General features: G+C 46.1%; 107 protein-coding genes, 1 other RNA gene and 2 pseudogenes (1 of these 110 only partly in view). 32 read left to right on the plus strand and 78 right to left on the minus strand.

Annotation, left to right across the window (positions count from 1 at the left end; translation table 11 throughout):
* Window positions 1-320: the beginning of a TIGR03503 family protein gene (locus ST37_RS11415; RefSeq protein WP_084886347.1), read on the minus strand. It extends 937 nt beyond the left edge of the window; the window shows 320 of its 1,257 coding nt (coding positions 1-320); its start codon is at window positions 318-320; the stop codon falls past the left edge of the window.
* Between the two features lie 25 nt (window positions 321-345).
* On the minus strand, window positions 346-1,092 hold the full coding sequence (gene dnaQ, locus ST37_RS11420) for a DNA polymerase III subunit epsilon (RefSeq protein ID WP_084886673.1): 747 nt from the start codon (window positions 1,090-1,092) through the stop codon (window positions 346-348).
* Window positions 1,093-1,142: 50 nt separating this feature from the next.
* Between dnaQ and rnhA the strand changes: the two genes are divergently transcribed.
* Window positions 1,143-1,607, plus strand: coding sequence for a ribonuclease HI (rnhA, locus tag ST37_RS11425; RefSeq protein ID WP_084886350.1), 465 nt, complete (start codon window positions 1,143-1,145; stop codon window positions 1,605-1,607).
* Here rnhA and ST37_RS11430 read toward each other — a convergent pair.
* On the minus strand, window positions 1,604-2,338 hold the full coding sequence (locus ST37_RS11430) for a class I SAM-dependent methyltransferase (protein ID WP_242426280.1): 735 nt from the start codon (window positions 2,336-2,338) through the stop codon (window positions 1,604-1,606). The genes rnhA and ST37_RS11430 overlap by 4 nt on opposite strands.
* A gap of 40 nt (window positions 2,339-2,378) precedes the next feature.
* On the opposite strand from ST37_RS11430, the gene gloB reads away from it, so the two are divergent.
* Both gloB and ST37_RS11440 read left to right on the plus strand, forming a co-directional pair.
* On the plus strand, window positions 2,379-3,134 hold the full coding sequence (gloB, locus tag ST37_RS11435) for a hydroxyacylglutathione hydrolase (protein ID WP_084886352.1): 756 nt from the start codon (window positions 2,379-2,381) through the stop codon (window positions 3,132-3,134).
* An 88-nt stretch (window positions 3,135-3,222) separates the two neighbouring features.
* On the plus strand, window positions 3,223-4,806 hold the full coding sequence (locus ST37_RS11440; RefSeq protein ID WP_084886355.1) for a LysM peptidoglycan-binding domain-containing protein: 1,584 nt from the start codon (window positions 3,223-3,225) through the stop codon (window positions 4,804-4,806).
* Here ST37_RS11440 and ST37_RS11445 read toward each other — a convergent pair.
* The 21 genes from ST37_RS11445 to rpsB form a co-directional block, all read right to left on the minus strand.
* Complete coding sequence (locus ST37_RS11445) at window positions 4,803-5,690, minus strand: endonuclease/exonuclease/phosphatase family protein (protein ID WP_084886357.1); 888 nt, start codon at window positions 5,688-5,690, stop codon at window positions 4,803-4,805. The two genes, ST37_RS11440 and ST37_RS11445, sit on opposite strands and share 4 nt — an antisense overlap.
* Before the next feature lie 124 nt (window positions 5,691-5,814).
* Complete coding sequence (gene glnB, locus ST37_RS11450; RefSeq protein WP_084886360.1) at window positions 5,815-6,153, minus strand: nitrogen regulatory protein P-II; 339 nt, start codon at window positions 6,151-6,153, stop codon at window positions 5,815-5,817.
* Window positions 6,154-6,171: 18 nt separating this feature from the next.
* Window positions 6,172-6,480 carry a cytochrome c gene (locus ST37_RS11455; protein ID WP_084886362.1) on the minus strand — a complete coding sequence of 103 codons (309 nt, stop codon included), beginning with the start codon at window positions 6,478-6,480 and terminating at the stop codon, window positions 6,172-6,174.
* Between the two features lie 57 nt (window positions 6,481-6,537).
* Window positions 6,538-7,896 carry a tRNA lysidine(34) synthetase TilS gene (tilS, locus tag ST37_RS11460; RefSeq protein ID WP_084886365.1) on the minus strand — a complete coding sequence of 453 codons (1,359 nt, stop codon included), beginning with the start codon at window positions 7,894-7,896 and terminating at the stop codon, window positions 6,538-6,540.
* Window positions 7,897-7,959: 63 nt separating this feature from the next.
* On the minus strand, window positions 7,960-8,919 hold the full coding sequence (gene accA / locus ST37_RS11465) for an acetyl-CoA carboxylase carboxyl transferase subunit alpha (RefSeq protein ID WP_084886367.1): 960 nt from the start codon (window positions 8,917-8,919) through the stop codon (window positions 7,960-7,962).
* 41 nt (window positions 8,920-8,960) lie between these two features.
* Entirely contained in the window at window positions 8,961-12,440 is a 3,480-nt protein-coding gene (dnaE, locus tag ST37_RS11470; protein ID WP_084886369.1) for a DNA polymerase III subunit alpha, read from the minus strand.
* A gap of 7 nt (window positions 12,441-12,447) precedes the next feature.
* Entirely contained in the window at window positions 12,448-13,065 is a 618-nt protein-coding gene (gene rnhB, locus ST37_RS11475; RefSeq protein WP_084886372.1) for a ribonuclease HII, read from the minus strand.
* Window positions 13,062-14,228 carry a lipid-A-disaccharide synthase gene (lpxB, locus tag ST37_RS11480; RefSeq protein WP_084886374.1) on the minus strand — a complete coding sequence of 389 codons (1,167 nt, stop codon included), beginning with the start codon at window positions 14,226-14,228 and terminating at the stop codon, window positions 13,062-13,064. Before lpxB ends, rnhB begins: the two co-directional genes overlap by 4 nt.
* 74 nt (window positions 14,229-14,302) lie before the next feature.
* Window positions 14,303-15,091, minus strand: coding sequence for an acyl-ACP--UDP-N-acetylglucosamine O-acyltransferase (gene lpxA / locus ST37_RS11485; protein WP_084886377.1), 789 nt, complete (start codon window positions 15,089-15,091; stop codon window positions 14,303-14,305).
* A 1-nt stretch (window position 15,092) separates the two neighbouring features.
* Complete coding sequence (gene fabZ / locus ST37_RS11490; RefSeq protein WP_084886380.1) at window positions 15,093-15,545, minus strand: 3-hydroxyacyl-ACP dehydratase FabZ; 453 nt, start codon at window positions 15,543-15,545, stop codon at window positions 15,093-15,095.
* Window positions 15,546-15,631: 86 nt separating this feature from the next.
* Window positions 15,632-16,675, minus strand: coding sequence for a UDP-3-O-(3-hydroxymyristoyl)glucosamine N-acyltransferase (gene lpxD, locus ST37_RS11495; protein ID WP_084886382.1), 1,044 nt, complete (start codon window positions 16,673-16,675; stop codon window positions 15,632-15,634).
* 17 nt (window positions 16,676-16,692) lie between these two features.
* On the minus strand, window positions 16,693-17,202 hold the full coding sequence (locus ST37_RS11500) for an OmpH family outer membrane protein (protein WP_084886678.1): 510 nt from the start codon (window positions 17,200-17,202) through the stop codon (window positions 16,693-16,695).
* An 18-nt stretch (window positions 17,203-17,220) separates the two neighbouring features.
* A complete protein-coding gene (gene bamA, locus ST37_RS11505) occupies window positions 17,221-19,635 on the minus strand; it encodes an outer membrane protein assembly factor BamA (protein ID WP_084886385.1) in 2,415 nt (804 codons plus the stop codon).
* A 33-nt stretch (window positions 19,636-19,668) separates the two neighbouring features.
* Entirely contained in the window at window positions 19,669-21,024 is a 1,356-nt protein-coding gene (gene rseP, locus ST37_RS11510; protein ID WP_084886389.1) for a sigma E protease regulator RseP, read from the minus strand.
* Window position 21,025: 1 nt separating this feature from the next.
* On the minus strand, window positions 21,026-22,231 hold the full coding sequence (gene ispC, locus ST37_RS11515) for a 1-deoxy-D-xylulose-5-phosphate reductoisomerase (RefSeq protein ID WP_084886391.1): 1,206 nt from the start codon (window positions 22,229-22,231) through the stop codon (window positions 21,026-21,028).
* 21 nt (window positions 22,232-22,252) lie between these two features.
* Window positions 22,253-23,098, minus strand: a complete 846-nt coding sequence (locus ST37_RS11520; protein ID WP_084886394.1) for a phosphatidate cytidylyltransferase — start codon at window positions 23,096-23,098, stop codon at window positions 22,253-22,255.
* Between the two features lie 3 nt (window positions 23,099-23,101).
* Window positions 23,102-23,866, minus strand: a complete 765-nt coding sequence (gene uppS / locus ST37_RS11525; RefSeq protein ID WP_084886680.1) for a polyprenyl diphosphate synthase — start codon at window positions 23,864-23,866, stop codon at window positions 23,102-23,104.
* A 182-nt stretch (window positions 23,867-24,048) separates the two neighbouring features.
* Window positions 24,049-24,606: a ribosome recycling factor gene (frr, locus tag ST37_RS11530; protein ID WP_084886396.1), complete on the minus strand. Its 558-nt coding sequence runs from the start codon at window positions 24,604-24,606 to the stop codon at window positions 24,049-24,051.
* Window positions 24,607-24,640: 34 nt separating this feature from the next.
* Entirely contained in the window at window positions 24,641-25,393 is a 753-nt protein-coding gene (gene pyrH, locus ST37_RS11535; RefSeq protein WP_084886398.1) for a UMP kinase, read from the minus strand.
* 192 nt (window positions 25,394-25,585) lie between these two features.
* Window positions 25,586-26,428 carry a translation elongation factor Ts gene (tsf, locus tag ST37_RS11540; protein ID WP_084886400.1) on the minus strand — a complete coding sequence of 281 codons (843 nt, stop codon included), beginning with the start codon at window positions 26,426-26,428 and terminating at the stop codon, window positions 25,586-25,588.
* 146 nt (window positions 26,429-26,574) lie between these two features.
* On the minus strand, window positions 26,575-27,306 hold the full coding sequence (rpsB, locus tag ST37_RS11545) for a 30S ribosomal protein S2 (RefSeq protein WP_143698188.1): 732 nt from the start codon (window positions 27,304-27,306) through the stop codon (window positions 26,575-26,577).
* Between the two features lie 354 nt (window positions 27,307-27,660).
* On the opposite strand from rpsB, the gene map reads away from it, so the two are divergent.
* The 4 genes from map (at window position 27,661) to ST37_RS11565 (ending at window position 33,235) form a co-directional block, all read left to right on the plus strand.
* Window positions 27,661-28,539, plus strand: a complete 879-nt coding sequence (map, locus tag ST37_RS11550) for a type I methionyl aminopeptidase (protein WP_084886405.1) — start codon at window positions 27,661-27,663, stop codon at window positions 28,537-28,539.
* A gap of 200 nt (window positions 28,540-28,739) precedes the next feature.
* On the plus strand, window positions 28,740-29,999 hold the full coding sequence (locus ST37_RS11555; protein ID WP_084886408.1) for an MFS transporter: 1,260 nt from the start codon (window positions 28,740-28,742) through the stop codon (window positions 29,997-29,999).
* A 91-nt stretch (window positions 30,000-30,090) separates the two neighbouring features.
* Complete coding sequence (glnD, locus tag ST37_RS11560) at window positions 30,091-32,718, plus strand: bifunctional uridylyltransferase/uridylyl-removing protein GlnD (RefSeq protein ID WP_084886410.1); 2,628 nt, start codon at window positions 30,091-30,093, stop codon at window positions 32,716-32,718.
* A 133-nt stretch (window positions 32,719-32,851) separates the two neighbouring features.
* On the plus strand, window positions 32,852-33,235 hold the full coding sequence (locus tag ST37_RS11565) for a DUF3461 family protein (protein WP_084886413.1): 384 nt from the start codon (window positions 32,852-32,854) through the stop codon (window positions 33,233-33,235).
* 36 nt (window positions 33,236-33,271) lie between these two features.
* Here ST37_RS11565 and truC read toward each other — a convergent pair whose 3' ends face one another.
* Together truC and ST37_RS11575 are read right to left on the minus strand one after the other, a co-directional pair.
* The gene (gene truC / locus ST37_RS11570) at window positions 33,272-34,009 is read right to left on the minus strand and encodes a tRNA pseudouridine(65) synthase TruC (protein WP_084886415.1); all 738 of its coding nucleotides are present in this window, start codon (window positions 34,007-34,009) and stop codon (window positions 33,272-33,274) included.
* Window positions 34,010-34,342, minus strand: coding sequence for a YqcC family protein (locus ST37_RS11575; protein ID WP_084886418.1), 333 nt, complete (start codon window positions 34,340-34,342; stop codon window positions 34,010-34,012).
* A gap of 78 nt (window positions 34,343-34,420) precedes the next feature.
* On the opposite strand from ST37_RS11575, the gene ST37_RS11580 reads away from it, so the two are divergent.
* The 4 genes from ST37_RS11580 to ST37_RS11595 are packed head-to-tail and all read left to right on the plus strand — an operon-like array spanning window position 34,421 to window position 36,518.
* Window positions 34,421-35,464 carry a DUF3549 family protein gene (locus ST37_RS11580; protein ID WP_084886421.1) on the plus strand — a complete coding sequence of 348 codons (1,044 nt, stop codon included), beginning with the start codon at window positions 34,421-34,423 and terminating at the stop codon, window positions 35,462-35,464.
* Window positions 35,465-35,467: 3 nt separating this feature from the next.
* A complete protein-coding gene (locus ST37_RS11585) occupies window positions 35,468-35,767 on the plus strand; it encodes a DUF3301 domain-containing protein (protein WP_084886423.1) in 300 nt (99 codons plus the stop codon).
* Window positions 35,768-35,776: 9 nt separating this feature from the next.
* A complete protein-coding gene (locus ST37_RS11590; RefSeq protein WP_084886426.1) occupies window positions 35,777-36,058 on the plus strand; it encodes a hypothetical protein in 282 nt (93 codons plus the stop codon).
* A 7-nt stretch (window positions 36,059-36,065) separates the two neighbouring features.
* Entirely contained in the window at window positions 36,066-36,518 is a 453-nt protein-coding gene (locus ST37_RS11595) for a YaiI/YqxD family protein (RefSeq protein ID WP_084886429.1), read from the plus strand.
* 11 nt (window positions 36,519-36,529) lie between these two features.
* Here the strand turns inward: ST37_RS11595 and ST37_RS11600 are convergent, their stop codons facing one another.
* Genes ST37_RS11600 through syd form a run of 3 tightly spaced genes read right to left on the minus strand, consistent with a single transcriptional unit; the run spans window position 36,530 to window position 38,073 of the window.
* On the minus strand, window positions 36,530-36,760 hold the full coding sequence (locus tag ST37_RS11600) for a hypothetical protein (RefSeq protein WP_084886432.1): 231 nt from the start codon (window positions 36,758-36,760) through the stop codon (window positions 36,530-36,532).
* Entirely contained in the window at window positions 36,760-37,548 is a 789-nt protein-coding gene (locus ST37_RS11605) for a Zn-ribbon-containing protein (protein WP_084886434.1), read from the minus strand. Before ST37_RS11605 ends, ST37_RS11600 begins: the two co-directional genes overlap by 1 nt.
* A complete protein-coding gene (syd, locus tag ST37_RS11610) occupies window positions 37,549-38,073 on the minus strand; it encodes a SecY-interacting protein (RefSeq protein ID WP_084886437.1) in 525 nt (174 codons plus the stop codon).
* A 93-nt stretch (window positions 38,074-38,166) separates the two neighbouring features.
* Here syd and queF point away from each other — a divergent pair, with 93 nt between their 5' ends.
* The 5 genes from queF (at window position 38,167) to xni (ending at window position 45,343) form a co-directional block, all read left to right on the plus strand.
* The gene (queF, locus tag ST37_RS11615) at window positions 38,167-39,012 is read left to right on the plus strand and encodes an NADPH-dependent 7-cyano-7-deazaguanine reductase QueF (RefSeq protein WP_084886682.1); all 846 of its coding nucleotides are present in this window, start codon (window positions 38,167-38,169) and stop codon (window positions 39,010-39,012) included.
* Window positions 39,013-39,017: 5 nt separating this feature from the next.
* Window positions 39,018-41,339 carry a hypothetical protein gene (locus tag ST37_RS11620; RefSeq protein ID WP_084886440.1) on the plus strand — a complete coding sequence of 774 codons (2,322 nt, stop codon included), beginning with the start codon at window positions 39,018-39,020 and terminating at the stop codon, window positions 41,337-41,339.
* 121 nt (window positions 41,340-41,460) lie between these two features.
* Window positions 41,461-43,014, plus strand: a complete 1,554-nt coding sequence (locus ST37_RS11625; protein ID WP_084886443.1) for a GGDEF domain-containing protein — start codon at window positions 41,461-41,463, stop codon at window positions 43,012-43,014.
* 115 nt (window positions 43,015-43,129) lie between these two features.
* Window positions 43,130-44,485: a nucleotide 5'-monophosphate nucleosidase PpnN gene (gene ppnN / locus ST37_RS11630; protein WP_084886446.1), complete on the plus strand. Its 1,356-nt coding sequence runs from the start codon at window positions 43,130-43,132 to the stop codon at window positions 44,483-44,485.
* 81 nt (window positions 44,486-44,566) lie between these two features.
* Window positions 44,567-45,343 carry a flap endonuclease Xni gene (gene xni, locus ST37_RS11635; protein WP_084886449.1) on the plus strand — a complete coding sequence of 259 codons (777 nt, stop codon included), beginning with the start codon at window positions 44,567-44,569 and terminating at the stop codon, window positions 45,341-45,343.
* A gap of 41 nt (window positions 45,344-45,384) precedes the next feature.
* Here the strand turns inward: xni and rlmM are convergent, their stop codons facing one another.
* The 5 genes from rlmM to pomA all read right to left on the minus strand — a co-directional run bounded on the left by rlmM (window position 45,385) and on the right by pomA (window position 51,208).
* Window positions 45,385-46,473: a 23S rRNA (cytidine(2498)-2'-O)-methyltransferase RlmM gene (gene rlmM, locus ST37_RS11640; RefSeq protein ID WP_084886452.1), complete on the minus strand. Its 1,089-nt coding sequence runs from the start codon at window positions 46,471-46,473 to the stop codon at window positions 45,385-45,387.
* A gap of 94 nt (window positions 46,474-46,567) precedes the next feature.
* A complete protein-coding gene (locus ST37_RS11645) occupies window positions 46,568-47,488 on the minus strand; it encodes a transcriptional regulator GcvA (protein WP_084886455.1) in 921 nt (306 codons plus the stop codon).
* A 392-nt stretch (window positions 47,489-47,880) separates the two neighbouring features.
* A complete protein-coding gene (thiI, locus tag ST37_RS11650; RefSeq protein ID WP_084886458.1) occupies window positions 47,881-49,329 on the minus strand; it encodes a tRNA uracil 4-sulfurtransferase ThiI in 1,449 nt (482 codons plus the stop codon).
* A gap of 152 nt (window positions 49,330-49,481) precedes the next feature.
* Window positions 49,482-50,435, minus strand: a complete 954-nt coding sequence (locus ST37_RS11655) for a flagellar motor protein MotB (RefSeq protein WP_084886461.1) — start codon at window positions 50,433-50,435, stop codon at window positions 49,482-49,484.
* An 8-nt stretch (window positions 50,436-50,443) separates the two neighbouring features.
* Window positions 50,444-51,208: a flagellar motor protein PomA gene (pomA, locus tag ST37_RS11660; RefSeq protein WP_084886464.1), complete on the minus strand. Its 765-nt coding sequence runs from the start codon at window positions 51,206-51,208 to the stop codon at window positions 50,444-50,446.
* A 266-nt stretch (window positions 51,209-51,474) separates the two neighbouring features.
* Here pomA and xseB point away from each other — a divergent pair, with 266 nt between their 5' ends.
* From xseB to dxs, 3 genes are read left to right on the plus strand one after another with little or no spacing between them, the layout of a single operon-like run.
* Window positions 51,475-51,723, plus strand: coding sequence for an exodeoxyribonuclease VII small subunit (xseB, locus tag ST37_RS11665; RefSeq protein ID WP_084886467.1), 249 nt, complete (start codon window positions 51,475-51,477; stop codon window positions 51,721-51,723).
* Window positions 51,723-52,607, plus strand: coding sequence for a (2E,6E)-farnesyl diphosphate synthase (gene ispA, locus ST37_RS11670; protein ID WP_084886470.1), 885 nt, complete (start codon window positions 51,723-51,725; stop codon window positions 52,605-52,607). The genes xseB and ispA overlap by 1 nt, the downstream gene beginning before the upstream one ends.
* A 10-nt stretch (window positions 52,608-52,617) precedes the next feature.
* Window positions 52,618-54,489 (plus strand): 1-deoxy-D-xylulose-5-phosphate synthase, encoded by a 1,872-nt coding sequence (gene dxs, locus ST37_RS11675; protein WP_084886473.1) that lies wholly within the window; start codon window positions 52,618-52,620, stop codon window positions 54,487-54,489.
* Window positions 54,490-54,620: 131 nt separating this feature from the next.
* Here dxs and pgpA read toward each other — a convergent pair whose 3' ends face one another.
* The 13 genes from pgpA to ST37_RS11740 form a co-directional block, all read right to left on the minus strand.
* The gene (gene pgpA, locus ST37_RS11680) at window positions 54,621-55,124 is read right to left on the minus strand and encodes a phosphatidylglycerophosphatase A (RefSeq protein ID WP_084886476.1); all 504 of its coding nucleotides are present in this window, start codon (window positions 55,122-55,124) and stop codon (window positions 54,621-54,623) included.
* Window positions 55,117-56,106, minus strand: coding sequence for a thiamine-phosphate kinase (gene thiL / locus ST37_RS11685; RefSeq protein WP_084886479.1), 990 nt, complete (start codon window positions 56,104-56,106; stop codon window positions 55,117-55,119). The genes pgpA and thiL overlap by 8 nt, the downstream gene beginning before the upstream one ends.
* Before the next feature lie 60 nt (window positions 56,107-56,166).
* The gene (gene nusB, locus ST37_RS11690; RefSeq protein ID WP_084886482.1) at window positions 56,167-56,622 is read right to left on the minus strand and encodes a transcription antitermination factor NusB; all 456 of its coding nucleotides are present in this window, start codon (window positions 56,620-56,622) and stop codon (window positions 56,167-56,169) included.
* A gap of 10 nt (window positions 56,623-56,632) precedes the next feature.
* Window positions 56,633-57,103 carry a 6,7-dimethyl-8-ribityllumazine synthase gene (ribE, locus tag ST37_RS11695; RefSeq protein WP_084886485.1) on the minus strand — a complete coding sequence of 157 codons (471 nt, stop codon included), beginning with the start codon at window positions 57,101-57,103 and terminating at the stop codon, window positions 56,633-56,635.
* A 171-nt stretch (window positions 57,104-57,274) separates the two neighbouring features.
* On the minus strand, window positions 57,275-57,931 hold the full coding sequence (locus ST37_RS11700) for a riboflavin synthase (RefSeq protein ID WP_084886488.1): 657 nt from the start codon (window positions 57,929-57,931) through the stop codon (window positions 57,275-57,277).
* A 21-nt stretch (window positions 57,932-57,952) separates the two neighbouring features.
* A complete protein-coding gene (gene ribD, locus ST37_RS11705) occupies window positions 57,953-59,053 on the minus strand; it encodes a bifunctional diaminohydroxyphosphoribosylaminopyrimidine deaminase/5-amino-6-(5-phosphoribosylamino)uracil reductase RibD (protein WP_084886491.1) in 1,101 nt (366 codons plus the stop codon).
* Between the two features lie 3 nt (window positions 59,054-59,056).
* Window positions 59,057-59,506 carry a transcriptional regulator NrdR gene (nrdR, locus tag ST37_RS11710; RefSeq protein WP_084886495.1) on the minus strand — a complete coding sequence of 150 codons (450 nt, stop codon included), beginning with the start codon at window positions 59,504-59,506 and terminating at the stop codon, window positions 59,057-59,059.
* Window positions 59,507-59,631: 125 nt separating this feature from the next.
* Complete coding sequence (locus ST37_RS11715) at window positions 59,632-60,888, minus strand: glutamate-5-semialdehyde dehydrogenase (protein ID WP_084886498.1); 1,257 nt, start codon at window positions 60,886-60,888, stop codon at window positions 59,632-59,634.
* A 3-nt stretch (window positions 60,889-60,891) separates the two neighbouring features.
* Entirely contained in the window at window positions 60,892-62,001 is a 1,110-nt protein-coding gene (gene proB / locus ST37_RS11720) for a glutamate 5-kinase (protein ID WP_084886501.1), read from the minus strand.
* A 167-nt stretch (window positions 62,002-62,168) separates the two neighbouring features.
* A complete protein-coding gene (crl, locus tag ST37_RS11725; RefSeq protein ID WP_084886504.1) occupies window positions 62,169-62,558 on the minus strand; it encodes a sigma factor-binding protein Crl in 390 nt (129 codons plus the stop codon).
* Window positions 62,559-62,639: 81 nt separating this feature from the next.
* Window positions 62,640-63,878, minus strand: coding sequence for an esterase FrsA (gene frsA, locus ST37_RS11730; RefSeq protein ID WP_084886507.1), 1,239 nt, complete (start codon window positions 63,876-63,878; stop codon window positions 62,640-62,642).
* Window positions 63,879-63,953: 75 nt separating this feature from the next.
* On the minus strand, window positions 63,954-64,418 hold the full coding sequence (gene tet(34), locus ST37_RS11735; protein ID WP_084886510.1) for an oxytetracycline resistance phosphoribosyltransferase domain-containing protein Tet(34): 465 nt from the start codon (window positions 64,416-64,418) through the stop codon (window positions 63,954-63,956).
* 20 nt (window positions 64,419-64,438) lie between these two features.
* On the minus strand, window positions 64,439-65,731 hold the full coding sequence (locus ST37_RS11740) for an NCS2 family permease (protein WP_084886513.1): 1,293 nt from the start codon (window positions 65,729-65,731) through the stop codon (window positions 64,439-64,441).
* 792 nt (window positions 65,732-66,523) lie between these two features.
* Between ST37_RS11740 and ST37_RS11745 the strand changes: the two genes are divergently transcribed.
* Window positions 66,524-67,996, plus strand: coding sequence for an aminoacyl-histidine dipeptidase (locus ST37_RS11745; RefSeq protein WP_084886515.1), 1,473 nt, complete (start codon window positions 66,524-66,526; stop codon window positions 67,994-67,996).
* A gap of 85 nt (window positions 67,997-68,081) precedes the next feature.
* Here ST37_RS11745 and ST37_RS11750 read toward each other — a convergent pair whose 3' ends face one another.
* Window positions 68,082-68,621, minus strand: coding sequence for a DUF3332 family protein (locus ST37_RS11750; RefSeq protein WP_084886518.1), 540 nt, complete (start codon window positions 68,619-68,621; stop codon window positions 68,082-68,084).
* Between the two features lie 121 nt (window positions 68,622-68,742).
* Window positions 68,743-72,636, minus strand: coding sequence for a phosphoribosylformylglycinamidine synthase (purL, locus tag ST37_RS11755; RefSeq protein ID WP_084886521.1), 3,894 nt, complete (start codon window positions 72,634-72,636; stop codon window positions 68,743-68,745).
* 281 nt (window positions 72,637-72,917) lie between these two features.
* On the opposite strand from purL, the gene mltF reads away from it, so the two are divergent.
* Window positions 72,918-74,444, plus strand: coding sequence for a membrane-bound lytic murein transglycosylase MltF (gene mltF, locus ST37_RS11760; protein WP_084886524.1), 1,527 nt, complete (start codon window positions 72,918-72,920; stop codon window positions 74,442-74,444).
* A 341-nt stretch (window positions 74,445-74,785) separates the two neighbouring features.
* Here mltF and tadA read toward each other — a convergent pair whose 3' ends face one another.
* From tadA to queA, 9 genes are all read right to left on the minus strand, one after another.
* Window positions 74,786-75,292, minus strand: a complete 507-nt coding sequence (tadA, locus tag ST37_RS11765) for a tRNA adenosine(34) deaminase TadA (RefSeq protein WP_084886527.1) — start codon at window positions 75,290-75,292, stop codon at window positions 74,786-74,788.
* Between the two features lie 143 nt (window positions 75,293-75,435).
* Window positions 75,436-76,995, minus strand: coding sequence for an AbgT family transporter (locus ST37_RS11770; RefSeq protein WP_084886530.1), 1,560 nt, complete (start codon window positions 76,993-76,995; stop codon window positions 75,436-75,438).
* A 315-nt stretch (window positions 76,996-77,310) separates the two neighbouring features.
* Window positions 77,311-78,255, minus strand: a complete 945-nt coding sequence (gene ispH / locus ST37_RS11780) for a 4-hydroxy-3-methylbut-2-enyl diphosphate reductase (RefSeq protein WP_143698189.1) — start codon at window positions 78,253-78,255, stop codon at window positions 77,311-77,313.
* A 93-nt stretch (window positions 78,256-78,348) separates the two neighbouring features.
* Window positions 78,349-78,774, minus strand: a complete 426-nt coding sequence (gene fkpB, locus ST37_RS11785; RefSeq protein WP_084886683.1) for an FKBP-type peptidyl-prolyl cis-trans isomerase — start codon at window positions 78,772-78,774, stop codon at window positions 78,349-78,351.
* Between the two features lie 86 nt (window positions 78,775-78,860).
* The gene (gene secF, locus ST37_RS11790) at window positions 78,861-79,808 is read right to left on the minus strand and encodes a protein translocase subunit SecF (RefSeq protein ID WP_084886538.1); all 948 of its coding nucleotides are present in this window, start codon (window positions 79,806-79,808) and stop codon (window positions 78,861-78,863) included.
* A 9-nt stretch (window positions 79,809-79,817) separates the two neighbouring features.
* Window positions 79,818-81,671, minus strand: a complete 1,854-nt coding sequence (gene secD / locus ST37_RS11795; RefSeq protein ID WP_084886540.1) for a protein translocase subunit SecD — start codon at window positions 81,669-81,671, stop codon at window positions 79,818-79,820.
* 21 nt (window positions 81,672-81,692) lie between these two features.
* Window positions 81,693-82,028, minus strand: coding sequence for a preprotein translocase subunit YajC (gene yajC / locus ST37_RS11800; protein ID WP_084886543.1), 336 nt, complete (start codon window positions 82,026-82,028; stop codon window positions 81,693-81,695).
* A gap of 122 nt (window positions 82,029-82,150) precedes the next feature.
* Window positions 82,151-83,281, minus strand: coding sequence for a tRNA guanosine(34) transglycosylase Tgt (gene tgt, locus ST37_RS11805; protein ID WP_084886546.1), 1,131 nt, complete (start codon window positions 83,279-83,281; stop codon window positions 82,151-82,153).
* Window positions 83,282-83,442: 161 nt separating this feature from the next.
* On the minus strand, window positions 83,443-84,498 hold the full coding sequence (gene queA, locus ST37_RS11810; protein WP_084886685.1) for a tRNA preQ1(34) S-adenosylmethionine ribosyltransferase-isomerase QueA: 1,056 nt from the start codon (window positions 84,496-84,498) through the stop codon (window positions 83,443-83,445).
* Window positions 84,499-84,710: 212 nt separating this feature from the next.
* Between queA and ST37_RS11815 the strand changes: the two genes are divergently transcribed.
* Complete coding sequence (locus tag ST37_RS11815; RefSeq protein WP_084886549.1) at window positions 84,711-85,169, plus strand: CBS domain-containing protein; 459 nt, start codon at window positions 84,711-84,713, stop codon at window positions 85,167-85,169.
* Between the two features lie 60 nt (window positions 85,170-85,229).
* Here the strand turns inward: ST37_RS11815 and ST37_RS11820 are convergent, their stop codons facing one another.
* From ST37_RS11820 to xerD, 12 genes are all read right to left on the minus strand, one after another.
* The gene (locus tag ST37_RS11820) at window positions 85,230-85,568 is read right to left on the minus strand and encodes a DUF3316 domain-containing protein (RefSeq protein WP_084886552.1); all 339 of its coding nucleotides are present in this window, start codon (window positions 85,566-85,568) and stop codon (window positions 85,230-85,232) included.
* A gap of 239 nt (window positions 85,569-85,807) precedes the next feature.
* A complete protein-coding gene (locus ST37_RS11825; RefSeq protein WP_084886555.1) occupies window positions 85,808-86,161 on the minus strand; it encodes a hypothetical protein in 354 nt (117 codons plus the stop codon).
* A gap of 237 nt (window positions 86,162-86,398) precedes the next feature.
* On the minus strand, window positions 86,399-86,755 hold the full coding sequence (locus tag ST37_RS11830; RefSeq protein WP_084886558.1) for a DUF3316 domain-containing protein: 357 nt from the start codon (window positions 86,753-86,755) through the stop codon (window positions 86,399-86,401).
* A gap of 519 nt (window positions 86,756-87,274) precedes the next feature.
* Window positions 87,275-87,559 (minus strand): hypothetical protein, encoded by a 285-nt coding sequence (locus ST37_RS11835; protein WP_143698190.1) that lies wholly within the window; start codon window positions 87,557-87,559, stop codon window positions 87,275-87,277.
* A 62-nt stretch (window positions 87,560-87,621) separates the two neighbouring features.
* The gene (locus ST37_RS11840; RefSeq protein WP_084886564.1) at window positions 87,622-87,978 is read right to left on the minus strand and encodes a DUF3316 domain-containing protein; all 357 of its coding nucleotides are present in this window, start codon (window positions 87,976-87,978) and stop codon (window positions 87,622-87,624) included.
* Window positions 87,979-88,495: 517 nt separating this feature from the next.
* Window positions 88,496-88,852, minus strand: coding sequence for a DUF3316 domain-containing protein (locus ST37_RS11845; protein ID WP_084886566.1), 357 nt, complete (start codon window positions 88,850-88,852; stop codon window positions 88,496-88,498).
* Between the two features lie 291 nt (window positions 88,853-89,143).
* On the minus strand, window positions 89,144-89,500 hold the full coding sequence (locus tag ST37_RS11850) for a DUF3316 domain-containing protein (protein WP_084886569.1): 357 nt from the start codon (window positions 89,498-89,500) through the stop codon (window positions 89,144-89,146).
* 174 nt (window positions 89,501-89,674) lie between these two features.
* Complete coding sequence (gene lysS / locus ST37_RS11855) at window positions 89,675-91,207, minus strand: lysine--tRNA ligase (RefSeq protein WP_084886572.1); 1,533 nt, start codon at window positions 91,205-91,207, stop codon at window positions 89,675-89,677.
* Between the two features lie 39 nt (window positions 91,208-91,246).
* A protein-coding gene (gene prfB / locus ST37_RS11860; protein WP_143698191.1) for a peptide chain release factor 2 occupies window positions 91,247-92,345 on the minus strand; the annotation gives its coding sequence in 2 pieces (ribosomal slippage) (window positions 91,247-92,269 and window positions 92,271-92,345; 1,098 coding nt in all).
* A gap of 140 nt (window positions 92,346-92,485) precedes the next feature.
* Complete coding sequence (gene recJ / locus ST37_RS11865) at window positions 92,486-94,225, minus strand: single-stranded-DNA-specific exonuclease RecJ (protein WP_084886575.1); 1,740 nt, start codon at window positions 94,223-94,225, stop codon at window positions 92,486-92,488.
* Between the two features lie 47 nt (window positions 94,226-94,272).
* Window positions 94,273-95,079: a thioredoxin fold domain-containing protein gene (locus tag ST37_RS11870; RefSeq protein ID WP_084886578.1), complete on the minus strand. Its 807-nt coding sequence runs from the start codon at window positions 95,077-95,079 to the stop codon at window positions 94,273-94,275.
* Between the two features lie 20 nt (window positions 95,080-95,099).
* Window positions 95,100-96,002 carry a site-specific tyrosine recombinase XerD gene (gene xerD / locus ST37_RS11875; RefSeq protein WP_277922146.1) on the minus strand — a complete coding sequence of 301 codons (903 nt, stop codon included), beginning with the start codon at window positions 96,000-96,002 and terminating at the stop codon, window positions 95,100-95,102.
* 140 nt (window positions 96,003-96,142) lie between these two features.
* On the opposite strand from xerD, the gene fldB reads away from it, so the two are divergent.
* The 3 genes from fldB (at window position 96,143) to srmB (ending at window position 98,725) form a co-directional block, all read left to right on the plus strand.
* The gene (gene fldB, locus ST37_RS11880) at window positions 96,143-96,661 is read left to right on the plus strand and encodes a flavodoxin FldB (RefSeq protein ID WP_084886581.1); all 519 of its coding nucleotides are present in this window, start codon (window positions 96,143-96,145) and stop codon (window positions 96,659-96,661) included.
* A 3-nt stretch (window positions 96,662-96,664) separates the two neighbouring features.
* Window positions 96,665-97,393, plus strand: a complete 729-nt coding sequence (locus ST37_RS11885) for a methyltransferase (RefSeq protein WP_242426281.1) — start codon at window positions 96,665-96,667, stop codon at window positions 97,391-97,393.
* 108 nt (window positions 97,394-97,501) lie between these two features.
* Window positions 97,502-98,725, plus strand: a complete 1,224-nt coding sequence (srmB, locus tag ST37_RS11890; RefSeq protein ID WP_084886583.1) for an ATP-dependent RNA helicase SrmB — start codon at window positions 97,502-97,504, stop codon at window positions 98,723-98,725.
* 76 nt (window positions 98,726-98,801) lie between these two features.
* Here srmB and yaaA read toward each other — a convergent pair whose 3' ends face one another.
* Window positions 98,802-99,578 carry a peroxide stress protein YaaA gene (gene yaaA / locus ST37_RS11895; protein ID WP_084886586.1) on the minus strand — a complete coding sequence of 259 codons (777 nt, stop codon included), beginning with the start codon at window positions 99,576-99,578 and terminating at the stop codon, window positions 98,802-98,804.
* A 121-nt stretch (window positions 99,579-99,699) separates the two neighbouring features.
* Window positions 99,700-101,145, minus strand: a complete 1,446-nt coding sequence (locus tag ST37_RS11900; protein ID WP_143698192.1) for a sodium:alanine symporter family protein — start codon at window positions 101,143-101,145, stop codon at window positions 99,700-99,702.
* Window positions 101,146-101,395: 250 nt separating this feature from the next.
* Between ST37_RS11900 and ST37_RS11905 the strand changes: the two genes are divergently transcribed.
* On the plus strand, window positions 101,396-101,581 hold the full coding sequence (locus tag ST37_RS11905; protein WP_084886591.1) for a DUF3545 family protein: 186 nt from the start codon (window positions 101,396-101,398) through the stop codon (window positions 101,579-101,581).
* Window positions 101,582-101,636: 55 nt separating this feature from the next.
* Here ST37_RS11905 and grpE read toward each other — a convergent pair whose 3' ends face one another.
* A complete protein-coding gene (gene grpE, locus ST37_RS11910; RefSeq protein WP_084886594.1) occupies window positions 101,637-102,236 on the minus strand; it encodes a nucleotide exchange factor GrpE in 600 nt (199 codons plus the stop codon).
* A 160-nt stretch (window positions 102,237-102,396) separates the two neighbouring features.
* On the opposite strand from grpE, the gene nadK reads away from it, so the two are divergent.
* From nadK to bamE, 3 genes are all read left to right on the plus strand, one after another.
* Window positions 102,397-103,281: an NAD(+) kinase gene (gene nadK / locus ST37_RS11915; protein WP_084886596.1), complete on the plus strand. Its 885-nt coding sequence runs from the start codon at window positions 102,397-102,399 to the stop codon at window positions 103,279-103,281.
* 112 nt (window positions 103,282-103,393) lie between these two features.
* Entirely contained in the window at window positions 103,394-105,058 is a 1,665-nt protein-coding gene (gene recN / locus ST37_RS11920; RefSeq protein ID WP_084886599.1) for a DNA repair protein RecN, read from the plus strand.
* Window positions 105,059-105,198: 140 nt separating this feature from the next.
* Window positions 105,199-105,579 (plus strand): outer membrane protein assembly factor BamE, encoded by a 381-nt coding sequence (gene bamE / locus ST37_RS11925; RefSeq protein WP_084886601.1) that lies wholly within the window; start codon window positions 105,199-105,201, stop codon window positions 105,577-105,579.
* A gap of 44 nt (window positions 105,580-105,623) precedes the next feature.
* Here bamE and ST37_RS11930 read toward each other — a convergent pair whose 3' ends face one another.
* Together ST37_RS11930 and ST37_RS11935 are read right to left on the minus strand one after the other, a co-directional pair.
* Window positions 105,624-105,932: an RnfH family protein gene (locus tag ST37_RS11930; protein WP_084886603.1), complete on the minus strand. Its 309-nt coding sequence runs from the start codon at window positions 105,930-105,932 to the stop codon at window positions 105,624-105,626.
* Complete coding sequence (locus ST37_RS11935; protein ID WP_084886605.1) at window positions 105,929-106,360, minus strand: SRPBCC family protein; 432 nt, start codon at window positions 106,358-106,360, stop codon at window positions 105,929-105,931. The genes ST37_RS11930 and ST37_RS11935 overlap by 4 nt, the downstream gene beginning before the upstream one ends.
* A gap of 84 nt (window positions 106,361-106,444) precedes the next feature.
* Here ST37_RS11935 and smpB point away from each other — a divergent pair, with 84 nt between their 5' ends.
* The 3 genes from smpB to ST37_RS11950 all read left to right on the plus strand — a co-directional run bounded on the left by smpB (window position 106,445) and on the right by ST37_RS11950 (window position 108,769).
* Window positions 106,445-106,930 carry an SsrA-binding protein SmpB gene (gene smpB / locus ST37_RS11940; RefSeq protein ID WP_084886607.1) on the plus strand — a complete coding sequence of 162 codons (486 nt, stop codon included), beginning with the start codon at window positions 106,445-106,447 and terminating at the stop codon, window positions 106,928-106,930.
* Window positions 106,931-106,996: 66 nt separating this feature from the next.
* Window positions 106,997-107,363: a transfer-messenger RNA gene (gene ssrA / locus ST37_RS11945) on the plus strand.
* A 149-nt stretch (window positions 107,364-107,512) separates the two neighbouring features.
* Window positions 107,513-108,769 carry an integrase domain-containing protein gene (locus tag ST37_RS11950; RefSeq protein WP_084886609.1) on the plus strand — a complete coding sequence of 419 codons (1,257 nt, stop codon included), beginning with the start codon at window positions 107,513-107,515 and terminating at the stop codon, window positions 108,767-108,769.
* 217 nt (window positions 108,770-108,986) lie between these two features.
* On the opposite strand, the gene ST37_RS11955 is transcribed toward ST37_RS11950, so the two are convergent.
* The 3 genes and pseudogenes from ST37_RS11955 to ST37_RS11960 form a co-directional block, all read right to left on the minus strand.
* A complete protein-coding gene (locus tag ST37_RS11955; RefSeq protein ID WP_084886611.1) occupies window positions 108,987-109,766 on the minus strand; it encodes a hypothetical protein in 780 nt (259 codons plus the stop codon).
* Between the two features lie 156 nt (window positions 109,767-109,922).
* A pseudogene (locus tag ST37_RS20275) lies at window positions 109,923-110,009 on the minus strand (serine recombinase); the annotation flags it as partial.
* 66 nt (window positions 110,010-110,075) lie between these two features.
* Window positions 110,076-110,210: pseudogene (locus ST37_RS11960) on the minus strand (GNAT family protein); the annotation flags it as partial.
* Window positions 110,211-110,310: the final 100 nt, after the last annotated feature.

Raw genomic sequence — 110,310 nt, forward strand, 5'->3', positions numbered from 1 at the left:
TTTTTTGGAGTGACCTTTCCAATGGCTTGCCATGGCCCTGGCATTGGCTTATCAATAGAAATAATGTCCATGCCGTTTTCTTCATACCAAGCGACATGCTCTGGGTGTTGCCATGCGTAGTATTTTACACCATCAGGGCGAACCAGCACGACCGATTGTGACTGTTCACTTCGATAAATCACAAACGACACTTGCTGAATAGTAGGATCGATGCGAAATCGGTTATCCAGCAAACTAAATTGCTGCTCATTAGCCCAGCACAGTGAGGACAATACCGTCAATATCACGGCTAAAAAAAGTGGTAATGATTTGAACTGCACCAACGTCTCCCTACTTGAAATGGAACTAGTCACGCCACAAACAGCTCCCACCTTTGGCTACAATATCCAATCTAGATTGGTGTGCTTCTAATTCATCGGCCGATGCCTGCAAAACCTTTAGCGGTTTTCGCTGATCGCTTGCGCGCTGAATGGTGGCACCATCGGACTCACTGGACGCGCCACCAAACTTTAACGTGGTCTGCCCGCCCGTCATTAACAGATAGACATCCGCCAAAATCTCAGCATCGAGTAACGCGCCGTGCAATGTACGATGAGAGTTATCTATGCCGTAACGATCACACAAAATATCGAGGTTATTTCGTTTACCTGGAAACAGCTTTTTCGCCATCGCCAACGTATCGGTGATGGTGCAATAGTGCTCCGTCTTACCAATGTTGGGGTCAAGGCGCTCAAACTCGTGATCCATAAAGCCCACGTCGAAGTACGCGTTATGTGCGACAAGCTCGGCACCGTCAATAAAATCAATAAACTCTTGATGAATCTGATGGTATTCAGGTTTATCTAACAAGAATTCATCGGTAATACCGTGAACATCAATGGCTTCGGGATCAATCTCTCTATCTGGTTTGACATAAACATGGAAATGTCGTCCTGTAAGCTTTCTATTGACAATTTCAACGGCACCAATTTCGATGATACGGTGTCCTAAATAAGTGGGACCACCTTCACGGTTCATACCGGTGGTTTCCGTATCGAGAACCACTATACGGCCGCTACTGGCCGTTTGAGTTGGATTATGGCTGGTGTTCATACGATTAATTGTGTCAGACTGTCCGAAATAATGCCCAATCATATCAAATCATGGATAAACACGTCGAAATTTTCACAGATGGTTCTTGCCTAGGTAATCCTGGTGCAGGCGGTTACGGAATTGTATTGCGCTACAAAGGTCACGAAAAAACCTTAGCCAAGGGGTTCACCATGACCACCAACAATCGCATGGAAATGATGGCGGCCGTTGTGGCTTTGCAGTGCTTAACTCAGCCTTGCAAAGTCACTTTAACAACCGACAGTCAATATGTGCGACAAGGGATCACCCAATGGATCCATAACTGGAAAAAACGCGGCTGGAAAACATCCGATAAAAAACCGGTAAAAAATGCCGACCTATGGCAAGCACTCGACAATGCAGCAGCCATTCATCAAGTTGACTGGAAATGGGTCAAAGGACACGCTGGACACCGCGAAAATGAACTGTGTGACGAGCTGGCACGTACCGCAGCTGAAACCCCCACAGAAGACGACACAGGCTATCAACCTAGTTAGTGCGAGAGTGGGGCTTTTATCGACACACCAACAGGTGACAAACGTCGTTTGAGTCGCCAATGAGGCTTAAGAGGTTTTATCGGATAGGTTCGCTTTCGCGCAACAATATAGTACAGCGACCCTAATTTACTGCCGCTGTTACCACACATATTCTCTAACCACGCCCAGATTGCACGCTGTTTTGGGTTTGGAAAAAGCGCATATTGCTCACTGTGAATGACTTGGTAGTTCAACAGGCCAAGCCAATCATGAACACGCAGCGGGGTGAACATCCGTCCACTCCAAGGTAAATTGTTCTTACGCCAAGGAAGGATACTGGCGACACCAGAAAAACTGACGGGGTTGAATCCCGTTAAAATGATGTATCCGTCGTCCATCATCACCCTATCCACCTCGCGAAGCAGCCGATGAGGATCTTGGCAATAATCCAACTGGTGACTTAACAACACAACATCAAAGCTTTTTTCAACAAACGGTAAGTCAAAGGGGTCAGCAATCACCGAATGCAGTGGATTTTTGATGTCCAAGTGAACCTGATGAGGAATGGTACTGAGTGAGGTATTCAACTCACAACTTAATCCACCGAGTTTTAGCATGTGATAGCCAAACAATTTCGGGGCCCACTCGTCTATGCGCATCTGAATACCTTCAAATACCCATTGACCATTGCCCAATTGTTGCCAAGAATGGGGCTGTTGTAGTTTTTGAGTGATCCGTGCTGGCTTTAGCAAAGGGTTACCGCCTTTTCAATCTCGACTCAGGGAAATAAATATGCCCACAATCAATTGCATACCTGCTTTTAATGATAACTACATTTGGCTAATTGTCGATGATAATAAGCGTTGTTGCGTGGTGGACCCCGGCGATGCTGCGCCAGTGATCAAATTTTTAGACAGTCATCAGCTTAAGCTCACTCATATTTGGCTCACTCATCATCATGCCGATCATACGGGGGGCGTAACTGCTCTAAAAGGTCGTTACCCTAACGTGGAGGTATATGGGCCTAAATCTTGTCGCTTTGAGGCCATTGACCATCGCTTAGAAATGGGCGATACCGTTGTGTTCGCCGATCACCATTACCAAATTTTAGCGCTGCCCGGGCATACTTTAGATCATATCGCCTACTTTGGTGAGCAAACGCTTTTTTGTGGTGATGTTCTGTTTAGCGCAGGATGTGGTCGAGTATTTGAAGGAAGTTACGCGCAAATGTTTGACAGTTTAAATCAAATCAAAGCGTTACCTGCCAATACTAAAATTTACCCCACTCATGAATACACACAAGCCAATATCGATTTTGCTTTAGCTGCTGATCCAACCAACCTTCGTCTGCAACACTATCAGCAACAGGTACTCTCACTGCGCGGTGAAAATAAACCTAGCTTGCCAACAACATTGGAACTCGAGCTAGAGATTAATCCTTTCTTACGTTGTGAATGTCTAAATACTGAGCAGTGGCAGACGAAACAAGCCCTTAGAGCCCCGCTAGACGTATTTACTTACTTAAGAGATTGGAAAAACGAATTTTAAGGTTCAAAGTTTGGTCACCCTGCACTTGTCTCTCTAACTGGGGCAAAGTATTATCTACGGCCAATTTTGAATTCAGGCTTGAGTAGTAATGAACAAACAATCGGTGTGGCTGTTGGCCCTAGTATTAGGTGGGTGCCAAATGGCGCCTCAACAGCAAGATTCCATTCCAGAGCCTTCCGAGCCAAGCACTGGTAACACCGATTCGGTCGTTGTCGAACCTAAAACCGTCGAAGACAACGTTGCTCCATTACCTGAGCCTAAAGTCGAGCCAGTCGTTCTTACCCCACAGCAACAAGACAATGTGTGGGATCGAATATCTATGCAGTTGGAGTTAGATATTCCCGATCATAAGACGGTCGATTATTACCGTCGCTGGTATTTAAAGCACCCTTCACACCTTAGAACAGTCTCCAAACGTGCAGAACCATTTTTACACTTAATTGTAGAAAAGATTGAAGCGCGCGATATGCCGTTGGAGTTGGCCCTACTCCCTGTCGTCGAAAGCTCCTTTGACGCGTTTGCTTACTCCCATGGCAGCGCCGCAGGTTTATGGCAATTTGTCCCTGCGACCGGAAAGATGTACGGGCTTGAACAAGATTATTGGTATGACGGCCGACGTGATGTTGACGCCGCTACCGACGCTGCGCTTGATTACCTGACGTATTTGAATAAACGCTTTGAGGGTAATTGGAACCATGCGATTGCGGCCTACAACAGTGGCGGCGGGCGCGTATCTAGCGCTATCCGTAAAAATGTACAAGCAGGCAAACCGACCGATTTTTTCTCTCTCGAGTTACCTAAAGAGACCAGCGGCTATGTACCTAAACTTCTCGCTCTTGCTGATGTCATTGCCAATGCCCAAGAGTATGGTATTGACATCCCTAAGATCGCGAATGCCCCTGTATTGCAACGTGTCGATCCTAAAGAGCAATTGGATCTCGCCATTGCGGCCAATTATGCAGGTTTAACCATCAAAGAGTTACAAAGCTACAACCCTGCATACAACCAATGGGCAACGGCCCCGGATGGTCCACAGCATTTATTGCTGCCCATCGAGACAGTGGAGCCATTCTTAAATGAAGTTGAAGCCAATCGCGGTAAAGGCGTTAAATTAGTGCGCTATCAGGTTAAACCTGGGGACAGCATCAGTGTGATCGCTCAGCGTCACAACACCACCAGCGCGGTGATCAGAAATGCAAACGGCATGACAGGCAATATGATCCGTGCTGGACAGTATCTGTTAGTGCCAACCTCAACCACCGATGACAAATCCTATGCACTCAGTGCAGCCAATCGCTTGGAAGAAACACAATCTAAAGCGCGCGGACAGCATAAAATGGACTACACCGTGGTCAGCGGCGATAATCTTTGGACCATTGCTAAAGCGCATAAAGTAACGCACCAAGATCTTGCCCGCTGGAATGGTATGGGGCCTCGCGACACACTGCGTATTGGGCAAAAGTTGGTGATTTGGAAAGACAATAACCAAGGTGAAATCATTCGCACGGTTTACTACAAGGTGCGCAGTGGTGACACCATCAGTGGTATCGCATCACGATTCAAAGTTCGCAGCTCGGACATTATTCAATGGAACAGTCTGCAAAATCGTAAATATTTACAGCCTGGCCAAAACCTCAAGCTGTATGTCGATGTGACCAAAGTGAGTGTCTAGTTGAGAGTAAACTCTACCCATAACGCGTTATGATCTGAGGCTGAAGTGTTAATCACTTCAGCCTTTTTTAGTTGCAGGCCTCGATAGAAGATATGATCTAATGGCTGCCCCGTAATGGCAAAAGTAGTACGCAAATCAGGTGTAAATTGAGCTTCTTTCAGCCCTAGAGTACGCATCACGTTCTTGGCTTTAGCCTGCCTAGTTTCGCTCCAAGTATTAAAGTCTCCGGCGAATATGGCAGGGCCTTGATGCTCAATGAGGGCTTGTTCCAACTCGGCCAGTTGCTGTTCAAACTCTTCAGTACCTAAAGTGAAGTTTACCGCATGTAAGTTGACCACCCACAGCGAGTCTCCATTGGACAATTGGTAAGAGGCAAACAGAGCCGATTTAGGTAATTGTAACCAAGGCTCGGTTTCAAATACTGCGCATACTTTCTCTGGCAAGCGCTGTGACAAGTTAAACACACCTGAGCTTTTATCAAACACTTCAAACGCACTCGCCTGCTGGCCAAACCAATCGAGCTGATTTAACCAATTTACAAATGAGGGCGACAAAGACACTTCTTGCAGCAAGCTCAATTCGGTTCTTGCCAGCAATTGAAGTAACTCGGAGTCCCACCCATCATTTTTTTGTTTATAAATGTTCCATGACAGCACTCTAAGCTGTCCTTGATTGTCTAAAGGCTCTAACGGCTCCATCTTTAAACAAAAGGCGTTGTTATGCCCGTGAGTCAGCTGATTAGGACTGACCGCGTCATCGTTTACCAGCGCAATAGGCGCATGCTCAGAGAGCGTAAATACTAATGGAGAGACAAACCATTGCCAACCGCCATACAGCGCCACTAAAAGTAACGAAAAAGTGAGGCAACGTTTTAAAAAAGACATAGTTTTCCCCAAGCATGGAGGTGGATTTAGAGCAAAAAAAAGACCAAGCTATTCTAGCGTTAGCTGATAGCATGATCTTTTTCATTGCTGCAATTTAAGAAAAGCAGGGAGCGATAGAATGTGCTTAAATCGCTTCTTCGTCTTCTTCGCCAGTACGAATACGAACAACTCGTTCAACGTCTGTTACGAAAATTTTGCCATCACCAATCTTACCGGTTTGAGCCGTTTCGATAATAGTATCCACACACTGCTCAACTGAGTCTTGGTTGACAACAATTTCAAGCTTCACTTTAGGCAGAAAATCCACCATGTACTCAGCGCCGCGGTACAGTTCGGTGTGCCCTTTTTGACGTCCAAAGCCTTTCACTTCGGTCACAGTCATACCCGTAATGCCTACTTCAGCTAGAGCTTCGCGTACATCGTCAAGCTTAAATGGCTTTATAATCGCTTCAATTTTTTTCATTGGTTACTCGTCTAATGGTTATTTAAGGCTTGCGTAGTACGCCGCCAAGTTTTCAATGTCTGTATCGTTTAGCAACGAAGCTTGTGCCTGCATAACTGCGGCCAATCCACCCGTACGCTGCTTCTGTTTGTAGGCTTTGAGAGAAGAGACAAGATAGGCCTCATTTTGACCTTTAATATTTGGGTAACCGGCAATGACCGCAATACCATCAGCGCCGTGACAGGCAGCACATATCGCTGATTTGGCTTTTCCCGCTTCAATATCTGCGGCAAACGTCACTTGTGAAGTAAGCGCTAAAGTTGCTGCAATAACTAATAACTTTTTCATAGCTTCCATACCTTTAGATGTCTATTAGAATAATTATTACACGATAGTGTGCCACGACTAGTGCTCTTTTTTCCACATAACTTTGTAACCCGTGCCACAAAATCGTTGATCCGTAAATAGCCCTGCGACGGCTATGACGGTTAGTTGCTGCAATACTATAGGGTATCGTTGCCGCAACCATGGTGGAACAGAGTACTCTTGCCAAAGTTTTTTAAGTTTGCGTGAACCACTTCGCCCAACAGGCTTGGCTTTAAGCCCTGCGGAGTTATACGACACAGTTAATCCACTCAGATCAGAGCTATCACTAATATTGCCCACCCAAAAACAGTGATCCTCGATGAGAGTATCATCTGAGAACACCCCAATAGTCCCTTGTTGTGCTGGAAGCTCCACCCAAGTCTCTAAAGGCAATGGTTGCTGCCAATCAGACAGCTCAGGCAGGCTATCGACAATATAGAGCGCATTTTGAAAACGACGAAGCTGCCCATTTTCGAGCTCTACAATTGGGGTTGCATCCGCCTTAGCACTCAACACTTGATTGAGAATCTGATTGAGAATTTTTTGCGAAGGCATCAGCCGCCCTCTCTCTGCAAACCACATACGCACAAGCCTTTTTTGCGTCAAACACGACTGCTCAAGCAATGGAGCAATTAACAGCGCATCATTGTGCAGACAATGCTGGTAGATAGGCGTAAGCAACTCGGTAAGCAGTTGTTCTTGCTCGGCACAGAGGGCAGTACTTTTAATGACCTGCTGGGTCACTTGTGGCCAACGCTGCTTGATGCTAGGGATAATATCGTGTCGCAGAAAGTTACGGTCAAAACGAGTATCGGTATTGCTTTCATCTTCAACCCACTCTAATTCAAGCGAGGTGGCGTAATCATACAGTTCGTTGCGATCGCACCCCAAGAGTGGACGCAGCAGAACACCATCATGAAATATACGACTCATCGCCATTGAAGACAGCCCCTTTGGACCACTGCCTCGTTTCAATGCCAATAAAAAGGTTTCAAATTGGTCGTCTGCATGATGGCCGGTCAGTAAAAGTGTTCGTTTATCGATGTACTGAGCCAACGCCTGATATCGAGCGTCTCTGGCTTGCTGCTCAAGGCTAAGCCTTGAACCGAACTCAACCGTTACCTTTTCGCATACAAACTCTATCGACAGCGCTTCGCACCACGCTTTACATTGTTGAGCCCACACATCAGCATTTTCACTGAGCCCGTGGTGCACATGAATGGCTTGTATCTCCCATTCAGGGAGCACATTATTGTGGCGCTGAGTATCACGCAGCGTCGCAAGCAACTGTAATAGAACTCGAGAATCTAGACCACCACTTAACCCCAATACTAGACGGTTGTGCGATGCACGAAATGGTTCAAGTTGTGACGCAAGCGTGGAGAGCAAGTGTGTCAAGTTGTCCCTCTTCAATGACAAAAAGCGAGCTAATTAGCTCGCTCTGAAAGTAGTTGCTATAGATTAGCAGTAACCGTAGTTCATTAATCGCTGATAGCGACGATCTTGTAACTGCTCAACATCAAGACCATCGAGGTCTTCAAGTTGCTTTAACAGCGTCTGTTTAATGTTTTCTGCAACCGCAGGGTAATCACGGTGCGCGCCACCCAGTGGCTCTTCGATCACCGAATCAATCAACTCTAGATCTTTTAGCTTCGACGCCACAAGGCCCATTGCTTCAGCAGCTTGCGGAGCTTTAGCTGAATCACGCCATAAGATGGATGCACACCCTTCTGGTGAGATTACTGAATATGTTGAGTACTGCAGCATATTGACGTAGTCACCAACACCGATAGCCAAAGCACCCCCTGATCCGCCTTCACCGACCACGTTACAAATAACAGGCACTTTCAGACCCGCCATTACTTTTAGGTTGGTTGCGATAGCTTCTGATTGGCCACGCTCTTCTGCACCAACGCCCGGGTAAGCACCCGCAGTATCAATAAAGGTAATGATTGGCATGTTAAAGCGCTCAGCCATTTTCATTAAGCGCAACGCTTTACGGTAGCCTTCTGGTTTTGGGCTACCAAAATTACGCTTCACTTTATCTTTCGTATCCCGACCTTTTTGATGGCCAATCACCATCACTGGACGACCTTCCAGTCGTGCCATACCTGCAACAATGGACTTGTCGTCAGCAAATGCACGATCCCCTGCGAGCTCATCAAACTCGGTAAAGATAAGATCCAAGTAATCCAGGGTATAAGGACGTTGCGGGTGACGAGCCAGTTGCGCAACTTGCCACGCACCTAAATCGCCAAAAATTTTCTTTTTAAGCTCTAAACTTTTCTTCTCGAGTTGTTTGATCTCTTTGTCCAGATCAACACCGTCTTCAACACCACGGCTTGAAACATCGCGTAGGGCTTCTATTTTTGCTTCCAATTCTTCAATCGGTTTTTCAAACTCTAGAAAGTTTAAACTCATCTAGGGATCCTTACTTATCAGCTTTGGCATTAAGCCAAAGATCAGTTAAATTCCAGCTCAACTTGGTGTTTACCCAGCAGCTGTTGCAATTCGTCTATTAAGTCATCGTTTGGCGTTACTCGCCATTCTACCCCTAACGACAATTTGGCTCTAGCCTCTTGCCGTTGGTAGTAAACATGTATTGGCACCACACCACCACGGTGGGGCTCTAATATCTGAGTAAAACGTTCAAAGAATCGTTGATCAATTTGCGACTCTTGAATCGATACCGATAGGCCACGGGCAAATTTCTCTCTTGCTTGACCTAAGTCCATGACTTCGCGGGCGGACATTTTAAGGCCACCGTTAAAATCATCAAAGCTGACCTGTCCCGATACCACCAATATTTTGTCTTTTTCGAGAAGTTCAGCGTATTTATCTAATGCATCTGAGAATAGCATAACTTCCATTCTTCCGGAGCGATCATCTAGGGTCAAGATCCCAATTCGATTGCCTCGCTTGGTCGTCATCACCTTAGCAGCGATCACCAGACCGGCTAAGGTTACACTCTGATCGCGTCGCGTTGGGGTGGCTGCATTCAAGCGACAACTGGTGTATTTGGTTAATTCTGTCAAATAAGCATTGATCGGGTGGCCTGTTAAATATAGCCCTAACGTCTCCCTCTCGCCCTCAAGCCATACCTTTTCAGGCCAAGGATCTGCTTGCGTATATTTTTGTTCAACTTCCGAGTGAGTATCAGTTAATACGCCAAACATATCCGCCTGACCAAAAGCTTCTGCTTGATGATGTTGGCCTGCGGCCTTAACTGCATCGTCAACCGACGCCATCATCGCAGCGCGGTGGGGCCCTAAGCGGTCCAGTGCACCGGCTTGGATCAGTTTCTCGATAACGCGTTTGTTTACTTTTTTGGTGTCTATTCGCGCACAAAAATCGAAGAGGTCTTTAAAGTAGCCGTCTTTATCTCGAGCTTCAATGATGTTTTCAATCGGGCCTTCACCCACCCCTTTGATCGCACCAATGCCGTACACGATGGCACCTTCTTCATCCACATTAAAGCGATACACGCCGGCGTTAATGTCCGGTGGCAGCACCTTAAGCTTCATCCGGTGACATTCGTCGACCAACCCGACCACTTTTTCGGTGTTATCCATATCGGCGGTCATTACCGCAGCCATAAATTCTGCCGGGTAGTGCGTTTTGAGCCACAGCGTCTGATAAGAAACGAGCGCATAGGCTGCTGAGTGCGATTTGTTAAATCCGTATCCGGCAAACTTTTCCACCAAATCGAAGATTTTCATCGCCAGTTCGCCATCAACCCCGTTATTTTCGGCACCTTCACGGAAAATACTGCGCTGCTTGGCCATCTCTTCAGGCTTCTTCTTACCCATCGCTCGACGCAGCATATCAGCGCCGCCAAGGGTATAGCCTGCGAGAACCTGTGCTATTTGCATTACCTGCTCTTGATACAGGATGATGCCATAAGTCGGCTCTAGAATTTCCTGCAGCGAGTCATGCTGCCACTTTTCGTCCGGGTAGGAAATGGCTTCTCGACCGTGCTTGCGGTCAATGAAGTTATCTACCATGCCTGATTGCAATGGACCCGGTCTAAACAGCGCAACCAATGCGATGATGTCCTCAAAACAGTCAGGCTGAAGACGTTTAATCAGGTCTTTCATACCACGAGATTCAAGCTGGAATACCGCGGTTGTTTCCGAGTTTTTAAGGGTTGTGAATGACGGCGGATCGATAAGGTTGATCGATTCGATTCGAACTGGCTCTTTACCTTGCTTTTCCAAACGAGGGTTAATAAGCCCTAATGCCCAATCGATAATGGTTAGCGTTCGAAGCCCCAAGAAGTCGAACTTAACCAGTCCTGCGGTTTCAACATCGTTTTTATCAAACTGAGTGACTGGAAAGTTGCCATCTGCATCGGCGTAAATAGGGGCAAAATCGGTGATCGTCGTGGGTGAGATAACCACCCCGCCGGCGTGCTTACCCGCATTTCGAGTACAGCCTTCCAGCTTACGACACATATCAATGAGATCACGAACTTCATCATCGGCTTCGTAAATTTCAGGAAGTTGTGGCTCGGCGTCAAACGCTTTTGCTAGCGTCATACCTGGATCGGGCGGGATAAGCTTTGAAATACGGTCTACAAAGCCGTAAGGGTGCCCCAGCACGCGGCCTACGTCTCGAATTACCGCTTTGGCCGCCATCGTACCAAAGGTTATGATTTGCGATACAGCGTCACGGCCATACATCTCGGCAACGTGATCGATCACCTGGTCGCGTTTATCCATGCAAAAATCGACATCGAAATCGGGCATCGATACACGCTCAGGGTTTAAGAATCGTTCAAAAAGCAGGTCGTATTCCAATGGATCGAGGTCGGTAATATCCAGTGCATAGGCAACTAACGACCCCGCACCCGAGCCTCGCCCTGGGCCAACTGGCACTGCGTTGTCTTTTGACCATTGGATAAACTCCATAACGATCAAGAAGTAACCAGGGAAGCCCATGTCATTGATAACTTTAAGCTCGATCTCTAGGCGTTCATCGTATTCTGGTCGACGCTTGGCTCGCACCTCTTCATTGGGGAATAAAAACGCCAGACGTCGCTCCAACCCTTCTTGAGACTTTTTAACCAAAAAGTCTTCAATCTTCATCCCTTCCGTTGGGAAGTTTGGTAGGAAATACTCACCCAAGCGCACGGTCACGTTACAGCGTTTGGCGATTTCTACGGAGTTTTGCAACGCTTCAGGAATGTCTTGAAACAGCTCCACCATCTCTTCTTCAGAACGCAGATATTGTTGATTACTGTAGAGTTTTGGTCGACGTGGGTCTTCGAGTGTATATCCATCATGGATCGCTACACGGATTTCATGAGCGTCGAAATCGTCGGTCGATAAAAAGACCACTTGGTTGGTGGCCACAACCGGCAAGTCACGCTCTGCAGCCAGTTCAAGGGCAAAATGTAAATAACTCTCTTCGTCTACTCTACCAGTACGTGTCAGTTCCAAGTAAAAGCGATCAGCAAAATGTTGCTGATAGAAATCGACGCATTGGTTCGCTAAGTCTGAGTTGCCTTTTAATAGAGCTTTACCTACTTCACCGTCTTTGGCACCAGAAAGAACGATAAGGCCCTGGTTATATTTAGCAAGCCACTCTTTATCTATGACGGGGCTATGCTGTACGTGACCACGTAAATACGCCTCAGAAATGAGTAACGTAAGGTTGTTGTAGCCCTTATTGTCAGACGCAAGCACAGTGATGTGAGTCAGCTCCTCACCCAACTCGTCGGACTGCATTAAGAAGTCGGCACCAATGATCGGCTTGATACCATTGTTGTGCGCGGCGTTGTAGTACTTCACCAATCCACATAAATTGGTGAAGTCGGTTAATGCCATGGCAGGCATACCCAATTCAGCGACTTTTTTAACAATAGGCGGTACTTTTGACACACCATCAATCATTGAAAAGTCACTGTGAACTCTTAAGTGAACAAACTTTGGATTAGACATTACAGATTCAGTCCTCAATTCCTAAAACGCGCTTCACCGGTTTAAAACTCTTGCGATACTGCTCAATCACACCAAACTCTTGGATAGCGGCGAAGTGCGCTTTGGTTGGATACCCTTTGTGCTGGGCAAAGCCAAACTGAGGATACTGTTTATCAAGCTCTTGCATGTCATTGTCACGGGCCACTTTCGCTATTATAGAGGCGGCGCTAATTTCAGGGACTCGTAAGTCTCCTTTGACCACGGCAATGGCGTCCATGGTCAATTCGGGCGTACGATTGCCGTCAATTAACGCAAGATTTGGAGTGGTGGAAAGTCCATTGATCGCACGCTGCATCGCCACCATAGTAGCTTGCAAGATATTGAGCTGGTCTATTTCTTGTGGGGTGCATCGACCGATGCACCACGCCAACGCTCGTTCTTTAATTAACGGCTCTAAAGCTAACCGTTTTTTCTCACTCAATTTTTTTGAGTCTGTCAGTCCTGGAATGGGGTTGTTAGGATCTAAGATTACTGCTGCGGTCACCACATCGCCAACAAGCGGGCCCCTGCCCACTTCATCAACGCCAGCAATGAAGGTATACCCACTAGGGTAATCAAACGGCTCGAGCTCTACAGCTTTGCTCATGACTTATTCTCTCTATCGATCAGCCTTAAAACAGCTTGCGCCGATTGCACATCGGCATCTTTACGAATCATGTGATGCAACCTAGTGAACTCTTCGACCATAGGTTTCGACTCATCACCCAGAAGTCGAGTGACTTCTGCGCTGAGGTTATCGGGATTGCACTCTTCCAGTAAATACTCTTTGACCAACTCTCGATCGGATAAAATATTGGGTAGCGACACAAACTTACTTTTAACCAAGCGCTTAAGTAACCACGCGGTGACTGGATTAACGATATAGCCGACAACCATCGGACGCTTAATTAGCATACACTCTAATGCCACGGTGCCAGAGGCCAGCATCACCACATCACTTGCGGTCATAACATCGGTAGCGGTGTCATTAACCAGCGTAAACTCTAGCTCTGGAGCAAATTCTCGCCACGCTTTCTCAAATTGCTGACGCCTTTTATCATTAACCAGTGCCACAACGAACCCCAACTCTGGATCGTCGGCGTGTAACTGTTTGCAGGTTTTAATAAAGGGTTCGCACAACTTTTCGAGCTCGGCACCACGGCTACCAGGCAATACAGCAAGGTAGCGCTTTTCACTGTCTAGGCCAAGTTTTACGCGCGCTGCTTGTTTATCCGAGTGCATTGGAATGGCGTCCGCCAACGTGTGCCCCACAAACTCACAAGGCACATCAAACTTGTCGTAAAAAGCCTTTTCGAACGGAAGTAAAGCCAAAACCAAGTTGGTTGCTTTGGCAATGCCGTGGATGCGACCTTGTCGCCACGCCCAGACGGAGGGGCTCACATAATGAACCGTCTTAATTCCCGCATCTTTAAGATCGCGCTCTAAACGCAGATTGAAGTCTGGTGCATCAATGCCAACAAACACGTCGGGTGGATTAGCAATAAATTCATCGACTAACCCTTTTTTGACTTTTAAAAGTCGTGGCAAGCGACCTAATACTTCGACCAACCCCATGACCGAAAGCTCTTCCATGTCAAACAGAGAGCGGCAACCCAATGCATTCATTTTTGGCCCACCGATACCGACGAACTCGGCATGGGGATGCTCGGCCAAAATAGCCTTGATAAAACCTTCGCCTAACGTATCACCAGAAAGCTCGCCAGCGACAATACCAATTCTAAGTGGCGATGTTTTTTGTCCTGTTTCCATGAAAAATGCTACCTAATTAACGACAAAAAGATCGCATTAAAGCGATCTTTTTAGCTTAACTCAATTCCCAACTATTAACGAATAATGCCACGTTCAGTTGTGTCGAGCATATCAATAAATCGCTGTATCGATGGTGTCTCTTTAGCCATCTCAATCAACACTGGGCGAGTTTCCGTCAAGGTGTTTCCTGAGCGATAAATCTCTTTGTACGCTTTAAACAACGTACGAATCTCGGCTTTTTCAAACCCATTACGTTGTAAACCCACTTTATTGAGTCCAAACGGTGTCGCGTGGTTACCTTGCGCCAATACGTACGGTGGAACGTCTTGTACAACCGCGCTGCACCCGCCAACATACGCGTAGGCACCAACAGTACAAAATGGGTGGATCGCCGACAGTGCCATTACCCCAGCGTAATCGCCAACGGTCACGTGGCCGCCCAGTATCGCGTTATTACCTATATGAGTATGGTTACCCACAATCACATCGTGAGCGATATGAGCGTTAACACACAATAGATTGTCGTTACCAATCACTGTTTCATACTTGTCTTGTGTGGTGCCGCGATGAATCTGCGCACTCTCACGAATGACGTTGCGGTCACCGATGATCACTTTCGTATCTTCGCCACCGTATTTTTTATCTTGGTTTTCTTCACCAATCACGGCCTGTGGGAAAATACGGTTGTCTTTACCAATAATAGTGTGGCCTTTGATTACCACGTGAGACATCACTTCTGTACCTTCACCAATGACAATATTGCCCGAGATGTAGGTAAATGGACCAACGGTTACGTTAGCTTCGAGAGTGACATCACCTTCAATCACCGCTGAAGGGTGAACGCTTGCTGATGGATGGATCATATTAGAATTCTCGACGAGCACATTTTAATTCGGCGTCACACACGACAACGCCATCCACTTTTGCAACTCCGGTAAACGCTGCGATACCACGGCGTTCTTTAAGCAGCTTCACTTCAATCACCAGTTGGTCGCCAGGGCCTACCGGCTTCCGGAACTTCGCGTTATCAACGCTCGCAAAGTAGTACAGCTCATTCTCACTGGGTGCGCCGTAGGTTTTAAATGCAAGTAGACCTGTCGCTTGCGCCATAGCTTCAAGCATTAAAACGCCGGGAAACACTGGCATTTGTGGGAAGTGACCTGTGAACTGAGGCTCGTTAAACGTGACATTTTTGAGTGCTACTAAATACTCACCCTCTTTATAATCCGTTACTCTGTCGATCAATAGAAATGGGTAACGGTGTGGCAAAAGAGATTGGATTTCCATGATATCCATCGTTTTATTTTCAGTAGTCAAAATCAAATTCCTGCTAAGTAAATTATTCTTGTCTAAGGGTATTATACATTAAAAAGGCTCGCCTATAGCGAGCCTAGAGTTACCTGCTATAGCCCTTCTTTAGAAGAGTCCTGCTGTTCAAGCAGTTTCTCAACTGTTTTTAGACGTTTGTTCATCTCATCGATACGATGCACTCGGGTCGCAGTTTTACGCCACTCGGCATTTTTTTGCAGAGGAATCCCTGAAGAGTACACGCCTTTTTCTTTGATGCTACGCATCACCATGCCCATACCCGTGATGGTCACTTGGTCTACGATTTCAATATGACCGTTGATGACTGTCGCACCACCAATAATGCAGTACTTCCCTACGGTCGTACTTCCCGCTATGGTCGTTGCTCCCGCGATTGCGGTGCCGTAACCAATGTGAACGTTATGGGCTATCTGAATCAAATTATCGAGGATGACGTTATCTTCGACAACCGTGTTACCAATCGCACCACGGTCAATACACGCGCTAGCACCAATTTCGACGCGGTTACCGATGATCACAGAGCCAGTTTGTGGGATCTTAATCCACTCACCTTGCTCGTTTGCATAACCAAAACCATCGGATCCAATGGTTGTCTGACTTTGCACTAAACAGCGCTCACCAATCTGTACATCATGGTATACCGCAACATTGGACCACAACTGTGTGCCTTCGCCAATCGATGCATTCTTGCCAATAAAACAGTTGGCACCAATTACAACATTGTCTGCTAGGCGAGCACCCGTTTCAATTACGGCATTAGCACCAACACTGACGTTATTGCCCAAAATAGCACTGTCACTAATGACCGCACTAGGAGCAATACCCGTTGCGGCTTTAGGAGTCTTATCCAGTTTTTGTGCCACTTTTGCGTACGCGACATAAGGGTCGTCTACGACAATCGCATTTGCACTACAATGCTCTGCGTCCGCTTGTTTGACTAACACGCAGGTCGCATTGCATTGTGCAAGATGCTTGCGATATTTTGGATTAGTTAAGAAACTAATGTCGCCAGGCTGCGCTTTATCCATCGCTTGAAACTGAGAAACAGTGGCGGCAGAGTCACCTATCAGTGTCCCCCCAGCAATGTCAGCAACTTGTTGTAGCGTTAAGGTGATCATAAGACTCCAGTTAACCGTTACTTAATTTTGTTAATGACTGCGTCGGTTAGATCAAGCTCTGGCTTAGCGTATTGTAGAGCTTGAGCATCGATGATCATGTCAAAACCTTCTTCAGTAGCGACCACTTCGATGGTTTTTTGGATCTCTCTAAATAGCTCTTGCTTCTCTTCGGCTTCACGCTGCTTACCATCACGCTCAAACGATTGACGTTTCAGTTTGTATTCAGCTTCTAGGGTCGCTACTTCAATTTGTAGAGCACGCATACCCTCTTCACCAAGAAGTTCGCCATCACGACGAGCTTGCTCCATTTTGGTTTTGATTTTAGCTTCTAGAGCTTGGATTTCAGCGGACTTGTCTTTAAACTCCTCTTGCAGCTCCTGCAAAGCAGTTTCACGTTTAGGGTGCATTTGGAAGATTTTCGCTGTATTTACATAGCCAATCTTCTGTGCGGCTTGCGCAACATTAGCGACAACGGCAGTGCTTGCCAGAACAAGGCTAAGACTTAGCGCTTTTACTGTTTTGTTCAAAATCATTTCCTCTAGTTGTTAGAAGGTTCTTCCAATTGTGAAGGTGAAAAACTCGTCATCATCACCTTCGTAAATTTTTATCGGTGTCGCAAATGAGAACACCAAAGGTCCCATTGGAGACATCCACTGCACTGCGGCACCAAATGATGCACGGAATGCGCTTGGATCCGAGTAATCATAGTAATACTTGTAACCCGGCGAACCGCTGTCCATATCGACATACAGGAATTCGGTATCCCACACACTCGCCATATCGACGTACAAGCTAGAACGCAATTGGTTCTTAAAGCCCTCTGAAACAAACGGAGTCGGCACAATTAACTCAATACTACCGAGCGCCGTTGCGTTACCACCCACCGACTTGTCCGTGGCGTTGTAGTCAGGGTTATTCCCTTTACCCTCGTCATAGACGGCTTTAGGGCCTGCGGTATTCGATCTAAAGCCACGAAGCGTGGTAAAACCACCTGCATAAAAGTTCTCATAGAACGGGAACAAGTTATCGTTGCCATCGGTGCTACCATAACCGTTACCATACCCTAAACGTCCACGAAGCAAGAGCGCAAAATTGTGAGACTCGGTCAGCGGGAAGTACTGGCGAACGTCATATTGCATCTTGAAGTACTGCACGTCCGAGCCAGGTGTTGTCATCTTATAGTAAGCTCTTTGGTGGTTACCGGCCGTTGGGAACGTACCTCGGTTAAGATTATTTCGTGTCCATGAAACCGAAAATTCGAAGTCGCTAACAACTAACGCGCCATCACTATCAACGTTATTGGCTTGCGATTGCAGAAATCGTTCAATCTGAACATACTGGTCAACGTTCGACAAGCGGTTGTGAGCATAACCCACTCCCAACTCGAAGAAGTTGAGCTCATTGAATGGGAAACCCCAGGTAAGAGTGGCGCCGTAGCTTTCGTTGGTGTAGTCAACAATACCCGCTTCAGAGGCCTCAAATTCATTGTAATAAAGCTTACCACCGAGGCTTACGCCATCGAGGTTCCAATAAGGATCGCGATAGTCGAGGCTAACGTTCTTCTGGTAATCGTTCATCATTGCCGAAATACCAACTCGGTCACCACTTCCTAGGAAGTTATCCTGTTGCAAACCCAGCTGGAAACTGATGCCCGATTCGGTACCATAGCCCACACCGAAGTTTACACTGCCAGAGTTTGCCTCTTTAACTCTGTAAACAATGTCTACCTGATCATCGCTTCCTGGGACTCGAACCGTACTCACATCCACGGTCTCAAAGAAGCCCAAACGGTTAAGACGCGCTTTACCGGTTTCAATTGATTGCGAGTTAAGCCAACTGCCTTCCATTTGACGCATTTCACGACGAAGCACTTCATCTTTGGTCGAGTTGTTGCCCACAAAACGAATATCACGAACATAAATTCGTTTACCTGAAGTGACGTTTACAACGAGAGAAACTTCGTTGTTTTCATCATCGAACTCTGGAATGGTTCGTACTTCAGGGTACGCGTAACCTGATGCACCAAGTAATCGCTTAATGCCTTCTTCCATCGCGGTAACTTCTGTTCCGCTATAGATGTCGCCTTCATCCAAGGTTACAAGACTACGAAATTCTTCTGTTTTACCTATCAACTCTCCACGGAATTGCACGTCTTTGACCGTGTATACATCGCCTTCTTCAAGTGATAGCGTAATGTAGACCCCTTTTTTATCAGGAGAGATGGCCACTTGCGTTGAGTCGACTTTAAATTTCAAATAGCCGCGATCGTAGTAGTACGACTTTAGCGATTCGATGTCAGCGGCCAGTACCTGTTTCTGGTACTTATCATCAGCAAGAAAGTTCCACCAAGGCACATCCACGTTTAGGTTAAATCGAGAAAGCAGCTGTGAATCAGCGAAGACTTCATTGCCGATAAAGTTGATCTGTTTGATCTTTGCGGAGACACCTTCAGCGAATACGAACTTTAAGTCAGAACGATTTCGAGGCAGTGGCGTTATTACCGCTTGCACCGATGCATTGTATTTACCGACACTGTAGTAAAAGTCCTCTAAGCCTTTTTCGATATTACTTAGAGTGGTGCGGTCCAACGCCTCACCAACTCGCACACCTGACGCATCGAGGTTTTGCTGCAATTGGGCGTCTTGGAGTGCTTTATTTCCGCTAAACGAAATACTCGCAATGGTGGGCCTTTCTTTAACCTGCACCACCAATGTATCACCGTCGCGCAATACGCCCACGTCTTCATAGTTACCCGATGCGTACAATGAGCGAATCGTCTCCGCCACATCGCCTTCACCTAAAGTATCACCTACTCGTACAGGAATTTTAAGCAGCGCCGCACCCAGTGCAACTCGCTGCAAACCTTCAATACGAATATCGTCGACGACAAAACTATCGCTGCCGTAAGCTACTGTGCTGAGCAATACGCTCGAAGCCAGCAATAAGTCCTTAAACTTCATAAATTCCGTTGTATTTCCATGCTGCGCTTATTTCTATAAGCGCATAAAGTCATTAAAAATAGCCACTGTCATAAGTGCGAGCAGCAATGCTCCACCAATTCGATATCCAACCTCTTGCACCTTCTCTGGTACAGGGCGTCTGATCACGGCTTCAATAGCAAAAAACAATAAGTGACCGCCATCTAAAACAGGCAGCGGAAGTAAGTTAATAATACCTAAGTTAACGCTTATCAGCGCTAAAAACATTAAAAAGTGAACCAGTCCATAATCGGCAGTCGCTCCAGCGCCTTTTGCGATTGAAATCGGCCCGCTTAAATTCTCTATACCGACATGTCCAACCACCAGTTTTTTCAACATGCTGAGCGTTAAGTCCACCAACTGATAAGACTTATTGACCGCCTCACCAATGGCAGCAAATGGGCCAAATTTCATGTCAAAGCGATAGTTCTCTGGCCAAGGTTCTGATGTTGGCATAATACCAACATAACCAATAGTTTGCTCCTCAATGACTCGAGCATTCGGGGTCAGAGTCAACGTGATCGGGTTTCCATCACGAATAATATCGATTGGCATTGGTGTCGATGGATTATTGCGAATAGTCTCTGCAATGGTTTCCCATTCCGTCATTGGTTGACTATTGAGACCAATGATTAGATCACCTTCCTGCATACCAGCGGCTTCTGCCGCGCCACCTTCAATTACCTGGCTCACAGCATTGATGATTTCTGGACGATAAGGGACGATCCCTATTGTCCGTATCGCCGACTCCTTTTCTGGGTCAAATTGCCATTGGCGAATGTCTAATGTGGTTTGACGTTCTAATCCAGAATTATCCACTGGGGCATAAGTGACCGACATTTGGTCTAACCCAATGTGTGAGATGAGTTGCATGTTCACCGACTGCCAATCAGGTGTTTTGATTCCATCGATGGAAGTTAGTTCCATTGAACGTTCAATTCCCGCTTGTTCTGCAATCGAATTTGGAACTAGATCACCAATTACTGGTTTAACACTTGGTACGCCAATCATTAGTACTAACCAGTACGCAACAATTGCAAACAAAAAGTTAAACATCGGCCCGGCGGCTACAATAGCACTGCGTTTCCACAAAGGTTTGTGGTCAAACGCCTGGTTTTTTTGTTCGTCAGTCAATTCGTCAACACGGCCATCGAGCATTTTGACAAAGCCGCCTAACGGAATCAGTGCAATAGTATATTCAGTTCCCTGCTTGTCGGTACGCGACCAGATAGACTTACCAAAGCCAATAGAGAACTTGTGGACCTTCACGCCACAACGGCGTGCTACCCAAAAATGCCCAAACTCATGCACTGCGACCAAAATGCCCAGCGCAACGACAAAAGAGGCGAAATTCCATAAAAACCCACTCATATCACACCACCTTTACCACGTGTTCTTGGGCCAGTTTTCGCACCATTTCATCGAGCGAAAGTAAACTGTCTAGATCATTTAACTGATGTGCAGATTGCGTTGCACATACCGCTTCGACAACCGACTGATTGACACGAGCAATATCGGTAAAGCCAATTTTTCGATTTAAAAACGCATCCACCGCAACTTCGTTACAGGCGTTCAGCGTTGTCGTGGCATGCTGCCCTTCAAAGCACGCATCTATTGCCAGTTGCAAACATGGATAACGTGAAAAGTCGGGGGTTAAAAAGGTCAGTTCACCCACCTGAGTAAAGTCTAGCGCAGATACTGTAGAAGGGGTTCGATTTGGGTAAGCCAAGGTATGTGCAATGGGTGTACACATGTCTGGTTCGCCCATTTGCGCAATAACAGAACCATCCACATATTGAACCATAGAATGAATCACAGATTGAGGGTGAATAATCACATCCAATTGAGATTTATCTGCGGAAAATAGCCATTTAGCCTCGATATACTCAAGCCCTTTATTCATCATAGTTGCCGAATCAACCGAGATTTTTGGCCCCATAGACCAATTAGGGTGAGCGATTGCTTGCTCAGGTGTCACTGTCGACAATGCTTCGACATCACTATAACGAAAAGGTCCACCGGAGCCCGTCAGTAAAATTTTTGACACGCCGGACGCCTGTAAATCACAGCGGCCAATTTTCGATTGAGCATCAACAGGCAAGCTTTGAAATATGGCATTGTGCTCGCTGTCTACAGGCAAAATTTGTGCGCCTGTTTTAGAGGCAACATCTATCAATAACTGCCCCGACATCACCAAAGATTCTTTATTGGCCAATAAAATCTGTTTACCCGCTTTCGCTGCCGCCATGGTTGAAAGCAAACCAGCCCCACCCACAATCGCGGCCATAACGGCATCGACTTCTGGATGCTGAGCGACATCGCACAGTCCTGCTTGTCCGCTCAATACCGAGGTAGAAAGGTTTAGCGACGCAAGTTTAATGGTTAGCTGTTCTGCAGCTTGCTGATCATGCATTACTGCAAAACGAGGCGTCCATTGACGACACAAGCTCACCATTGCCTCAACATTGGTTGCCGCAGCCAGTGCAAAAACTTGATATTCGCTAGGGTTCGCTTGAATAACTTTTAGAGTGCTGCTACCGATTGACCCGGTCGCGCCCAAAATGGCAATCTGCTTCATGGTCGACTCAATATCGGTTGATTATGCGAGTAAAAAATAGCACAACGTAAATACAGGAAACGCTGCCATCAAACTGTCAATGCGGTCCAATACTCCACCATGCCCAGGGATTAAATTGCTGCTGTCTTTGATATTGGCAACACGCTTAAACATGCTCTCAACCAAATCACCCATCACCGAGATAACGACTGTAGCCAATATAATCACCATCATGGCAGGTGTGCTAGAGAAATCGAGGGACAGCAGGTCGGCAAAAATAAAGCCAACGATGATCGCGGCAATGATGCCCCCCACTAAACCTTCAATGGTTTTGTTGGGGCTCACGCGTGGTGCCAGTTTATGTTTACCTAGGCTCTTTCCGGCAAAGTAGGCGCCACTATCAGCACTCCATACAAGCAGGCAGACAAACAGGACCATCTTGGCGCCATAATATGCGTTCACATCGTAATCAATAGCTCGCAGTACCGCCACGCTCCAAAGAAATGGCATAAGAGAAATTAGGCCAAAAATGCCTTTAAGTAACGGAGAATCTTGCCAATGCCTTGCAGAGGATGGGTAGGTTATGGTCAAGAGGCTCGCGATGAGCCACCAAATAACACCACTTAAGATGAAGCTAAAGCTACTTTGTCCAAATGCTCCTAATTCATAGGGCTGCATTGGCATTATCGCTACACAGGCAAGCGCACCTGCCAATAAAAAGAATAAGCTTTTGTTGCGAGATTTTGGTGTCACAAACTGCGACCACTCCCATAAAGAGAGTCCAACAACACCCAGCAACATCAATACAAAGTAGAAAAAGGGTAACAAGAAAATTCCAGCTATGATGAGAGGCGCAAGAATAAGCGCGGTAATAATGCGTTGTTTCACGTATTAGAATCCTTTTTCTATGGTCATAAGGGCTTTTACTTGTTCGCCAGTACAACCAAAGCGACGTTCTCGGTTAACAAACCAACTCACGGCTTCAATTAGGGCATCTTCATCAAAGTCAGGCCAATGGCATGAGCAAAAATAGAGTTCTGCATAGGCCATTTGCCACAGCATGAAGTTGCTTATTCTCGACTCACCGCTAGTGCGGATCATAAGATCCACTTCAGGTAAATCGCTTAAGCTCATGTGTTTAGATAACAGTGCTTCGTCAATTTCTTCGACGCTGACTTCACCCGTTTCTATTTGTTTAGCTATGCGTTTGGTCGCTTGAGCGATGTCCCACTTGCCACCGTAATTAGCCGCAACGTTGACTTGCATGCCTTTGTTGTTTTCAGTGATCGCTTCTGCTTCTGCAATCTTGTCTTGTAATCGTTGACTAAACGCACTGATGTCACCGATCACTTTTAACTTCAAATCATTCTTATGAAGTCGTTTAACTTCATTGGTTAACGCGACCATAAACAGTTCCATCAGTAAGTTGACTTCTTCTTCTGGTCGTCGCCAATTTTCACTACTAAACGCAAACAAGGTCACAGCTTTTACGCCCAAACGAGCTGCAGTGCGAATGGTTCGTCTAACTGATTTCACTCCGGCTCTGTGCCCAAACACACGCGGCTTGCCTTTGGATTTGGCCCAACGACCGTTGCCATCCATGATGACAGCAATGTGTTGAGGCAGCTGCTGTGATGATAATGCTGTGTCTGACATAAGGTTTTGGTTAGAAAATTTTAGCTGTGGATAATAACACAAAAACGCTGCCTGTAAGAGGCAGCGTTATACTCAGGTGCAAACATTTGCGCTTTGGTTGCTCAATTGAGAAGCACCCAGTCCGTATCGGTCAACAATCGGCCATAATCATCAGGTTATCTTACCAATCAGAGAGAGAAAGCTTACACTTCCATCAACTCTTTTTCTTTCGCCGCTAAGACTTCGTCTACTTTTTTAACCGCTGCGTCAGTCAACTTTTGGATCTCATCCTGACCTTTACGATCTTCATCTTCAGAGATTTCTTTGTCTTTAAGCAGAGCCTTAAGGTCGCCATTTGCATCACGACGAATGTTGCGAATCGCAACACGACCACCTTCAGCTTCACCGCGAACGATCTTAACTAGGTCTTTACGACGCTCTTCAGTCAGTGGAGGCAGTGGAACTCGGATAACGGTTCCTGCAGACATTGGGTTTAGGCCCAAATCAGATTGAAGGATCGCTTTTTCTACTTTAGGAGCGAGTTCTTTGTCGAATACCGTAATGGCTAGTGTACGGGCATCTTCTGCAACAACGTTAGCCACCTGGTTTAGTGGAGTCGGTGCTCCGTAGTACTCAACAGACAAGCCAGACAATAGGCTTGGGTGCGCACGACCAGTGCGGACTTTTGATAAGCTATTTTTTAGCGCTTCAACACTTTTTTCCATGCGCTCTTGCGCGTCAGTTTTGATTTCGTTAATCACGAGTTCACCTTAAGTTCAAAAATTAGTCTGCGTATTAAGCTTTAGCGCTGCTCGCTGATGCTTGTTCGCTAATCAGTGTGCCTTCCTGCTCGCCCATAACAACACGGCGAAGTGCACCAGGTTTGTTCATATTGAAAACACGGATAGGCATGTTGTGGTCTCTTGCTAGAGTGAATGCTGCAAGATCCATAACTTTAAGCTCTCTATCCAAAACCTCTGTGAAAGAAAGCTTACCATACAATTCGGCGTCTGGGTTAGCAACTGGATCAGCATTAAACACACCATCCACCTTCGTGGCTTTTAGCACTAAGTCGGCTTCAATTTCAATGCCACGTAAGCAGGCTGCAGAGTCGGTAGTAAAGAATGGGTTGCCAGTACCAGCAGAGAAGATAACCACACGACCTTGACGCAATTCACGAATAGCATCCGCCCAGTTATAATCGTCACATACACCTTTAAGTGGAATCGCCGACATAACGCGAGCGTTCACATAGGCGCGATGCAGTGCGTCACGCATAGCAAGGCCGTTCATGACGGTAGCCAGCATACCCATGTGGTCACCCACAACGCGGTTCATACCCGCTTCGGCAAGACCTGCGCCACGGAAAAGGTTACCACCGCCGATGACCACACCCACTTGTACGCCTAACTCCACTAGCTCTTTAACCTCTTGAGCCATACGATCCAATACAGCTGGATCAATACCAAACCCTTCTTCGCCTTGCAGAGCTTCGCCACTTAGCTTTAACAAAATACGTTGATACGCTGGTTTTGGACTTGTAGTCATGGAGATACCTTTTTTAAGTAAAAGTCATATTAACGGTCAGGAATAACAGCGCGCCTATTTTAAGCAAATTGGCTTAATTTGACGCTCTTATTCGTCACAGTTAATCGATGACATAGCTCAATAAAATAATAGGCCGTTCATAAAAAGACCGCAGCATAGCCACGGTCTTTTTAATGACGAATTCAAAAAGAATTAACCTTTTTGAGCCGCTGCTACTTCGTCTGCGAAGCTCATTTCTTCGCCTTTATCGATACCTTCACCTACTTCTAGGCGGATAAAGGTAGATACAGAAGCACCACGCTCTTTTAGGATGTCACCTACAGATTTCTTAGGCTCCATCACGAACGGTTGACCAGTTAGAGAGATTTCGCCAGTGAATTTCTTCATGCGGCCGATAACCATTTTCTCTGCGATTTCAGCTGGTTTGCCTTCGTTCATTGCGATTTCAACTTGAACCGCTTTTTCTTTTTCTACAACGTCTGCTGGTACGTCTTCTGGGTTAACGAACTCAGGACGAGAAGCAGCAACGTGCATAGCAACGTGCTTAAGTGTTTCAGCATCGCCTTCACCTGCAACAACAACACCGATTTTCTCACCGTGACGGTAAGAAGCGATAGCAGTACCTTCAACGTACTCTACGCGACGGATGTTTACGTTCTCGCCGATTTTAGCAACAAGAAGAACACGCTCTTCTTCAAATTTAGCTTTAAGCTCTTCAGCAGTTGCTTTAGTCGCTAGTGCGTCATTCGCTACTTTCTCTGCGAATGCAGTGAAGTTTTCGTCTTTCGCTACGAAGTCAGTTTGACAGTTCACTTCAACAAGTGCAGCAACACCGTTTTCTTCTTTGATGATGATTGCGCCTTCAGCAGCTACGTTGCCTGCTTTCTTAGCAGCTTTAGCAGCACCAGACTTACGCATGTTCTCGATCGCTAGCTCAACGTCACCGTTAGTTTCAGTTAGAGCTTTTTTACAATCCATCATACCTGCGCCAGTACGGTCGCGCAGTTCTTTAACTAGAGCAGCAGTAACAGCCATTCTCTATTCCTCAGTTGATTCTAATTTGGGTAAAAATCAGGGGCCATTTTACTGGCCCCTTAGCATACTAGCACTTAGTTTGACTTATGCAGACCGAACTCAAAAGGAGAAGGTCAGCGCAAACTAAGAAAGGGCTACTGCCGCTATTATTCAGCTTCTTCTACGAAACCGTCTTTTTCAGAAGCAACAACAACGTCTTGGTTACGACCTTCGTTTACAGAAGTTGCCGCAGCGTTAAGGTACAGCTGTACCGCACGGATTGCGTCATCGTTACCAGGGATGATGAAGTCAATGCCATCTGGATCAGAGTTAGTATCAACAACAGCGTAAACTGGGATACCTAGGTTGTTAGCTTCTTTAACAGCGATGTGCTCGTGGTCTGCGTCGATCACGAATAGCGCGTCAGGTAGACCGCCCATGTCTTTGATACCACCAAGAGATTTCTCTAGCTTCTCCATTTCGCGAGTACGCATTAGAGCTTCTTTCTTAGTTAGCTTTTCAAAAGTGCCGTCTTGAGCCTGAGCTTCAAGTTCTTTAAGACGCTTGATAGACTGACGAACAGTTTTGTAGTTTGTAAGCATACCACCCAACCAACGGTTGTTTACGTAGTATTGGTTGCTTGCAATAGCCGCTTCTTTAACAGCTTCAGACGCAGCGCGCTTAGTACCTACAAAAAGAACTTTACCTTTTTTCTCACCGACTTTGCCTAGCTCAGCTAGTGCTTCGTTGAACATTGGTACAGTTTTTTCTAGGTTAATGATATGAACCTTGTTACGAGCACCAAAGATGAATGGCTTCATTTTTGGGTTCCAGTAACGAGTTTGGTGACCGAAGTGAACACCAGCTTTTAGCATATCGCGCATTGATACGTTTGCCATTTTAAATTCCTCTATGGGGTTAGGCCTCCACATTCCCCGTAACACCGACCTTATTTCAGGCACCCCGGATTACGTGACGAAATGTGTGTGAGTTTAATAAAAATTTAATTTTGAAATCATCTGCTAACGCCGCAGTGCAAAACTGGATGGAGATAACAGTACAATTTCTGGCGCGCTTTATACCATATTCAGCCGGAAAATCACAGTTTTTATCGAAAATTACTGCCTTGGTTTAAGTCAACTAAGCCTAAACCTAACCCATAGTGAACCTCTTTGGAGTGAGTCGCCTAGATACACAAATTGCACAGTTCTTGATATAGTAGTGCCAACGAAACGAGAATTAGTTACAAACCTATGTCTATAAAGATAAAAACTGAAGCAGAAATCGAACGTATGCGTATTGCTGGTAAGCTCGCTGCCGACGTACTGGAAATGATTGGCCCCCACGTGAAGGCGGGGGTCACTACAGAAGAATTGGACCGCATTTGCCACGAGTTTACCCTCGCGAATGGCGCTTACCCTGCTCCGCTCAATTACGGAGGTTTCCCTAAATCCATCTGTACATCAATTAATCATATCGTTTGTCACGGTATCCCTGCCAGCGTGGACGAAATGGGCACAACAGGCAAAAGCAAGCCTGCTGTCCTGAAAGATGGCGATATCGTCAACATCGACATTACCGTGATCATCCCTGATGAAGACGGCGTTGACTTAACCGAGCGTCCAAAAGGGTATCACGGAGACACATCAAAAATGTTCTTTGTTGGTGAAGTGAGCCCTGCGGATAAACGCCTCTGTCTTGTGGCCCAAGAAAGTCTTTACTTAGCGATGAAGAAAGTGAAGCCGGGTGCGACAGTTGGTGAGATAGGCACAGCCATCGAAAAATACATCAAAGAAAACAACAAAAAGAACCCTCGGACTAAGTTCTCTATTGTGAAAGATTTCTGTGGTCACGGCATTGGCAATGAGTTCCATGAAGAGCCGCAAGTCGTGCACTATAAAAACAATGACCGCCGCATTCTAAAAGAAGGCATGTGCTTCACTATTGAGCCCATGATTAACGCGGGTAAATTTGGGTGTAGCATCGATTCGGAAGATGACTGGACAGTGTACACCGGAGACGGCAAAAACTCAGCTCAGTGGGAACATACCATTCTCGTGACCGCGACCGGTTGTGAAGTACTAACATTGCGCAGTGATGAAACGATACCTCGCATCATGAATAACGCTTAGGTTATTCAATTTATCACCACATGTTCGGACGCACTATTGTAGCGAATAGCCTTGTAAAATAGTGCGTCTAGTGGTCTTTTCAAAATTATCCACCAAAGATTAACCCACTGAAAAACCTAGGATTCCATTCATAACTCCAATGTGATATTGATCACCGAAGTGCATTTTGTGCACAAGGACTCATCACTCACGGAGACTCTATGACCGATCCGCAATCACCTCAGCAAAGCCTTTTTCAATTTCAACGTGTCACCCGTTTCAACTTCTCTGTTTGGACTGTACTGACTGGTACATTGCTGGCACGAACCAGCTATTTTATGGCTTGGCCATTTCTGATTGTTTTCCTCTATAACGATTATGGCGTGTCGGCGCTCGAGGTCGGCATTATGCTCTCAAGCTCGGCATTAGTTGGCTCATTAACAGGTCTTTATTCGGGCTACCTGTCGGACAAATTTGGCCGCAAAAAAATTATGGTGTGCGGGAGCTTGTTAGCCTCGATCACCTATGCGGGTATCGGCGTCGCTACACAAGTGTGGCAATTTTACATTTTGGTGGTGATCACAGGGTTAATGCGCCCAATGATCGAAGGCCCTGCCAAAGCCGTTTTAGGCGATAACCTTGCCGATAAAAAAGACCGAGAGCTTGCACTAAACATCCGTTACTTTCTTTTGAACTTAGGCGGAGCGATTGGCCCGCTAATAGGCATTACACTTGCGCTGCATAAACCTCAGGCACTCTTTATTGCAACGGGTGTGACTTATCTCGTTTACTCGCTTTGGCTCTATATTGGTTTAGAGCGAACTCACCATAAAGGGGCCGTCTCTGCTGAGGCTTTACCCAATTTTGCACGGACGCTTGCGATCATTGCGAAGGATTCTGTCTTTATTCGCTTAATGATCGCGAACTTTCTAATGATGTTTGTCTATGCACAAATCGAATCTTCCATTCCACAAGTTATCGTGCGCTCTGGCATAGAACAGGCGACTCAAATCATTGCTGGATTAGTGTTAGTCAACACTATAACGATTATTGTGTTCCAATTTCCAACCCTAAAACTACTAGAGAAACAGCCCCTATTTTTCCGAGCACGCTTAGGGATGGCGTTGATGGCTGTCGCTCAATTAGGGTTTTTATTTACACCGGAGCACTGGCCCGCAGGCTGGTTACTTGCTTGCTTTGTATTGAGTATTGGGGAAGTGATTGCGTTCCCCACGCTCAATGTACAGATTGATAAACTTGCACCGGAACATTTACGAGGCTCCTACTTCGGCGCCGCCACACTATGCGCACTCGGCTTTGCTGTTGCTCCTTTGGTCGGTGGATTGATGATAGGAAGCTTAAATTCAAATTGGCTGTTTGCAGGATGCTTTGCTGTCTGCCTCATTATGATTTGGCTGTACTTTAAAGCCGAAAACAAGGCAAAAGTTCTGCACTTGCAAACCGCAGAGCAATCACTTTAACGGTAACGATTGCTTTGTTCTAACGCTCGCTTTATCTTGATCATATAGATTGATAAAGTGCTTACATTGCATTGCGCGTACAGGGAACGATATGTCACTGGCATTACTAAAAAATATTGATACGACCACTATGGCTCCAGAAGCCATTCGTAGCATTCTGGACCAATTTTCTGACTATCAAAAACAAGCGTTCTTGAATTCAGCAAACGTCGCCGAATTAGTGTTAGAACGCAGCCAGTTTATGGATGGACTGCTGCAGTTGATGTGGCAACACTTTGGCTTTGATCAATACAGCGATGCCTGTCTAGTTGCGGTTGGCGGATACGGTCGTGCTGAGCTGCACCCACTGTCGGATATCGATATATTAATCCTGACACGAAATGCCGCCAATCCAGCCATGTGTGAAAAGGTTAGCGCTTTTATTACCTTGCTTTGGGACCTTCGTCTAGAGGTAGGTCACGCGGTGAGAACGGTCGCCGAATGTGCCAAAATTGGCGGAGAAGACTTAACCGTTGCCACGAACCTTCAAGAGGCTCGCCGGATCTGCGGCAGTGAGCACGCCTTTAGTGAACTAAACGCCGTGATCGAATCGGCAGAATTCTGGCCTAGTGCAGAATTCTATAAAGCAAAACTGCAAGAACAGCGCGATCGTCACGCCCGTTATCACGACACTGGCTACAATCTCGAACCGGACATTAAATCCAGTCCTGGGGGACTGCGAGACATTCATACGCTCAGTTGGATCGCACGCCGCCATTTTGGTGCGACCTCACTGCTCGAAATGAGCCGTTATGGCTTTTTAACCGACGCTGAATACAGAGAACTGGTTGAGTGCCAAGATTACTTATGGCGAGTACGTTTTGCCCTTCACATCGAACTAAAACGCTACGACAACCGTCTTGCCTTTGGGCATCAAGCGATGGTGGCTGAACACTTAGGCTTTACTGGCGAGAAAAATCAGCCGGTTGAGCGCATGATGAAAGAATTCTATCGCACTTTACGTCGAATCTCTGAGCTCAACAAAATGCTGATCAAACTGTTTGATCAAGCCATATTGAGCCGTGGCGTGGTTCCAGAAGCCGAAATCATTAGCGCAGACTTTCAACGTCGTGGAGCATTGATTGAAGCCCGTAAGCCCGCCCTTTTTCAAGCGCGACCAGAAACCATATTGGATATGTTTATCCATATTGCCAACGACTCAAGTATTACTGGCGTTTCACCTGCAACCATGCGCCAATTGCGCACCGCTCGCAGACGGCTAAATCGTTACCTTAACGCCATTCCAGAAGCGCGTGAAAAATTCATGCAGCTGATGCGTCATCCCAATGTCCTAACGAAAGCATTACCATTGATGCACAGTTTGGGCGTTCTTGCGTCGTATCTCCCCCAATGGAGTCAAATCGTTGGGCAAATGCAGTTTGATCTGTTCCATGTGTACACCGTCGATGAACACAGTATCCGACTGCTCAAACACATTCATGGCTTTAGCTTTGCCAAAAATCACGACAAGCACCCGATTTGTTGCGAACTCTTCCCACGCATGCAAAAGAAAGAGCTGTTGCTGTTAGCGGCGATTTTCCATGACATAGGCAAAGGCCGCGGCGGCGATCACTCTGAAATTGGCGCAATCGAAGCCTACGAATTTGGCATCGAACATGGTTTGTCTAAGCCAGAAGCCAAGCTTATCTCTTGGCTGGTCAAAAACCACCTTCTCATGTCTGTGACCGCTCAAAAACGCGATATTCATGACCCGGAAGTGATCACCGAGTTTGCCAAAACGGTTCGCGACGAGGAATACCTTGAGTACCTCATTTGTCTAACGGTGGCCGATGTAAATGCCACCAACCCTGAGCTGTGGAACAGTTGGAAACGAACACTGCTTTCTGAACTGTATTATTCAACCCAGCGCGCTCTACGTCGCGGACTTGAAAACCCGGTGGATGTTCGCGACCGTATCCGCCACACCCAGCAACTGGCGTCAGCGAAATTACGCAAGCTCGACTTCACCCCTCGCGAAATCGACGTGCTATGGAGTCGGTTTAAAGCGGACTACTTTCTGCGCCATACGCCCGACCAGATTCGCTGGCATTCACAGGCGATCTTAAATGCCCCCGAGCCACACGATCAGCCGTTAGTACTGGTCAGTAAAAAAAGCAGTCGCGGAGGCACCGAAATCTTTGTATATGCCAAAGATAAACCCGCCCTTTTTGCCGATGTCGTAGCAGAGTTAGACCGACGTAACCTCAGTGTTCATGATGCGCAGATCATGACCAGCAAAGACGGGTTTGTGCTCGATACCTTTGTGGTACTCGATCGTGACGGCAACCCTGTGGACACAGAGAGGCAGTTGGTGATTGCTAACGCGGTTTCAAGCGTTGTCTGCAGCAACACCCCTAAACCGCTACGTGTTAGGCGTACCCCTCGTAATTTGAAGCACTTTAAAGTGAAAACTCGTGTTGAGTTTCTACCGACAAAAACCAATAAGCATAGTTTGGTGGAGTTCCAAGCCTTAGATACTCCGGGCTTACTGACTAAGGTCAGTTCTGCTTTTGCCGACTTGGATATTCATCTTCACGCAGCCAAGATCACCACCATTGGAGAGCGCGCAGAGGATCTGTTCATTCTCTCATCCACCAGCGGCTGTAAGCTTAATAAAGAAGAGGAAGAGGAACTTCGCGATCACTTAACCGATGTGGTTGAAGAACTGTCCCCAAGCTAATCGATCCAACGCACAAAAGAACGCCATTTGTAACAAATGTGCTACCTTAAAAGGGTAGCACTTGTTACAGTGTAAGTGTCTGCTTTTATAATAAAAAACACGTCATTCCATTTGACTTCAAAGTGAGGTTTTTATGTTCCAACACCTGCAAGGTCTAGGCATACACAATACCAAAGAGATTGAACGCTACTCAGTTCGTCAAGAAGCGCACAAAGATGTTCTAAAAATCTATTTTAAAAAGCAAAAGGGCGAGTTGTTTGCTAAGAGCGTAAAATTTAAATACCCACGCCAAGTGAAGAAAGTGCTGATGGATGACGGTAGCGGTCAATATCGCAATAAAACCGAAATTAATCGCAATTTAACCTTAGTGATTGACGAGCTAAACCAAATCACTAAACCTGTTGCTGCCGCGCCAGTGGACGTTAAACAGAAAATTTTATCTGACCTTCGCCACCTAGAAAAAGTGGTTGCCAGTAAAATTGCCGAGATCGAATCAGATCTCGAAAAGCTCAAATAACATAGCGTAAAATACTGTTACTGAGGCGTGTTCGCCTCAGTACTGGTACTGCTCAAATGCGTGTTGCCACCCAAACTCCGTCACTAAGTGATGCCAAGTCTCATCCAATTTAGCTTCTAAACAGAGTTGTACGCCGGTAAATGGATGTTCAAACTCCAATCTTGCTGCATGTAGCATCAACCGATGACAGTCGAAGTTATCTCTAAATAGCCGATTATGTTTACCATCGCCATGAGAGGTGTCACCGACTATCGGATGCTTCAAGTGTTTGAGGTGTCGCCTAAGTTGGTGCTTGCGTCCCGTCAAAGGCTTCAGTTCGACCAGCGCATAGCGCGAGGTTGGAAATCGCCCCGTTGATAAAGGCAACTCAACTTTCGCCAATGGCTGATAATCGGTCACAGCTGATTGAGGCTCTTTGTCTTGTGTGGCAAATTTATCGGCTATTTTGTCGAGTTCAACTTTAAGTGGGTAATCGAGCCGTCCGCCCTCTTCTATCCATCCACGCACTAACGCCAAATAGGTTTTCACCATCTGATGCTCAGCAAACATCGGCATGGTTTTAGAGGCTATCTCACTAGACAATCCAAACACCAAAACACCAGACGTAGGTCGATCCAAACGATGCAATGGAAACACATGCTGACCAATCTGGTCTCGCAGCGTTTGCATCACAAATTGCGTTTCGTGTTTGTCTAACCAAGATCGGTGGACTAACATGCCAGCAGGTTTATTCACGGCAACAAAGTATTCATCTTGGTAAATTATCTCGAGCATTTAAGCGCACTCTTTATCAATGTGAGACAAAATAACCAGCAGTTCACGAAACTGCGTTTGAGTCTGCCACACTTGTTCAAAGTAAGGGGTTATTTCAAATCCACTTGGCAACATTTGTTGTGAATGGATGAGCTGCGTCATTTTTGGCAAAAACACCCACTGTAACCACTCTGAGGCAGACAATGTATCTACGGCAAAGGGTTGTGAGCTTGCGAGGCGCTCTGCACTCGGGGGGGATTGCTGCCACTCGTCCAACAAAACTAACTGACTCTTAAGCTCTTCGAATAATTGAAGTAAGCGCCGAGATCTATTTGTATCAAATACTACGCTCATCACGTCATCACCCTTGAATTTTGCCGCAAGATTACCATGTTATAGGGTAGTAATCTAAATCTAACAGCAGCAAACACCATGGACGCCATCAAAACCATAAGCCAACTTCTTACCCAAAGTGGGTGCGACTACGCCATCTACGATCTCGGGCGCCGAATCGAAGTCATCCCCAATCAAGACTTTGAACAGGTTGAACAAAGCCGGCTCCCATACCCATATCCGGTTCAGCGGCAGGCGCAATTTGCCATTACTTATTGGAATGAAGCGGGCGAACCTTGGTTTTGGTTTTTAAAATTTGAGCTCGACGAGCGCGGATTGCTAAACAGTGCGGATCTAGGCAACTTCTTAAAATACGTGATTGACGCCATGGGAAGTCGATTGCAAAAAAAACTGACCGACGAACAACAAGAACAGTTGGCCAACAACCCTTATACCTTTAAACCCAAGGAAGATAAGTTGGCAATGTTCAACTCGATGGTTAGAACAAAACTGGATCTTCCAGCAAGCCAATACCTTGATCACGCTGACCACTATTTTCAGGGGCAATTGGGCTGGGACAACTGGCAAACTGTCGGCCTGCAAGGCATCACCGACTTGGCTGCCCGTCTTTCATTTGCGCAAAACGAGCGCACCATAAAAAAAGCTCTGTCGCACTTACCAAACCAACCTTTGTATGCACTGCTGGGCGCACTAGAGCACTGCCAGATCAGCGCTTCAATGGCGAATAAGTTACTGGATAGATTTTACGACGAACTAAAAAAACCAGACGTCGACCTCTTTTTGGTCACCGCTTTATTGCGCGCTATGGCCGGCGATAAGAGCGATGCATTACCTACTGCGCTAAATACCGTTTTGAGCCGACCAGAGTTGTGTCACCCGGAAATGATGATTGCCATTGCAGGACGCAGTTGGTCTCCCCTTGGCACAGCGTCAGTGGCCGAGCAGTACTTAATTCGACTCGCTCAAACCCAACAGCAAACGTTGTTCAATCAACTGTTCGCGGATCTGGTCATGATTCCTAAATTACGCATGGTGCTGCTACCATTGTTAAACCAAGCCCCCTCTGCCGAATTAGAGCAAGCACTGCTTGCTTTACAACGCACAACGACTCAAGGAAGCTAAACGTTGATCTCCGATCTACTCGCCATCCTAGGGGTGGCCTTTGCAGCCTATCTATTTTGGCAACAACGAAAGCAATCCGAATATGCCAAAAAAGCGGTTGCTCGTCACTGCGAGCAACATGGGTTACAGCTTGTCAGTGTGGCATTTGGCGCACACAAATTTAAGAAGCTGCGAGGCAGCTGGCGCTGGTATACTCAATATCAATTTGAGTTTTCCTCGTTAGGGGACGATTGTTATCAAGGGGAATTGATCATGCGTGGCTTCCACGTATCGCACTTCCAAACCCCACCATATCGCATGTAAGGATCCGCAATGCTCACCCAAGATGTCACCGATGAATTAAACCGTGTCTTTGAACAACTCGCAGCACAAGGCAAAGAGCCTACGTTGGCGCTGGTTAAGGCAAGAATGTCCACTAGCGTACCTATGCCAGCCCTTATTGCTGCCATTAAAAGCTGGAAATCGAGTAATAAAGTACCAAAGATTGAAGTAGCCGCTGAGACTACCACCTCCGAGCTTGAGCGAATCGAGCAATTGGAACAACAAATCAAACAATTGCAGCAGCGTATAGCCGCACTAGAAGCAAAACAATAGGCTCCCAATGGCAAAAATTTTAGTAGATGCGGACGCGTGTCCCAAGGTTCATCGTGAAACCTTAGTAAGAGCCTCTGAACGTACTGGTGTGCATTGCGTTTTTATTGCCAATCATGCCATTCCCTTGCCCAAACGAGCCACCATTACCTTTTTGCAAGTCTCTAGTGGTTTCGATATCGCGGACCACGAAATTGTGCAGCGAGCAGAGGCGGGCGACTTAATCATTTCATCGGATATCCCACTGGCTGATGAAGTGATTGAGAAAGGCGCGTTAGTACTCAATAGCCGTGGCGAAATGCTGACCAAAGAAGTGATAAAAGCCAAGCTAAACATGCGCGATTTTATGGAAACCATGCGCGCAAGTGGCGTACAAACAGGTGGACCTAACGCCCTATCGCAGACCGATAGACGCGAATTCGCCAATCAGCTCGACCGTTGGTTAGCCAGAAATAAACCGTAATTGGGCCGACCTCAGTCGGATTTCATCTTGTGCGGTGCTGGTTGACCATACTCTTCGATGAACGCCTTAAATACCGCATCGAGTTTATCTTTGTCGGCATAGTGATCGAGATTTTCAAGCAATATGGTCAGCAAGTAGTTATTGCTAAAATGGTACTGCTCATTAAGATCTCGCAACGCCTGATACCCTTTTTCAGACGTTGCTGCACTAAAGCGCTTGGGGAGTGGATATCGTTTCGCCATTACTTTAATTGATCCCATGATATGTTTGACACAATACGACAAGCGTCGCACTTAAAATGGAAAATGTCGTGGGCGGGCTCTTCAAGTAACCACTCTCCGTCACACTTAGGGCAGCTGCGAGCTTTTTCTTGCGCCAAGCTTTTTCCGCCAACGCGATATTGATAGTAGTAAGTTGGCACCTTAGTGATGTATTCGATTCGCCCTCTTAAGTCCCAACCCCGGCGAAACAGATCCGAGCCAATATCGGTGATCTCTCGCAATGCCGCATGTTCAGCTTTGCACCCACCAGCCATCTGAATTTCATCGCAGGCTTGCCATTCTGTTTGCCACTTAATCACCGCTTTATGATCGCCATTGAGCGTCGGTGGGTTTCGATACAAAGGAATAGGTAACAATGTATCACCACTACGAAGCGGCGAGCAGGTGTGCACATAGGTAGTGTAAAGCAGTTGCCAACTTGGCAGTTCACCTTCGCAAACCGAAGGATCGCTTGCTTGAGAATTGAGGTCTTGACCCACCAGGCGCACTTTAGGCGCTAGCAGCTTGGCTTCACTGAGCTTATCTACCGCAAAACGCACATAGTCTGAGTGATTGCGAGGATGTAAGCTCTCTTGCTCTGGGCACACCACTCGTGTCACGAATACGCCCTCACCCATTGCGATAGGAAACTCTCGCCCTAAAATCTGCCCGTTAAATCGAAGTGCTTCGTACAAGCCGTTGATCGCCTTTTCAACCGCGGTAATGGTGGTGTTATCGAAACATTCAAATTCAATATCGACTAAAAACACTTACACCTCGACCTGGTCTAAAAAGCTGGCTAAATCGGAGGCAAGGACATCACGATTACTGGTGCCTAGACGCTCCAAAATCACTTCTCCTGACAAGTTACATATCGAAATCACATCCAGTTCCGCATCAGTCACCCCAATAAACACAGTGGGTTTTAGTTTCAATCGGCGCTGCGTCACGAGGTGCCCAAGGATATTCTCTTGCAAGCGGTCAAAGTCGTCATCACTCCATACTTGCAATAAAGTGAATGGGTTGCCTTTCCAAGAGAACGCCATGTCTGCGCAGTATTGAACGCCATAAAACGCTTTGATGCTTGATTGTAATTCTAGCTCAATCCCCTCCTCCACATTGCTGAAATCCCGGTGAGGTTGGCAAGGTTTTGGTAACCAAGCATCGCCTACGAGACATGGAGAGCCCACACCCTGTAAATCGTCAGGAATAGGCAAACCACTGTCTATCGCTTGTTTTTTCTCCAACACACGCTGAGTGAGTCGCTGCAATGCAAGTTCTATGTCTTGATTCATGGGAAAGTTTTGTCCTTTGGCTCATCAACAGATGACTTTGAAAGAGGCATTCTGTAAAATTTGACCTTAGTTTAATCCAATTCCCCCATAATGATGAGCAAATATTCAGACGCAGAAGCACTACAAGGTTTAACCTTAGGCCAATCGACCGCCTACACCAGCGAATACGACGCAACGTTGCTGCAGTCTGTGCCACGCAGTCTCAATCGAGACGACCTAAACTTGCCTCATCCATTGCCTTTTTTTGGGTGCGATATTTGGACTATGTACGAGCTGTCTTGGCTTAATAATAATGGTTTACCTCAAGTAGCCATCGGCGAAGTAAGACTTCCAGCAACCTCTCCGAACTTAATCGAATCAAAGTCGTTCAAGCTCTACCTAAATAGCTTCAATCAGACCAAATTCGATTGTTGGGACAACGTTCAACAAACCTTACAAAAAGACCTTAGCCAATGCGCCGGCGAGTCGGTATCGGTGCGGTTAAGCGCCTTACACTCTTTTACTGGTCAGGGCGTTGCCAATTTTTCGGGCGCATGCATAGACCATTTACCGGTGGTCATCGACAATTACGACTTTGACCCTGCGCTGCTTAAACTGGACGCATCAGGTGAGAGTGTTGAAGAAACACTGCATAGCCACCTACTGAAATCAAACTGCTTGATCACCAATCAGCCTGATTGGGGCAGCGTAGAGATACACTATCAAGGTGCAAAAATTGACCATGAGAGCTTACTGAAGTACTTAGTCTCTTTTCGTCAGCACAATGAATTTCATGAGCAATGTGTAGAGCGGATTTTTACCGATATTATGGGGTTATGCCAACCAACAGAACTTACCGTATACGCTCGGTATACACGCCGAGGGGGCTTGGACATTAACCCGTATCGCTCTACGAGTGAGGCAACACCATCGCACAACATTCGCATGGCCAGACAATAACTCTTATGGTGGCAATAAAGGCTCTCATTCAAGGTTTACAACGTGTATCGGTACGCCAAGTTGGCATGCTTTATATTCTCGTTCTCTCAATAGCTCTAACGTCGTTTTCTGCGACTGCTCAGCTCAGTGATGCAAATACACCCAAAATTCTCACAGACGCCAATAAATTGGTTGTGTTATCACCCAGTCAGGCTCGTCACTTTGCCATAACCTATCTCACTGAAAACAATTTATTGTCTCGAGAAAGTCGCGACCGTAAAGATATGGCGTCAGAACCACAGCAAGTTAGAAATGCTATTTACGCTCATCAGGTGCTGGCGATATCTGAGTACTTATTGCGAAATCCCCGTCAATCCAAGCTAGAAATTGATACTGCGATTGAGCTCGCTCAGCAACGTAATACCCAGCCACACCTCATTGATTCGTTGCTTATAAAAGCGCGCTTACAGTTGGAAATGAACACCAGCAAAGAAGTCGTGCAAGATACTTTGAAGCAAGCACAGGAGCGTTACTCGCAATGGAAATCCAGCTTGCCGGCCGGGGCTCTCGAGAGTGATCATTTGGCCTTTAAGTCACAATACCTAAGACAGTCAGCAGAGCTGTACTCCATGATGAATAACTCGACTTCCTCCGATGAGTTATTTGAGCAACTGAATCAACTGCTAGAACAATCGCCCAATGAGATGCAATCCATTCTATTTGGACTCAGTTACGGTGAGCATTTGCACAGGCATAAACGATACAATGAATCCACCAAAGAGCTGATCGAAGCCTATTGGCGGGCTGTAGAGTTTGATCAGGCTGAGTTTTTAGCGCGAGTAAACTACCAACTTGGCAAGCTGTATGCCGACAGGGGAACCTACGAGTTGTCGGAGGCGCATTTTGAGCAATCTGCCAGTTTTTACGGTGCCTACGAAACCTCACCCTATTACGCGGGAGTGATCAATCGGCTGGCTGACGTCTACTTTGTTCAAGGTAAATATAACCTTGCGCTGGTGCAGTACTTTAACGTTTTGGAACACCAAATTTCGCAAAGGAATTTAGAGTCAATCATCAATATTCGCTTGCGGCTCGCGCGTACTTACATAAACTTGTTCAACTACGCATTGGCAGAACAGTATTTAGAGCGTGCTAAAGAACTGCTTATATTTAGCAACACCGGCAATGGTATTTTCGAAGCGAATATTATCGAAGCCACACTCTACAACCTTCAGCAACAGCCTGAAAAAGCGATTCAAGTACTCGCACGTCAATTCGAACAGGAGCGTGGTTCTTATTCAATAGAGCATCAAATTGAAGCAGCCCAAGTACTGACAACCGCTTATGACGAAACAGGTCAAGCCGAAAAAGCGCTGGCAGCACTTCAGCTTCATAATCAACTAGTGAACGCCCAAATCATGGAAAAAAGCGCATTAGCCAAACTCACGCTATTACGCCAAATAGAATCCTACGAAAAGGCGATCCATTACAAATCTCAAGTACTGGAATTAGAAAGTGCACAAACCGATCAGGACAAATTCAGAAAGATCGCATTAGGACTGTCATTTGGAATCCTGATTTTTATTCTTTTTTATATTCAAAAATCTATTGCCTATCACTCAGTAAAAGACAAACTGGAGTTACTCTCTGAGGAGCTTTACACTCATCCGCGCTCTAAATTGCAAAACTTGAGAATGATTAACGCCAGTTTGGCACCATCACTGGCAAAAAGTAGCGCCAGCTTTGAGCAATGGCAATTAGGTGAACTCATTAACGAGCCACTGAGTGACCGCCTTCGCTTCGCGTTGTTGGACGTTTCTATCATTCGAAATGTATACAGTGACAAAGGGTATCAAGTTGGTCTTAAGATCGAGAAAGCGTTCGGTCAGCACTTAAGGGATCAACTGCAAGAAGGAGAACGGCTGTACCACTTCTCTGACGGTATCTTTTTGTTTATTCAATCGAAATCAGAAGCCTCTCCGTCGGTAGAAGCACTGTTTGAACGTTTTGTCGGCTGGTTGGAGAGCTTTACTCGCCACTCAACACATGAGCCAATGCTTAGAGTCAGTTTTGTTGATTACCCGTTTTTACCACGCGCGTTAACCGCAATAGACGACAAAGAATTAATTGATATATTGCTACTCAGTAACAATATCGCTAAGCAAATTCAGCAGCAGCAGCCCGGAGAACATTGGGTTCATTTGCAAGCTATCACTCATGCTCCGGCGGCGAGTTTTGCTGGTGACAACATTAGAAAATCCTGTGTGCAAGCAATTGCGCAAGGTCTGATCAAAGTTCATTCATCTTGTACATCAGAAGACATAATAAAGAGCATATCGTACGATTGACGATATAATCTTTGCCCTATACTATTAGATAATTATGCATACGCTAGTAAGACTACAACAACACACGTTGAATCTGCCTATCAGTGTGACAAATCGATGAAAACAAGGAAATGACATTGTAATGGGGATTGTTGAGTCAGACATCCAAAAGCAGATTGCAAAGTTAAGCAAGCAGTTGGAAAGTGCTAAGCTTGCTCAACGTGACGCGACTCTAAAATCCTCACGTGAATCGGCCGCGCTTAAGCGACTCATCATCACTCTAGCGGGTGAATATCGCACTGAGTCAGATGAAACTGAGCAGCAGCTTACGGCACTGCGCGTCGAACTAGAGAATAATTCGGACCTGTCAAAAGTCATGGCAAGGCTCGCGATCGTAGAACATGTATTGCGTCAAGATGCGCAGCACTATCATCAAAAGAAAAATCATTTCGATGAAACCGTTCAGCAAAGTGGCGAATTTTTACAACGCTTCCCAATACTGCCACGTAACTTAAAACAAGACCTGCGCATATTAATGACGCGCCCGCACTATAGTTCTGGACATATAGTGGCCACCGCAACGCGGCTACTGCAAATCTATGAGAGCGGTTTAAAAGCCTGTGTTCATAAAAATGGGGTCCCTCAAACGCACCCCGATTTTGACACTGGACTGCTCAAACAACTGAATCAAGAGCTGCAAACGTTAATCACCCAAATCGACTTTGCCGGTGATGCAGGAGAAATGCTAGCCGATGTTCGAGCCAAACTGATGCTCGGTTGCTCGGGAGAAGAGCTGCTGAGAATTACGTTGAGCGTACTTAAGCTTGTTTTAGACGGTACCGATTATGAAAGGCGCACCTCAGAAACGTTTTTAACACAAGTGAATGAGTCGCTAACCAGTATTGAAACCTCCACAAAGAACAGTTTAGAGCAAGCACGCTCGACAGCGACTCAGCGAGCGGACCTTAATCAAGAGCTTCAAGAAACCGTTGGTAAAACCAAAAAGCTGACCGTTTCTTTGGAAGACGGTGCCAAAAAAGCGATGACACCTGCGGTTCAACAAATGGCTAACTTGGCCGACCGATTTGTTCAATCCAGTCAACGTGAACAGCATTTAATTGAACAACTTCAATTTGCAGAGTCACAACTGGCGGCTTTAAGTGATGTCACTCAAGATTATCGTCGCCGACTGGATGATCAGCAGCAACGAGCCAAAAAAGATCCATTAACTCAGTTGTACAACCACTCTGCCATTATCGATATTGTGGCGGTGGAATATCAGAAATGGATCCGCTCGCAAAGCTCCATCCATTTAGCGCTGCTTGATATTAATCGATTTAAAGAGATCAACGACAGCTTTGGTTTTACCGCTGGCGACAAAGCACTCACCATCATTGCCCGTACAGTCAGAGAGGAAGTGGGGCATATCGGCGAAGTTGGCCGATTTACGGGTGAGAAGTTTTTAATTTTGATACGCAATCAAAATCATAAGCAGTGCCGTACGATTTTGGAAAGCATTCGCACCTCTATTGCTGCATTGCCGTTTCGTTTTAAAACCCAAGATATTCGGATCAGCGCTTCCATCGCCTGCACACAATTCGATGAAAATCATTCCTCGGAAGAATGTATCGAACGATTGGCACAAGAAATTTCTACGATTAAGAAACAAGGTTCAAACGATATACACTGGCTCTAACCAGCTCTATCTCAATACTGCACTTTTATAAAACAGTGACTTAGCATATATTGTTAACTAGGGGTTACAAAAACCTAGTTAACAATAGCAATAACTATAATTATAAGGTGCCTTTATGATCACAAGCATTAGTCCTGCAGGAAGCCTCGAGCTCCTCTCGCAACTTGAAGTAGAACGCCTCAAAAAAACGGCCTCAAGCGATCTCTATCAACTCTACCGAAACTGTACCCTCGCCGTCTTAAACTCGGGTAGCCATACCGACGACTCAGAAGCGTTGCTAAAAGAATACCAATCCTTTGATGTTGACGTCGTGCAACGCGAACGAGGGGTTAAGCTGGTGCTATCACATGCGCCAACACACGCCTTTGTTGACGGGGTGATCATCAAAGGGATTCAAGAGCACCTTTTCTCGGTGTTACGAGACATTATTTATGTCAACTTACAGATTGAAGCTAACCCTCAGATTAATTTGACCAATGCCGTCCATATCACCAACACAGTGTTTAGAATCTTACGCAACGCCGGTGCAATGAAGATGGGTGTCGATCCCAATTTAATCGTCTGTTGGGGTGGCCACTCAATTAATCCGGTTGAGTATCAGTACACGCGAGAAGTCGGTAATGAACTGGGGCTTCGTGAGCTGAATGTATGCACTGGTTGCGGACCTGGCGCGATGGAAGGGCCAATGAAAGGTGCGGCCATTGGTCATGCTAAGCAGCGTTATACTCAACCGCGCTACATTGGGTTGACTGAACCCTCAATTATTGCCGCTGAGCCGCCAAACCCCATCGTCAATGAACTTATCATCATGCCTGACATAGAGAAGCGCTTGGAAGCCTTTGTCCGCCTGGGACACGGCATTATTATTTTTCCTGGCGGGCCAGGAACAGCGGAAGAGCTACTCTATATATTGGGTATCATGCTTCACCCCGATAATCGCGATCAACCCATGCCGATTGTATTGACTGGTCCTAAGGAGAGCGAGGCCTATTTCCGCTCAATAGATCTTTTTATTCGAGAGACCTTAGGCGTGGAAGCGGCAAGCCTTTACGAGATCGTGATTGATGATCCAGCCAAAGCCGCGCAAATTATGAAAAACGCGATGCCGGCGGTAAAAGAGCACCGCAAAAGCAAAGAAGACTCCTATAGCTACAATTGGTCACTGACCATCGAGCCTGAGTTTCAAATGCCGTTTGAACCGACACACGACAGTATGGCAAACCTCGACTTACATCTAGAACAAAAGCCAGAAATTTTAGCTGCGAATCTGCGACGTGCTTTCTCAGGTGTTGTAGCAGGGAACGTTAAAGCTGAAGGCATTAGAGAGATCAAACAACACGGGCCGTTTATATTGGATGGCGATAAATCGCTAATGACCAAAATGGATCGTCTGTTAGGCGATTTTGTGGAGCAACAACGCATGAAGCTCCCAGGGTCTACCTATACACCATGTTATAAAGTAAAGACCTAAAGTTACCACAAAAGTCATCCTTACTTAATACTCTGTAACAGGATACAATGGGGCTTCGGCCCCATTTTTCGTAACATAATCATGGCACTACATCTGGTTATAATTGATGCGCTAAACCTGATCCGTCGCGTCCACTCCGCGCAGCCGGATCCGGCGGATATTCAACGGACCATTACCACTACCTCACGGACATTACATCGAATTTTTGATGAAACAAAGCCGAGTCACATCATTGCAGTTTTTGATCATCACCAGCAGGTACGTGGATGGCGAGCCGAACGATTTCCAGCCTATAAGCAAGACCGAAAACCGATGCCTGTCGAGCTGCAAAATGGCCTCGATGCCATTCAACAAGCATGGTGGGAGCTAGGGATTGACTCACTGCTGTCTGACGGTGACGAAGCCGATGATCTTGTCGCCACCTTGGCCGTCAAAGTGGCAAGCCAGCAGCAACAAGTCACTATTATTTCGACCGACAAAGGCTATTGCCAATTACTGATGCCAACCCTGCGTATTCGCGACTACTTTCAGCATCGTTGGCTAGATGCGAGCTACGTAGAAAAAGAGTTTGGCGTCAAAGTATCTCAGTTACCGGACTATTGGGGACTAACAGGCATTAGTGGAACAGGGTTAACCGGGATACCCGGCATTGGTCCTAAAGCGGCTCATGAGCTGCTTGCGTTATGTGAAAACATCGAACAAATTTATAACTACGCCGACATTCCCAACAAGTACCAGAAAAAATTGGATGGCCAACAACAACATGCGTTGCTTTGCCGTGAACTGGCACGGTTAAACACAGACCTTGAGCTTGGGTTTAATTTGCAGGATTTAAGATGGAAAAAACCGCACTCATGATGACTGCGGTTTTAGAAGATATCGACAGAGTAAAACGACGATTACCAACCTAAGTTAGTATGCGCCTGCACATGGACCGTGATCTCTTCTCGATCGTGGTAAAGGTGCTTAGCTTGGAGCGTGAACTTAATGCCGTTTTCTTTTAAGAAAATCTTTAAGTTTTCAATATCCTCTAGCACTTCTTCATAGCGACCTTTCATTGGTAATTTCAGGTTAAAAATCGCTTCTTTACACCAACCTTTAATCAACCACTCTCCCATCAATTGGGCAACGCGAGATGGTTTCTCGATCATATCGCATACCAACCAGGTAACATTCTTACGAGGTGGTTCAAACTTAAACCCATCAACCTGATGATGCTTAACTTGCCCTGTGTCCATCAAGCTATCTGCCATCATGCCATTATCGATGGCGTGAACAAACATAGAACGCTTCACCAATTGATAGGTCCAGCCACCGGGACAGGCTCCTAAATCAACAGCCCACATACCAGAAGACAACCGTGTATCCCATTCTGACTTAGGTATGAACACGTGAAACGCCTCTTCCAATTTAAGCGTCGAGCGACTGGGTGCATCGGCTGGAAACTTAAGTCTTGGGATCCCCATAGCGAAAGCTGAGTTATTACCATTGTACGAGTAACCGACAAAGCAGTGACCAGACGCGACAAAGCAGGCGTGCATGACAGGTTTATTGGCATGCTCTTTTTTCATCAATACCGATTTACCGCGCAACGCTTGTCGAAGTGGCACGGTAAATTTACGACAAAACTTAGACAATTCTTTTGCTTCGTTGGTGTCTGGAGTTTCAACACGTAACTCGCCACACAGTGGAATGTTGTCGTGCTCGGAAAGTGCATCCAAAATAGGGCTAATCCGGTCATCCGCAGGCAGCTCTTTTAGCTCTGCTATTACCGCAAAAATCTGCCGTGCAAAAATCAGAGTTTGAAACTCAACCTGCTTAGCAAGCTTATCGGCGTCCCCATCTTGATAACATTCAAACAGCACATACCCGCTGTTACGCGTCATACGAGGAAACCCATACACTTCGAGTGAAGTCGCTTTATCTTGGATCTCTCCAGCACACTCTTTTTCAAAACCGGGGCGACAATAAAGCATTAAGTGTTTCAAACCACACCTCTTAAACAAATCGATAAATAATAAACAGGCGGAGCATAGCACATTCCGTAATTTTCGGACGGCCTATTATCCAAACCGTACACGACTAAGCCGTCTCTTCTTCACTGCTGAAGGCTTGTAACTCTTTAGCAGCCGTACTAAGCATCCAATCACGAAACGTTGCAACACGCCCCATATCAGCCTGATTAGGATGACACACAATATAAAATGCGTTCTTACTGATTAGATGCTCGTCAAAGGGAGCGATAAGCCGCCCAGCGTCAATCTCAGGCTTTGCCAGTACGTTGTTACACAACGCCACACCTTGTCCATAGATAGCCGCTTGCAGCACCATCGTGGAGTGGCTAAAAATCGGCCCCTGATTGATTTTGACTTTATCGAGCCGAAACTGCTTAGCAAACTGTTTCCAATGCTTGCGCGATGTGTCGTGCAGCAATGTATGGTGACTAAGGTCATCAATCGAATTTAACGGCTTATTCCCTTGTAACATCGCTGTGGAGCACAGAGGTATCAAAAACTCTTGATACAATTTATCGGCTCTAACACCTGGCCAATTTCCACGGCCATAGTAAATGGCGACATCCACATCATCGGTTAATGAGCCTTCATCCATATCGACCGCTTTGATTCGAACATCAATGTCGGGTTGTTGCGCATTGAAATCGGCTAACCTAGGAACCAACCACTGAATGGCGAAGCTTGGTTGAAGGCTAATGGTCAACGAGCCCTTTTCGCTGCGCTCTAGAACTTTGTCTGTTGCCTCTGAAAGTGCGCTAAACACATCTTTTATATCCAGAAAATAACTTTGTCCTTCTTCGGTTAACAGTAAAGATCGGTTTCGTCGACGAAACAGCTTAAGCCCTAGAAATTCTTCTAATGACTTAACCTGGTGACTTACTGCAGCTTGAGTAACAAACAACTCTTCCGCCGCTCGGGTAAAGCTTAGGTGTCTTGCTGCTGCTTCAAAAACACGCAACGAATTAAGTGGGGGTAGGCGCCTAGACATCCGCTATGCTCTTATTAGTTTTTCTTATGCGAAACATTATAAATTGTTGATTGAGTTCAGGCTATAGAAATTCTATATTTCACCCCAGCAATACTGGTCTGAACGGTTTGTTTTGATTCCTCTGAATCAGCAAATGATGAGTTATTGCAATGTTGTGTTTGCACGCTCGTTCTTCGAGCAAGGTAGATTCTACCAACTGTTTTGAACCCTATCGTTCGAGACATACTTCCTGTTTAAAGACTTGTCTGTCTATTATACCGCCATTTTATGGCGGTATTTTTTTTAGCGGTTACTTTTGGTTTAATTCTCTTTTGTGAATAAAAAGAGATTTAAAAAAACCTTAGCTAGGCTAAGGCTTGTACAGTCCATTTGCAATATTCAGAACCTGCCGATTAAGGACGGTATACTTTTACATTGTTAAAGCCCTGCTCCTTGAGGTACAGCGCTTGCAAGCGACTCATAACACCGCGATCACAATAGAGCAGATAAGTCTTCGACTGATCCAAGTCACCAAATTTAGTCGACAGTTTAAAAAATGGGATATGCTTCACGTCCACGCCCTCTATCTCTAAAGGATTATCATCTTCTTCATCTGGGCTGCGGATATCCAACACGATACCATTGTCTTCAAGTTGTTGTACCTGTTCCACTTCTGGGGCTTGTTCAAGGCTTTCTTTAGCAATATCGCGAATATCCATGATGCGCGCATCACGGACAACTTGTTCCAGGATAGAGAAGTCAAAATTACCCTCTTCCTTTTCAAGCTTTTCTTTCACCGCTTTAACCGTTGGCTTACGCGAAATAACGCCACAATACTCTGGCATCACTTTGGCAAAATCTTCGGTCCCTATTTGACGCGCAACATCGATGATGTCTTCTTTGTCCCAGTTGATCAGTGGACGCAAGATTAATGTATCGGTGACGGTGTCGATGTGACGAAGGTTAGTCAGAGTCTGGCTGGACACTTGCCCTAACGCTTCCCCTGTCACCAATGCTTCGATGCCAAAGCGCTCTGCCACCATTCCGCCGGCGCGCATAAACATACGTTTTAGCACTACACCCATCTGACCGTCGGCGACGTTTTCCAGGATCGCTGCAACCACTGGTTCAAAGTCTACCGAGATAAACTTCACTTTGGCTGAAGAGCCGTATTTTTCCCACAAGAAGTGAGAAACTTGCTTAACACCAATCTCGTGCGCAGGACCGCCGAGATTGAAAAACAAGAAGTGAGTCTTAGAGCCGCGTTTAATGTGCAAGTAGCTTGATACACCAGAGTCAAAACCACCAGAAATCAGACTTAATACGTCTTCTTGGGTTCCTAGTGGGAATCCACCCAATCCTTTGTGGCGTGCGAGCACTTGATTCAGTTTGTCACCAGCAACTTCAACGTTGATAGTCACATCTGGGTTCTTCAGCTTCACGCTTGCACTCTCAACCGCTTGATTTAGACCACCACCAACATAGCGCTCAAGCTCGATAGAGGTAAAGTCGTGTTTTCCACGACGTTTGGCACGCACCACAAAGGTTTTATTTTCCAGCTTGGAGGCCGACAGTGCATTCACTTGCTCAAAAATGTCATGCAAGTCAGTAAACTCTGACTGCTGAACTTCAAGAACGTGGTGAATACCTGGTGTGCGAGTTAAAATCTCTAGAACCTGCTCTCGATACTCGGCATCGGGTGCTGCGACTTCTATATGATCGCGACGGTTAAAAACGGCTACCGACTCAGTTCGGCGCTGAATGATAATTCGAAGGTTACACTCCAATATTTTGGTGAATCGCTTACGCACTGATTCACTTTTCACAAAAATTTCTGGATGTGGCTTTACAATAAATTTCATCTCAACGACCGTTTCATTAGCTAGGGATAAGAACTTCTACTCTGATAGAGCCAGTGTAGTTCAAAATTAAGGCGCGCATTATATACGCAAATTGGTCACAGATAAAAAAATAAGTGACCAAAGCCACTTATTTTATGTAAATCCTATGCAATTTAGCGAACGCTGACTTCATCGCTTAGCTTCGCTTTCCCTTGCATGATGTTGATCTCCACTCGACGGTTCAACGCTCTAAGTTCACGTGTACTGTTGTCGTTAAGCGGCTCGGTATCTGCCATGCCACGAATTCGCAGTCTGGCGTGGTCAAACCCTTTCACTTTTTCCATCTCATGGGCCACCGATACGGCTCGTTGCGACGACAAATCCCAATTTGAACGATACAGTTCTGAATCCAACTGACGGTTGTCGGTATGACCCGATACCATAATGATCCCAGGGACATCCTTCGCGAGATCCGCAATTTGCCTTACCAGCGGGCGGAACTTGGGTTGCAAATAGGCAGATCCTTCAGGGAATGCGCCGTTTTCACGAATGCGGATAATCAATTGTTGGCCAAGGTTTTCCACGTCAATTGCACCTTGCTCTATTTCTCGTGCAAGAGCTTTTTTGATCGACTCTAGCAAGTGATTAGTCTCTTCTGACTGAGAGTCGGCTTTATTCTTATTTTGTTGTTGCTGCTGCTGTTGATCTTCGTTGTTTTGGTTCATCTTTGTCGATGACTCAGGAGACTGCCCACCGGTTAGCGTCCCCGCATCGCGGCGCGTACCGCCAGCACGATCCGACTCCCCTTCGTGGAAGTCGAGAGTTTGACGCGTCATATCGATAGTTTGCTGCATGATCACATCAATAGGCGTTGGCTCTGGACGGCCAGGACGAAACTCCTGCGCGATCACGCTGGTGCCTTTAGGGATGTCTTTCACTTCTATTTGGTTTTGCACACCAAACGCAAACTTCATTGAGCCTGCGATCTGTTTGAACTTCAGTACGTCCATCTCAGAAAATGAGAGTAACAGAACAAAAAAGCACATTAACAGTGACATTAAGTCAGAGAACGTTGCCATCCATAATGGCGCGCCTGGTGGTGGGCATTTACACTTCTTTTTTGCCATAATTTGGCCTACTCAGCATCAACGTCAAGTGCGCGTTTCGTCTCATTCAAATAGTTCTTAAGGTATGAATCAATAACGCGAGGATTCTGACCATCTTGAATGGCTAAAACACCATCCATAATCAGATTTCGATTGAGCACTTCTTGTTCACGGCGCAGAGTCAATTTATCCGCAATAGGAATAAAAATCATGTTCGCCAGCATTGCACCGTAAAGTGTGGTTAAAAGGGCGATCGCCATCGCAGGACCAATTGATTTAGGATCATCCATGTTTGACAACATACCCACCAAACCAATCAAGGTGCCGATCATTCCCATAGCTGGAGCAACATCACCAAACGCCCTAAACACCCTCGCGCCTTGATCATGTCTTGCATCCGTTAAATCAATGTCTTTCTCTAACGCGGTGCGTACCACATCGGCATCGTGACCATCCACCAGCATATCGATGCCTTTTTGCATAAAGGAGTTGCTTATTTCCATCTCTTCAAGCGCTAAAAAGCCCCCCTTACGCGCGGCGTCGGCCATCTCAACAATACGAGTAATAAGGTCGTCAGGGCGATCAACTTTAAACATAAAGGCTTTTACGGCGATTTTCGCCGCAGCAAAGAACTGACCCATTTCAAATTTCATCATGACGACAAAAAATGAACCGCCCACGACAATCAACACTGATGTGGTATCGGCGAACAGCATCAAGCCACCACCAATGACCATCGCCATGACGATAAACGCGAACGATCCTAGTAATCCAATTAAGGTTGCTAAATCCACTCTAAACCTCTTTGAAATGGTAACAAAGTTAATTTCCTACTGGTGTTATCGGCCAAAGATCCAATTCTTTAATCCCTTTTTACTCTTTTCCCGCCTCTAAAGTGAGCAGTGCGACATCCTCAATGAAATCGCATTGAAATATTACCCTCCCACAATGTTCACTTTAGGCTGTGAAAAAGTAACAATTTCAGCACATTCGATTTGACCCTGTCCCTTAGCTCATGTACCTTGCACTGATTCTATTTCGAACCCTAATAAGTGCTCCTATGGCTGTGAAAAAACCAGAAAACATGTCCTTTGAAGAGTCGCTTGGCGAACTTGATCGAATAGTCAATCAGCTTGAGCAAGGTGACCTAAACCTGGAAGACGCGTTGAAGCAGTTTGAGCGCGGCATTTTGTTGGCAAGAGCCAGCCAAGGAAAGTTGAGTGATGCGGAGCAGCGGGTAGAAATATTGCTCGAAAACAGCGAGCAACTCAGTCAATTTGAATCTAATGTCACACCACAAGATAGCTAATGCCGCACTTTTTAACGCCTTATCAAACTCGCAGTAATCAACAGCTCGAAGCTTGGGTAACGCAGCACCCATTTGCTGACCATCAACTCCTAAAAGCAATGCAATATGCACTGCTTTTAGGAGGCAAGCGTATCCGCCCCTTTTTGGTCTATGCCGTCGGCGAAATGCTTGGCACTAAGCCTGAAGATCTAGACACACCTGCGTGTGCTATTGAATGTATTCATGCTTATTCGCTAGTTCACGACGATCTTCCCGCTATGGACGATGACGAACTGCGCCGCGGTAAGGCAACCTGTCATATCGAATTTGATGAAGCGACGGCTATATTGGCTGGCGATGCCCTGCAAACACTCGCATTTAGTGTCCTTGCAGATGGCGATCTTGCCCCATCAGCCCAGCCCTTCAGAATAAACATGATCAGTGAGTTAGCCAAAGCCAGTGGCGCTGCAGGTATGTGCGTTGGTCAAGCGATGGATCTTGAGGCCGAAAACAGAGCAGTAGACATTGCTCACTTGCAAGCTATTCATCAGCATAAGACAGGTGCCTTAATTGAATGCGCAGTGACATTAGGGGCCTTAGCCAGTGGCGAAAAGGGCCAACAAATACTGCCTGCCTTGAGTGAATACTCAAACAAGCTAGGATTAGCCTTCCAGGTACAAGATGACATTTTAGATGTGATCAGTGACACAGAAACATTAGGTAAACCGCAAGGGTCTGATTTAGAACTGAATAAATCAACTTACCCATCTTTATTGGGTTTGGAGGGAGCGAAGCGAAAAGCCAACACACTTTTGCAACAAGCGCTTCATGCGCTCGCAACAATCCCTTACAATACCCAACTATTAGAAGACTTTGCTCGATACGTTGTGCAAAGAGAGTACTAAGAAGTAGTTTATGAGTTTAGATATTGCCAAATACCCTCTTTTAGCGGTCGCCAACACGCCAGACGAGTTGCGTTCACTTCCTAAAGAGCAATTGCCACAATTATGTGAAGAACTGCGCACCTACTTACTAAACTCGGTGAGCCAATCTAGTGGCCATCTAGCCTCTGGTTTGGGGGCGGTCGAACTAACCGTTGCAATTCACTATGTGTACGAAACGCCTTTCGACCAATTAATTTGGGATGTTGGCCACCAAGCCTATCCACATAAGATACTGACTGCCCGTCGCGAGCAACTGCCAACCATTCGACAAAAAGATGGCTTGCACCCTTTCCCATGGCGTGAAGAAAGCGAGTATGACGTGCTGTCTGTTGGGCATTCATCAACGTCCATCAGTGCCGGTTTAGGCGTGGCTATCGGCGCTGCCAAAGAAGGCAAAAACAGAAAAGTGGTCAGTGTGATCGGCGATGGTGCAATTACTGCGGGTATGGCATTTGAAGCCATGAACCACGCCGGCGACATTCACCCAGACATGCTTGTAGTACTTAACGATAACGAAATGTCGATTTCAGAAAACGTTGGCGCCCTTAACAACCATCTGGCACAAGTATTGTCAGGGAATTTGTACACCTCCATTCGAGAAGGTGGCAAAAAAGTGCTGTCTGGTGTTCCACCTATTAAAGAGTTGGTGCGACGCACTGAAGAACATTTAAAAGGCATGGTCGTCCCTGGAACCATGTTTGAAGAGTTTGGCTTTAATTACATCGGCCCTATCGATGGTCATGACGTATTAGAGCTCATCAAGACACTAAAAAACATGCGAAACCTAAAAGGGCCGCAGTTTTTACATGTCATGACCAAAAAAGGCAAAGGTTACGCACCAGCGGAAAAAGATCCCATTGGTTACCACGGCGTACCAAAATTCGATCCAAACCACGACTCACTGCCTAAAAGCGGCGGCGACAAGCCAAGCTTTTCTAAAATATTTGGCGATTTCTTATGTGACATGGCCGCTGTTGATCCAAAACTTATGGCGATCACTCCAGCCATGCGTGAAGGTTCGGGTATGGTTCGTTTCTCTAAAGCCTTCCCAGATCAATACTTTGACGTTGCTATTGCAGAGCAGCACGCAGTCACCCTAGCAAGTGGACTGGCGATATCAGGAAATCATCCCATCGTGGCGATTTACTCAACGTTCTTACAACGCGGATACGATCAGCTCATTCACGATATCGCAATCATGAACCTACCGGTCATGTTTGCCATTGACCGTGCGGGGTTGGTTGGAGCCGATGGTCAAACACACCAAGGTGCGTTTGATTTAAGTTATATGCGCTGCATTCCCAACTTAGTGATTATGGCACCAAGTGACGAGAATGAATGCCGTCAAATGCTCTATACCGGGCATCAGCATCAAGGGCCAAGTGCGGTTCGCTACCCTCGTGGTAACGGCATGGGCACCGAGTTGCAAACAGAGTTCACCGCGCTTGACATAGGCAAAGGCCGAATGATTCGCCAAAGTGACTCAAACAACATCGCAATTTTAAGCTTTGGCACCATGCTGCCTTACGCATTAGACGCTGCGGACGCACTTGATGCCACTGTCGCCGATATGCGTTTTGTTAAGCCCCTCGATGAAGCCTTAATCCGTGAACTGGCCGAGCAGTACGACTTGCTTGTTACAGTGGAAGAAAACGCGATAAAAGGTGGTGCAGGCTCAGCGGTGGTGGAATACCTGATGCAGGAGAAGCTGCTCAAACCAACCCTAAACATTGGTTTGCCGGATCACTTCGTTGCACAAGGCACTCAAGAAGAAATGCATGCCCTACTGGGTATTGATGGCGCTGGTATTATCAAGCAAATACAGCAATACCAACAGAAGTAGCACTGACTAAAAAACAAAAAAGGTGAACCGAGGTTCACCTTTTTTTGTGTCTGATACTTCTTGTGTCTATCACCTTTTATGATAGTACGGCTTTTATGCTTGAAGGCTTGCTTAAACTTCGCAACGGATAGTTAAAGCCAACCTGCAGCCAATCCCACAATATAAAGCGAAATACCGGCCATGATTCCAGCGACGATATCGTCAATCATAATGCCCAGCCCACCGTGAATGCGCGCATCCAGCCAGCCTATTGGCCATGGCTTAACCATGTCAAAAAATCGAAATAACACAAACCCTGCGATCAGCCACTTCCACTCATCGGCGGGTAACTTAAGTAACGGTACGATCAGCATGGTTAACCACATCCCAACAAACTCATCCCATACAATAGAGCCGTGATCGTGAACCCCCATATCGTCGGAGGCAACCTGACAAATTTTTATCCCGATGAAAAAGGTGACAATCAACACCACGATGTACGCACTAAGTGGCAACTGCACCAGTAGCAAGTAGAGAGGAATTGACGCAAGTGTTCCCATAGTGCCAGGAACAATAGGCGATAGCCCAGAACCAAATCCTGTTGCGAGCAGGTGCCAAGGGTTTTTAAGTGAAAGTAATGCGATTGGATTAGTCATTATTATTAAAGTGGTCAAAACCGGATAACGTCCAGTTTAGCGGCTCACCGCTAGCATGTAAAACGATGCCTGAGCCCGACTGAATCTGACCAATGCATGTGATATGAGTACCAATATTTGCCAACTCGATTTCAATACTGCCTCGATGAAGCTCGGGCACAATAAAGCACAGCTCGTACTCTTCACCGCTAGTAAGTGCGTACTGTTGAGCCCGTTGTGGATCACCGCAGTACTCTTGAAGCTCTGCCGATAATGGCAACGCATCGACATCCAGCCGAGCACTGACACTAGAGTGGGACAATATGTGTGACAGATCCGCATACAGGCCATCTGAAATATCAATTGCAGCCGATGCTCGATTGAGCAGTTGTTGCCCAGCGTAAATACGTGGAGTACTTTCAAAGTGACGTTGCTCAAGTACCTTTAAAAGCGCACTAGGCTGGGAGGCAACACCGCCGTGAACAGTGTTGAGGATGACATCAAGTCCAGCTTTGGCATCACCGAGGTTACCGGTCACGTAAATCCAGTCGCCCACAGAAGCGCCACGTCTAGTGAGTGCTTTACCTTCCGGGAGCAAGCCTTGAACCGTGAGCGTAATACTCATTGGGCCTTTCGTGGTATCACCACCAATTAGCTGAATATCGTAGTAGTCGGCAAACTGGTGAAATGCGTCGCTAAACGCCTTTAACCATTCGGGATCCATTGTAGGTAGCGTCAATGCTAAAGAAACCCAGGCTGGTACTGCGCCCATTGCCGCAAGATCCGATAGATTGGACGATAGCGCTTTTCGGGCCAACCAAGCAGGATCGGCATCCGCTAAAAAGTGGGTACCCGCGACCATGGTATCGGTACTTACTGCTATCTGACTAAATTCAGGAGGCTTTACTAACGCACAGTCATCACCAATGGATAACAACACGTCTTTTCGAGAGGTTTGTCGTTTGGAAAAGAATTGCTCGATAAGATCGAACTCGCCTGCCATGATTTTCGAACCCTATGAAATGCAGATAAAAGAAAGGTCAGCAAATGCTGACCTTAGAAATTACTTTTTGCGAACATGCGGTGCGGCTTTATCTAGCACACCATTCACAAATTTGTGACTGTCCTCAGCACCGAACACCTTAGCCAGTTCGATGGCTTCGTTGATCACTACTTTGTACGGTACGTCTTGGCAATGCACCATTTCGAACATGGCTAAACGAAGTAGCGCTAGCTCCATCATATCCAAATCTTGCATAGGGCGAGATAGGTATGGACGCAATTTGCTGTCCAATTGCTGATGGTTCAGAGCCACGCCGGTGAACAACTCACGGAAATAAGCGACATCAGTCTCTTTTTCGTTAAGAGACGGCTCTTCTGCGTGATGCTGTTCTTCGTCGTACTTTTCGCCAGCTAGAAAGCTTTCTTCTATGTTAGCGATATTTTCTTTAGTAATTTGCCACGAGTAGATCGCTTGTAAGGCAAATTGACGTGCATTTCTGCGTGCGGCTGGTTTCACACGGCCTCCCTTAGGAATCGATTTCAGATAGAACGTTGATCATCTCTAGCGCACTCAATGCAGCCTCTGCACCTTTATTACCAGCCTTGGTTCCTGCGCGCTCGATCGCTTGATCAATGGTATCAACAGTAAGGACACCAAATGCGACTGGAAGACTGAACTCCAACGACACTTGCGCCAAACCTTTGTTGCATTCGCTACACACATAATCAAAGTGAGGTGTACCACCACGGATAACGGTACCTAACGACACGATCGCATCATAACGACCGGTTTTAGCTACACGTTGTGCCACAAGAGGTAACTCAACCGCTCCAGGACAACGAACAACAGTAATGTTATCTTCGCTGACTTGGCCGTGGCGCTTTAAAGTATCGATAGCACCAGACAATAAGCTTTCGTTAATAAAGCTGTTAAAACGAGAAATAACGATCGCAATTTTCGCGTTTGGAGCTGGGAATCCACCCTCGATCACTTTCATAAGCCTTCCTTAAACCAATTTGATAAAGTGAGAATCGCAGGATTCTAGCACAATTTTGTGAGCGATATCCAAAGATTCTCCGATGTAAATAATAAAAACCAGTGTTAATCGATTACCACAACAAGGCATCTACGCCAATTTGTAAAATGCTCACCATGATCTGCCGCGCGACTAGGCAAAACCATTACGTTGTAAAAACTCTAAACTGATGCTGGACTGGGGTTTGTCGCCTTGCGCTTTCGCGTCTAAAAGGCGTTCCATATAACGAGCCAACACATCCACTTCCAAGTTCACGCGGTGACCCACCGCAAAACGATCCATAGTGGTTTCGCTTGATGTGTGCGGGACAATGGTTAGCTTGAACGCATTTTTTCTTAACCCATTCACCGTTAAGCTTATACCATCGACAGTAATGGAGCCTTTCTCGGCAATATAACGCATGAGATCGGCCGGTGTTTCGACCCAAAACTCTATAGCTCGACCAACGGCAATACGCTCGATAATCGTCCCTACACCATCCACGTGCCCTGAGACAATATGACCGCCAAATCGAGTGGTCGGCAGCATCGCCTTTTCCAAGTTCACATAATCACCCGCTTGGTAATTTGCAAAGCCGGTTTTATTGAGGGTTTCGACGGAAAGATCGGCCGTATAGCTGTTCGCATCAAAAGCGGTGACCGTTAAGCATACGCCGTTTGTTGCGATGCTATCGCCTAAAGCAACATCACTCATATCTAGGCTCGTTGACTCGACACAGATTGAGATGTCTTCACCCGTAGGGGTTAATGAGCGTAATCGACCGACGGCCTCTACAATTCCAGTAAACATGTTTTTTCCTAGCAAGTTGAGTTAGCGCAGCGAGCAGCACAGTCGAATATCTTGGCCAATCAACCGAATATCTTCAATATTGAGGTCAATGGTATCTGCCATGTCGCTAATGCCAGTAAGTCCAAGCAACGAACGAGAATCTTGGCCCATTAATTTTGGCGCAAGATAAAGAATGAGTTCATCCACAACTTGATGCTGAATGCATTGACCTGCAAGCGTGGCTCCCGCTTCAACCCATACATCATTAATTGAGTGCTCAGTGGCTAAAAAGCGAAGCAGTTTAGGCAGGTCAAATTGATGAGCAGCATTAAGCAAGTCGTGTTGCATCGCCAATGTTGAGCCGAGTATAAGTCGATCACCTGCAGATTGGAATAATCTTAGATCATTAGAAAGGCGATCATTAGCGTCCAAAATCACTCTCAGTGGCTGCCTTAGAGAAGACTCATCAAGCGTCGAACGTACACCTTCTGGCAATTCATCGTAGCGGACATTTAACGATGCATTGTCATCAATCACTGTCTGCGCCGTCGATAGTATTGCACTTGATTTAGCGCGATAGATTTGGACATCCTTGCGCGCTTTGGCGCTGGTGATCCATTGGCTTTTACCGTTTGCCAGTGCTGTTTTTCCATCAAGAGAGGCCGCCATTTTTAACGAAACAAATGGCATGCCTGTTTTCATTCTTTTAATGAAACCACGATTGAGTTGATTAGCCTGAGTTTCAAGCAAACCCACTTCCACTTCAATACCGGCTTCTTTTAACATGGCAACTCCACGCCCTGACACTTGAGGGTTTGGGTCTTGCATCGCGCAGATGACTTTTGCTACTTTTGCTTCAATGAGACCTTTTGCGCAAGGGGGCGTTCTTCCATAATGCGAGCACGGCTCTAACGTTACGTATGCGGTGGCACCTTCGGCTTGCGCGCCCGCTTCGCGCAGTGCATGAACTTCAGCGTGCGGCTCTCCCGCTTTTCGATGGTAGCCCTGACCAATGATCTGCTGACCTTTAACGATAACGCAGCCCACATTGGGGTTCGGAGAGGTTGTGTATTGCCCTAGTTTGGCAAGAGAAATGGCTTTGGCCATCATTTGATGGTCAATTGAGGTGAACCTATCGCTCATTGATTAATCTTCCAACCTTGCGATCTCTTCACCAAACTCGCGTATATCTTCAAAGCTACGATAAACCGATGCGAAACGGATATAAGCGACCTTATCCAATTCTTTGAGTTGATCCATCACCAAATTGCCAATCATATCGGTTGGGACTTCCCGCTCACCGGTGGCACGAAGTTTGGATTTTATAGTGCTGATAGCCAGTTCAATCGAGTCGGCGCTCACTGGACGCTTCTCTAAAGCACGCTGGATCCCACCGACCATTTTATCTTCGTCAAACGGTTCGCGATTGCCATTGGTTTTAATCACTTTTGGCATGACTAACTCGGCACTCTCAAAGGTGGTAAATCGCTCACGACACGCTAGGCACTCTCTGCGGCGGCGCACTTGATGACCATCAGCCACTAAGCGTGAATCAATCACTTTGGTATCATTTTCTGAACAGAATGGACAATGCATATTCAATAACCTTCGACTTAACGCGTTAACTTCTTGAAACTATAGTACTAGATATTCGTGAACTGTGCGATTTTGTATCTAAAAAACAAAAGGCCCAACCGGGCCTTTAAATACGTCATAACAATTTATGGCCTTGGCAGATAATCTGCTTTGCCGACCCATTTATAACTGGTGAGCTCTTCCAGTCCCATGGGACCTCGAGCGTGCAGTTTTTGGGTAGACACCGCAACCTCAGCGCCGAGTCCAAATTGTGCGCCATCAGTGAAGCGCGTTGACGCATTCACGTATACCGCAGCTGACCCGACCGAATTAATGAAGCGCTCTGCATTTTGCAAATTGTTGGTCATAATAGCGTCTGAATGGCTAGCATTGTGAACACGCATATGTTCAATCGCCTGCTCTACCGAGTCGACAATGCGGATGCCTAAAGTAAAGCTTAGCCACTCGGTATCAAAATCGCCTTCCGCTACTGCTCGCACATCGCTTGCATTGGCTGTAAGCCCAATGGACTCAGGGCATGCTACAATCGCCACATCGTTTTTAATTTTCTCAATTAGTTGAGGGATAAAGCTCTCGGCAATATTTTTATGTACTAGCAACGTATCTAGGGCGTTGCACGCTGAAGGTCGTTGCACTTTCGAGTTCACTACCACATCGACAGAACGTGCTAAATCCGCGCTTTCATCAACAAAAACGTGACTGATCCCAAAACCGCCAATGATGACAGGAATCGTACTATTCTCTTTACACATTTTGTGCAGACCAGCACCGCCACGAGGGATGATCATATCCACATAGTCATCGAGCTTAAGCAACTGAGACACCAGTTCGCGATCAGGCTTTTCGATATATTGAACCGATGCGGCTGGCAATTTCGCCTTGGACAATGCAACTTGAATCACCTTGACCAGTTCCATATTAGAATAGAAGGTCTCTTTGCCGCCACGCAGTATGCTCGCATTGCCCGTTTTTAGGCACAGCGCAGCGATATCGATGGTGACATTTGGGCGTGCTTCATAAATGACCCCAACCACACCAAGTGGAACGCGGCGTTTGCACAGCGCCATGCCGTTTTCCAGCACTTTACTGTCAAACTCACTGCCTACAGGGTCGGGCAATGAGATGACATTTCTGACATCATTTGCAATACCGTGAAGGCGCTGAGGGTTCAGCAGCAAACGGTCAAGCAGTGCCTCCGTTAAACCGGCAGCACGTCCCGCTTCTATATCTTTGGCGTTTGCAGCCAAAATGGACTCAGCATTAGCTTCAAGCTCGTCGGCAATCAGCGTCAGTGCCAGGTTTTTAGTGGCCGTCGTGGCCGTCGCAAGTTCAAAAGCAGCGTCTTTGGCAGCGATGCCCATTGAAGTTAGTTCGGTTGTCATAGTCTATTCCTGTATCACCACGAGGTCATCGCGGTGGATCACTTCCGATCCATAATTGTAGCCAAGGGCTTGTGTGATGTCTTTACTGTGCATCCCTTTGATTTTTTGTAAATCTTCGCTTGAGTAACTGGCAATCCCTTTGGCAACAAGCTGAGCGTCGCCATCAACGATGCGAGTCACGTCGCCTCGCTCAAAATGCCCTTTCACTTGGATAACGCCTTTAGCCAATAAGCTGCTACCCGACGCTTGCACCGCTTTAACGGCTCCATCGTCAATCACCACCTCTCCAGTAGCAGCAGGGCCCGCTAATATCCAACGTTTACGATTTTCCAGCGAGTCAGGTAACGCTAAGAACTTTGTCCCTTGTGGAGAATCGCCAACGGCATCCAGTATCACGTCATTGGCACTGCCTGCGGCAATCACCACTTCAATCCCAGCTCGCCTCGCGATGTCTGCGGCTTGCAACTTAGTTGCCATGCCGCCAGTGCCTAACGAGGTTCCACTGTCGCCAGCTATGCTTCTGAGGGTTTTATCAATCGTGGTGACTTCTTTAATCAGCTCAGCATCTGGGTTGCTGCGCGGATCAGCGGTGAATAAGCCCGGCTGATCGGTGAGCAGAAGTAGCTTGTCAGCACTGCACAGTATGCCAACCAATGCGGATAAATTGTCGTTATCGCCAACTTTTATCTCGGTGGTGGCGACGGCATCGTTTTCGTTCACGATGGGCAGGATTTTGTTATCGATAAGTGCATTGACTGTATCGCGAGCATTGAGAAAGCGCTCTCGGTTATCCAGATCGGCTCGTGTCAGTAGCATTTGGCCAGTTTTTACACCATAAATAGCAAACAGCGATTGCCAAACTTGAATAAGCTGAGACTGTCCGACAGCCGCCAGCAACTGCTTGCTTGCCATAGACTTAGGCAGTTGTGGATAGTTCAAATACTCGCGACCCGCGGCTATCGCGCCAGAAGAAACAAGCACCACTTTGTGCCCGTCTTTTTGCAACTGTGCACATTGCCTAGCGAGCTCCACCATATGGGCACGGTCGAGGGCGAGTGTGCCTCCCGTTAAGACACTGGTTCCTAATTTAACGACGATGGTTTTTGCTTTCATCTAGTACTCGACTTGATTTACCTTGCTCAGCGCACGCTGAGTAGTTATTCACGTAGGTTGATAATTCACTTTTTATCAGGCTGAGGCGGCTTCCACAAGTAAAAAGGCGCCTTTTCAGCGCCTTCGATATCAATTACGTTCAAAATCCCTAAAATAGAGAGTTACGCTTACGCGAATTCACTCAGCTCTTGCGTGGTTGTATATTCAATACCATGGGGCTCTAAAGCGGTGGTGAGTTTGCTTAAAAAGTCCTGCTGCGTTTTTTCAATTTCTGATTGATGTGCTTTATCAACTGGACTGGCTTCCCACTCACCTGCCTTGTTGTATATTCCAAGATAAAATTTGGCTTCGCATTTATCTTCTGATAGTCGAGATAATTCCATCCACCAGCCGTAAAACTCTCTCAACTCGGGGGATTTTTTTTCCTCGACACAAACGGCTAAACAATCGAAGAAGTAATGCTGTTCATTACACTCTCCTTCACGCAAGTAGGGACCGATTTTTTTTAGCGCAGATTGAAGACGAAAATGAGTAGGGTTGTGAAACTTTCCTGCCATACCTTTTACTCCACTTATAAGAATTATTATGCCACTGATTGACTCAGCTAAGCTCTATAATTCAACAAGTTGAACAAAAAGTCACCTATTTAATTCTTCCTGCAACCATTTTGCCGCCATATCCAGCGATTCTGCGTAGCCTTTGAACAGCTCTTTAGAAGAGATTTTTCGAGCCTTACCATACTGGCTATAGGTAGCAATTAACTGATTATCGCTATAAGGAGAGACAGGATCGCCTTCCATTGAAAGCGCTAAAATAGGAACTGTTGTCCGCCGGCTAGAAAGAATACCTTGAACTTTCAACGACCAAGCCATCATTTGAGAGGACAAGCTACCAATGTCTACCGCCCCCTTGCCTAATCGAGACGCTAACACGTCTAAGTACATTTTTGACATGGACGCGACTTTTTGCGGCGACGACAACACATCGTGCACTGGCGCACCAATCGCAACACAAGCTTTAATTTTCTTAGGCTCTAAAAATGACAGTCTCACCAACGCATTACCGCCAAAACGGAACCCAAGTAGGCCAATCTTAAAATGATCGACCCACGGTAAGTTAGGAAGGTAATTTAACACTTCCTGATGTAATACACTGGTATTTTGAGTCAGCTCCCAATGGGAATTTTGCCCCACAGACGGCATATCGACCGTCAACATGCCAATGTTATATGGGGCAAGATAATCTCTATATAAACGCCACAAATCGGTTTGTAGACTGTCTAGACCCGCGCTGACCAACACGACCGGTAAGGGTTTCTCGGTATGGGGTAAATGCAAATGACATTGGATCGTTCGCCCTTCGTATGGCACCTCTATTTTTTTATGCCAATGAGAGCTTTTTTCTGCCGCTTCCGCATACGCATGACTGGCCAAAAGTTGTGCCTGAATCGCTAAGTTATCCCCTTTTAAGTGAGGGTAACCGGCGACACTAAAGCTAAGGGAGGCTTTAAATAGCCATTCGGCAGCCTCATCACCACTCAATTCAGCCGCCTTTTTTTGATACTCGACCCCCAATTGCGTCCATTCGTAAGCCCAATTACCAGAGCGATAGCCGGTAACGGTATCAAGCCACTCATCTTTACTTCGCTCATGCTTGGACGATGTAATCCGCGCCAACACTTGCTCTTGATCGATAGGTTCAAGCCCTTGCCATGCCCACTGCAAACGACGATTATTCCGATACCAGGGATATTGTGGCTTCTTCTCGAGCTGGGTAAGGCTGCTTGGTAAGTACGGCGTTAAGATTGAGGTTTCTTTCGCTTGAAGGTTCTTAGCAAACAGTTTTTCAGAAAGGTTTTTACTCGAATCTTGGGTCATATTGCGCTCTGTACTTATGGCCAATGAAATTTTACATAGTGTAACAAATAAGCCCCGCATTTGCGGGGCTTTAAATTATTTGCGTTTACGATTAACCGGCTCTACATATTGTAGCGTCATATCCCACGGCTGCTCAATCCAAGTATCCTGTGCAATATCAACCACATAGTCATCTAGCAACTCAGCTCCTGACGGTTTAGCACACACTGCGATCAATTTCGCTTTCGGGTACAATTCACGCAGCTTACGCGCTGTGTCACCGCTGTCGACAAGATCTTCTACGATCAAGTAACCTTCGCCATCGCCTTCAGGGGCTTTAAGCACTGTCATGTCTTGTTGATGATCATGATCGTAACTAGAGATACAAATGGTATCTACATAGCGAATGCCCAGTTCACGAGCTAGGATTGCACCAGGTACAAGGCCACCACGACTTACTGCCCAAATTCCTTTCCACTGCTCTGCTGGCATCTGGCGCTCGGCCAAAGTGCGGCAATGCATGTGCATAAGATCCCAACTGATAATGAATTTTTGAGTCATATCTCAACCTACAATTTTAGTTAGCCAGCAAAAACATATTTTAGTGCGAAAATAGCCGCCAATACCCAAACACTAATGGATACTTCGCGTCCCTTGCCACTAAATGCTTTGATAGCAGCGTAAGAAATAAAGCCCAGTGCGATGCCTTCCGCAATTGAATAGGTTAAAGGCATCAATAGACAAGTAACAACAACCGGTGCGGCTTCAGTGAGGTCGTGCCAATCGATGTTAACTAGACCCGACATCATTAGAATCGCAACGTAAAACAATGCACCTGCTGTTGCATAGGCTGGGATCATACCTGCTAATGGTGAGAAAAACAGCGCCAGTAAGAATAAAATGCCGACCACAACTGCGGTTAGACCGGTTCGGCCGCCAGCAGCAACACCGGCCGTCGACTCAACGTATGAAGTTGTGCTTGATGTACCTAGAAGAGCACCGATAGAGGTGGCTGTTGAATCAGATAAAAGTGCACGATTTAGACGCGGTAACTTACCATCTTTTTCGATCAGTTCGGCTTTTGTCGCAACACCTACCAAGGTACCTGCGGTATCAAAAAGATCGACAAACAAGAACGCAAAGATGACCGAGATCATACCAATTTCAAACACGGCAGAAAAATCAAGTTGCATCAGTGTTGGAGCAAGGCTCGGTGGAGCAGACATAATGCCCGTATATTGCACGTCACCTAATAAAAGGCCAATGCCTGTCACGATCAGAATAGCAATCATGACCGCGCCACGAACGTTTCGGTATACAAGACCAATTGTAAGGAAGAAACCAAGAGCGGCTAGTGCTGGCTTAAGCGACGCCACGTGACCGAGTGAAACCAGTGTCGCTGGATTATCAACCACGATGCCCGCATTTTGTAGACCGATAAAAGCCAAAAACAGACCAATACCGGCTGAGATGCCAATGCGTAGCGCTTGAGGAATAGAATTAATGATCCATTCACGCACTTTGAACACGCTGAGTAACATAAAAATGATACCAGAGACAAAAACTGCGGCCAGTGCAACCTGCCATGTATGCCCCATACCGAGAACAACGCCATAGGTAAAGAACGCATTCAGTCCCATACCGGGTGCTTGCGCGATAGGGTAATTAGCATAAAGGCCCATAATGAAACAGCCGATAGCCGCTGCCAAACAAGTAGCAACAAAAACGGCACCACGATCCATACCTGCATCTGACAACATTGCCGGATTTACAAATATGATGTACGCCATGGTTAAAAAGGTCGTCAGACCGGCAATGACTTCCGTGCGCACAGAGGTGTTGTGTTCACTGAGTTTAAATAGCTTCTCAAGCATCTCTAAATATCCCAAAAATTGTGTAAGAAAACGTTTGCGTGTAACGATTGCGCGAATTATAGAAGCATAAAGATTGAATTTCCACTGACTTTTTACTCAAATCTTAGTTTCTTACAGTTTAAATGGTCAGATGAGTAAGACTACAGATTAATGGTCTTTATTTTCATTAGGTTATAACAAATACCTCTATGAATTACCCGGTGATATTTTGCACCACTACAAGATCATGTCTCAAAAAAATGAGCTAATTGACATCTCTAGAGTGTAATTAGCCCAATGTAATCGATTGCAGAGGTGATAAGTGCTAAAAGTGAGTATTATGGAATAAAAAAACGCCACCCCAAACGGGATGGCGTGGAATCGAGTCGATGCAGTACATCGCAATTCTAACAAATTAGGGGGTGAACTTTCGTTCGCATCACATGAACGGGTAAACCATTCATAAGATTGTCTCGTCGCACAACTATCTAAATTTAGACAAGGTGACCAGATGAGAGCATTCTACCAAACTGAAAGTTAATTACAAGATCTTCGTGGAAAATGGCCAAATTACCCGCGTTTCAGCCTTGCGATATATTTTATTCAGTAAATTAATTACATTTATCAAGTTTCGTGACGAGAAGTTTATTGGTTTGTTGTTTTAAAAATGTTGTAAAAAGAGTTAATATCAGTCGTTAATTTCATCCAATACGCGCATCAATAGCATCAGATGTCGTGATAAGCGACATCTAGCACTACAACGCAATAATTAGGAGTACCCAAATAGGGTACCCGCACTATAAGGAGATTGTGATGACAGACTTTCTGGCGTCAATTCAACAACGCACTACCAACCCTATTTGGCCGTTTTTCTCAACAATTTGCTCTATTCCGCACCCTTCTAAGCACGAAGAAGCACTGGCGCAACACATCATTTCTTGGGCTACAGGCAAAGGGTTTGATGTCTCTCGAGATGAAACGGGCAATGTGTTGATTAAGAAACTGGCCACAGCGGGCAACGAAAATAAAAAAACTGTTGTACTGCAAGCGCACATCGATATGGTGCCGCAAAAAAATGAAGACACTGACCACGATTTTGCTGCCGATCCTATTAAGCCATACATTGACGGCGACTGGGTAACGGCTACTGGAACAACCTTAGGTGCAGACAACGGCATTGGCATGGCGTCGTGCTTGGCGGTGTTGGACTCTGATGATATTGCCCATGGCCCCATCGAAGTATTGCTTACCATTGATGAAGAGGCTGGAATGACAGGGGCGTTTGGCCTCAAAGAGAACTGGCTATCGGGTGACATTTTGCTTAACACCGACTCTGAGCAAGAAGGTGAAGTGTACATGGGCTGCGCAGGCGGCGTGGATGCCGCGATGACACTGTCCATCTCACGCAAAGACCCAGCGGCAAACAGCAAAGCGTTCAAATTGATCGTTAAAGGCCTAAAAGGTGGCCACTCTGGGTGTGACATTCACACCGGCCGTGGCAACGCAAACAAGTTGCTGGCTCGTTTCTTAGCAGGCCACGCCGATGAACTTGAACTTCAAGTCAGTCAATTTAACGGTGGCACCTTACGTAATGCTATCCCTAGAGAGGCGTTTGCAGTGGTCTCTCTACCACAAGCAAATGAAAGTCAGCTAAACGCGCTTGTTACGCACTACCAATCTCTTCTATCCCAAGAACTAGGCAAGATTGAAACCGATATCCAAGTATTGCTTCAGCCATACACAGAGTCATTTGATGTGCTCGACAGCGCTTCGCAGAAACAGCTCATCGCCACGCTAAACAGCGCCCCTAACGGAGTCGTACGCATGAGTGATGACATAGCTGGAGTGGTTGAAACCTCCCTAAACCTAGGCGTCATCACCACCGAAGCAGACAAAATCAATGTACTGTTTTTGATTCGCTCATTGATTGATTCCGGTCGTGAACAAGTTGAAAGTCACCTTGCATCACTAGCAGAGTTGGCTGGCGCACATATTGAATTCTCCGGCACTTATCCAGGCTGGAAGCCGGATCCGGATTCAGAGATCATGGCACTATTCAGAAGCATGTACCAAGGTATATACGGTCATAAACCTAATATCATGGTTATCCATGCTGGACTTGAATGTGGCCTATTTAAAGAACCTTACCCAAAGATGGATATGGTTTCATTTGGCCCAACGATCAAATTCCCTCACTCTCCAGACGAGAAAGTTGAGATAGCGTCGGTTGACCTTTATTGGCAGCAAATGCAGGGTATTTTAGAAGCGATTCCAACCAAAGCTTAGAGACTACGACTAGCATCATTACACAAAGCAAAAGGGCTTACTTTACAGTAAGCCCATTGTGATTCTGCTTAGTAGGCTAGAAAGTCTAAATTTGCCCATCTGCCAACATCTGCAATTGACTCATTGTAGTTTGAGAGATCAATACGCCATCCATGTAGTAACTGACATTTTCACCTCTGCGAACCCCCATTAAGGTTGCCTCTGCACCATCGTTATAGACGATATCCATGATGAAGGTATTTTCATCAATTTTCTGCATGGTGCCTTTTTCAATCATTCGATTATTCGAGATGGGATCGAGTGGCGCGTCAGTTAAGCTAGGATCGAGATCATCGTTAATATTCATCATGGTATCGACTTTCATGTCGAAAATGTGTGGCTTACCATTTAATGGGTTTTTTCCGGTCCAAAACTCAATAGAGTTGACGACGACATAGTCCACCGCAACGGTAATAGCGTAGACAGGCGACAACAAAATATTGACTCCAGCACGAGCATAACGGTTATCGACCACTTCAACGTTAAACATCATCAATTTCTCGGTGACCGCATTTGAGCCCACGCACCCTGCAAGTGATCCTGCGATAACTAACGTTCCCACTGCTTTAAATGTCATTTTCTTCATTTTACTCGTCCCTTTTAATTAACGCTCTAAGTAAAAGTAGACTAAAAAATTCAGTTATTACTACTTGTTCCAACAAAAATGCCACTCAATTGAGTGGCATTTTTATTTTAGAATTAAGCTTCTAGCCTAAATTTTTACGCGCGTTTTGGAACATACGCATCCACGCACTGTTTTCACCCCACTCTTCTGGGTGCCATGAGTTAGCAACCGTACGGAAAACACGCTCTGGGTGAGGCATCATTATGGTAATGCGTCCATCAGTGGTGGTTAATCCAGTGATCGCGTTTGGCGAACCATTTGGGTTATTTGGGTATTGCTGCGTTGCATTGCCGTGGTTGTCTACGTAACGAAGTGCCACAGTGCCTGATTGCTCTATCGCCGATAAGTGCTGCGTATCGCGTACTTCTACGCGGCCTTCACCGTGAGAGACGGCGATAGGCATACGAGAGCCTTCCATGCCGTTAAAGAACACAGAATCTGACTTTTGAACTTCAACCAAGCTAAAGCGAGCTTCAAAGCGCTCAGATTCGTTGCGCACGAATCGAGGCCACAGGTCTGCTCCTGGGATAAGCTCTCGCAAGTTTGACAACATTTGACAACCGTTACATACCCCTAATGAGAAGGTATCTTGACGGTTAAAGAAACCTTCAAACTGGTCGCGAGCCGATGCGTTAAATAGCACTGATTTTGCCCAGCCCTCACCTGCACCCAACACGTCACCGTATGAGAACCCGCCACAGGCTACCAGCCCGTTGTACTCGTCGAGTACAGCCTGACCCGATAAAATATCGCTCATGTGAACGTCAATAGCATCAAAGCCAGCGCGATTAAACGCAGCCGCCATCTCAACATGAGAGTTGACCCCTTGCTCACGCAAAATAGCCATTTTAGGCTTGGCACCTGTGGCAATAAATGGTGCCGCTATGTCTTCGTTGACGTCAAAGCTTAGCTTAACATTTAGGCCTGGATCGTTATTGTCTTGCTTAGCGGCAAACTCTTGGTCTGCACACGAAGGATTGTCACGAAGCGCTTGCATTTTATGGGTTGTTTCAGCCCAAATGGTTCTTAGCTCAGTACGGTTACGCTCCAATATGATATTAGAGCCTGCAGTGATCACTAATGAATCAGATGCTTCAACCGCACCAATCACATGTGAACAGTTTTCTAGTCCGTGAGCTGCCAATACCGATTTCACGCTCTCAAGTTGGCTATTAGCCACCTGAATGACAGCGCCAAGTTCCTCGTTAAACAGAGCCGCAAGCGTATCGTCACCGAGTGCCGAAATGTCAGCGTTAACGCCACAGTGTCCTGCAAACGCCATTTCGGCCAAAGTAACAAATAGGCCACCATCACCTTTATCGTGGTAAGCCAATAACTTATCTTCACGAACTAGGGTCTGCATAGCGTCAAAGAAGCCTTTAAGCTGCTCTGCATTATCGACGTCAGCAGGTTTATCACCCAACTGTTTGTACACTTGAGCCAGTGCTGTTGCGCCTAAACGGTTTTTGCCATTACCTAAATCAACCAACAATAGACTAGAGTCGCCTTTGTCTGTTCTTAGCTGAGGCGTCACTGTTCTGCGTACGTCTTGCACTCGTCCAAACGCTGTAATAACCAGAGACAATGGTGAAGTGACTTCTTTATCTTCGCCGTTTTCGTTCCACTTGGTCTTCATTGACATAGAGTCTTTACCAACAGGAATAGTTAGGCCCAGTGCTGGGCACAGCTCTTCACCTACCGCTTTAACCGCTTCGTATAATCCAGCGTCTTCACCTGGGTGACCCGCAGGAGACATCCAGTTCGCTGACAATTTAATACGCTTAATGTCGCCAATATCTGTGCCTGCGATATTAGTAAGGGATTCACCCACCGCAAGACGCGCAGACGCACCAAAGTCGAGCAGAGCTACCGGTGTACGCTCGCCCATCGACATTGCTTCACCATGGTAAGAGTCGTAACTGGCAGCGGTCACGGCGCAGTTAGCAACAGGTACCTGCCAAGGGCCAACCATTTGGTCACGAGCAACAAGGCCAGTTACTGAACGGTCGCCAATGGTAATTAGGAAGGTTTTTTCAGCCACTGTTGGCAAACGAAGTACGCGATCGACCGCTTCATTGAGTTCGATACCGTCACGCTCTAGTGCAGGGCTATCAACTTTTAACGTTGTTGCATCGCGATGCATCTTAGGCGTTTTACCCAATAAGATGTCCATCGGCATGTCGATAGGCGTATTCTCAAAATGGCTATCTTCGAGAGTAAGATGACGCTCTTCAGTTGCTTCACCTACCACGGCGTAAGGCGCGCGTTCACGCTTACAGATAGCATCAAATGTCGCCATGTCCTCTTGCGCGACAGCCATAACATATCGCTCTTGAGATTCGTTACACCAAATTTCGAGTGGGCTCATGCTCAGCTCATCATTTGGCACGTCACGCAGTTGGAATTTACCCCCGCGCTCACCATCGTCACACAACTCAGGTAGAGCATTAGAAATACCCCCCGCGCCTACATCATGAATAAAGGCAATTGGGTTAGCATCGCCAAGCTGCCAACAGCGATCGATCACTTCTTGACAGCGGCGCTCCATTTCTGGGTTTTCACGCTGCACGGAAGCAAAATCAAGATCTTCTGCCGACTGGCCAGAAGCCATTGACGACGCGGCGCCACCCCCAAGGCCGATGTTCATTGCAGGACCGCCGAGTACAATCAGCTTAGCGCCTACCGGGATCTCTTTCTTTTGAACATGCTCGTCACGAATATTACCCATGCCACCAGCAATCATAATAGGTTTGTGGTAACCGCGGATCTCTTCGCCTGCGTGTGACGTCACTTTCTCTTCGTATGTACGGAAGTAACCCAGAAGGTTAGGACGACCAAACTCATTGTTAAATGCAGCGCCACCTAACGGACCTTCTGTCATTATATCTAACGCGTTGACAATACGGCCTGGCTTACCAAAGTCGGTTTCCCAAGGCTGTTCAAATCCTGGAATACGTAGGTTAGAGGTAGTGAAACCCACCAAACCAGCTTTAGGTTTGCCACCAATACCAGTTGCGCCCTCATCACGAATTTCACCACCAGAGCCTGTCGATGCGCCAGGCCAAGGAGAGATCGCGGTTGGGTGGTTGTGTGTTTCCACCTTCATTAGGATATGAGCGGCCTCATGATGGTAGTCATACTCGCGAGTTTCTGGATTCGGGAAGAAGCGCCCCACCTTTGAACCTTCCATTACAGCCGCATTATCTTTGTACGCAGACAATACGTGGTCAGGAGTCACCTCAAAGGTGTTTTTGATCATTTTGAACAGTGACTTATCTTGCTTTTTGCCGTCGATAGTCCAGTCAGCGTTAAAAATTTTATGGCGACAGTGCTCTGAGTTTGCCTGCGCAAACATCATTAGCTCGATGTCATTCGGGTTACGGCCCAGTTTCGTGAAGTTTTCGACTAAGTAATCAATCTCATCTTCGGCCAGCGCAAGCCCAAGGGATACGTTCGCCTCAGACAATGCTTGGCGGCCACCAGACAAAATATCCACTTGCGCTACTGGAGCAGGCTCAGCTGTTGTAAACAGCGCTGTTGCTGCCTCTAGCTCACCAAACACAACTTCCATCATTCGGTCGTGGAGCAACGCTTTTATTGCGTTGGTTTGCTCTGCAGTTAATGGCTGTGAAGACTCAATGTAATAAGCGGTGCCGCGCTCTAATCGTGTCACTTTGCCTAAACCGCAGTTGTGTGCAATGTCGGTCGACTTAGAAGACCAAGGCGAAATCGTCCCTGGACGAGGTGTTACCAGTAGGAGAAGACCTTGAGGCTCGTGCTCTTCAATGGTTGGGCCATAGGTTAGTAGCTTTTCTAGCTTGTCTAACTCAGCCTCATCGAGCTCGGCGCTTAAGTCAGCGAAGTGCATAAACTCGGCGTAAAGACCAGTAACGGGTAGGTCTTGCTCACGGCAAAGTTCAAGTAGCTTGTTAACGCGAAACTCAGAAAGAGCTGGGGAACCACGCAAAATTCTCATGTGCTTAGGTCTCTTATGCAATTGATTAAGAAAATATTGGAATAAATTCAGGCACTTAATATCAAACCTAAACCTATACCAATAATAGACTGCTTAATTTTTCGCGTATTATAGTGCAGTTTATTTGTGAACTAAACCCATAAAGCAACCGTTTGCGCAAATAATTGCTTTCGGCTGACCTTTGCGGTGAAGTGAGTGCACGAGCAAACTCTACAGCTTAGATTTCCACGCATTAAAGAGTTTGCTAAACTGAGTCCTCATTTGACAACTAAAGTGTATCAATGCCGTTCTCTGTTTTGTCCAAGCTCATCACCACTGTGCTTCTGTCGCTCGCTGTGTTTAGCCTTACTGGTTGCCAAATCGACTCACAAGAAACCAGTCAACTCGAACAGATCCAAAAACGTGGTGTGTTGCGAGTAGGCACACTGAATAATCAGCTCTCTTATTATATCGGTCCTGATGGTCCAACGGGCCTAGAGTATGAACTTGCCGAACGATTTGCCGAAAGCATAGGCGTGAGTTTAGAAATCAAACCAGCCTATCGTTTATCAGGACTGTTTCCCGCCTTAGAAGCGGGCCAAGTTGACGTTGTAGCTGCAGGTATAAGCCAATCTCCAGAACGACTTACTCAGTTTCGTTCAGGACCGGCTTACTACTATGTGAGCCAACAAGTTGTGTATCAAAACGGCACCAACCGCCCCAGAAACCTAACTCAATTAAGTGAAAGCGATGCTCCTGTTTATGTTGTTGATGGCAGTCACTTTGAGGCAACGTTAAATCAACTTGCTGACACGCATCCAGATATTAATGTCATTTCCAGTGATGCCGATACCTATGACTTACTTAAGCAAGTGTCCACGGGAGACATTCAGTTTACAGTGGCGAACTCTGTCGATTTGTCACTGGCGCAGCGTGTATACCCAAACTTGTCGATTGCGTTCGATCTCACCGAAGATAAACCCATTACTTGGTACACCAACAAATCCGATGACGAAGGCTTATATGCGTTAATGATTGAGTTTTTTGGCCAACTCAAACAGAGCGGAGAACTGGCTCAGTTAGAAGAAAAGTATCTGGGTCATATCTCGCAGTTTGACTATGTTGATACTCGGGCTTTTGTTCGCGCCATTGACAGCACTTTACCCAAATGGGAACCACTATTTAAAAAGCACGCTGGAGAGTTTGACTGGCGACTAATAGCGGCAGTAGCGTATCAAGAGTCACACTGGAATCCATCCGCGAAATCCCCCACTGGTGTTCGTGGCATGATGATGCTGACACTTCCTACTGCTAAAAGTGTCGGGGTAACCAATCGCCTAGACCCAGAGCAATCCATAGAAGGCGGAGTGAAATACCTTCGACAGATGGTTAAGCGCATTCCTGATTCCATCGCAGAACATGAAAAAACCTGGTTTGCCCTAGCCTCCTATAACGTTGGCTTCGGTCATATGATGGATGCAAGACGCCTCACTAAAGCGCAAGGTGGAAACCCAGACCTTTGGAGTGACGTCAAAGAGCGTTTGCCATTGCTACGACAAAAAAAATACTACTCGCAAACTCGGTACGGATTTGCCCGTGGAGATGAGGCGATGAACTACGTCGAAAACATTCGTCGCTACTATCAGAGCATCATTGGTCACGTCGATAAAACGCCGGCCAACGAAGAAGAGATCGACCTCGACAATATTCAAGTGATCCAGCCTCTTGAGCCTGCCCTATCTGGGGCTGTCGGCACCGAAAATGCGCCCATAGAGTTGGGTGACGAGGTTTCCGCGGCCACCACAAATGAGGCCTCTGCCACAAAATAGATAGAGTTCACACGAATGCGTCAACTTTTACATTATTGTTACCGTAGAATGTGATTAAGATCCTTTGGTTCTTATTCATCCTTTCGTAACATTTGTGCTTTAAAACGTGTTCTTAAGCCCATACATATGGGTGAGGATAATCGATCGACTACATTGTTGGAGGCTGTATTATGAGAATGAAACGCAAGTTATCAAAGCGTCTCGTAAAACAAAGCGTATCTGCCAATCGTCGTAAACGTATGTTAGCTAATAATAAGAAAAAAGTTATTATGCGCACTCGCGCTTACGCCTCTCTGGCAGAGTAAAAAAATAAGCAAACATCGGTGAAAGACTGATGTTTGCTAAAGTTCCCCTTTCTTTAGTTTATCCCTCAATTCCTTTTTCTCTTTTCGTCTGCGCTTAAAAAATGCTTGCAGTTGCGCTTTGCACTCAAGTTCCAAAACCCCCCCTTCTATCTCAGCATAGTGATACGCAGCCTGAGACTCGAATAAATTTAATACACTCCCTGCCGCCCCAGCTTTTCCATCAAAGGCGCCAAAGACTATTCGTCCCACACGACTGTGAAGCAATGCCCCTGCACACATAGGACAAGGCTCTAATGTTACGTACAGCGTTGTATCGGTAAGACGATAGTTCTCAAGCTTCTCCCCTGCGGAGCGAATCACCTGTATCTCTGCGTGCGCGGTGGCATCGTGCTGCCCTATGCTTCTATTCCACCCTGTCGCAATGATTTCATTATCGCGAACCAACAGCGCTCCTACAGGAACTTCGCCCTCTTGCTCGGCTAGGGAGGCTAAAGACATGGCTTTTCGCATGTACTCGTTATCTTGTTCACTTTGCTTAGTCATGATTACTCATTTTGCGTAGTTGGTATCAGGCGTTAAAAAGTGCCTCAAGTACTCTGCTCACCTAACTATAAAGGCGCCTATTTAATCAAGTACCAGTATAAAAAAAGCCCCGCGTATGCAGGGCTTAATTAAATGATTAGCACTTACATAGTGTAAGTGTAAGGCGCTTGGATGCCCAATGGAATACCCAAAGCCCAGTAAGCCAGTAGGAAGATACTCCAACCGATAAGCATCGCTATCGAGAACGGCATCATCAGTGACGCGAGCGTACCGATACCCGTTGATTTGACGTATCGCTGACAGTACACAACCACTAATGGGAAGAACACCATTAGAGGCGAGATGATGTTAGACACAGAGTCGCCCACACGGTACGCCGCTTGGGACAATTCAGGTGAAATACCAACAGCCATCAACATAGGAACAAGGATAGGACCGATCAATGCCCATTTTGCTGAAGCAGAACCGACTAACAAGTTCACCATAGCGGTCAATAGAATCATGCCGACTACCGTTGCTTGTCCAGGAAGGTTAAGAGCTTTAAGACCTTCCGCGCCGTAGAGTGCCAACATGGTACCAATGTTTGATTGGCCAAAGGCAACCAAGAACTGTGCACAGAAGAATGACATAACCATGTACGCACCCATAGTACCCATGGTGTCAGACATTGCTTTGATAACGTCATTACTGTTAGAGAATTTACCTACCACACGGCCATATACGATGCCAGGAATGATAAATAGAATGAAAATGAGTGGCACAATCGACTTCATCAGCGGTGCAGAGAACGCGGTAATTTCGCCGTCAGGAGAACGAAGTGCAGAGTTTTCAGGCATGATTGCAGCAATCAATAGCGCGATACCCGCCATCATTGCCCAACCAGCGTATTTGAATGCTTTTGCTTCTTTGTCAGAAATTGAACCAAGATCCGGCGCTTCTTCTGCATCTGCGTCTACTGGGGTTTTAGCTAAACGTGGTTCAATAATACGCTCAGTCACAAACCAACCAATAGCAACAATAATGATGGAAGACAAGCCAGTGAAGTAGATGTTAGCAAGAGGGTTTACCACATAATCAGGGTCAAGAACTTGCGCCGCTGTTTGAGTAAAGCCTGCTAATAGAGGGTCAATTCCCGATGGGATAAAGTTGGCAGAAAAACCACCCGATACACCTGCGAAGGCAGCAGCAATACCCGCTAGAGGGTGACGACCTGCAGCATGGAAGATAATCCCCCCCAGAGGGATGACCAGAACGTAACCTGCATCTGCTGCAGTGTGCGAAACAATCGCCACTAAAATCAACATTGGCGTCAGGAATTTGGCTGGTGTTACATTAAGCATTTTCTTCAATGCGGTAGTAATAAAACCAGAAGAATCGGCAACACCGACACCCAACATTGCGACAAGCACGATACCTAGAGGAGCAAAGCTAGTAAAGGTGGTGACCATGTTGGCAAGAAAGTGCGCGAGAGCTTCACCCGTAAGAAGGTTATTGATGACCAATGCGTCGCCTGTACGCGGGTTGACCAAATCAAAAGAAACTTGAGAAAGAACGGCGGAAAAAACCCAAACGGCGATCAGTGCCCAAAAGAACAATATAGCTGGGTCGGGAATTTTGTTTCCGACACGCTCAATCACATTTAGGAAGCGGTCCATGCCGCTTGCTTTTTGTACTGTTGTGTTAGTTGTAGCTTGGTTACTCATGGTAACTCCGTAATTTTTTATTTATTGGCGGTAGACGATTGAACTACGTCCGGCACAGATTTTAACGTCAATGCAATTAATTAATAGAAAAAGTCAGCATAATATTGACCTAAACTATCAATTTGAGAAGTTTTTTCCTGTTTTGACATTTATGAGAAAACAAGCCGCTCATTTTTCACACAAAGCACACCAAGAATGTGCTTCAATTATAGCCAATATTGTTAATGGATTTACTTTGGGGAACAAAAAAGCAGCGTTAACTATCCATTTCCGATAGCCAAAACTGCCTATTTGTTTTTTAATAGAGTGTATTAATTAGGAAACGTGCTTTACCTTTAACTCTTTAGGCACTTCGAAAAACATATTTTCTTCACGCCCAAGCACTTCTTCAACGTCGGTAGCGCCGAGCTCTTGAATACGAGTTAGAATTTGATTGACCAACTCTTCTGGTGCAGACGCACCGGCAGTCACACCAACAACATCCACATTATCTAACCAATGTGTTTCGATGTCTTCTGGGCAATCCGTTAAGTAGCCTGGTGTACCTAATTTTTCGGCGAGCTCTTTGAGGCGAGTTGAATTTGACGAGTTCTTCGACCCAACCACAATCATTGCATCGACTTGCGGTGCCAAAACACGAACCGCATCTTGACGGTTTTGCGTGGCGTAACAAATATCGTCTTTTCGAGGCCCTTGAATATGCGGGAACACACTGCGTAATTTTTCGATTACTGATGCAGTTTCATCGACCGACAACGTGGTTTGACTCACAAAATGCAAGTTTGTCGGATCGATAATTTGTAGCTTTTCGACGTCTTCTGGTGTCTCAACAAGGTACATACCGCCAATTTCACTGGCGTATTGTCCCATTGTCCCTTCGACTTCTGGGTGACCGGCATGACCAATCAGCACCACTTCAGTGTCTTTACGGCTGGCGCGAGCCACTTCCATATGTACCTTTGTCACCAAAGGACAAGTCGCATCAAATACTGTTAAGTGCCTCGCTTTTGCTTCGGCTCTCACCGCTTGAGATACACCATGAGCCGAAAAGATCACAATGTTATCGTCAGGAACTTCATTGAGCTCTTCAACAAATACTGCACCACGCACTTTAAGTCCTTCAACCACAAAACGGTTATGAACAACCTCATGGCGAACGTAGATCGGTGGTTGATAGATTTCGAGCGCTCGTTCAACAATAGAGATAGCTCTATCAACGCCTGCACAAAAACCGCGTGGGTTTGCTAAAAGTATTTTCATGGTTTTGCTCATAGTACACCGAGTAGCTTAGCAATGGAGGCACAGTGTACCTCGCCAAAATTGAAGGCTCAACTCTCGAAAGGGCTTAAAAAATTATTCGACAGCGAGTATTTCGATATCGAAAATCACATCTTGTCCTGCGAGCGGGTGATTAAAGTCCACCGTGACAGAGTCGCCTACAAGCTCAGTAACAATACCTGGGATCTCTTGACCATCTGGACCAGCAAAGGCCATGATGACACCAACTTCGAGCTCATCAGCATTATTGAAACGGCTTCTTTCTAAATGGTGAATGTTATCTGGATTAGGTGCGCCAAACGCGTCTTCCGCGTCAAGTTCTACCGCTCGCTTATCGCCAGCGGTTAATCCCAACAAATGCGATTCAAAGTTATCACTAAGACTACCGTCACCGATGATGAGTTTAGCGGGTTTACCCATTTGGTGAGTGCTGTCTGCAACTGAACCGTCTTTTAGCTTAATTTCAAAATGCAGCGTGACGGCGCTGTTTGCTTCAATGATTTGAGTCACTTTCAATTCCTTTTGTGTAAAAAAGCGATCAGAGGGTAACTCTGATCGCTATTAATTATTCCATTACTTATGCGAATTTACGGCATTTCGTCAAATTCAGCGCCTTCTTTATCCACTTGTGGTGGCATAAGGTGTTCTTTGTTGATACCCAGTTTTAGGGCCAACGCAGAAGCGACGTAAATCGATGAATAAGTACCAACTACAATACCTAACAGCAACGCAGTTGCAAATCCATGGATATTCGCGCCACCTTGAGTAAAGAGTGCAATCACAACAAACAAAGTTGTTGCTGAGGTAATCAGGGTACGACTTAATGTCTGGCTGATTGAGCCATTAATGATTTCAGCAGGCTCACCTTTACGCATCTTGCGGAAGTTTTCACGAATACGGTCAAATACAACAATGGTATCGTTGAGTGAGTACCCCACTACCGTTAACAAGGCTGCAATGATGGTTAGGTCCACTTCAATCTGCAAGAACGAAAACACGCCGATAGTGATAATAATATCGTGGGCCAATGCCATTACCGCACCAGCAGCAAGACGCCACTCAAAGCGCATAGAGACGTACAGCAAGATACAGATCAGCGATACAATAATCGCCATGCCGCCTGCTTCAGCCAGTTCGTCACCCACGTTAGGGCCAACAAACTCGATTCGGCGCATCTCTACACTCTCACCAGTACCTTCTTTAATTGCATCGAGAATCTGGTTACCCAGTACCTCACCTTGAACGTCATCACGAGGACGTAGGCGAACCATAACCTCACGTGAAGAACCAAAGTTTTGCACTGTGGCATCACCAAACCCTTTCGCTTCTAGCGAACTACGAATTTGCTCAAGATCAGCAGGCTGTTCAAAGCCCACTTCAATTAACGTACCACCTGTGAAATCCAAGCCCCAATTTAACCAATTGGTAGACAGGGAAAATAGCGCTGCACCGATTACCACAATCGATAATACAAATGCACCTTTTGACCAACGCATGAAGTCGATCATCATGTCTGGTTTCAATATTTGAAACATCAATAACTCCTAGATCGACAGCTTATCAATACGCTTACCACCATACATAAGGTTCACCACACAACGGGTGCCTATGATGGCTGTAAACATTGAGGTCAGAATACCGATTGACAGTGTCACGGCAAAACCTTTGATGGCACCCGTACCCACTGCGAAAAGAATGACTGCAGTGATCAACGTAGTCACGTTCGCATCAGCAATGGTGCTTAGCGCATTTGCATAACCTTGGTGAATAGCTTGTTGCGGATTGCGACCTTCTCTAAGCTCTTCACGTATCCGCTCAAAGATCAGTACGTTCGCATCTACAGCCATACCAACGGTCAGTACAATACCAGCTATACCCGGTAGGGTCATGGTCGCACCTGGGATCATAGACATGACCCCCACAATCAACACAAGGTTAACCACAAGAGCCAGGTTTGCCACTAGGCCAAACTTGCGATAGTAAACTGCTGTAAATAGCATTACGGCCAGCATACCCCACAAACAAGCTTGAACACCCATATCGATGTTTTGCTGTCCCATTGAAGGTCCAATGGTGCGCTCTTCAACGATTGATATAGGCGCAATCAGTGCGCCAGCACGCAATAGCAAGGCTAAGTTATGCGCTTCAGCAACAGAATCGATACCCGTTATACGAAAGTTACGGCCCAATGCGGTTTGGATAGTCGCTTGGTTAATCACCTCTTCGTGCTTATCCAAGATCACTTTGCCATCCGCTGTACGCTTACCGCTGTCTTTGTATTCTGCAAAGACCGTGGCCATTAGCTTACCCACGTTTTGACGTGAGAAAGCAGACATCTTACTGCCGCCATCGCTGTCCAATGAAATATTCACCTGAGGGCGTCCATATTCATCGGTGCTAGAGCTTGCGTCTGTAATGCTCGAACCGCCAAGAATAATGCGTTTTTTCAATACCGCAGGGCGACCGTCACGATCATACTTAATCTCACTACCCGCGGGGACACGGCCATTGGCTGCGGCGACAAGGTCTGCAGTGTCGTCCACTTCGCGGAACTCAAGCGTCGCAGTTGCACCCAAGATCTCTTTAGCGCGAGCGGTATCTTGAACACCTGGCAGCTCAACCACAATGCGGCTGGCCCCCTGACGCTGAACCAATGGTTCGGCAACGCCAAGCTCGTTAACACGATTACGGAGAATGGTGATGTTTTGCTCGACGGCGTAGTTACGCACTTCTTGTAAGCGCGCTTCCGTAAACTCTGCTTTTAATACAAAGTTACCGGCAGAGGTTTGCTCGGTGAAAACCATATCTGGGTGATTGGTTTTCAACAATCTTGCGGTTTGGTCTAGCTGGTCTTGATCACGAAGAATCACTTCAACAGAATCAGAATGAGCTCGAACCGCACGATAACGAATTTTGTCTTCACGTAATTCACTGCGGAAGGCTTCTTCCTGCTGACCCACTAACTTAGACAATGCCGCATCCATATCCACTTCCATCAGGAAGTGAACACCGCCACGTAAGTCCAAACCGAGTTTCATTGGGTTTGCACCAATAGACTCTAGCCAATTGGGGGTTGCAGCCGCCAAATTAAGTGCCACTATCAAGTCAGAATCAAGTGAACCCGATAGCACGTCTCTTGCAGCGATTTGAGTGTCAGTATCGAGGAAGCGAACAAGAATAGAACCGTCTTCTAAGGCAACGGATTTGGTAGCAAGGCTTTCTTTTTCAAGTACTTTGGTAATGGTATCCAACGTCGCCAAATCAACAGAGGCACCACGTGCCCCTGTTACTTGTATCGCTGGATCTTCACCGTAGATATTTGGAAGCGCGTACAGAGCACCGATCATAATGATCAATGCCACCATAATGTACTTCCATAGTGGGTATCTGTTTAACACAGCAAGATCCTCTAGCTGCTCTTATAGAGACTTAAGCGTACCTTTAGGCAGTACGTTAGACACGAAATCTTTCTTAATCATGATCTCATTGCTTTGGTTAAGCTCGATTGAGATAAAATCATTGTCATCAGCAATCTTAGTCACTTTACCTACAAGGCCACCCGAGGTTAGGATCTCATCGCCTTTCGAAATTGACGAGATTAGGTTCTTGTGCTCTTTCACACGCTTTGATTGTGGACGGAAAATCATGAAGTAGAAAATCAGGCCAAACATACCAAGCATGATTAGCATTTCAAAACCGCCACCTGCTGGTGCGCCTTCAGCTGCTGCGTGAGCATTAGAAATGAAGAAACTCATTGGGTTGTTCCTTTTATAATATTTAAATAGAAAACTAAAAAGTGAGGCCAAGCATACCAGATTTCAAGGTCTAGCCCGCTTCGCCTCAATTTTATTTAATAACGGAATGTGAATTTGATCACTTACTTTCCAAGCGGTGGCACGTCACGATCGCGTCTGGCGTAAAACTCGCTCACAAATTCATCAAATCTATCTTCATCAATTGCTTGGCGAATGCTTTCCATCACACGCTGGTAGTAACGTAAATTATGAATGGTATTTAGGCGAGCACCTAAAATTTCATTACAACGATCCAAATGATGCAAGTACGCCTTAGAGTAATTTTTACAGGTGTAGCAATCACACTCTGGATCCAGTGGCGTAGTATCCGTTTTGTGTTTTGCGTTACGAATCTTGATGATTCCACCAGTGACAAAGAGGTGACCATTTCGTGCATTTCGCGTTGGCATCACACAATCAAACATGTCAATACCACGGCGAACGCCTTCCACTAAGTCTTCAGGTTTACCTACGCCCATTAGGTAACGTGGCTTGTCTTCTGGCAATTGTGGACAGGTATGCTCCAAAATACGGTGCATGTCTTCTTTCGGCTCACCAACAGCAAGACCACCAACCGCGTAACCGTCATAGCCAATTTCCGTGAGGCCTTTTACTGATACGTCGCGTAGATCTTCGTACACACCACCCTGCACAATACCAAATAGAGAGTTAGGGTTTTCGAGCTTGTCAAAATGATCGCGCGAACGCTGAGCCCAACGCAAAGACATCTCCATCGACTTTTTCGCTTCGTCATGCGTTGCTGGATAAGGAGTACACTCGTCAAATATCATCACGATATCAGAGCCAAGATCTTTCTGGATTTCCATGGACTTCTCGGCATCCATAAAAATTTTGTCACCATTGACAGGGTTTCTAAAATGTACCCCTTCTTCAGTGATCTTACGGATATCGCCTAAACTGAAGACCTGAAAGCCGCCCGAGTCAGTCAAAATTGGGCCATGCCAGTGCATAAAGTCATGCAAATCACCGTGCATTTTCATCACTTCTTGACCTGGGCGTAGCCACAAGTGGAAGGTATTACCGAGCAGAATTTCTGCGCCAGTACCTTTCACCTCTTCAGGGGTCATGCCTTTTACAGTGCCGTAAGTGCCTACTGGCATAAAAGCGGGGGTTTGAACCGTGCCACGTTCGAAGGTCAATTGACCACGACGCGCATTACCATCGGTTTTGTTTAAATTAAATGTTAACTTCACGAAGCCTCCAATGTCAGAGAAACAGTCTGACGATTAACCAAAGGGCAGACTGAAGGTCTACCCTCGTTCGTGAGCGGTCGCATTCCTTGCGAAAAGTGCTACAACCACGTTGTAGTGATACTCTCTAGCATGCTGCTAGCACTCGAATAAATGAGCAAAGCTTAATCGCTGTGCTGTTTTTCCACAAACATCGCATCGCCATAACTAAAGAAGCGATACTGCTGTTCGACGGCATGTCGATAAGCATTCATTACGTGGTCGTAACCGGCAAATGCACTCACCAACATGATTAACGTAGATTCTGGTAGGTGGAAGTTCGTCAATAACGCGTCCACCAGTTGAAATTGATAACCAGGGAAAATAAAGATTTCGGTGTCATCGAAATAGGGCACTAACTCTGTGCCATTTTTAAGTGCGCTCTGAGCGGCACTTTCCAGCGAACGCACTGATGTGGTTCCCACAGCGATCACTCGACCACCTCGAGCTTTGGTTTGCGCGATGGCTTGCACAACTTCTTCAGGGACTTCAACGTACTCCGCGTGCATATGGTGGTCATTAATATTGTCCACTTTTACCGGTTGAAACGTTCCGGCACCGACATGCAATGTAACGTAAGCAAACTCTACGCCTTTAGCTTTGATTTTTCCTAAGATTTCGTCATCAAAGTGCAAGCCTGCGGTTGGCGCAGCGACTGCACCTGGCACCTTGTTATACACCGTTTGATAACGTTCTTTATCGGCGTCTTCGTCAGGACGGTCTATATAAGGAGGCAGTGGCATGTGCCCTACCTCATTCAATATTTGAAGGACCGCTTTGTCGCAGGTAAATCGGATTTCGAACAGCGCGCCATGTCGCTGAACCATTTCCGCTTCATACTGTTCTTCATCACCGAGATACAACAATGTGCCGGGTTTTGGTGATTTTGAGGAACGAACATGGGCGAGCAGCGAGTGCTCATCCAACATACGTTCTACCAATACCTCAATTTTTCCACCACTGGCTTTTTTGCCAAACAGCCGAGCTGGGATAACGCGTGTGTTGTTGAACACCAATAAATCACCTTCATTGACAAGGGATAAAATGTCGGTGAAGTGCTTATCATCCAATTGCCCACTGTTACCTTGCAGGTGAAGTAAACGACTGGCTGTACGGTCAGCGGTCGGATAGCGAGCGATCAGCTCATCAGGGAGATCGAAATGAAAATCAGATACTTGCATGGTGTTAAAATCTGGTTGGTTAATTAAGCGATGGGCAGTATACCCATTTTCAATTTGATGTTCATCAAAGAGTGGTTCGATTACGACAAATTTACTCTTATCACTGTGATCCGTTTCCAACCTTGCTGACGCTAAAAACACTATAGTGGAAATATCTCCCAATACTAAAACGTTTGGTTTTAGTGTCGATGGAAGTGATTTAGGAGGTTGAGATGATCAAAATTGAAGAGCTCATGACTCGTAATCCTCATTCATTGCTGCGTTCAAACTCTTTAGCCGACGCAAAGCAACTCATGCATGAGAAAGATATTCGCCACGTTCCGGTCGTGACTGCAGAAGGAGAATTATTAGGGCTAGTGACTCAGCGAGACATCCTCGCAGCTCAAGAGTCCAGTCTTCACGAAGACGAATCATTGAATAAATACACACTCAGCACGCCTCTAGGTGAAGCTATGTGTAAAAGCGTAATGACCGTCGCCCCCCAAGCCGGGTTAAGAGAAAGCGCAACGTACATGCAAAAACACAAAGTGGGTTGCTTACCTGTTGTTTCTCATAAAAAACTGGTCGGGATCATTACTGACTCAGACTTTGTCACCATCGCGATTAATCTTTTAGAGCTCCAGGAAGAAATAGAACCCATCGTCGATGAAGTGACTGACAATGAGTTCTAAGGCTCTAGGTTCGCGCAATCTGAATTAATAACCGAACCAGCAATATGCTAAGTAGACTAACTACTTAGCATTATATTGGTAGGTATAATCGATATCGATCATGCCTTTGTAGGCTGGTACGCCGCCATGAGAAAGATCGATTACGGTAATAATCTTAGTATTGGTGAGCGAAAAGGAGTTAACGTCGACTCCCCCGTGGTAGTGCGGTAGTTTCTTACTCAACTCAGCCCCACTCATCGCGTTCAGTGACGCTACGTACTCAGCCGCTAGAGCCCTAGCTTTAGCTTGAGATGCCACTGTGTGTGTGGTTAGGTCGGCACTCGAATTGGCCGATTGTAGACTGGCGAACGAAGAAGTACTAACAACCAAACTGGCTGCCATAATCATAGCAATTTTCATATTATTTCATCCTCTGAAATTCATATAAGTGGCCATTGTTTTAATGGCCACTGTAACAATGGCGATAACACTTCAACGATCCCTCTATGTTGATACCGTACTAACGCCATAGAGTTAACTTTAGTACTAAATGCTCAACAAAGCATTGCTCCGAATCTGAATGACAACATGAAAGTGTTTGCTGCTACCGCCACTGAGTGTCGAGGTGAGTGGCCCACTTGCCCCTGCTTCTTATACTATTACTTCTTAGCGCGATAGGTGTAGGTGTACTTGACATCAATCACACCTTGCACGGCCGGAACGCCTCCATGGCGTAGTTCCGTCTTGTAATGGACACTTGTGCTGGTAATTTCAAAAGTACGCTTGTCAGCTCGTCGGTGACGCGTCGGCAGTTTTTGACTAAGAGCCAGGCTATCTTTTTCATACATCTCAGCGACAAATTTATTGGCTAAATCCTCTGCTTTCGCTTCAGAAGATACAGAATCAGTCACAAATTGAGCACGTTGATGAGTCGTAGCCTCTTTAAAACTGCTTGCATAGCTGAGCGTTGAGCTCAATGCTAACCCTGTCACGATTAAACTTAGTGCATTCATAATCTATCCACCTATTCAACAGATAATGGCCATAAACCAACTAAGGTTAAATAGCGCCAAATGAATCAGAGCCGGTTGAAGCTCATTGGTCGACTCGATATCGATTGTACGCACTTAATTGTGAGGAAGATCACGCTGGTGAACAATGAGTCATTCTAGTTTGTGAGCGTATCATTTGCTCGTAGCCATACACAAAAAAAGCCCCGCATCTGCGGGGCCTTTCTAAGCGAGTTCGAATTAGCTTTTATCAGCGCGATAGTTGTACGTGTAATCAACGTCAACAACTGCACGGTAATTTAGTGAGCCATCGGCTGCTTCTTCCGTTACAAAGCTCAGCTCCGTATCCGTTACTTCCATGCTACGTTTGTCCATACGTAGATGTGGCGTTGGCAATTGCTGGCTTAGTTCAAAGTTGTTTTTGCCATCCAACTCAGTTACAAAGCCATTTGCTAACGCTTCAGCTTCTGCTTGAGTCGACACAGCGTCTGTAACGTATTGTGCTGTCTGATTGGTCGTAACATCTTTGTATTGATTTGCTGCAAATACTGAGGTACTAAGAAGTAGTGCTGCTGCTAGTGTGATTACTTTTTTCATAACGATCCCTTACTGAATAAGTGCGTCTCTAAAATGGTGAGACTAATTAATTTGCTAGTGCTGTTTGCTGCGTTGAAGTTAAATTAACAATTTGATCTGCGTCACGCTAGTGGGTTTACACTTGCTTACTTTCGGCGCGATTTCGTTTACGTATCTTTACGAATCTGGCCTTTAAATTGACGCTGATAACCCTACTGACTACTTATTTTCAACAGGCTACTCTTAATCGAGACCCTTAGTTGCAACTCACATTGCGTTGTCATAAGGTTTTACGTAGTGCACAACCTAAATAGATCAGTTATTTCTTTTAAAAATTGAAATGAATTTTCTTTGGCTGATATTTTGGCTAAAAGTCTCGTTTGCGAGCATGCTAATCCACTCCCAATTAACTTAACTGGTTACAACGTCCAACTCGTCCAACTCGTTCTTTGGCTTAGCAGTGAACAATCCATTGCTGCTACTTTTGCGTCGACACAAAAAAGCCCCGCATAATGCGGGGCCTTGAATACAGTTGTCGGTTTACAAATCATCTGATCGAGAAGAGAACTCTATTTCGATAGAGGCAAAACCATCTGTGTCACTACGAAGCTCTGGTATAGGGGGTTGCTGAGTCAAAGACAAATCTTGCTTCTCATCCAGTTGCGCAATGACATTAGTGATCTGCGTGCTAGCGCTGTCTTGAGAAGAGACAGTACTAAGGAAGGTATCATCACTTTGATTGGAGACCTCATTAGTGAATGAGGTTGCTGCCATGGTTGAACTGCTTACCAATAGCGCGGCTAATACGATTGCTTTGTTCATCATTACCCCTTACCTATTTAAAGCCCCAAGCGGGGCTAACAGAGCGTCAGTTGTTCACTAATTAATTAGCTTTTTGCTGCGCGGTAGCTGTAGTTGTAATCTACATCAACCACTGCGCGGTAGCTCACAGAGCCATCTTCTGCTTCTTCAGCCACAACACTCAGTTCAGTGTCCGACACTTCCATGCTGCGTTTGTCCATACGCAAGTGAGGCGTAGGCAGCTGCTGGCTAAGCTCTAGACTGTTTTTCGCTTCAAGTTCAGTCACAAAGTTTGTTGCCAAAGATTCCGCTTCCGCTTGAGATGACACAGCATCAGTCACATATTGAGCGGTCTGATTGGTGGTAACATCTTTGTATTGTGTCGCTGCGAACGCTGACGTACTAAGAAGAAGTGCTGCTGCTAGAGTGATAACTTTTTTCATAACGATCCCTTACTTTAAAAAAGTGTCTCTCAATGAGGAGACAAAATGTGTTTGCTAATGCATGTTTGCTGCGTTGAATACAAAGTACCAATTTGATCTGTGTCACACCAGTGAGTTTACACTTGCTTACTTAACCGCTCGTTTCGCTTACGTTTCTTTACGTTTCTAGCGTTTAAATTGACACTTCGCACCTCAATGGGCCTTGTTTCATCAATGCTTTAGAGCCAAAGACAACAATGTCTTCGCTCTCATTGCTGCTTGCATGAATTAATACGTAGTGCACAACCTAATTGGATCACTTTTTATCTATAAAATTATTATCAATGGCAAAATATGGTGAAATCATCGACTCCATGTCAGTCAAGTGAGTCATGAGTAGTGGCATCTCAGCAGCAAGCGCTGTTAATAAAGCCGTAATGATGCGACCCACTTGCCAACTTTCATCTCTATAGGTAAATGACGAAACTCAAAAAGAAAAAAGCCCCGCAGGTGCGAGGCTTTTAGTGCTAGCGAAATATTAACCTTTGCTAGAGCGGTATTTATATGAGTAGTCAACATCGACTACCGCGCGGTAGTTTACCGAGCCATCATCGGCTTCTTCTGTCACAACGCTCAGTTCAGTATCCGTGACTTCCATACTGCGTTTGTCCATACGAAGGTGCGGTGTTGGCAACTGCTGACTAAGCTCAAAGTTGCTTTTTTCTTCAAGCTCACTCACAAAAGTGGTAGCAAGTGCTTCAGCTTCAGCTTGAGTTGATACTGCGTCGGTTAAGTAACGCGCCGTCTGGTTAGTCGACACATCTTTGTATTGGGTGGCTGCCAGTGCTGATGTGCTAAGAAGTAGTGCTGCTGCTAATGTGATTACTTTTTTCATAACGATCCCTTACTTAATTTGAGTGACTCAAAAGGTGAGTCATAAACTGTGTTAATCGCGACATCTCTCTGCGTTGAAATAAAGGTAACAAGTTGATCTGCATCACGCGAGCGAGTTTACACAGGCTTACTTTTAAGGCTTTTTCGTTTACACATCTTTACGGAAGCTGCTAACAAATTGACATTTCTTGTGCTGCGCCCTTTCAAAGTTTGCTACATTTTGCTTTTTTACGGGCACTTAGAAATGAAAACGCCCCGCGTATGAGCGAGGCGTTAAATTGCGAGAATTCAATTAACTCTTGTCTGCACGGTAGTTGTAGGTGTAATCCACATCAACAACGGCGCGATAAGTGGTGCTACCATCGGTTGCTTCTTCGGTGATGAAGCTTAGCTCAGTATCCGTCACTTCCATACTGCGCTTGTCCATACGAAGGTGTGGCGTTGGCAATTGTTGGCTTAGCTCAATATTACTTTTGCTGTCCAAGTCATCGACAAACGTACTTGCTAGAGCTTGTGCTTCTTCCTGGCTGCTTACGCCTTCTGTAATAAAGCGAGCAGATTGATTGGTCGACACGTCTTTATATTGGCCAGAGGCAAACGCAGTAGTACTGACTAGTAGAGCGGCTGATAGAGCGATTAATTTGTTCATAACGATTCCTTACTTTTTAAAAATAAGTCTCTAAGCTGCGAGACCAAAATGTTGTTTGCTAGATTCATGAAGTTCTACGGCAAGGCTTACAACAACAGATCACTGTTGACCAAAAAAAAGACAAAAAAAACCGGCCTAGTTTCCTAGGCCGGTTAAATTAAGTCGTAAATCTGGCTATTGCTGAGGACGCATAGCTGGGAACAAAATCACGTCACGAATGGTGTGCGTGTTGGTAAATAGCATCGCTAAACGATCGATACCAATACCCTGCCCTGCTGTTGGCGGAAGACCGTGCTCGAGTGCCGTAATGTAATCGGCGTCGTAGTACATTGCTTCATCATCACCGGCATCTTTTGCTTCAACCTGCGCTTTAAAGCGAGCGTCTTGGTCTTCTGCATCGTTAAGCTCAGAGAAGCCATTGGCAACTTCACGACCACCGATAAAGAATTCAAAACGGTCTGTAAAGAAAGGATTGTCATCACTACGGCGAGCCAATGGTGAGATATCTGCCGGGTAACCAGTAATAAAGGTTGGCTGGATAAGCTTAGGCTCAGCGGTTTCGCCAAAGATCTCTTCAAGCAGTTGGCCGCAAGTCCAGAACGTTTCTACATCCACGTGCACAGATTTTGCGATCGACACCATCAAATCACGGTCTTGTAGATCGGCTTCAGTCAGTGCTTGAATTTGACCGTGGTCTGGATTGTACTGCTTGATCGCTTCAAACATGCTCAAACGTGCATAGGTTCCACCGAACTCAACGGTTTCATCACCGTAAGGCATTGAGGTTGAACCCAGAACGTCCATAGCAACGGTGCTAAGCATTTCTTCGGTCAAATCCATCAAGTCTTTGTAGTCAGAGTAGGCTTGGTAGAACTCCATCATGGTAAATTCTGGGTTGTGACGAGGCGACAAACCTTCGTTACGGAAGTTACGGTTGATTTCGAATACGCGATCAAATCCACCCACAACCAAACGCTTCAAATACAGCTCTGGTGCTACGCGCAAATACATATCAATATCGAGCGCATTGTGATGGGTAATGAAAGGACGCGCTGTTGCGCCGCCAGGGATCGCGTGCATCATCGGAGTTTCCACTTCCAAGTAGCCTTTTGAACTCATAAAGCTACGAATAGAAGAGACCAGCTTAGAGCGAATGATAAACGCAGAGCGAGAGTCTTCGTTTACAATCAAGTCAACGTAACGTTGGCGATAGCGCATCTCTTGGTCAGTAAGACCGTGGAATTTTTCTGGCAGTGGACGAAGTGCTTTAGTGAGCAACTCATACTCTTCCATATTCACGTAAAGATCGCCCTTACCTGATTTATGAAGAGCACCTTTAACGCCAACGATGTCACCAATGTCTAGGCCTTGGTATTTCGCTTTAAGCTCTTTTTGAACGTCTTTTGCCGCGTAAGCTTGAATGCGACCCGATGTTTCTTGGATCACCAAGAAAGGACCACGTTTTGCCATGATGCGACCGGCAATCGCAACCACATGGTTTAGCTCTTCAAGTTCTTGTTTGCTTTTTTCACCAAACTTCTGCTGTAGATCACCCGCTAGGCTGTCACGACGAAAATCGTTTGGGTGGCCGTTTGAGCTACAGTTTTTGCGGATTTCGTCGAGCTTAGCGCGACGCTCTGCAATCAGTTTATTTTCTTCTTGAGCACTTTGTTGTGCCGCTTGATCATTTTGAACAGCATCAGTCATTGTCGATCTATCCTGTTGTGTTAAGTCGGTAAAAAAAGCTTACAGCCCTGATTTTAGGCTGGCTTCAATAAATTTGTCTAAATCGCCGTCGAGCACCGCTTGGGTATTGCGGTTTTCAACGCCAGTGCGTAAATCTTTAATGCGTGAATCATCCAGCACGTATGAACGGATCTGGCTGCCCCAACCGATGTCGGATTTCGCGTCTTCGTTGGCTTGCTTTTCTGCATTTTGTTTTTGCAGTTCCAGCTCAAACAGTTTTGCGCGAAGCTGTTTCATCGCTTGGTCTTTGTTTTTATGCTGAGAGCGATCGTTTTGGCACTGCACCACAGTATTAGTAGGCAAGTGAGTAATACGCACAGCTGACTCGGTGGTGTTTACATGCTGACCACCCGCACCGGATGCTCGGTATACATCAATTCGTAAATCTGACGGGTTAATGTCGATATCAATATTGTCATCAATCTCTGGGTATATAAACGCAGAAGCGAACGACGTATGACGGCGACCGCCAGAATCAAACGGAGACTTACGAACCAAACGATGCACGCCGGTTTCGGTGCGAAGCCAGCCATACGCGTACTCGCCACTGATGCGAACCGTGGCCGATTTAAGACCCGCAACCTCACCTTCAGAGACTTCAATTACTTCTGCTTTAAAGCCCTTTGACTCAGCCCAACGCAAATACATGCGCAGCATCATATTGGTCCAATCCTGAGCTTCGGTGCCACCAGAACCCGACTGCAAATCGATGTACGCGTCGCTCCCGTCGTGATCGCCTGCAAACATACGACGAAACTCAAGCTTCTCTAGCTTGGCTTCCAAATCACACAATTCGGCTTCAACTTCGTCAAACGTCTCTTGATCTTCTTCTTCAACCGCAAGCTCCAGTAGCCCTTCAACATCCTCAACGCCTTGGTCGAGTTGGTCGATGGTTTCTACTACGGCCTCCAATGATGAACGCTCTTTACCCAGTGCTTGCGCACGTTCAGGTTCGTTCCATACATCTGGTTGCTCTAATTCTGCATTAACCTCTTCTAGACGCTCTTTTTTGGCGTCATAGTCAAAGGTACCCCCTCAGGATATTTGTGCGTTCAGACACATCCTGAATACGGTTTTTAATCGGATTGATTTCAAACATATAATTGATTTATTTACGCGTAGAAAAACTCTCGGATTTTACTTGAAAATGTGACCGAGATACAGGTATTTTTTGAACGATTATAAAGCGGCCACTCCCAAGGGAGTGGCCGGTGAATTTGGTTTATTGGTGATGAATGGTTAAGGCGCTTCTAATACTTCTACCATCAGCTGTAGTGACTGATTGCCACGAAACTCATTGATATCGAGACGATAGGCCATACGCACACTTTTTGCTGAGGCATCCGGCCAGCGTCTAAGATCCACATTAAACGCAATGGCATCTAACATGACATTGCTATTGTGCCCTTTAAAAATAGGCTCCACGATAAGCTTTAAATGCTTCTCACCCACCAATTTTTGATTGAGTACTTTAAATTCCCCATCAAAAATCGGTTCGGGAAAGGCTTGTCCCCATGGCCCGCCAGAGCGAATGTCGTGGGCGGTATGCATAGAAAACTCTTCTGGTGTTAGTTCGCCATCGGACAATACCACACCTCGCAGCGCATCTTCGTCGATCTCTTGTCGTACCGCTTGGTCAAACAAAGCGCAAAAGCGGTCATAATCCACTTCGTTTATCGACAGCCCTGCTGCCATCGCGTGACCGCCAAATTTCAAAATCAAACCCGGGTTTTGCACATCAATACGATCCAGTAGATCACGCATATGTACACCAACAATCGACCGACACGACCCTTTGATGATCCCGTCGCCACCGCTTGCAAAGGCAATGACGGGGCGATGGAATTGATCTTTAATGCGTGAGGCTAAAATGCCAATGACGCCTTGGTGCCAGTCAGCTTGAAACAGCGCTAAGCCAAACGGCATTTGCTGCTTGTCGTCAAATTGCAATCGCTCACAAAACGCCATCGCTTCTTGCTTCATACCCTCTTCGATCTCTCGACGAGTTTGGTTGAGACCGTCCAGCTCGCTGGCCATTCGACGCGCTGCATGAATGTTATTACACATGAGTAGCTCAACCCCAAACGACATATCGTCAAGACGTCCAGCCGCGTTGATCCGTGGCCCCAATGCGAATCCGAAATCAGAGGCGACTAATCGACTCGGATTACGTTTTGCAACTTCTATAAGTGCTTGTATGCCGGGGCGAACTTTTCCCGCTCTAATGCGCTGCAGCCCTTGATGAACCAAAATACGATTGTTCTGATCTAACGGAACCACGTCGGCCACCGTACCCAGTGCCACCAAATCGAGCAGCTCTGACAAATTGGGCTCAGCGATGCCTTGCGCTTGGAACCAACCGCTATTTCGCATTTGTGCTCGTAACGCTAGCATCAAATAGAATGCGACGCCGACACCGGCTAACGCCTTCGATGGAAAGTCGCATTGGTGGAGATTGGGGTTGACGATCGCATCGGCTACGGGAAGTTCAGCGCCCGGCAAGTGGTGATCGGTCACCACAACCACCAGCCCTTTCTCTTTGGCGTACTTCACCCCTGATAGCGACGAAACTCCGTTATCGACCGTCATGATAAGTTCAGCGTTGAGCTCCAACGCTTGATCCACCACTTCCGGTGACAAACCATAACCATCTTCAAAACGATTCGGCACTAAATAATCGACATTAGACATACCGAGCATACGAAGTGCCAGCACTGAAAGCGCTGAACTGGTGGCGCCATCGGCATCAAAATCACCCACAATAATGATTCGTTGTTGCCGCTTTACTGCATCAAACAGCAATGAAGCCGCACGTTCAATGCCGAACAATTCTGTAGGGGCAAACAACCCTTTAGCGCTGCGCTCAAGCATCGACATAGAATCAATGCCGCGAGCTGCGTAAATGCGACGCAATAGCGGGGACAAAGAATCGGAGAGTTGACCGATATCGGTCAAAGGACGACGTTTAATTTCAATCATGATCAAAAAAACGGATGCTATGCATCCGTCTCCAATTTGAGTGGTGGTTAATTTTGTAGTCGATTTAGCATGACGTCTGGGTCAAGGTAGCCACCAATATTGATGCCACTTTCTGTGTAAATGGCAGGAGTACCATTCACACCAATAGTGCGACCCAACTGATACTGCTCACTGACCATAGCGCGACAATCTTTGTCTTTTACTTCGGTTTCAGAAATGAACTCGCTGCGAAGCTTAGATTGATTCATCGCTTGTTTTGGATCGGTCGCACACCAAATGTTGGCCATTGCTGTTCCGACATCACTGGTATCTCCAGCGCGAGGGAACGCAAGGTAACGAACAGTGATCCCAAGATCGTTGTACTCTTTCATGTTGCGATGAAGCTTAGTGCAATACCCACAGGTGATATCGGTAAACACCGTCACCACATGTTTTTCGTCTTCCGCTTTATATTCGATCATGCTGTCGGTTTGTGCTTCAAGAAGCTTAACAATTTTTGGACCGCGCTTAGCCGCGATGACATCGTCATAATTGCCATTTTCGTCGAGAGAAAACAGAGTACCAGGGACAAAATAACTGCCATCGGCTGTTGAAAAGAAGGTGCCCTGATTGGTGGTTAACTCAAGCAGTCCTGGCAGTTCTGGCGAAGGCTCAATGTCACTAACAACCACACCGATTTTAAGAAAGCGAGCCAGAAGCTGGTCGCGGTCCATCTCAGCCGAGCTTTCCACTGACTCGACCACGGCTACAGGCGCTGCGGCGACTTGCGTAGACTCTTGAGCTTCACCTTGTTTGCCACAGGCAGCGAGAAAAAATGTAACCAAAGCCAAAGAAGTAACGTTAATTTTGTTCATAGTATTTCCAAGTTGACGCTCTAGGATGCGCGCGGATGATGGGCTTGATGAATAGACTTGAGCCTTTCGGTTGCTACATGAGTATAAATTTGTGTCGTGGATAAGTCACTATGTCCCAATAGCAACTGAACCACACGTAAATCGGCCCCGTGATTGAGTAAATGGGTTGCAAATGCGTGTCTTAGCACGTGCGGTGATAAACTGTCACTGTCGATACCCGCAACTACTGCATAGTGTTTTATACGGTGCCAAAAGGTCTGTCGGGTCATTTGCTTGGCGCGTTTAGATGGAAAAATCACATCAGAACTCGTCTCACCTAATAAACCAGACCGGCCTTGCTGTAAAAATCGTTCAATCCAATATATAGCGTTATCACCCATTGGTACAAGGCGCTCTTTATTACCTTTACCTATCACCCTCACCACACCCTGACGAAGGCTGAGGTTTTCGGCGGTGAGGCTCACCAATTCGGTCACTCGTAATCCAGTTGCGTAGAGCAGTTCCAGCATTGCCTTGTCGCGCAGTTCGATAACATCATTCACGTTTGGCGCAGCCAATAGCGCCTCTACCTGGCTCTCTGACAAATCTTTAGGGAGCCGCTTGGGCATCTTAGGGCTGACCAACAAAGCGCTAGGGTCATCCGCTCGCTGGTTTTGCTGATATAAGTACTGAAATAATTTTCGCAAAGAAGAGAGCATCCGAGCGCGTGAACGGTTTTGATAGTTTTGATCGGTCAAAAACGCTTGATATCCCACTAAGTCTTCCTTAGTGACGTGCAATAACGAGAGATCTTGGTCACTCAGCCATTGTAAAAGCCGCTTAAAGTCTTGGCGATAAGAAGACAGCGTATTTTCTGATAATCCTCTTTCCATCCACAAGGCATCTAAAAACTGGTCGATTAAGGGTTGATCTTGACTGGGCAATGGAGGCTCACTTTCCGCGGTTTGGGTTAGGGTAAAACAGCCCCTATGGAAATGCCACAAATTTGCTGATCCGGCTGCGTTTTGTGAGTACACTGACCGACAGTTTTGTCCCCCTTCTCTATATTCCTAGCCGAGGTTGTATGAAAATCGGATTGTTTTATGGCTCGACCACCTGCTACACCGAAATTGTGGCAGAAAAGATTCGCGAGCTCATTGGTCCTGAAACCGTCGATATATTTAATGTTAAAGAGTCCCCCCTTTCTCTTATCAGCGACTATGATTTCATCATACTAGGGATCTCTACATGGGATTTTGGTGAAATCCAAGAAGACTGGGAAGCAATATGGCAGGACATCGCTGGCGCACCGCTAAAAAACAAATTCGTCGCATTGTACGGCTTAGGCGATCAAGAAGGTTATGGGGAATGGTTTCTGGATGCGATGGGGCTTTTACACGACCAGATCAAACCGCTCGGCGCTAACATCATTGGGTACTGGCCCAACCAAGGTTACCAATTTGATGCATCAAAAGCACTCACCGACGATCAGAGCCACTTTGTCGGGTTAGCACTGGATGAAGATTCTCAATACGATCTTACTGACGACAGGCTAAACGACTGGGTAACCCAAATACTCACCGAGTACAGTGAGAAGCTGTAAGCTATGTCACGCGCCCCATTTAGGTTTAAGCAGTTTGCGATATCCGCACACGATGCTGGCATGGCGGTTAGCACCGACGGTGTATTGCTAGGGGCGTGGAACTCATTAAGTTGCGTTGAGTCCGTGTTAGACATAGGCACAGGCACAGGACTTCTCACTCTAATGACGGCACAGCGAAACGCACACGCTGCCATAGTCGCCATTGACATCGAGCCAACTGCTATACAAGCGGCGACCACGAATATCGCGATGAGCCCCTGGTCAAAAAGAATTGAGATTTACCAGCAGGACGTAATGGCGCTAACCTTACCTTCGTTATCTTTGCCTAATGCAGGCGTTGATTGCATTATCTGCAATCCGCCTTATTTCGACGCTGGAGAGTCCTCCAAAAACAAAGCAAGAGCCAGTGCAAGGCATACTATCGCGCTGTCTCACACCCATTTAGCACTGGCCTGCCAGCGTTTACTTAATGAGCAAGGTCACGCCAGCTTTATTTTACCTCATAACGAAGGGCTAAGGTTTATCGACAACCTAAAGGATACGGGTATGAGTCTCTCTCGCATCACCTACGTAAAAACGACGCCAACAAAACCGGTCTCACGCCTGCTCATCGAGTGTACTAAAGAGGCTGTAAAAACCATCGAGAGCCAATTAATCATCCAAGAAAATGGCCACTATACCGACGCATTTATTGACTTAACTCGTGCCTTTTATCTCAAGATGCCGAATTAGCATGTGACCCTACTCACAAAACCTCCTATAATGCGCCAGCGTTTTCAGTATGAACCGCCTTATACTCTAATTGACCCAATGTCCCAATCCATACTGTGGAGAGATTCTGTGATAAAAAGCTTCGCCGACCTAGACCTAGATCCTGTATTACTTAGTGCAACTGAGGCCATGGGCTTTACTCGCCCAACTGTAATTCAAGGTGAAGTGATCCCACACGCTTTAGACGGACGCGACGTGCTTGCCTCAGCCCCAACGGGTACCGGTAAAACAGCCGCATTCGTTCTTCCTGCTCTACAGTATTTGTTAGACTTCCCTCGCCGTAAAGGTGGGCCAGCGCGTGTGCTGATTTTGACACCAACACGCGAATTGGCGCTTCAAGTGACTGAGCAAGCCATTGCTCTGGCAAAAAACACCCCGCTGAAAGTCATCTCAATTACCGGTGGTGTTCAATACCAAGATCACGCTGATGCACTGGCAGATACGCAAGACATTGTGGTGGCAACGCCCGGTCGTTTAATGGAGTACATTGAAGGCGAACGCTTCGATTGCCGTGCGATTGAATGGCTGATTCTCGACGAAGCTGACCGTATGTTGGATATGGGTTTTGGCCCAACCGTCGACCGTTTGTCTGCTGAGTGCCGCTGGCGTAAGCAAACACTGCTATTTTCAGCAACGTTGGAAGGCCATGGCGTTGACTCCTTTACCGCCGATCTACTAAAAGATCCGGCACAAGTTGAAGCGACACCGTCTACTCGCGAACGCAAAAAAATTCTGCAGTACTACCATCGTGCAGACAGCGCTGAGCATAAACTGGCGCTGCTGAAGTCTATTTTGCAAACTGACACACGTAGCATTGTGTTTATCAAAACGCGCGAACGTTTGGGCGATCTACGCAATCAATTAGACTCTGCCAACATCACCTGCAGCTGGATCCAAGGTGAAATGCCCCAAGATCGACGCAACAATGCTATTCGCCGTTTTAGAGACGGTGAAGTAAATATATTGTTAGCCACAGATGTCGCTGCGCGAGGTATTGACCTTCCAGACGTTACCCACGTAATCAACTACGACTTGCCACGCACTGCCGATGTCTATTTACACCGCATTGGACGCACCGGACGCGCCGGTAAAAAAGGCACTGCAATCTCACTGGTAGAAGCGCACGATCAGTCAATGATGGAGCGCATCGAGCGTTACACGAAAGAGCTGATTAAAGAGCGCTTCATTGATGGCTTACGTCCAACGCATAAAAAAGCCAAGACCGTGAAGAAAAAGAAAAAGCCAGCGGACAAAAAGAGCGCTGTTGCCAAGAAAAAACCGAAAAAGAAATAGATTATGATGATAAAAAAGCCCGAGGTGCAAAATGCAACTTGGGCTTTTTTTTGCTTGTAGCTTTTCCTATTAGGAATTAAGCCTGCTGTTCTCGCTTAAAGACCAGTTCCGTCGCTGTGGAGTCTGGCTCAGAGAAGTAATACCCTTCGGCATCAAACTGCTTCAGCTTTTGTACATCGGTGATCTGGTTTTGAGTAATGTAGCGAGCCATCATGCCGCGTGCTTTTTTAGCAAAAAAGCTAATCACTTTATAATTGCCATTCTTACAATCTTTAAACACCGGGGTGACCACAGGAACCGTTAACGACTTTGGCTTAACCGCTTTAAAGTACTCGTTAGACGCTAGGTTAATCAACACTTTATGATCATGTTGCTCAATCTCTTGATTGAGTTTATCGGTCAACTTAGTACCCCAAAACTGGTAAAGATTGGTGCCGCGTGTGTTAGCAAGCTTGGTGCCCATTTCAAGGCGGTATGGCTGCATCAAATCTAGCGGGCGCAATAATCCATACAGCCCAGACAACATTCGTAGATGGGTTTGGGTGAATTCAAAATCCTGCTCAGTAAAACTTTGCGCGTCAAGCCCAGTATAAACATCGCCTTTAAAGGCCAAAATCGCTTGGCGGGCATTTTCGGTAGTGACTGTTTCACTCCACTCTTCGAAACGAACGGCATTCAGTGACGCAATCTTATCGCTCACCTTCATTAATCCCGAAATATCAGCAGGTGTCAGCGTTTTGCACACCGAAATGAGCTCGGCTGAGTCACTAATAAACTCTGGTTGAGTATGTTTGCTTGTCGCCAATGGCGATTCATAATCAAGCGTTTTGGCAGGTGAAACAACAACTAACATAGAAAAATCCTTTCAACTTGTCACTAGCGATGGTTTTTATACGATGTAGGATATAAAAAAAGCCAAGCGAAGTCAGCTTGGCTTTTTCTATCGATGTCATTGGCGACATCAATTGTAACCGCTATTTCGAGGGAATATCTTTACCAGCGTTATCCCAAACACCTTCTTCAAGCTGCGTTTTTAGCTCTGGGTAGTCGTCAGGATTAAAGGTTGGCACTTTGCCCGCCTTTAACTGTTTATTATAGTCGTTGGCAAGCTTCACCACGACTTTTGACAGTAGCAGTATGGCGATAATGTTGACTATAGCCATTAGGCCCATTGAGACATCCGCAAGCGACCATACAACTGGCAAGCTGGCTAATGAACCAAACATCACCATCCCTAACACAACAAAACGGAACACCATGATGCCTTTCTTGTGGTTGTGCTCTAGGAAAATAAGATTGGTTTCGGCGTAAGAGTAGTTAGCAATGATCGATGTAAACGCAAAGAAGAAAATCGCGACGGCAACAAAAATGCCACCCCACTCGCCCACTTCTGCACTTAACGCGCGCTGTGTCAGCTCAATACCTGTCACATCCGTTTGCATACCTAGGTATTCACCAGAAATAAGAATGATGGCAACGGTAGAGCTACAAATGACGATGGTGTCCATGAAAACACCCAGCATTTGCACATAACCTTGTGATGCAGGGTGAGGTGGGTATGGCGTTGCTGACGCAGCCGCATTCGGCGCAGAACCCATACCGGCTTCGTTAGAAAACAGACCGCGTTTAATCCCGTTAATCATCGCTTGAGCAATCATGTAACCCAAACCGCCACCGGCGACTTCTTCAAGACCAAAGGCACTGCGGAAAATCAACGAAATTACACCGGGGACTTGCTCGATGTTGGTCGCAACCACATACAACGCCAGTGCAAGGTAGGCCAGAGCCATCACTGGAACTATCAGTTCAGCGGTGCGCGCAATTTTACGAATACCACCAAAGATGACGAACGCAGACAATAAAACAATCACTATACCGACATACATTGGTTCCCAACCAAAGGCGGTTTTCATAGCGCCAGTAATTGAGTTTGCCTGCACGGCGTTAAACACCAAACCAAAGGCAATGATTAGGAAGATGGAAAATAGAACCCCCATCCAACGCATCCCAAGACCACGTTCCATGTAGTAAGCTGGACCACCACGGTAGTTGCCGTCGTCGTCTTTGGTTTTATACAACTGTGCCAGCGAGCTCTCTGCAAACGATGTGGCCATACCCAACATGGCGATAAGCCACATCCAGAAGATGGCTCCTGGACCACCTACGGTGAGCGCGACCGCAACACCCGCCATGTTACCTGTACCCACACGAGCCGCTAAGCTGGTACACAGTGCCTGGAACGACGATATTCCCGACTCGTCCGATTTACGACTATTCTTCAGTACGCTAAAAGTGTGACCAAAATGTCTAAACTGAATAAAGCCCAAACGCACGGTAAAAAAGACACCTGCCCCGACCAAAAGATAAACAAGAACCGATCCCCACAAGAGATCATTCATTAAATTAATTAGCTCTACCACATTATCCTCATTATTATTTTGGCTGTTGTGTTTCGCGCAAATAATGGATGCCAACTTCACAAAAAGCAAATTACAGACTTTTCTGCTCATTTCGCCATCAGCTTTCGTTTCAATTATGTGAAACGCATTGAATTCCTAAACAAATCCTTCACAAAAGCAACATAAATGAGAAATAGTTCAAAGATATTATGACCTTGTTCATGATACTAATCGATTGCGTTATGCAATGGACTGACTTGAGGAGAGGCTCATGGAAAGCTTTCATCTTGATGACATTTACACGTCAGAACGAGCGCCAGCTAGGGCAGCAAGAGCAAAACCCGTCAAGCGCAAATGGCGAGAAATTGAAGCCATTAAAGACAGGCAAAGGCTACAAAGAGAACTCATGGACTTAGGCATCGAAGGCGACTTCGACCTAGACGAGATTAAACTGTAGCAACCATAAAAAAAGCCGCTGTTTCAGCGGCCTTTTAGTGTTCGGTAAGGCGAGGTTATTTCGCAACCATCACCATTGCTGGGCGCAATACTCGACCATTCAACTCATAGCCTTTTTGCATCACAAACATCACACTGTTTGCTTCATGATCTGGGCTTTCTTGAATCGACATAGCTTGATGCAACTCAGGGTTGAAGGTTTCACCTTCTGGGTTAATTACGTTCACGCCAAACTTAGCCAACACATCGGCAAAGGTTTTGTGGGTAAGTTCAATCCCTTCAACGATTGGCTTAAGCACATCGTTTTCTTTATCCGCAGCTTCAATGGCACGCTCCAGGTTGTCAACAACCGGCAACAACTCTTCAGAAAACTTATTTAGTGCATATTTACGAGCTTTATCGATCTCTTGCTCGGTACGACGACGCATGTTTTCAACTTCGGCTTTCGCGCGAAGTACACTTTCTTGTTGTTCTTTGATTTTCGCTTCGCTAGACAACAGTGCTGCTTCTAATTGCGCAATCTTAGCCTCTTGAGCGTCATTTTCATCATTCCACTCAATATCGCCTTCGTCGCCAATCACTTCAACATCTTCAGCCACTTGTTCAACGTCTTGTTGCAGCTCTTCGTCTTGTACTTTCTTATCTTGCTCGCTCATGCTTACTCCACATATAGGGTTTTACTACGTAAAATCAGGTGGTTAACCCAAATAATGCAATAAAACTCTCGCATCTTCTAATTACTTGCCATTATTATGGGGATCATGGTGCGTGATTCAAGTACTTTAATCACCACAATCTCAACTGGAATCGCCTTTTATGAGCAAGACATTTTCTGTTATTGGAGTGATTGGTAAGCCGCGAGACCAACTCGCGATGCAGACTCACCAAGAATTGATCCACTGGTTAACTGAAAAAGGTTACACCGTTTTGCTCGATGCGCGACTAAAGGAGCTGATCGATCCGGATATAAAGGTTCAATTTGCTGAGATCCTGACCATCGGCGAACAGGCGGATCTGGCGATTGTTGTGGGCGGTGACGGCAACATGCTAGGTGCTGCTCGCGTCTTATCGCGATACGACATTAGTGTCATCGGAGTCAACAAAGGTAATTTAGGATTTTTAACCGACTTAGACCCTGACAACTTTAAGCAACCTCTAGAAGAAGTGCTATCCGGTGAGTACATCGAAGAGCAGCGTTTTTTACTTGAAGCAGAAGTGCACCGTCATGGCCAGATAAAAAGCCGAAATTCCGCGCTTAACGAAGCTGTACTTCACCCAGGCCAAGTAGCGCATATGATTGAGTTTGAGGTGTACATCGATAATCGATTTGCCTTTTCACAACGCTCTGACGGATTGATCATTTCAACCCCAACCGGTTCTACCGCTTACTCTTTGTCCGGCGGCGGTCCAATATTATCGCCAAGCTTAAACACCATTTCACTGGTCCCTAAGTTTCCTCATACTCTGTCTAGCCGACCATTGGTTGTTGATGGAAATCGACGGATCTCTCTTATTGTGTCACCCGACAACGCGGGAACGCTCGAAGTAAGCTGTGATGGTCAAGTGGCTCTTCCAGTCTCTCCTGGTGATGAGGTCGTGATTTACCAAAGCCCTCATGTACTTAACCTAGTTCACCCAAATGACTACAGTTATTATCGCGTTCTGAGAAACAAATTGGGTTGGTCGAGCAAACTGTTTTAGTCGCCTTTCAGAGATCACACTTTTTTAACCTGTGCTATTTACTGTATAAAAAAACAGTTTATACTGTTCTTTCATACAGTACTTAACTCTACCCGAACAGCACAGGTGATTTATGCTCGCTCACTTAAGCATCAACAACTTTGCCATTGTAAAAACGCTCCAGCTAGAGCTGGCTCAAGGAATGACCTCCATCACAGGAGAAACCGGCGCAGGTAAATCCATTGCCATCGACGCACTAGGACTTTGCCTAGGAGGACGCGCTGAAGCGGGTATGGTTCGAAATGGCGAAGAGCGAACAGAAATTACGGCGGTGTTCGATATCGACACTAATGTTGCGGCTACCCGATGGTTGGAAGACAATCAGTTGCTCGACGGAGAAGAGTGCATACTGCGCAGAGTCATCAATAAAGATGGCCGTTCAAGAGCCTTTATTAATGGCAGCCCTGTCCCTCTATCTCAGCTTAAAGCACTGGCTGGATTTTTAATCAATATCCACGGGCAACATGCGCACCATCAACTGATGAAACCCGATCATCAGTTGCACATGCTCGATCAATACGCTGGTCACAAATCGCTTATCGCTCAAAGCAGTGCGGGTTATCAAAAATGGCGCCAAGCAGACAATCATCTTAAGCAGCTCACTAAAAACAGCGAGCAAAACCAAGCCGAAAAGCAGCTGTTAGAATACCAAGTGAAGGAGTTGGATGAGCTGGCCATTGCCGAAGGTGAATTCCAACAACTGGAAGAAGAACACAAGCGATTAAGCAATAGCGGTGAGATTTCCCAATTGTGCCAAGGGGCGATTGAGCAGCTCTACGAATCAGACGATGTTAATGCCACTACGTTACTTCAATCAGTGAGCACTTCGTTGCAGCAACTGGCTGAACTGGACGAGAATTTAAAGGAGCTTCCAGAGCTTATCTCAAACGCCATCATTCATGTCGAAGAAGCCAACAGCGAAATTCGTCACTACTTAGATGACTTAGACCTAGATCCTCAGCGATTACATTCTGTGGAACAGCGTTATTCCAAAATCGTGTCCCTATCGCGCAAACACTCTGTGCTTCCTGACGATCTGTTTGAGCATCATCAGCAGCTCAAGCAGAGCATCGCTCAACTCGATTGCTCAGACGAAAAGCTTGCAGAGTTGCAAGTAGAAGTCGACCAAGCCTTCCAAAGCTTTGTGGCTACTGCTGAAAAACTCTCTAAATCTCGTCGTCGCTACGCAAAAGAGCTGAATAAACTGATCAGCCAAAGCATGCACGAGCTCAGCATGGAGAAAGCCAAGTTTGAAATCAGCTTCGACAGCGCAAGCACGCATGCTTCGCCGTTAGGTATAGATAAAATCGACTTCTTGGTATCAACAAACCTTGGCCAAGACTTACAGCCTCTTGGCAAAGTGGCATCAGGGGGTGAGCTTTCTCGGATCTCGCTTGCTATTCAAGTGATCACCGCGCAGAAAGTTGATACCCCAAGCCTGATTTTTGATGAAGTTGATGTGGGTATTAGTGGGCCAACGGCCGCCGTCGTTGGTCAGTTGCTGCGTAAGTTAGGAGAGTCGACACAAGTACTGTGTGTGACCCACCTACCTCAGGTTGCCGCGGCTGGGCACCAACAACTGTTTGTTGAAAAGCGCACAGTAAAAGGCGCTACCCTAACCAATATGCGCAGCTTAAACAGCGACCAACGCGTTGAAGAGCTTGCCAGATTGTTGGGCGGCAGCCAAATTACCGACATGACTCTGGCAAACGCCAAAGAATTACTCATTGCTGCATAGAAGCTCGCGTGTGTGCGTTGCAAGATTGAACTTGTTACTTCTTTTACAGTCAAAACCTCTACAAAAGGAGAAACAAGTTTTTACTTCCATGCAAGGCTTGTTTATTATCGAGCCAGAATTACAGGAAGTCGCGTAAACACATGCAATTACAGTTTAAAAGCGTTAAACGATGGTTGATCGTCGCTCCATTAGCAGTTGGGCTTTTGTCTGGCTGTTCACTACTGGAAAAGTTGGTCTACCGAATCGATATTAATCAGGGCAACTTTGTCGAACAGTCGGCAGTCGATCGCCTGAGAGTTGGAATGACCAAAGAGCAGGTTCGCTATCTGCTAGGCTCACCAATGCTGATAGAAAATGGCAAGCCCGACACATGGTATTACATCTATCATCATACCAAAGGGCACAATGACTCCATTCAAGAAAACTTGATCGTGCATTTTGAAGATCAAGGATTGGCTAGATTAGAAGGCGACTTCACCCCAAGTAGCCAATTTGATCAAGGGCTCAGCGTTATCAATTGATCGCGCATATAAAACTATAAAGTCGGTGCCTAGCACCGACTTTTTTACTTTTCGCTGGCCTGTTTTGCTTGCTCAGCGCGCTTTCGTCGTATTTCTTTAGGATCGGCAAGCAGTGGCCGGTATATTTCTATACGGTCTTTGTCTCGCACGGTCGCATTCAACTTAACATTGCGACTGAATACCCCAACCTTGTTAATCTTAAGATCTATCTCAGGATAACTGCTAAGTACCCCTGATTGATTAATGATCTCTTCAACTGTTGAAGCGTTATTTACCACTAAACTGAAAATCTTTTGCTCGGTAGGCAGTGCATAAACCACTTCTACGTGGATCATATCGGATTCTATACTCATGCATACACCTGCTTGGCTCGCTGAGTAAACGCACTTACCATGTTATTCACCAATTCGTTGAAAACGCGCCCAAACGCCATTTCAACCATTTTACTCGAGAACTCAAAGTCCAGCTTTAGCTCGACCTTGCAAGCAGCATCATCAAGGGGGGTAAAATGCCAGCCACCTCTTAGCAACTTAAAGGGACCGTCCACCAACTCCATAATGATCGCACTGCCCTGCTGCAGCTGATTGTGCGTGGTAAAGGTTTTCTTAATCCCTGCCTTAGACACTTCCACTGACGCTTTCATGCTGTTATCGGCGCTCTCATGGACCGTTGTTGCAGCGCAACCTGGCAAAAACTCAGGGTATCGCTCTACATCATTGACCAAATTAAACATCTGCTCAGCACTGAACGACACCAGCGCAGAACGATTAACTTGTGGCATAACGTCTCCTAACTTCAATTACGGTGATCACGGCGGGTGAAAAAGATTTCCTAATATCTCACCATTTCGTATAATGCCGCCATTATGGCAAAGAAAAAATCAAAAACCAAAGCTGGCAGCAATACTATTGCGGTAAATAAGAAAGCCCGCCACGAATATTTCATCGACGACGAGTTTGAAGCAGGTCTGGAACTCCAAGGCTGGGAAGTAAAAGCCCTACGCCAAGGAAAAGCCAACATCGCCGAGAGCTACGTCTATCTGCGCGACGGTGAAGCCTTCGTCAGTGGTATGAGTATAATCCCTCTTAACCAAGCTTCAACGCACGTTGTGGCAGAGCCTACACGTGTCCGTAAACTGCTTTTGTCTCGCCGTGAGCTCGATAACCTATTTGGACGAGTAAACCGCGAAGGCATGACGCTTACTGCGCTATCTCTCTATTGGTCACGCTCGTGGGTCAAAATTAAAATTGGCGTAGCCAAAGGTAAAAAGTTGCACGACAAGCGCACCGACATGAAAGAAAAAGATTGGGCTCGTGACAAAGCACGCGTCATGAAGAGCAATCTGCGTTAAACTTAAGCAACCAACAGCCTAGCGCTAGACAGCACACTGTTTTCTGGTACTATGCAATCAACACTTGGGGCTGATCTAGGATTCGACGGGAATTCTGACGTCTGAGGTGCATGCCGTGGGGCGGTTGGCCACGTAAAAAGCCGCAAAAAAATAGTCGCAAACGACGAAAACTACGCACTAGCAGCTTAATAACCTGCTGAGAGCTCTCTTGCCCTAGCTTCCGCTTTTAAGACGGGGAATAACAAGAGATCAAACCCAAAAGAGCTAGCCCGGATTCTCCCGCCTGAGAGATGAACGGCGAATTATAATTCAGGATAGTCATTTACTAGCGTGTCGGTTCGCAGGTACTTGGTGAATTTAAAGATCGACTAAGCATGTAGTACCAATGATTAATGGTTTTCGGACGCGGGTTCAACTCCCGCCAGCTCCACCAATTCTACATTTAAAGACGTCCTAGGGCGTCTTTTTTTGTACCCGCAATACATTAAAAACAATAAGTTAGAGTCTTTTGGTGTTTTTTAACATCCTATAACTTCTTTGCATTATGAGTACACACGTGGGTACACTATCTAAAGTTCGTTAATTTGGTGTACCCATTATGGCAAAACTACAACAAGACTGACCGACAAGGAAATCAAAGCCGCCAAGCCGCAAGAGAAGGAATACAATCTTTTTGATGGTGATGGCCTTCGCTTGAGAGTGAAGCCTAACGGCTCCAAGCATTGGATTCTAAACTACTACCGCCCCAATAGCCGAAAGCGTGCTAATTTGAGCTTGGGTAAATATCCAGACCTTCCCTTAGCAAAAGCTCGCAAAGCGACAATGGAAGCCAAAGAACTTTTGGCAGAAGGCATCGACCCGCAGGAAAAGCGTAAGCAGGAACAGCAAGAGCACAAGGCAATCCACCAGCACACTTTCTTTAATGTCGCTAACGAATGGTTTGAGATTAAAAAAGGGGATGTGACCGCAGACTACGCCGTTGATATCTGGCGCTCTCTAGAGCTGCACATCTTCGCTCGCTTAGGAGAAATACCAGTACGAGAAATCACAGCACCTCAAGTGATTGAGCTGCTTAAACCTATCGAAGAAAAAGGCAGCTTGGAAACCGTAAAGCGACTCGCTCAACGCCTTAACGAGATCATGAACTTTGCCACCAACTCTGGCCTCATCCATGCCAACCCACTTACTGGCATTAAAGCCGCCTTCAAAAAGCCTAAGAAAGAGAACATGGCTGCCCTAAAGCCTGCTGAGCTACCTGAACTTATGGGGGCAATAGCCAATGCCAGCATCAAACGTACAACACGCTGCCTGATTGAATGGCAGCTTCATACCATGACACGGCCAAGTGAAGCATCTGGTGCTAAGTGGGAAGAGATTGATTGGGATGAGAAGGTTTGGACCATTCCTGCAGAGCGGATGAAAAAGCGCAGAGAACATCGTATTCCTTTAACGGAGCAAATGCTTGAGTTACTTGAAGTGATAAAGCCGATCAGTGGGCACAGAGAGTTTATATTCCCTTCAGACCGAGACCCTAAAAAACCATGTAATAGCCAAACAGCCAATATGGCTCTTAAACGCATGGGGTTTGCAGGAAGGCTGGTTAGTCATGGTTTGCGTTCTCTTGCGAGCACGACTCTCAATGAGCAGGGATTTGAGCCTGACTTAATTGAAGCAGCACTCGCTCACGTTGATGATAACCAAGTCCGTAGTGCTTACAACCGAACTGACTATCTAGAGCGCCGCCGCCCTATGATGTACTGGTGGAGTGGTCATATTGACGAAGCAAGCAAGGGAAAACTGTCGATAACGGGAACGCTTGGCCTAAAGTCTGCAATTTAGATACAAGCCACCTCAATGCAGGTGGCTACTCTATCCACCAGCAAGCTTTTGGACAAAACCTTGTCAGTTACATTACTAAATTAGAATGTAACTGATTAGATGAAGTATGGGAAAGTAACGCTAACTTAACCGTACGGGAACAGTTGGCTAAAATTTGGAATGGAGCGAAACTTAGCCAACTATTTTTCATCCTTTTGAGCAACTTGCTATGTGTTATCTAGGGACAAATAGCGCTCCAACGTTGGGCGCTTTCCAAGACACCAGTTGCACGAACACAATCTGTAAACTCGTTACTACACAATCTTGCCCAAGGTTCAACGGTATCGGAATGATGAAAGAGTGAGCATGTGTAATTTAGTTGACCACCTTGCAAGCTTGAATTTGCAAAAGAAGCAATGCATTCTGAGTCCGCTTGACAAAGATTAAAACAACTTTTCCCAATGCCACCTAGCTCATCCTCTAAAGGTATAGTTGTGGTGTTAGCAATGAAACCACCCTCTAAGATCCAGTAGTATTCGCCATATCTTGGCTCAACACTCAACAGGCCATTATTCGGCTCCAAGTTGCAACTAACCGCATTTTGTCCATCTCCAACGTCAAGCGTAGCTATAATTTCTGTTAGTGTACCAATTGGGTTAGTATGGCTAGCTGAAGGACAACCAGTGGGGTATTCACCTAAATTCGCAAGAGCTTCGCAAATATGCTGGTGATTGAAATCAGCATCGGGATTTTGAGTCACCTGTGTTTGAAAAGTGCAATCTTTAACATCCCAGACACCATCAGCATTAATGTCTTCTTCTGGATCATTGATTCTGTTGGAATTAGAATCCCAACAATTAATTCCATCAACACCAGCAGTTCCAGACTTACCATCATCTCCCTCAAGCGGACAACCAGTAAGCAGTATGGGAGTTAGTAAAAAAAACAATGCTTGTTTAAAAATTCTATTATTGAGTATTGAGTATTGAGTATTGAGTATTGAGTATTGAGTATTCATAAGCTTATCTCCAATCCGTAAGATTAAAACTATCCATCACTGTACTTATAAGCCATACCCTCTTTCACTATCAATGAAATAACTCATGAATTGATAGGTAAGTATAATTTCTATGTTATTTATAGCGTACCTGTAGTGGATTAGGGGTATGAAGCCCAATGAACGTTCAATTGCTAACTTCTTCGCCACCCGTATTACTGTACGATCCGAAACATTGGTGAGTTTGGCGGTATCACTTTCTGATTTAGTTCCATCGAATTACGCAACAAAGCCCAAATGTGAGTTCAGCATACGTTGGCAAGTAGCTATTTAGTTGCGATTTTTCCACTCAGACTTAAGCACGCCATACTTTACAGAATCGTAGTATTTCCCTTGATAATATCGAACCTTGCGTAACACAGCTTCTTGTTTAAAACCAATTTTAGAGGCGAGTGCCATTGACCTATCCCCATGAATTAGAACCATGACATTGATGAGATTTCTAATACACTAGAAATAATGGAGATCTCAAAATGAAAAAACGGTACACAGAAGAACAAATCAT

Origin of the sequence: Vibrio sp. qd031, from assembly GCF_002100145.1 — a bacterium.
In the GTDB taxonomy this organism is placed as follows: Bacteria; Pseudomonadota; Gammaproteobacteria; order Enterobacterales; family Vibrionaceae; genus Vibrio.

Bases quoted from the DNA above. Each gene is read 5' to 3' on its own strand.
- dnaQ (WP_084886673.1), bottom strand. From the start codon at position 1,092: ATGAACACCAGCCATAATCCAACTCAAACGGCCAGTAGCGGCCGTATA.
- rnhA (WP_084886350.1), top strand. From the start codon at position 1,143: ATGGATAAACACGTCGAAATTTTCACAGATGGTTCTTGCCTAGGTAAT.
- gloB (WP_084886352.1), top strand. From the start codon at position 2,379: ATGCCCACAATCAATTGCATACCTGCTTTTAATGATAACTACATTTGG.
- ST37_RS11440 (WP_084886355.1), top strand. From the start codon at position 3,223: ATGAACAAACAATCGGTGTGGCTGTTGGCCCTAGTATTAGGTGGGTGC.
- ST37_RS11445 (WP_084886357.1), bottom strand. From the start codon at position 5,690: ATGTCTTTTTTAAAACGTTGCCTCACTTTTTCGTTACTTTTAGTGGCG.
- glnB (WP_084886360.1), bottom strand. From the start codon at position 6,153: ATGAAAAAAATTGAAGCGATTATAAAGCCATTTAAGCTTGACGATGTA.
- ST37_RS11455 (WP_084886362.1), bottom strand. From the start codon at position 6,480: ATGAAAAAGTTATTAGTTATTGCAGCAACTTTAGCGCTTACTTCACAA.
- accA (WP_084886367.1), bottom strand. From the start codon at position 8,919: ATGAGTTTAAACTTTCTAGAGTTTGAAAAACCGATTGAAGAATTGGAA.
- dnaE (WP_084886369.1), bottom strand. From the start codon at position 12,440: ATGTCTAATCCAAAGTTTGTTCACTTAAGAGTTCACAGTGACTTTTCA.
- rnhB (WP_084886372.1), bottom strand. From the start codon at position 13,065: ATGAGCAAAGCTGTAGAGCTCGAGCCGTTTGATTACCCTAGTGGGTAT.
- lpxB (WP_084886374.1), bottom strand. From the start codon at position 14,228: ATGGAAACAGGACAAAAAACATCGCCACTTAGAATTGGTATTGTCGCT.
- lpxA (WP_084886377.1), bottom strand. From the start codon at position 15,091: ATGATCCATCCATCAGCAAGCGTTCACCCTTCAGCGGTGATTGAAGGT.
- lpxD (WP_084886382.1), bottom strand. From the start codon at position 16,675: ATGATCACCTTAACGCTACAACAAGTTGCTGACATTGCTGGGGGGACA.
- bamA (WP_084886385.1), bottom strand. From the start codon at position 19,635: ATGAAGTTTAAGGACTTATTGCTGGCTTCGAGCGTATTGCTCAGCACA.
- rseP (WP_084886389.1), bottom strand. From the start codon at position 21,024: ATGAGTGGGTTTTTATGGAATTTCGCCTCTTTTGTCGTTGCGCTGGGC.
- ispC (WP_084886391.1), bottom strand. From the start codon at position 22,231: ATGAAGCAGATTGCCATTTTGGGCGCGACCGGGTCAATCGGTAGCAGC.
- uppS (WP_084886680.1), bottom strand. From the start codon at position 23,866: ATGTCAGACACAGCATTATCATCACAGCAGCTGCCTCAACACATTGCT.
- pyrH (WP_084886398.1), bottom strand. From the start codon at position 25,393: ATGACTACAAGTCCAAAACCAGCGTATCAACGTATTTTGTTAAAGCTA.
- tsf (WP_084886400.1), bottom strand. From the start codon at position 26,428: ATGGCTGTTACTGCTGCTCTAGTTAAAGAACTGCGCGACCGTACTGGC.
- rpsB (WP_143698188.1), bottom strand. From the start codon at position 27,306: ATGGCAAACGTATCAATGCGCGATATGCTAAAAGCTGGTGTTCACTTC.
- map (WP_084886405.1), top strand. From the start codon at position 27,661: ATGTCTATAAAGATAAAAACTGAAGCAGAAATCGAACGTATGCGTATT.
- ST37_RS11555 (WP_084886408.1), top strand. From the start codon at position 28,740: ATGACCGATCCGCAATCACCTCAGCAAAGCCTTTTTCAATTTCAACGT.
- glnD (WP_084886410.1), top strand. From the start codon at position 30,091: ATGTCACTGGCATTACTAAAAAATATTGATACGACCACTATGGCTCCA.
- ST37_RS11565 (WP_084886413.1), top strand. From the start codon at position 32,852: ATGTTCCAACACCTGCAAGGTCTAGGCATACACAATACCAAAGAGATT.
- truC (WP_084886415.1), bottom strand. From the start codon at position 34,009: ATGCTCGAGATAATTTACCAAGATGAATACTTTGTTGCCGTGAATAAA.
- ST37_RS11575 (WP_084886418.1), bottom strand. From the start codon at position 34,342: ATGAGCGTAGTATTTGATACAAATAGATCTCGGCGCTTACTTCAATTA.
- ST37_RS11580 (WP_084886421.1), top strand. From the start codon at position 34,421: ATGGACGCCATCAAAACCATAAGCCAACTTCTTACCCAAAGTGGGTGC.
- ST37_RS11590 (WP_084886426.1), top strand. From the start codon at position 35,777: ATGCTCACCCAAGATGTCACCGATGAATTAAACCGTGTCTTTGAACAA.
- ST37_RS11595 (WP_084886429.1), top strand. From the start codon at position 36,066: ATGGCAAAAATTTTAGTAGATGCGGACGCGTGTCCCAAGGTTCATCGT.
- ST37_RS11600 (WP_084886432.1), bottom strand. From the start codon at position 36,760: ATGGCGAAACGATATCCACTCCCCAAGCGCTTTAGTGCAGCAACGTCT.
- syd (WP_084886437.1), bottom strand. From the start codon at position 38,073: ATGAATCAAGACATAGAACTTGCATTGCAGCGACTCACTCAGCGTGTG.
- queF (WP_084886682.1), top strand. From the start codon at position 38,167: ATGAGCAAATATTCAGACGCAGAAGCACTACAAGGTTTAACCTTAGGC.
- ST37_RS11620 (WP_084886440.1), top strand. From the start codon at position 39,018: ATGGTGGCAATAAAGGCTCTCATTCAAGGTTTACAACGTGTATCGGTA.
- ST37_RS11625 (WP_084886443.1), top strand. From the start codon at position 41,461: ATGGGGATTGTTGAGTCAGACATCCAAAAGCAGATTGCAAAGTTAAGC.
- ppnN (WP_084886446.1), top strand. From the start codon at position 43,130: ATGATCACAAGCATTAGTCCTGCAGGAAGCCTCGAGCTCCTCTCGCAA.
- xni (WP_084886449.1), top strand. From the start codon at position 44,567: ATGGCACTACATCTGGTTATAATTGATGCGCTAAACCTGATCCGTCGC.
- ST37_RS11645 (WP_084886455.1), bottom strand. From the start codon at position 47,488: ATGTCTAGGCGCCTACCCCCACTTAATTCGTTGCGTGTTTTTGAAGCA.
- thiI (WP_084886458.1), bottom strand. From the start codon at position 49,329: ATGAAATTTATTGTAAAGCCACATCCAGAAATTTTTGTGAAAAGTGAA.
- ST37_RS11655 (WP_084886461.1), bottom strand. From the start codon at position 50,435: ATGGCAAAAAAGAAGTGTAAATGCCCACCACCAGGCGCGCCATTATGG.
- xseB (WP_084886467.1), top strand. From the start codon at position 51,475: ATGGCTGTGAAAAAACCAGAAAACATGTCCTTTGAAGAGTCGCTTGGC.
- ispA (WP_084886470.1), top strand. From the start codon at position 51,723: ATGCCGCACTTTTTAACGCCTTATCAAACTCGCAGTAATCAACAGCTC.
- dxs (WP_084886473.1), top strand. From the start codon at position 52,618: ATGAGTTTAGATATTGCCAAATACCCTCTTTTAGCGGTCGCCAACACG.
- pgpA (WP_084886476.1), bottom strand. From the start codon at position 55,124: ATGACTAATCCAATCGCATTACTTTCACTTAAAAACCCTTGGCACCTG.
- thiL (WP_084886479.1), bottom strand. From the start codon at position 56,106: ATGGCAGGCGAGTTCGATCTTATCGAGCAATTCTTTTCCAAACGACAA.
- ribE (WP_084886485.1), bottom strand. From the start codon at position 57,103: ATGAAAGTGATCGAGGGTGGATTCCCAGCTCCAAACGCGAAAATTGCG.
- ST37_RS11700 (WP_084886488.1), bottom strand. From the start codon at position 57,931: ATGTTTACTGGAATTGTAGAGGCCGTCGGTCGATTACGCTCATTAACC.
- ribD (WP_084886491.1), bottom strand. From the start codon at position 59,053: ATGAGCGATAGGTTCACCTCAATTGACCATCAAATGATGGCCAAAGCC.
- nrdR (WP_084886495.1), bottom strand. From the start codon at position 59,506: ATGCATTGTCCATTCTGTTCAGAAAATGATACCAAAGTGATTGATTCA.
- ST37_RS11715 (WP_084886498.1), bottom strand. From the start codon at position 60,888: ATGACAACCGAACTAACTTCAATGGGCATCGCTGCCAAAGACGCTGCT.
- proB (WP_084886501.1), bottom strand. From the start codon at position 62,001: ATGAAAGCAAAAACCATCGTCGTTAAATTAGGAACCAGTGTCTTAACG.
- crl (WP_084886504.1), bottom strand. From the start codon at position 62,558: ATGGCAGGAAAGTTTCACAACCCTACTCATTTTCGTCTTCAATCTGCG.
- frsA (WP_084886507.1), bottom strand. From the start codon at position 63,878: ATGACCCAAGATTCGAGTAAAAACCTTTCTGAAAAACTGTTTGCTAAG.
- ST37_RS11740 (WP_084886513.1), bottom strand. From the start codon at position 65,731: ATGCTTGAGAAGCTATTTAAACTCAGTGAACACAACACCTCTGTGCGC.
- ST37_RS11745 (WP_084886515.1), top strand. From the start codon at position 66,524: ATGACAGACTTTCTGGCGTCAATTCAACAACGCACTACCAACCCTATT.
- ST37_RS11750 (WP_084886518.1), bottom strand. From the start codon at position 68,621: ATGAAGAAAATGACATTTAAAGCAGTGGGAACGTTAGTTATCGCAGGA.
- purL (WP_084886521.1), bottom strand. From the start codon at position 72,636: ATGAGAATTTTGCGTGGTTCCCCAGCTCTTTCTGAGTTTCGCGTTAAC.
- mltF (WP_084886524.1), top strand. From the start codon at position 72,918: ATGCCGTTCTCTGTTTTGTCCAAGCTCATCACCACTGTGCTTCTGTCG.
- tadA (WP_084886527.1), bottom strand. From the start codon at position 75,292: ATGACTAAGCAAAGTGAACAAGATAACGAGTACATGCGAAAAGCCATG.
- ST37_RS11770 (WP_084886530.1), bottom strand. From the start codon at position 76,995: ATGAGTAACCAAGCTACAACTAACACAACAGTACAAAAAGCAAGCGGC.
- ispH (WP_143698189.1), bottom strand. From the start codon at position 78,255: ATGAAAATACTTTTAGCAAACCCACGCGGTTTTTGTGCAGGCGTTGAT.
- secF (WP_084886538.1), bottom strand. From the start codon at position 79,808: ATGTTTCAAATATTGAAACCAGACATGATGATCGACTTCATGCGTTGG.
- yajC (WP_084886543.1), bottom strand. From the start codon at position 82,028: ATGAGTTTCTTCATTTCTAATGCTCACGCAGCAGCTGAAGGCGCACCA.
- queA (WP_084886685.1), bottom strand. From the start codon at position 84,498: ATGCAAGTATCTGATTTTCATTTCGATCTCCCTGATGAGCTGATCGCT.
- ST37_RS11815 (WP_084886549.1), top strand. From the start codon at position 84,711: ATGATCAAAATTGAAGAGCTCATGACTCGTAATCCTCATTCATTGCTG.
- ST37_RS11820 (WP_084886552.1), bottom strand. From the start codon at position 85,568: ATGAAAATTGCTATGATTATGGCAGCCAGTTTGGTTGTTAGTACTTCT.
- ST37_RS11825 (WP_084886555.1), bottom strand. From the start codon at position 86,161: ATGAATGCACTAAGTTTAATCGTGACAGGGTTAGCATTGAGCTCAACG.
- ST37_RS11830 (WP_084886558.1), bottom strand. From the start codon at position 86,755: ATGAAAAAAGTAATCACACTAGCAGCAGCACTACTTCTTAGTACCTCA.
- ST37_RS11835 (WP_143698190.1), bottom strand. From the start codon at position 87,559: ATGATGAACAAAGCAATCGTATTAGCCGCGCTATTGGTAAGCAGTTCA.
- ST37_RS11840 (WP_084886564.1), bottom strand. From the start codon at position 87,978: ATGAAAAAAGTTATCACTCTAGCAGCAGCACTTCTTCTTAGTACGTCA.
- ST37_RS11845 (WP_084886566.1), bottom strand. From the start codon at position 88,852: ATGAAAAAAGTAATCACATTAGCAGCAGCACTACTTCTTAGCACATCA.
- ST37_RS11850 (WP_084886569.1), bottom strand. From the start codon at position 89,500: ATGAACAAATTAATCGCTCTATCAGCCGCTCTACTAGTCAGTACTACT.
- lysS (WP_084886572.1), bottom strand. From the start codon at position 91,207: ATGACTGATGCTGTTCAAAATGATCAAGCGGCACAACAAAGTGCTCAA.
- recJ (WP_084886575.1), bottom strand. From the start codon at position 94,225: ATGATTGAAATTAAACGTCGTCCTTTGACCGATATCGGTCAACTCTCC.
- ST37_RS11870 (WP_084886578.1), bottom strand. From the start codon at position 95,079: ATGAACAAAATTAACGTTACTTCTTTGGCTTTGGTTACATTTTTTCTC.
- fldB (WP_084886581.1), top strand. From the start codon at position 96,143: ATGAAAATCGGATTGTTTTATGGCTCGACCACCTGCTACACCGAAATT.
- ST37_RS11885 (WP_242426281.1), top strand. From the start codon at position 96,665: ATGTCACGCGCCCCATTTAGGTTTAAGCAGTTTGCGATATCCGCACAC.
- yaaA (WP_084886586.1), bottom strand. From the start codon at position 99,578: ATGTTAGTTGTTGTTTCACCTGCCAAAACGCTTGATTATGAATCGCCA.
- ST37_RS11905 (WP_084886591.1), top strand. From the start codon at position 101,396: ATGGAAAGCTTTCATCTTGATGACATTTACACGTCAGAACGAGCGCCA.
- grpE (WP_084886594.1), bottom strand. From the start codon at position 102,236: ATGAGCGAGCAAGATAAGAAAGTACAAGACGAAGAGCTGCAACAAGAC.
- nadK (WP_084886596.1), top strand. From the start codon at position 102,397: ATGAGCAAGACATTTTCTGTTATTGGAGTGATTGGTAAGCCGCGAGAC.
- recN (WP_084886599.1), top strand. From the start codon at position 103,394: ATGCTCGCTCACTTAAGCATCAACAACTTTGCCATTGTAAAAACGCTC.
- bamE (WP_084886601.1), top strand. From the start codon at position 105,199: ATGCAATTACAGTTTAAAAGCGTTAAACGATGGTTGATCGTCGCTCCA.
- ST37_RS11930 (WP_084886603.1), bottom strand. From the start codon at position 105,932: ATGAGTATAGAATCCGATATGATCCACGTAGAAGTGGTTTATGCACTG.
- ST37_RS11935 (WP_084886605.1), bottom strand. From the start codon at position 106,360: ATGCCACAAGTTAATCGTTCTGCGCTGGTGTCGTTCAGTGCTGAGCAG.
- smpB (WP_084886607.1), top strand. From the start codon at position 106,445: ATGGCAAAGAAAAAATCAAAAACCAAAGCTGGCAGCAATACTATTGCG.
- ST37_RS11955 (WP_084886611.1), bottom strand. From the start codon at position 109,766: ATGAATACTCAATACTCAATACTCAATACTCAATACTCAATACTCAAT.